This is a genomic window from Aquincola agrisoli (assembly GCF_036621135.1).
GTDB lineage: Bacteria > Pseudomonadota > Gammaproteobacteria > Burkholderiales > Burkholderiaceae_C > Aquincola > Aquincola agrisoli.
The window spans coordinates 1-109,533 of the sequence record NZ_JAZIBG010000020.1; the positions used below are offsets into that span (position 1 = coordinate 1).

The 109,533-nt window shown below is 70.9% G+C and carries 106 protein-coding genes and 2 tRNA genes (1 of these 108 only partly in view); 53 read left to right on the forward strand and 55 right to left on the reverse strand.

Features of this window, described 5'->3' with window-relative positions; genetic code table 11:
* Together V4F39_RS07880 and V4F39_RS07885 are read left to right on the forward strand one after the other, a co-directional pair.
* On the forward strand, window positions 1–97 hold a 97-nt coding region (locus tag V4F39_RS07880; protein WP_332289104.1), incomplete at its 5' end, for an NAD(P)(+) transhydrogenase (Re/Si-specific) subunit beta.
* Between the two features lie 27 nt (window positions 98–124).
* A complete protein-coding gene (locus V4F39_RS07885) occupies window positions 125–592 on the forward strand; it encodes a CBS domain-containing protein (protein ID WP_332288769.1) in 468 nt (155 codons plus the stop codon).
* Window positions 593–634: 42 nt separating this feature from the next.
* Here V4F39_RS07885 and yjjJ read toward each other — a convergent pair whose 3' ends face one another.
* The 7 genes from yjjJ to bfr form a co-directional block, all read right to left on the reverse strand.
* Window positions 635–2,026: a type II toxin-antitoxin system HipA family toxin YjjJ gene (gene yjjJ / locus V4F39_RS07890; RefSeq protein ID WP_332288770.1), complete on the reverse strand. Its 1,392-nt coding sequence runs from the start codon at window positions 2,024–2,026 to the stop codon at window positions 635–637.
* Complete coding sequence (locus V4F39_RS07895) at window positions 2,023–3,468, reverse strand: amidase (RefSeq protein WP_332288771.1); 1,446 nt, start codon at window positions 3,466–3,468, stop codon at window positions 2,023–2,025. The genes yjjJ and V4F39_RS07895 overlap by 4 nt, the downstream gene beginning before the upstream one ends.
* Window positions 3,465–4,274 (reverse strand): NAD(+) diphosphatase, encoded by an 810-nt coding sequence (gene nudC / locus V4F39_RS07900; protein ID WP_332288772.1) that lies wholly within the window; start codon window positions 4,272–4,274, stop codon window positions 3,465–3,467. Before nudC ends, V4F39_RS07895 begins: the two co-directional genes overlap by 4 nt.
* A 76-nt stretch (window positions 4,275–4,350) precedes the next feature.
* The gene (locus V4F39_RS07905; protein WP_332288773.1) at window positions 4,351–4,782 is read right to left on the reverse strand and encodes an META domain-containing protein; all 432 of its coding nucleotides are present in this window, start codon (window positions 4,780–4,782) and stop codon (window positions 4,351–4,353) included.
* Between the two features lie 86 nt (window positions 4,783–4,868).
* Complete coding sequence (locus tag V4F39_RS07910; RefSeq protein ID WP_332288774.1) at window positions 4,869–5,813, reverse strand: GAF domain-containing protein; 945 nt, start codon at window positions 5,811–5,813, stop codon at window positions 4,869–4,871.
* 77 nt (window positions 5,814–5,890) lie between these two features.
* Complete coding sequence (locus tag V4F39_RS07915; protein WP_332289106.1) at window positions 5,891–8,143, reverse strand: ATP-dependent DNA helicase; 2,253 nt, start codon at window positions 8,141–8,143, stop codon at window positions 5,891–5,893.
* Between the two features lie 49 nt (window positions 8,144–8,192).
* Entirely contained in the window at window positions 8,193–8,660 is a 468-nt protein-coding gene (gene bfr / locus V4F39_RS07920) for a bacterioferritin (protein WP_332288775.1), read from the reverse strand.
* 146 nt (window positions 8,661–8,806) lie between these two features.
* Here bfr and V4F39_RS07925 point away from each other — a divergent pair, with 146 nt between their 5' ends.
* A complete protein-coding gene (locus V4F39_RS07925) occupies window positions 8,807–9,040 on the forward strand; it encodes a hypothetical protein (RefSeq protein WP_332288776.1) in 234 nt (77 codons plus the stop codon).
* Between the two features lie 681 nt (window positions 9,041–9,721).
* Here the strand turns inward: V4F39_RS07925 and V4F39_RS07930 are convergent.
* Window positions 9,722–10,864: a helix-turn-helix transcriptional regulator gene (locus V4F39_RS07930; RefSeq protein WP_332288777.1), complete on the reverse strand. Its 1,143-nt coding sequence runs from the start codon at window positions 10,862–10,864 to the stop codon at window positions 9,722–9,724.
* Between the two features lie 89 nt (window positions 10,865–10,953).
* Here V4F39_RS07930 and V4F39_RS07935 point away from each other — a divergent pair, with 89 nt between their 5' ends.
* From V4F39_RS07935 to V4F39_RS07950, 4 genes are all read left to right on the forward strand, one after another.
* Window positions 10,954–11,445, forward strand: a complete 492-nt coding sequence (locus tag V4F39_RS07935) for a hypothetical protein (protein WP_332288778.1) — start codon at window positions 10,954–10,956, stop codon at window positions 11,443–11,445.
* A 190-nt stretch (window positions 11,446–11,635) separates the two neighbouring features.
* Window positions 11,636–12,421 carry a hypothetical protein gene (locus tag V4F39_RS07940; RefSeq protein ID WP_332288779.1) on the forward strand — a complete coding sequence of 262 codons (786 nt, stop codon included), beginning with the start codon at window positions 11,636–11,638 and terminating at the stop codon, window positions 12,419–12,421.
* Window positions 12,422–12,467: 46 nt separating this feature from the next.
* The gene (locus V4F39_RS07945; protein ID WP_332288780.1) at window positions 12,468–13,280 is read left to right on the forward strand and encodes a hypothetical protein; all 813 of its coding nucleotides are present in this window, start codon (window positions 12,468–12,470) and stop codon (window positions 13,278–13,280) included.
* A gap of 206 nt (window positions 13,281–13,486) precedes the next feature.
* Window positions 13,487–13,630, forward strand: coding sequence for a hypothetical protein (locus tag V4F39_RS07950; protein ID WP_332288781.1), 144 nt, complete (start codon window positions 13,487–13,489; stop codon window positions 13,628–13,630).
* A 51-nt stretch (window positions 13,631–13,681) separates the two neighbouring features.
* On the opposite strand, the gene V4F39_RS07955 is transcribed toward V4F39_RS07950, so the two are convergent.
* Both V4F39_RS07955 and V4F39_RS07960 read right to left on the reverse strand, forming a co-directional pair.
* A tRNA-Ser gene (locus tag V4F39_RS07955) sits at window positions 13,682–13,771 on the reverse strand.
* Window positions 13,772–13,956: 185 nt separating this feature from the next.
* Window positions 13,957–14,778 carry a symmetrical bis(5'-nucleosyl)-tetraphosphatase gene (locus V4F39_RS07960; RefSeq protein WP_332288782.1) on the reverse strand — a complete coding sequence of 274 codons (822 nt, stop codon included), beginning with the start codon at window positions 14,776–14,778 and terminating at the stop codon, window positions 13,957–13,959.
* 72 nt (window positions 14,779–14,850) lie between these two features.
* Here V4F39_RS07960 and V4F39_RS07965 point away from each other — a divergent pair, with 72 nt between their 5' ends.
* The 5 genes from V4F39_RS07965 to V4F39_RS07985 all read left to right on the forward strand — a co-directional run bounded on the left by V4F39_RS07965 (window position 14,851) and on the right by V4F39_RS07985 (window position 20,960).
* Entirely contained in the window at window positions 14,851–16,158 is a 1,308-nt protein-coding gene (locus V4F39_RS07965) for a hemolysin family protein (protein ID WP_332288783.1), read from the forward strand.
* The gene (locus V4F39_RS07970) at window positions 16,155–16,901 is read left to right on the forward strand and encodes a SapC family protein (protein ID WP_332288784.1); all 747 of its coding nucleotides are present in this window, start codon (window positions 16,155–16,157) and stop codon (window positions 16,899–16,901) included. Before V4F39_RS07965 ends, V4F39_RS07970 begins: the two co-directional genes overlap by 4 nt.
* A gap of 128 nt (window positions 16,902–17,029) precedes the next feature.
* The gene (locus V4F39_RS07975; protein ID WP_332288785.1) at window positions 17,030–18,463 is read left to right on the forward strand and encodes a lyase family protein; all 1,434 of its coding nucleotides are present in this window, start codon (window positions 17,030–17,032) and stop codon (window positions 18,461–18,463) included.
* Window positions 18,460–19,683, forward strand: a complete 1,224-nt coding sequence (pcaCD, locus tag V4F39_RS07980; protein ID WP_332288786.1) for a bifunctional 4-carboxymuconolactone decarboxylase/3-oxoadipate enol-lactonase PcaCD — start codon at window positions 18,460–18,462, stop codon at window positions 19,681–19,683. Before V4F39_RS07975 ends, pcaCD begins: the two co-directional genes overlap by 4 nt.
* Window positions 19,680–20,960 carry a M16 family metallopeptidase gene (locus V4F39_RS07985; protein WP_332288787.1) on the forward strand — a complete coding sequence of 427 codons (1,281 nt, stop codon included), beginning with the start codon at window positions 19,680–19,682 and terminating at the stop codon, window positions 20,958–20,960. Before pcaCD ends, V4F39_RS07985 begins: the two co-directional genes overlap by 4 nt.
* Window positions 20,961–20,967: 7 nt before the next feature.
* Here the strand turns inward: V4F39_RS07985 and V4F39_RS07990 are convergent, their stop codons facing one another.
* Window positions 20,968–22,779 (reverse strand): tannase/feruloyl esterase family alpha/beta hydrolase, encoded by a 1,812-nt coding sequence (locus V4F39_RS07990; RefSeq protein ID WP_332288788.1) that lies wholly within the window; start codon window positions 22,777–22,779, stop codon window positions 20,968–20,970.
* A 188-nt stretch (window positions 22,780–22,967) separates the two neighbouring features.
* On the reverse strand, window positions 22,968–23,732 hold the full coding sequence (locus V4F39_RS07995; protein ID WP_332288789.1) for an IclR family transcriptional regulator: 765 nt from the start codon (window positions 23,730–23,732) through the stop codon (window positions 22,968–22,970).
* Window positions 23,733–23,837: 105 nt separating this feature from the next.
* Between V4F39_RS07995 and V4F39_RS08000 the strand changes: the two genes are divergently transcribed.
* The 16 genes from V4F39_RS08000 to V4F39_RS08075 all read left to right on the forward strand — a co-directional run bounded on the left by V4F39_RS08000 (window position 23,838) and on the right by V4F39_RS08075 (window position 41,641).
* The gene (locus tag V4F39_RS08000; protein ID WP_332288790.1) at window positions 23,838–24,800 is read left to right on the forward strand and encodes an MBL fold metallo-hydrolase; all 963 of its coding nucleotides are present in this window, start codon (window positions 23,838–23,840) and stop codon (window positions 24,798–24,800) included.
* A gap of 25 nt (window positions 24,801–24,825) precedes the next feature.
* Window positions 24,826–26,478, forward strand: a complete 1,653-nt coding sequence (locus V4F39_RS08005) for an FAD-dependent oxidoreductase (protein WP_332288791.1) — start codon at window positions 24,826–24,828, stop codon at window positions 26,476–26,478.
* Window positions 26,479–26,480: 2 nt separating this feature from the next.
* Window positions 26,481–26,699: a DUF2783 domain-containing protein gene (locus V4F39_RS08010; protein WP_332288792.1), complete on the forward strand. Its 219-nt coding sequence runs from the start codon at window positions 26,481–26,483 to the stop codon at window positions 26,697–26,699.
* A gap of 35 nt (window positions 26,700–26,734) precedes the next feature.
* Window positions 26,735–27,715, forward strand: a complete 981-nt coding sequence (locus V4F39_RS08015; RefSeq protein WP_332288793.1) for a Bug family tripartite tricarboxylate transporter substrate binding protein — start codon at window positions 26,735–26,737, stop codon at window positions 27,713–27,715.
* Between the two features lie 5 nt (window positions 27,716–27,720).
* Window positions 27,721–29,046 carry a homogentisate 1,2-dioxygenase gene (gene hmgA / locus V4F39_RS08020; protein WP_332288795.1) on the forward strand — a complete coding sequence of 442 codons (1,326 nt, stop codon included), beginning with the start codon at window positions 27,721–27,723 and terminating at the stop codon, window positions 29,044–29,046.
* Window positions 29,047–29,068: 22 nt separating this feature from the next.
* Window positions 29,069–30,385 carry a fumarylacetoacetase gene (fahA, locus tag V4F39_RS08025; RefSeq protein ID WP_332288796.1) on the forward strand — a complete coding sequence of 439 codons (1,317 nt, stop codon included), beginning with the start codon at window positions 29,069–29,071 and terminating at the stop codon, window positions 30,383–30,385.
* A 261-nt stretch (window positions 30,386–30,646) separates the two neighbouring features.
* Window positions 30,647–32,167, forward strand: coding sequence for a 3-hydroxyacyl-CoA dehydrogenase (locus tag V4F39_RS08030; RefSeq protein ID WP_332288797.1), 1,521 nt, complete (start codon window positions 30,647–30,649; stop codon window positions 32,165–32,167).
* A 118-nt stretch (window positions 32,168–32,285) separates the two neighbouring features.
* Window positions 32,286–32,726: a hydroxyphenylacetyl-CoA thioesterase PaaI gene (paaI, locus tag V4F39_RS08035; protein WP_332288798.1), complete on the forward strand. Its 441-nt coding sequence runs from the start codon at window positions 32,286–32,288 to the stop codon at window positions 32,724–32,726.
* A gap of 70 nt (window positions 32,727–32,796) precedes the next feature.
* Window positions 32,797–34,110 (forward strand): phenylacetate--CoA ligase PaaK, encoded by a 1,314-nt coding sequence (paaK, locus tag V4F39_RS08040; RefSeq protein ID WP_332288799.1) that lies wholly within the window; start codon window positions 32,797–32,799, stop codon window positions 34,108–34,110.
* A 25-nt stretch (window positions 34,111–34,135) separates the two neighbouring features.
* Window positions 34,136–34,792, forward strand: coding sequence for a TetR/AcrR family transcriptional regulator (locus tag V4F39_RS08045; protein ID WP_332288800.1), 657 nt, complete (start codon window positions 34,136–34,138; stop codon window positions 34,790–34,792).
* The gene (locus tag V4F39_RS08050; protein ID WP_332288801.1) at window positions 34,789–35,943 is read left to right on the forward strand and encodes an ABC transporter substrate-binding protein; all 1,155 of its coding nucleotides are present in this window, start codon (window positions 34,789–34,791) and stop codon (window positions 35,941–35,943) included. The genes V4F39_RS08045 and V4F39_RS08050 overlap by 4 nt, the downstream gene beginning before the upstream one ends.
* Window positions 35,944–36,078: 135 nt before the next feature.
* The gene (locus tag V4F39_RS08055) at window positions 36,079–37,107 is read left to right on the forward strand and encodes a branched-chain amino acid ABC transporter permease (RefSeq protein WP_332288802.1); all 1,029 of its coding nucleotides are present in this window, start codon (window positions 36,079–36,081) and stop codon (window positions 37,105–37,107) included.
* Window positions 37,104–38,963, forward strand: a complete 1,860-nt coding sequence (locus tag V4F39_RS08060; RefSeq protein WP_332288803.1) for a branched-chain amino acid ABC transporter ATP-binding protein/permease — start codon at window positions 37,104–37,106, stop codon at window positions 38,961–38,963. The genes V4F39_RS08055 and V4F39_RS08060 overlap by 4 nt, the downstream gene beginning before the upstream one ends.
* Complete coding sequence (locus V4F39_RS08065) at window positions 38,960–39,700, forward strand: ABC transporter ATP-binding protein (protein ID WP_332288805.1); 741 nt, start codon at window positions 38,960–38,962, stop codon at window positions 39,698–39,700. Before V4F39_RS08060 ends, V4F39_RS08065 begins: the two co-directional genes overlap by 4 nt.
* 33 nt (window positions 39,701–39,733) lie before the next feature.
* Window positions 39,734–40,855 carry an NAD(P)/FAD-dependent oxidoreductase gene (locus V4F39_RS08070; RefSeq protein WP_332288806.1) on the forward strand — a complete coding sequence of 374 codons (1,122 nt, stop codon included), beginning with the start codon at window positions 39,734–39,736 and terminating at the stop codon, window positions 40,853–40,855.
* Between the two features lie 96 nt (window positions 40,856–40,951).
* Window positions 40,952–41,641 (forward strand): DUF6781 family protein, encoded by a 690-nt coding sequence (locus V4F39_RS08075; RefSeq protein ID WP_332288807.1) that lies wholly within the window; start codon window positions 40,952–40,954, stop codon window positions 41,639–41,641.
* A 113-nt stretch (window positions 41,642–41,754) separates the two neighbouring features.
* Here V4F39_RS08075 and V4F39_RS08080 read toward each other — a convergent pair whose 3' ends face one another.
* Complete coding sequence (locus V4F39_RS08080; RefSeq protein WP_332288808.1) at window positions 41,755–42,051, reverse strand: hypothetical protein; 297 nt, start codon at window positions 42,049–42,051, stop codon at window positions 41,755–41,757.
* Between the two features lie 239 nt (window positions 42,052–42,290).
* On the opposite strand from V4F39_RS08080, the gene V4F39_RS08085 reads away from it, so the two are divergent.
* Window positions 42,291–42,497: a dodecin gene (locus tag V4F39_RS08085; RefSeq protein WP_332288809.1), complete on the forward strand. Its 207-nt coding sequence runs from the start codon at window positions 42,291–42,293 to the stop codon at window positions 42,495–42,497.
* A gap of 18 nt (window positions 42,498–42,515) precedes the next feature.
* On the opposite strand, the gene V4F39_RS08090 is transcribed toward V4F39_RS08085, so the two are convergent.
* Together V4F39_RS08090 and hemN are read right to left on the reverse strand one after the other, a co-directional pair.
* The gene (locus V4F39_RS08090) at window positions 42,516–43,193 is read right to left on the reverse strand and encodes a sulfite exporter TauE/SafE family protein (protein ID WP_332288810.1); all 678 of its coding nucleotides are present in this window, start codon (window positions 43,191–43,193) and stop codon (window positions 42,516–42,518) included.
* Between the two features lies 1 nt (window position 43,194).
* Window positions 43,195–44,610 carry an oxygen-independent coproporphyrinogen III oxidase gene (gene hemN / locus V4F39_RS08095; RefSeq protein WP_378235042.1) on the reverse strand — a complete coding sequence of 472 codons (1,416 nt, stop codon included), beginning with the start codon at window positions 44,608–44,610 and terminating at the stop codon, window positions 43,195–43,197.
* A 109-nt stretch (window positions 44,611–44,719) separates the two neighbouring features.
* On the opposite strand from hemN, the gene fnr reads away from it, so the two are divergent.
* A complete protein-coding gene (fnr, locus tag V4F39_RS08100) occupies window positions 44,720–45,457 on the forward strand; it encodes a fumarate/nitrate reduction transcriptional regulator Fnr (RefSeq protein WP_332289108.1) in 738 nt (245 codons plus the stop codon).
* On the opposite strand, the gene V4F39_RS08105 is transcribed toward fnr, so the two are convergent.
* The 10 genes from V4F39_RS08105 to argG all read right to left on the reverse strand — a co-directional run bounded on the left by V4F39_RS08105 (window position 45,438) and on the right by argG (window position 54,531).
* The gene (locus V4F39_RS08105; protein ID WP_332288811.1) at window positions 45,438–45,680 is read right to left on the reverse strand and encodes a hypothetical protein; all 243 of its coding nucleotides are present in this window, start codon (window positions 45,678–45,680) and stop codon (window positions 45,438–45,440) included. The genes fnr and V4F39_RS08105 overlap by 20 nt on opposite strands.
* Window positions 45,677–45,910, reverse strand: a complete 234-nt coding sequence (locus V4F39_RS08110; protein ID WP_332288812.1) for a hypothetical protein — start codon at window positions 45,908–45,910, stop codon at window positions 45,677–45,679. Before V4F39_RS08110 ends, V4F39_RS08105 begins: the two co-directional genes overlap by 4 nt.
* Before the next feature lie 8 nt (window positions 45,911–45,918).
* Window positions 45,919–47,364, reverse strand: a complete 1,446-nt coding sequence (gene ccoG / locus V4F39_RS08115) for a cytochrome c oxidase accessory protein CcoG (protein ID WP_332288813.1) — start codon at window positions 47,362–47,364, stop codon at window positions 45,919–45,921.
* A gap of 13 nt (window positions 47,365–47,377) precedes the next feature.
* Window positions 47,378–48,295: a cytochrome-c oxidase, cbb3-type subunit III gene (gene ccoP, locus V4F39_RS08120; RefSeq protein ID WP_332288814.1), complete on the reverse strand. Its 918-nt coding sequence runs from the start codon at window positions 48,293–48,295 to the stop codon at window positions 47,378–47,380.
* Window positions 48,292–48,450: a cbb3-type cytochrome oxidase subunit 3 gene (locus V4F39_RS08125; protein ID WP_332288815.1), complete on the reverse strand. Its 159-nt coding sequence runs from the start codon at window positions 48,448–48,450 to the stop codon at window positions 48,292–48,294. Before V4F39_RS08125 ends, ccoP begins: the two co-directional genes overlap by 4 nt.
* A gap of 17 nt (window positions 48,451–48,467) precedes the next feature.
* Window positions 48,468–49,088 (reverse strand): cytochrome-c oxidase, cbb3-type subunit II, encoded by a 621-nt coding sequence (gene ccoO / locus V4F39_RS08130; protein WP_332288816.1) that lies wholly within the window; start codon window positions 49,086–49,088, stop codon window positions 48,468–48,470.
* 14 nt (window positions 49,089–49,102) lie between these two features.
* Window positions 49,103–50,542 (reverse strand): cytochrome-c oxidase, cbb3-type subunit I, encoded by a 1,440-nt coding sequence (gene ccoN / locus V4F39_RS08135; protein WP_332288817.1) that lies wholly within the window; start codon window positions 50,540–50,542, stop codon window positions 49,103–49,105.
* Between the two features lie 58 nt (window positions 50,543–50,600).
* Window positions 50,601–50,795, reverse strand: a complete 195-nt coding sequence (gene ccoS, locus V4F39_RS08140) for a cbb3-type cytochrome oxidase assembly protein CcoS (RefSeq protein WP_378235044.1) — start codon at window positions 50,793–50,795, stop codon at window positions 50,601–50,603.
* Window positions 50,796–50,800: 5 nt separating this feature from the next.
* A complete protein-coding gene (locus V4F39_RS08145) occupies window positions 50,801–53,065 on the reverse strand; it encodes a heavy metal translocating P-type ATPase (protein WP_332288818.1) in 2,265 nt (754 codons plus the stop codon).
* A 125-nt stretch (window positions 53,066–53,190) separates the two neighbouring features.
* Entirely contained in the window at window positions 53,191–54,531 is a 1,341-nt protein-coding gene (argG, locus tag V4F39_RS08150; RefSeq protein ID WP_332288819.1) for an argininosuccinate synthase, read from the reverse strand.
* 153 nt (window positions 54,532–54,684) lie between these two features.
* On the opposite strand from argG, the gene V4F39_RS08155 reads away from it, so the two are divergent.
* Window positions 54,685–54,769 (forward strand) — tRNA-Leu (locus V4F39_RS08155).
* 77 nt (window positions 54,770–54,846) lie between these two features.
* Here V4F39_RS08155 and V4F39_RS08160 read toward each other — a convergent pair.
* Window positions 54,847–55,269: a VOC family protein gene (locus V4F39_RS08160; protein ID WP_332288820.1), complete on the reverse strand. Its 423-nt coding sequence runs from the start codon at window positions 55,267–55,269 to the stop codon at window positions 54,847–54,849.
* A gap of 117 nt (window positions 55,270–55,386) precedes the next feature.
* Here V4F39_RS08160 and V4F39_RS08165 point away from each other — a divergent pair, with 117 nt between their 5' ends.
* Window positions 55,387–56,769: a tetratricopeptide repeat protein gene (locus V4F39_RS08165; RefSeq protein WP_332288821.1), complete on the forward strand. Its 1,383-nt coding sequence runs from the start codon at window positions 55,387–55,389 to the stop codon at window positions 56,767–56,769.
* On the opposite strand, the gene V4F39_RS08170 is transcribed toward V4F39_RS08165, so the two are convergent.
* The 14 genes from V4F39_RS08170 to V4F39_RS08235 all read right to left on the reverse strand — a co-directional run bounded on the left by V4F39_RS08170 (window position 56,742) and on the right by V4F39_RS08235 (window position 69,008).
* Window positions 56,742–58,418: a bifunctional AfsR/SARP family transcriptional regulator/alpha/beta hydrolase gene (locus V4F39_RS08170; protein WP_332288822.1), complete on the reverse strand. Its 1,677-nt coding sequence runs from the start codon at window positions 58,416–58,418 to the stop codon at window positions 56,742–56,744. The genes V4F39_RS08165 and V4F39_RS08170 overlap by 28 nt on opposite strands.
* A gap of 153 nt (window positions 58,419–58,571) precedes the next feature.
* Window positions 58,572–58,922: a DUF2200 domain-containing protein gene (locus V4F39_RS08175; protein ID WP_332288823.1), complete on the reverse strand. Its 351-nt coding sequence runs from the start codon at window positions 58,920–58,922 to the stop codon at window positions 58,572–58,574.
* 145 nt (window positions 58,923–59,067) lie between these two features.
* Entirely contained in the window at window positions 59,068–60,057 is a 990-nt protein-coding gene (locus V4F39_RS08180) for a lysylphosphatidylglycerol synthase domain-containing protein (protein WP_332288824.1), read from the reverse strand.
* Window positions 60,058–60,065: 8 nt separating this feature from the next.
* Entirely contained in the window at window positions 60,066–61,253 is a 1,188-nt protein-coding gene (gene clsB / locus V4F39_RS08185; RefSeq protein WP_332288825.1) for a cardiolipin synthase ClsB, read from the reverse strand.
* The gene (locus V4F39_RS08190; protein WP_332288826.1) at window positions 61,250–62,059 is read right to left on the reverse strand and encodes an endonuclease/exonuclease/phosphatase family protein; all 810 of its coding nucleotides are present in this window, start codon (window positions 62,057–62,059) and stop codon (window positions 61,250–61,252) included. Before V4F39_RS08190 ends, clsB begins: the two co-directional genes overlap by 4 nt.
* 101 nt (window positions 62,060–62,160) lie before the next feature.
* Window positions 62,161–62,829: a L,D-transpeptidase gene (locus V4F39_RS08195; RefSeq protein ID WP_332288827.1), complete on the reverse strand. Its 669-nt coding sequence runs from the start codon at window positions 62,827–62,829 to the stop codon at window positions 62,161–62,163.
* Window positions 62,830–62,988: 159 nt separating this feature from the next.
* The gene (locus V4F39_RS08200; protein ID WP_332288828.1) at window positions 62,989–63,804 is read right to left on the reverse strand and encodes a hypothetical protein; all 816 of its coding nucleotides are present in this window, start codon (window positions 63,802–63,804) and stop codon (window positions 62,989–62,991) included.
* 66 nt (window positions 63,805–63,870) lie between these two features.
* A complete protein-coding gene (locus V4F39_RS08205) occupies window positions 63,871–64,176 on the reverse strand; it encodes a hypothetical protein (protein WP_332288829.1) in 306 nt (101 codons plus the stop codon).
* Window positions 64,177–64,346: 170 nt separating this feature from the next.
* Window positions 64,347–64,712, reverse strand: coding sequence for a hypothetical protein (locus tag V4F39_RS08210; RefSeq protein ID WP_332288830.1), 366 nt, complete (start codon window positions 64,710–64,712; stop codon window positions 64,347–64,349).
* A gap of 68 nt (window positions 64,713–64,780) precedes the next feature.
* Window positions 64,781–65,434 (reverse strand): DsbA family oxidoreductase, encoded by a 654-nt coding sequence (locus tag V4F39_RS08215; protein ID WP_332288831.1) that lies wholly within the window; start codon window positions 65,432–65,434, stop codon window positions 64,781–64,783.
* An 87-nt stretch (window positions 65,435–65,521) separates the two neighbouring features.
* The gene (locus V4F39_RS08220) at window positions 65,522–66,253 is read right to left on the reverse strand and encodes an alpha/beta fold hydrolase (protein WP_332289110.1); all 732 of its coding nucleotides are present in this window, start codon (window positions 66,251–66,253) and stop codon (window positions 65,522–65,524) included.
* A complete protein-coding gene (locus V4F39_RS08225) occupies window positions 66,141–67,688 on the reverse strand; it encodes an MFS transporter (RefSeq protein ID WP_332288832.1) in 1,548 nt (515 codons plus the stop codon). The genes V4F39_RS08220 and V4F39_RS08225 overlap by 113 nt, the downstream gene beginning before the upstream one ends.
* A gap of 542 nt (window positions 67,689–68,230) precedes the next feature.
* Complete coding sequence (locus V4F39_RS08230) at window positions 68,231–68,857, reverse strand: ArgP/LysG family DNA-binding transcriptional regulator (RefSeq protein ID WP_332288833.1); 627 nt, start codon at window positions 68,855–68,857, stop codon at window positions 68,231–68,233.
* The gene (locus V4F39_RS08235; protein WP_332288834.1) at window positions 68,826–69,008 is read right to left on the reverse strand and encodes a LysR family transcriptional regulator; all 183 of its coding nucleotides are present in this window, start codon (window positions 69,006–69,008) and stop codon (window positions 68,826–68,828) included. The genes V4F39_RS08230 and V4F39_RS08235 overlap by 32 nt, the downstream gene beginning before the upstream one ends.
* Before the next feature lie 135 nt (window positions 69,009–69,143).
* Between V4F39_RS08235 and V4F39_RS08240 the strand changes: the two genes are divergently transcribed.
* The 3 genes from V4F39_RS08240 to V4F39_RS08250 are packed head-to-tail and all read left to right on the forward strand — an operon-like array spanning window position 69,144 to window position 72,535.
* Window positions 69,144–69,854, forward strand: coding sequence for a response regulator (locus tag V4F39_RS08240; protein ID WP_332288835.1), 711 nt, complete (start codon window positions 69,144–69,146; stop codon window positions 69,852–69,854).
* Window positions 69,854–71,179, forward strand: a complete 1,326-nt coding sequence (locus V4F39_RS08245; RefSeq protein WP_332288836.1) for a sensor histidine kinase — start codon at window positions 69,854–69,856, stop codon at window positions 71,177–71,179. Before V4F39_RS08240 ends, V4F39_RS08245 begins: the two co-directional genes overlap by 1 nt.
* Before the next feature lie 15 nt (window positions 71,180–71,194).
* Window positions 71,195–72,535, forward strand: a complete 1,341-nt coding sequence (locus V4F39_RS08250) for an MgtC/SapB family protein (protein ID WP_332288837.1) — start codon at window positions 71,195–71,197, stop codon at window positions 72,533–72,535.
* On the opposite strand, the gene V4F39_RS08255 is transcribed toward V4F39_RS08250, so the two are convergent.
* A complete protein-coding gene (locus V4F39_RS08255; RefSeq protein WP_332289111.1) occupies window positions 72,516–78,566 on the reverse strand; it encodes a response regulator in 6,051 nt (2,016 codons plus the stop codon). The two genes, V4F39_RS08250 and V4F39_RS08255, sit on opposite strands and share 20 nt — an antisense overlap.
* A gap of 24 nt (window positions 78,567–78,590) precedes the next feature.
* On the reverse strand, window positions 78,591–80,180 hold the full coding sequence (locus V4F39_RS08260) for an ABC transporter substrate-binding protein (RefSeq protein ID WP_332288838.1): 1,590 nt from the start codon (window positions 80,178–80,180) through the stop codon (window positions 78,591–78,593).
* Window positions 80,181–80,371: 191 nt separating this feature from the next.
* Here V4F39_RS08260 and V4F39_RS08265 point away from each other — a divergent pair, with 191 nt between their 5' ends.
* Window positions 80,372–81,853 carry a Do family serine endopeptidase gene (locus V4F39_RS08265; protein ID WP_332288839.1) on the forward strand — a complete coding sequence of 494 codons (1,482 nt, stop codon included), beginning with the start codon at window positions 80,372–80,374 and terminating at the stop codon, window positions 81,851–81,853.
* Between the two features lie 18 nt (window positions 81,854–81,871).
* Here V4F39_RS08265 and V4F39_RS08270 read toward each other — a convergent pair whose 3' ends face one another.
* From V4F39_RS08270 to V4F39_RS08295, 6 genes are read right to left on the reverse strand one after another with little or no spacing between them, the layout of a single operon-like run.
* Entirely contained in the window at window positions 81,872–83,218 is a 1,347-nt protein-coding gene (locus V4F39_RS08270; RefSeq protein WP_332288841.1) for a class-II fumarase/aspartase family protein, read from the reverse strand.
* A gap of 28 nt (window positions 83,219–83,246) precedes the next feature.
* On the reverse strand, window positions 83,247–84,062 hold the full coding sequence (locus V4F39_RS08275; protein ID WP_332288842.1) for an HpcH/HpaI aldolase/citrate lyase family protein: 816 nt from the start codon (window positions 84,060–84,062) through the stop codon (window positions 83,247–83,249).
* The gene (locus tag V4F39_RS08280; protein ID WP_332288843.1) at window positions 84,062–85,243 is read right to left on the reverse strand and encodes a CaiB/BaiF CoA transferase family protein; all 1,182 of its coding nucleotides are present in this window, start codon (window positions 85,241–85,243) and stop codon (window positions 84,062–84,064) included. The genes V4F39_RS08275 and V4F39_RS08280 overlap by 1 nt, the downstream gene beginning before the upstream one ends.
* Before the next feature lie 14 nt (window positions 85,244–85,257).
* Window positions 85,258–86,133 carry an HTD2 family dehydratase gene (locus V4F39_RS08285; RefSeq protein WP_332288844.1) on the reverse strand — a complete coding sequence of 292 codons (876 nt, stop codon included), beginning with the start codon at window positions 86,131–86,133 and terminating at the stop codon, window positions 85,258–85,260.
* A gap of 16 nt (window positions 86,134–86,149) precedes the next feature.
* A complete protein-coding gene (locus V4F39_RS08290; RefSeq protein ID WP_332288845.1) occupies window positions 86,150–86,305 on the reverse strand; it encodes a hypothetical protein in 156 nt (51 codons plus the stop codon).
* Between the two features lie 16 nt (window positions 86,306–86,321).
* Complete coding sequence (locus V4F39_RS08295; protein ID WP_332288846.1) at window positions 86,322–88,406, reverse strand: 4-oxalomesaconate tautomerase; 2,085 nt, start codon at window positions 88,404–88,406, stop codon at window positions 86,322–86,324.
* Window positions 88,407–88,506: 100 nt separating this feature from the next.
* Here V4F39_RS08295 and V4F39_RS08300 point away from each other — a divergent pair, with 100 nt between their 5' ends.
* Complete coding sequence (locus V4F39_RS08300) at window positions 88,507–89,469, forward strand: LysR family transcriptional regulator (RefSeq protein WP_332288847.1); 963 nt, start codon at window positions 88,507–88,509, stop codon at window positions 89,467–89,469.
* Between the two features lie 32 nt (window positions 89,470–89,501).
* Entirely contained in the window at window positions 89,502–89,879 is a 378-nt protein-coding gene (locus tag V4F39_RS08305; protein WP_332288848.1) for a PaaI family thioesterase, read from the forward strand.
* A 9-nt stretch (window positions 89,880–89,888) separates the two neighbouring features.
* Here V4F39_RS08305 and V4F39_RS08310 read toward each other — a convergent pair whose 3' ends face one another.
* From V4F39_RS08310 to V4F39_RS08320, 3 genes are all read right to left on the reverse strand, one after another.
* Window positions 89,889–91,313 (reverse strand): MATE family efflux transporter, encoded by a 1,425-nt coding sequence (locus tag V4F39_RS08310; RefSeq protein WP_332288849.1) that lies wholly within the window; start codon window positions 91,311–91,313, stop codon window positions 89,889–89,891.
* A gap of 171 nt (window positions 91,314–91,484) precedes the next feature.
* The gene (locus V4F39_RS08315) at window positions 91,485–92,993 is read right to left on the reverse strand and encodes a tripartite tricarboxylate transporter permease (RefSeq protein WP_332288850.1); all 1,509 of its coding nucleotides are present in this window, start codon (window positions 92,991–92,993) and stop codon (window positions 91,485–91,487) included.
* Window positions 92,994–93,003: 10 nt separating this feature from the next.
* Window positions 93,004–93,468 carry a tripartite tricarboxylate transporter TctB family protein gene (locus V4F39_RS08320; protein ID WP_332288851.1) on the reverse strand — a complete coding sequence of 155 codons (465 nt, stop codon included), beginning with the start codon at window positions 93,466–93,468 and terminating at the stop codon, window positions 93,004–93,006.
* A gap of 101 nt (window positions 93,469–93,569) precedes the next feature.
* On the opposite strand from V4F39_RS08320, the gene V4F39_RS08325 reads away from it, so the two are divergent.
* The 4 genes from V4F39_RS08325 to V4F39_RS08340 all read left to right on the forward strand — a co-directional run bounded on the left by V4F39_RS08325 (window position 93,570) and on the right by V4F39_RS08340 (window position 96,956).
* Window positions 93,570–94,235, forward strand: a complete 666-nt coding sequence (locus V4F39_RS08325; protein ID WP_332288852.1) for a response regulator transcription factor — start codon at window positions 93,570–93,572, stop codon at window positions 94,233–94,235.
* Window positions 94,232–95,707: a sensor histidine kinase gene (locus tag V4F39_RS08330; protein WP_332288853.1), complete on the forward strand. Its 1,476-nt coding sequence runs from the start codon at window positions 94,232–94,234 to the stop codon at window positions 95,705–95,707. Before V4F39_RS08325 ends, V4F39_RS08330 begins: the two co-directional genes overlap by 4 nt.
* Entirely contained in the window at window positions 95,704–96,369 is a 666-nt protein-coding gene (locus V4F39_RS08335) for an alpha/beta hydrolase (RefSeq protein ID WP_332288854.1), read from the forward strand. Before V4F39_RS08330 ends, V4F39_RS08335 begins: the two co-directional genes overlap by 4 nt.
* An 80-nt stretch (window positions 96,370–96,449) precedes the next feature.
* Window positions 96,450–96,956, forward strand: a complete 507-nt coding sequence (locus tag V4F39_RS08340) for an OmpA family protein (protein ID WP_332288855.1) — start codon at window positions 96,450–96,452, stop codon at window positions 96,954–96,956.
* A 138-nt stretch (window positions 96,957–97,094) separates the two neighbouring features.
* Here V4F39_RS08340 and argF read toward each other — a convergent pair whose 3' ends face one another.
* Window positions 97,095–98,027 (reverse strand): ornithine carbamoyltransferase, encoded by a 933-nt coding sequence (gene argF / locus V4F39_RS08345; protein WP_332288856.1) that lies wholly within the window; start codon window positions 98,025–98,027, stop codon window positions 97,095–97,097.
* Window positions 98,024–99,238, reverse strand: coding sequence for an aspartate aminotransferase family protein (locus V4F39_RS08350; RefSeq protein ID WP_332288857.1), 1,215 nt, complete (start codon window positions 99,236–99,238; stop codon window positions 98,024–98,026). Before V4F39_RS08350 ends, argF begins: the two co-directional genes overlap by 4 nt.
* Before the next feature lie 226 nt (window positions 99,239–99,464).
* Between V4F39_RS08350 and V4F39_RS08355 the strand changes: the two genes are divergently transcribed.
* A complete protein-coding gene (locus tag V4F39_RS08355; RefSeq protein ID WP_332288858.1) occupies window positions 99,465–99,809 on the forward strand; it encodes a DUF3579 domain-containing protein in 345 nt (114 codons plus the stop codon).
* Between the two features lie 105 nt (window positions 99,810–99,914).
* On the opposite strand, the gene rpsT is transcribed toward V4F39_RS08355, so the two are convergent.
* Window positions 99,915–100,226: a 30S ribosomal protein S20 gene (gene rpsT / locus V4F39_RS08360; RefSeq protein WP_332288859.1), complete on the reverse strand. Its 312-nt coding sequence runs from the start codon at window positions 100,224–100,226 to the stop codon at window positions 99,915–99,917.
* A gap of 127 nt (window positions 100,227–100,353) precedes the next feature.
* On the opposite strand from rpsT, the gene murJ reads away from it, so the two are divergent.
* From murJ to V4F39_RS08410, 10 genes are all read left to right on the forward strand, one after another.
* Window positions 100,354–101,910: a murein biosynthesis integral membrane protein MurJ gene (gene murJ / locus V4F39_RS08365; protein ID WP_332288860.1), complete on the forward strand. Its 1,557-nt coding sequence runs from the start codon at window positions 100,354–100,356 to the stop codon at window positions 101,908–101,910.
* Between the two features lie 28 nt (window positions 101,911–101,938).
* Window positions 101,939–102,808 carry a SirB1 family protein gene (locus tag V4F39_RS08370; protein ID WP_332288861.1) on the forward strand — a complete coding sequence of 290 codons (870 nt, stop codon included), beginning with the start codon at window positions 101,939–101,941 and terminating at the stop codon, window positions 102,806–102,808.
* Window positions 102,809–102,887: 79 nt separating this feature from the next.
* Window positions 102,888–103,583, forward strand: coding sequence for a DnaA regulatory inactivator Hda (gene hda, locus V4F39_RS08375; protein WP_332288862.1), 696 nt, complete (start codon window positions 102,888–102,890; stop codon window positions 103,581–103,583).
* Window positions 103,580–104,248 carry an HAD family hydrolase gene (locus V4F39_RS08380; protein WP_332288863.1) on the forward strand — a complete coding sequence of 223 codons (669 nt, stop codon included), beginning with the start codon at window positions 103,580–103,582 and terminating at the stop codon, window positions 104,246–104,248. Before hda ends, V4F39_RS08380 begins: the two co-directional genes overlap by 4 nt.
* Window positions 104,245–105,930, forward strand: a complete 1,686-nt coding sequence (gene pcnB / locus V4F39_RS08385; RefSeq protein WP_332288864.1) for a polynucleotide adenylyltransferase PcnB — start codon at window positions 104,245–104,247, stop codon at window positions 105,928–105,930. Before V4F39_RS08380 ends, pcnB begins: the two co-directional genes overlap by 4 nt.
* Before the next feature lie 19 nt (window positions 105,931–105,949).
* Window positions 105,950–106,429, forward strand: a complete 480-nt coding sequence (folK, locus tag V4F39_RS08390; protein ID WP_332288866.1) for a 2-amino-4-hydroxy-6-hydroxymethyldihydropteridine diphosphokinase — start codon at window positions 105,950–105,952, stop codon at window positions 106,427–106,429.
* A 55-nt stretch (window positions 106,430–106,484) separates the two neighbouring features.
* Window positions 106,485–106,850: a DMT family protein gene (locus tag V4F39_RS08395; RefSeq protein ID WP_332288867.1), complete on the forward strand. Its 366-nt coding sequence runs from the start codon at window positions 106,485–106,487 to the stop codon at window positions 106,848–106,850.
* 1 nt (window position 106,851) lies between these two features.
* Window positions 106,852–107,490 (forward strand): deoxynucleoside kinase, encoded by a 639-nt coding sequence (locus V4F39_RS08400; protein ID WP_332288868.1) that lies wholly within the window; start codon window positions 106,852–106,854, stop codon window positions 107,488–107,490.
* A 117-nt stretch (window positions 107,491–107,607) separates the two neighbouring features.
* Window positions 107,608–108,255, forward strand: a complete 648-nt coding sequence (locus V4F39_RS08405) for a DUF47 domain-containing protein (protein ID WP_332288869.1) — start codon at window positions 107,608–107,610, stop codon at window positions 108,253–108,255.
* A gap of 13 nt (window positions 108,256–108,268) precedes the next feature.
* Complete coding sequence (locus V4F39_RS08410) at window positions 108,269–109,279, forward strand: inorganic phosphate transporter (protein ID WP_332288870.1); 1,011 nt, start codon at window positions 108,269–108,271, stop codon at window positions 109,277–109,279.
* Between the two features lie 19 nt (window positions 109,280–109,298).
* Here V4F39_RS08410 and V4F39_RS08415 read toward each other — a convergent pair whose 3' ends face one another.
* A protein-coding gene (locus tag V4F39_RS08415) for an NINE protein (RefSeq protein WP_332288871.1) crosses the window boundary here: on the reverse strand, window positions 109,299–109,533 show its 3' portion. It continues 215 nt past the right edge of the window; the window shows 235 of its 450 coding nt (coding positions 216–450); the start codon falls outside the window, past its right edge — the gene reads right to left on this strand; it ends in the stop codon at window positions 109,299–109,301.

Here is a 109,533-nt window from a genome sequence, read left to right on the forward strand (position 1 = left end):
GGGCCTGGACAACGAGCTCTTCTACATGGACAAGACCATGATGGTCTTCGGCGATGCGAAGAAGGTCGTCGAGGAGATGGTGAAGGCCGTGGAGTAGCGGCGCATTGCAAAGGAGACAGACATCATGCAGGTGACGGACATCCTCTCGTCCAAGCAGGGCGCGCTGCGCACGGTCCACCCGGAGACGCCGCTGTCGGCGTGCGTGATCCAGATGGCGGACGAGGACCTCGGCTCGCTGCTGGTGGTCGACGACCATGCGCGGCTGGTGGGGCTGCTGACCTTCCGCGAGGTCATCCGCACGCTGGCGCAGCGCCAGAAGGAGCTGCGCCGCGGCCCGACGCCGCCGGTGGCCGAGCTGCGGGTGAGCGAGGTGATGGAGCGCGCGCCCATCTCGGCCACGCCCGACATGGAACTGCAGCCGCTGCGCGCGATGATGATCCGCCACCACCAGCGCTACCTGCCGGTGCTCGATGGCGGGCGGCTGGTGGGCGTGGTGTCGTTCCACGACATCGCCAAGTCGGTGTACGAGGAGCAGCAGTTCGAGAACCGCATGCTCAAGGCCTACATCCAGGACTGGCCGGCGGAAACCTAGCACGCCAGGCCGTGCGCCTGCGCCGCGGCGCAGGCCGCCGCCTCATGCGGCGAGCCGCGCGATCCGGTCGCCGGCCTGCGCGATGCGCGTGGCCAGGGCTGCCACGCAGGGCTGGAACCCTTCGCTCAGGTCGCTGCATCGCTGCAGGCGGGCCAGGAAGTCGCGCGCCATGGCCAGGGCTCGATGCCAGGCCGGCGCAGGCACGTCGCTCGAGACGGCGAGGGGCCACTCGCGAAGGGGGAGGTCCCCCCCCGCCGTCGGCGCGAAGGCCATGCAGGTCATGTCGTACGCGGGTGCGAGCTGGTAGGGCCGCCCGTGCTCCGACATGAACGAGAGGTTGCCGCCGTGCATGTCGGTGTTGGCGATGAGCACACCGAAGGCCCACAACACGTCGGTGCCGGCCACGGCATCGTGCGTGACGACGCCCGCGCTGGCCAGCGCCCGCACCACCTGCGGCCAGTGGTTTGCGCTGCCGACGAACTCGGCGTCCAGGGCGGCGATCGAGAACAGCGCGCGGCGGCCCGACGGGCCCTCCCTGTCGAACCGGCGCACTTCCAGGAAGCGTTGGCTTCCATGGATGTACACGGTGGACCGGGCCGCAGCGACACCCTGGCCGTGCAGCACCTCGAGAGCCAGGTGCTCGGCCTGGAGCAGGTCACGCCAGCGCTCGCTGACCGGTGTGTCGGTCAGCGCCGTGAACTTCACGATGACGTGGGCCGGCCCGTCCCCCCCCTCGGCGAATGCCGTGAACTTGGGCTGCTCGCCGCCGGCGGAGGATCCGTGGTGCTCGCCCCGCGCCGCCGCTGCCGCGAGTCCGGCGTACACCCGGGCCCTGCCCTCCAGGGGCACCGGCTGCGGCGGGGCCGTGTTCACGAACAGGTCGCGTGCAGCCTGCCCGATGAGCAGGTTCCCCGGCAGGTCGCTGCCCTGCAGCAGCAGGGCCTGCAGCACATGGCTGTCGTTCCAGTCCTCCAGGCGGGCCGGCAGGCCGAGCTGCCGTCCGTGCTGCTGGTTGTAGGCGCGGCCGAGGTAGCCCTGCGGCCGCATGTCGTACAGCCACCAGGGCAGGCCATCGGTGTGGACGCAGGCGCCGTCGCACTGCGCCATGACGAAGCCCCCCGGGCATACCGGGATGAGCGTGCCGAGTTCGCTCAGCCGGCCGTCTGCCGAGACACGGTAGACCGGTGCCTGGAGGGAGATCCGGGAGGCGTCGCGAAGCGCATATTGAATGGATCGGGCGGCGCCAAAAGGCACCAGCTCGTCACCGAGCGTTTTTAATGCGCGCGAGAGCGTGGGCTGGCTGACACCCAGCGAGGCCATCAAGGCGCGCGGGGGGGCGGGCTGCGCCTCGGCATCGCACGCGCGTGCTCCCCCAGTTGGCCTGCAGCCGAGTTCGCGACAATGGATGGTTTTCTGAATAGATACTTGAATCATACGGACGCGTCGAGCAGCGGGCTGCGCACCGCGGTGCAGCCGCTCGCCTGCTCGTAGGCGTGGCCGAGTTGCAGCACGGCCAGGTCTGCCCGGGGGCGGCCCATCAGCTGCAGGCCGATCGGCAGCCCCGTGGGGCCGAAACCCGCCGGCACGGCCAGCACCGGCAGGCCGGCCATCGTGCCGCCGATCACCACCTCCATCCAGCGGTGGTAGGTGTCCATCGCGCGGCCGGCGATGGCCTGGGGCCAGTCGAGCGCGGCGTCGAACGGGAAGAGCTGCGCCGAAGGCAGCACGAGGTGGTCGTACCGCGCGAAGAGCCGGTTCAGCGCCTGGTACCACGCGCTGCGCACGACCGAGGCCGCATGCACGTCGGCCGCGGTGTAGCGCAGGCCCTGCTCGACCTCCCACACCGCCTCGGGCTTGAGCTGTTCGCGCAGCTTCGGGTCGGCGTGCACCGCGCCCAGCCTGCCGGCCACCGACAGCCCGCGCATCACGAGCCAGGCGTGCCACAGCCGCTCCATCGCGAAGGGCGGGTCCACCGGCTCTACCGCGCAGCCGAGGGCCTCGAAGTGCTTCAGCGCCCGGGTGCAGGTGTCGAGCAGGCCGGGCTCGGTGGGCAGGTGGCCGCCGAAGTCGCCCAGCCAGCCGATGCGCGTGCCGCGCAGGTCGCGGTCCAGCGGCTGCGTGAACTGGGCCGGGTCGCCGTCGAGCGACAGCGGCGCCCGCGCGTCGAAGCCGGCCTGCACCGACAGCAGCAGCGCCACGTCGGCCACGCTGCGGCCCATCGGCCCCTCGGTCGAGAACTGCTGGAAGAACACATCGGCGGCCGGCCCCTGCGGCACGCGGCCGAAGGAGGGGCGGAAGCCGAACACGTTGTTCCAGCCGGCCGGGTTGCGCAGCGAGCCCATCATGTCGCTGCCATCGGCCACCGGCAGCAGGTGCAGCGCCAGCGCGACCGCCGCGCCGCCGCTGCTGCCGCCGGCGCTCTTCGATGGATCGAACGCGTTGCGGGTGGTGCCGAACACGGCGTTGTAGGTGTGCGAGCCCAGGCCGAACTGCGGCGTGTTGGTCTTGCCGACGAAGAGGGCGCCCGCGCGGCGCATGCGCTCGACGACGATGGCATCGCTGCGCGGCACGTGCCGCGCCAGGGTCGGCGAGCCTTGCGTGGTCGTGATGCCGGCGGTGTCGGCCAGGTCCTTGGGGGCCTGGGGGAAGCCGTGCAGCGGGCCCATCGATTCGCCGCGCCGCAGCTGCGCGTCGCGCTCGTCGGCCTGCTGCAGCAGGCGCTCGGGATCCTGCAGCGAGACGATGGCGTTGGCCGCCGGATTGAGGCGGGCGATCTGCGCAAGGCAGGCGTCCATCACCTCGCGGCACGAGACCTCGCGCGCGTGCAGGGCCCGCGACAGCCGCGTCGCCGGCCAGCCGGTGAAGGCGTCGCTCACCGCCGCTCCTGCATGGAGGCGACCTGGTCGCGGATCAGGTGCCCCGCGATGCTGAAGCGCGGCGGGATGCCGGGCAGCTCGCCGATGCGGTACCACGCGGCGTGCTCGATCTCGTCGGCCTGGGGCACGATCTCGCCGCCCGCCCATTCGGCGGTGAACGCGACCATCAGGCTGTGCGGGAACGGCCAGCTCTGGCTGCCGAAGTAGCGCAGGTTCTTCACCTGCACGCCGACCTCCTCCTCGACCTCGCGCGCGACGCAGTCCTCCAGCGATTCGCCTGGCTCGACGAAGCCAGCCAGCGCGCTGTACATGCCGGGCGCGAAGTGCGGGGCGCGGGCCAGCAGCAGCTCGCCCTCGCGCCACACCAGGGCCATCATCGCCGGGCTGATGCGCGGGTACGCGGTGTGGCCGCAGGCCGGGCACACGCGGGAACGCTCCCGCTCGTGCGCTTGGGTGGGGGTGCCGCACACGCCGCAGAAGCGGTGGGCGCGGTCCCACTCCAGGACCTGGGCCGCGCGCCCGGCCAGCGCCATCAGCGGCGCCGGAAACTGCATCATCGCCGCACGCAGGGGCACGCGCCGCCAGCCGGGCGGGGCCTCCGCGAGCGCAAGCGTCCAGCAGTCGTGGCCGTCGAGCCGGCCGAGGTAGTGGCGGGGTGCGTCGATCGCGCCGAACAGCGTGGGCGCCTGCGGCGCGAGCGTGTCGGTGTCGGCCTCGGGCAGCAGCAGCTGGTGGTCGACGAACACGAAGTGCCAGCCGAGCGCGGTGGTCTGCGTCGGCGGCTGGTGGGCGGGGATGAAGGGCATGGTGCGTGGCGTAGGGCAGGCGACGCAGCGTAGCGCAGGCGCGCCAGCCGTGCTGGCCGCCCCCCGCCGGGCGGGTTCAGGGGCGACGTGCCGTCAGGCCCTGGTGGCCGTCGCCGCGCAGCACCAGCGCGCCGTCGGGGGTGCGCTCGATGCGCAGCGGCGTGTCGAGCAGGTCGAGGAAGCGGCGCTCCTGCGCCATCAGCGCCGGCGGGCAGGCCCGCAGGGTCGCCACGACGTGCGAGACCACCAGCCGGCCCTGCTCGACACGGTAGCTGCCCCCGTACTGGTTGCAGGAGGCCAGCCCCGCGACCCGCCCGTCAATGCCGAAGTGCAGCGTGATGCGCGAGCGGTCGACGATGCCGGCCTTGTCCAGGTCCTCGACCACCCATTCCGGACCGAGGAGCGCGGCGCCGGGCGGCGCGGCCGGCGGCGTGGCGCAGCCGGTGCCGAAGACGGCGCCGCCGGCGGCCAGCGCCAGCGTGGCCAGCATGCGGGAAAGCGGTGACATCGACATCTGCGGCCTCGCCGGGCTCCGTGGAAAGCCCCGAGTCTGCCCTGCGGACGGCGTCCCCCGTGTGTCAGACCGTTGCGCGCTCAGAGGTACAGCGCCACCACTTCGGACACCTCGTCCTCCCACTGCACCGGCACCACGATCAGCGCGGTGGCGCCGATGCCGGCCGCCGCGGCCGCCGGCGCGCCGGGCTCGCTGCGCGGGTGGGCGTTGATGGCGGGCATGCCGCTGGCGAAGGCCTGCGCGATCGAGCCCGCGCCGTCCAGCGGCAGGCTGGCGTCGGCCTGCGAGCGGCCGCCGTGCAGCTCGCTGAACGCCTCGACGCGGTGCAGCCGCGCACGGTTCTCGCCCGGTGCCCAGCGCTCGACCCGCTGCGCGAGCGGCAGCGAGGCGCCGGCCAGGAAGGTCAGCACGTGGCTCTCCGCGCTGCGGGCGCCCGCCGGCAGGGCCAAGCCGCGCTGCAGGCCCGCGGACGACGCGTATGCCGCGCGCAGGAAGCGGCCCGTGCCGTCGGTGATGTCCTCCATGAACACGCCCTCGCCGCGCTGCCACGCAAGGCCCGGCAGGCCCACGCCGCGCGGCAGCGTGGTGTCGTGCGAAATCGATTCGAAGGTCTGCGCACCGGGCCCGTAGGCGCCGTCGACCAGCGTCATGTCGGTGGTGACGCGCGGGTCCTGGTGCCAGAGCTCCAGCGCGCTCGCCGCCCCGGCGCCGTGGGCGCAGTAGACGACCAGCACCGCCTTCAGCACATCGCCGGTGAAGAACGGCAGCGCGGCCGCGCAGGTGAAGCCGGCCGCCTGCGCGGCGGCTGCGCGGCGGAAGTGGGCCGCATCGAACTGCCTGAGCAGCTGTGGCCGGCCTTCGTCCCACGCGCGGCCGGGCAGGCCTTCGCCGCGGCCGAAGCACATCGACTGGCTGATTGCCTCGAAGCGGCGCGCGGTGCCGAAGGCGCCGGCGCGGTATTCGAGGAGCTGGCCGTCGTCGCTGGGGGCCCAGACTTCGGCGGCCCGGATGAAGGTGGTGGTCATGGGGCGCTCTCGCGAAGGTGGGGGGGTCGCCCCGGGGCAGCAAGTTGCGCGCCCGCTTGCGCCGGGCCACGGCGCCCTCAGCCGGCCCACCACCTCGGCAGCAGGCGCTGCACCGCGGGCCGGCCGAAGCGGTCGTCGATCAGGTGGATCACGCCCTCGTCGCTGGTCGTGCGGATCACGCGGCCCGCGGCCTGCACCACTTTCTGCAGGCCGGGGTAGAGGTAGGTGTAGTCGTGGCCCTGCGCAGGGCCGAAGCGGGCGGCCATGCGCTCGCGCATGCGCTCGTTCACCTCGTTGAGCGGCGGCAGCCCGAGCGTCGCGATGAAGGCGCCGATCAGCCGCCGTCCCGGCAGGTCGATGCCCTCGCCGAACTGCCCGCCGAGCACGGCGAAGCCGACGCCCCGGCCGTCCGCCGCGAAGCGGGCGAGGAAGGCCTCGCGCTCGGCGGTGTCCATGCCGCGCGCCTGCTGCCACTGCGGCACCTGCGGATGGCGCTCGGCCAGCAGCGCGGCGGCCTTGTGCAGGTAGTCGAAGCTGCTGAAGAACGCGAGGTAGTTGCCGGGCCGCTCGGCGTACTGCCGCGCGATCAGGTCGGCGATCGGGGCGAGCGAGGCCTCGCGGTGCTGCCAGCGGGTGGAGATGCCGCGGGCCACGTGCACCGCGAGCTGCCGCGCCTCGAAGGGCGACTCGACGTCGACGGCCACGGCGTCCTCCGGCAGGCCCAGCAGGTCCCGATAGAAGGCCGTGGGTGCCAGCGTCGCGGAGAAGAGCGTGGCCGTGTGCGCGGCGCCCCAGCGCGGTGCCAGGAAGGGCGCGGGCAGCAGGTTGCGCACGCACAGCACGCTGGTGTCCTGGGTCCGCGGGCCCCCGCCGCGGCGGGTGAGGTCGAACAATGAGTGCTCGCCGAAGCTCTCCAGCAGCCGGGCGAAATGGTTGGCATCGAAGAAGAAGCGCAGCAGTTCGCTGTCGACGCCGGCCGGTTGCTCCGCCAGGTGGTCGGCGATCGTCGCGATCGCCTGCTGCAGCGTGGCGGCGACGTTGTCGGGCGTCTCCGCGAGCGCCTGGTAGTCGGCAGGGTGCGCCTCGTTGACCGCGGCCCAGGCCTTGTGCAGGCGGTTGAGCGCGCGCTTGACGGGGGCCGGCGCCTGCCGCCGCACCGCCTGCAGCGCAGCCTGGTCGAGCTCGGCCGTGTACATCGCACGGGCACGCTCCACCAGGTTGTGCGCCTCGTCCACCAGCACCGCCACGCGCCAGTTCTCGGCCCGCGTGAGCCCGTGCAGCAGTGCGCTGGTGTCGAAGAAGTGGTTGTAGTCGCCGACCACCACGTCGGCCCAGCGCACGAGCTCCTGAGCGAGGTAATAGGGGCAGACGGCGTGCCGGCGCGCCACCTCGCGCAGCGCCTCGCGCGGCAGCGGGCCGGCCTGCACCGCCTCGGCGCGCGCGGCGGGCAGACGGTCGTAGAAGCCCTTCGCCAGCGGGCAGCTCTCGCCGTGGCAGGCCTTGTCGGGGTGCTCGCAGGCCTTGTCGCGCGCGGTGAGCTCCAGCACGCGCAGCGGCACGGCCTGCGGCGCCGGGCCGGCGATCAGCGCCAGCGCGTCCAGCGCCAGCTGGCGCCCCGAGCCCTTGGCCGTGAGGAAGAAGACCTTGTCGAGCCGCTCGCCCGGCGCGGCCTTCAGCAGCGGGAACAGCGTGCCGACCGTCTTGCCGATGCCGGTGGGCGCCTCGGCCAGCAGGCAGCGCCCGCGCACCGCGGCGCGGTAGACGTTCTCGGCCAGCATGCGCTGGCCGCGCCGAAACTCGCCGTGCGGAAAGCGCAGCGCCTGCCAGGCGGCGTCGCGCGCGGCCCGGTGGGCCATCTCCTGCGCCGCCCAGCCGGCGAAGCGGCCGGCCTGCAGCGCAAGGAACGCTTCCAGCGCCTCGGCTTGGTGCGTCTCGACGAGCGGCGTCTCCTGCAGCGTGTCGACGTGGAAGTACACCAGCGCGAGCTCGATCTGCGTGAGGCCGCGCGCGCGGCACAGCAGCGCGCCGTAGACCTTCAGCTGGGCCCAGTGCAGCGCACGGTGGTTGGCGGGGATCGCGTCGAACTCGCCGCGGTAGGTCTTGACCTCCTCCAGCCGCCGCCGGACGGGGTCGTAGCCGTCGGCACGGCCGCGCAGACGCAGCTGCCCGTGCTCGCCCGACAAGGCCAGCTCGGCCTCGTAGCCGGCGCCGCGCCGTGCGGCCACCGTGGCATGGCCCTCGATGCCCTCCTGCGCGGAGGGCGACGGCGTGAAGCGCAGGTCCAGGTCGCCCTGCTTGGCGGTGAACTCGCACAGCGCGCGCACCGCCACCGCATAGCCGGGCGCCGCTGCGGGCGCGGGCTCGCCTGCGGCCGCGCCGTCAGCCGACCTGGCTCTGGAGGTAGTTGTGTTCACCCAGCGCCTGCAGCAGCCTGAGTTGCTGTTCGAGCCAATGCGCGTGGTCTTCCTCCGTGTCCTTGAGCATCGGCAGCAGGACGTCGCGGGTGACGAAATCGGACTCGTGTTCGGTCAGCGCGATCACCTCGCGCAGGTGCGTGACCACCGACAGTTCCACCGCCAGGTCGTTGGCGAAGACGCTGCGCACGTCGGTGCCGACGTTCAGCGCGGCCGGCGTCATCCGCGGCGTGCCGTCGAGCATCAGGATGCGATGGATCAGCGCCGACGCGTGGGCCGTCTCGTCCTCCATCTCGTGGGCGATGCGCGCGGCGGTCTTCGTGAAGCCCCAGTGCTCCAGCATGCGGGAGTGGATGAAGTACTGGTCGCGTGCGGAGAGTTCATTGGCGAGCAGCGCGTTGAGCGCGTCGATGACGGCGGGGTGGCCTTGCATGGGCGGTCCTGGGAGGTTGGAAATGGGGTTCGCCATCATGGCTTGCCCGGTGGTGTCGGGTGGGGCAGGCCGGCAAGCTCTGCGATGCAGTCCGGGCGGGCATCCCATTTGCCCTTATGCATTCCCCTGATTTTCAAGGAGCCACCATGGAAAAGAGGATTCATCTGCTCGAGACGCAGCGCATGTCGGGCGACGACGGCAAGTCTTACGTGATCCACGGCTACGAGCACCTGGCGCGCCTGGACGGCACGCCGGACTTCGAGGACCGCTGGGAACCGACGGGCCAGGTGGAGTACCGGCTCGACTCGGGCGAACGGATCGAGGTCGACCGCTCGGGTGCCATGCGCGTCGCCAACACGGGCGTCAAGCTGAGCAGCTGACGGCCCGCCCCAGCATCAATGACTTGGGGTCATTTCTCTTCCGCGTGGCAGTGCGAAACGGCGCAGCCAACCTGTTGACTTTGGTGCGTCGACGGTCAGTCACGCGAAAGCGATTCTAGGGTCTTGCAATGGAGGCCCGCAGCAACATAAGGGCTCGGCCGCGCTATACAGGTGTGGGGGTACTCTTCATTGGTCCTCTCTCTTGACCAGCGTCGCGTCCGGGCTCTTTTGAGTCGCCTCGATGTCGCCACAGCGATGCGGCCTCCGAACTGCCAGGGTCGCCGGCGGCAACGGGCGGTAACGGGCGCGCGCAGCAGTCCGGTACGGACTGCGGGGAGCCGTCCTGGTGGGCCGTAACTGCGAGCCCGGGGCGCCGGCGGAATGGCCGTTGCGAAACCGGCGGGGGGCCAAGCCGCGCCTCCCGAACCCGAGAGGGGGCGGGTTGCACGCCCGCGCAGCGGTCCTCGAAGAGGAGGCTGGGGGCTGCGGGAGGCGCCCCGAGGGCTGGACACGAAGTGCCTCTGCCCGCTGGAGCAATTGCCGCTGCGCAGCAGCAATTTCGCGAAGGCAGGCACGCAAGGAGCGCGGCGACCCCCGCGCGCAGGCCGACGCCCTCGGGGGAGGGGGCCGTAGCCTTGCTGATAGGTGCGGGCACCGGTAAGCACCCGAGTGAGCAAGCGGTTAGCTAGCCATCGTCGTCATGCTTCGGGTCAGCAGTGCGACCAATTGCGCCTGCCGATGCGTGCCCGTTTTGGCCAGGATGCGCTTGAGGTGAGTACGCGCTGTTCCGATGCCGATGCCCATATCCGTTGCGATATTCTCTGGTGACTGTCCCCGCCCCAGGGCGACCGCGACGGCGGCTTCCGTGCGTGTCAACCCGAACAAGTCGCGCAGCCGCGCCACATCAAGTGGCGCTTCAGGATCACGGAGGAAGACCAACACGGCGGGCCTCTCTTCGCCGAAGGCGCCCGAGGCCGGCCGCAGGGGGGCGACCTCCAACACCAACGGCATCCGCCGAGACCTGGGGACCAAGAGTGCCGAGCCAGGTTTGCCCACTCGGCCGTGTGCGGTCTCCCATGCAGCATGTACCAAGGTGGACAGCTTGTCTGTCAGCATGGGGTGATGAAGTGAAAGGTGCCCACGGACAACGACCAATTCCGGGCACGCACGCATCAGCGTCTCAGCCATTGCGCTTACATGGAGGATGCGACAAGCGCCATCCAAGATCAGGGCGCCCGTATCGAACCTGTCCAGCGCCTGCATGGCTACCGAATGCTGTTGAGCGAGGGTGGCACAGTGTTGCCCGAGCCGAAGCGCACGTTGCAGGTGCGGCAAGACCACCGCCGCCTGCCGGCGCTCCTGGTCGGTATAGGCCCCGGCGTCACGCGGGCGGTGGATTCCCAACACCCCCACTGCGCCCTGTGCGGTGAGGAATACCGCACCAACCAGATGGTGGATGCCCAGATACGGCAGCCACTCCCGGTAGAAGCCGCTGCGCACTTGCTCCTCCGGCGTCACCAGGTCCTCGTCCGTAATGATGCGCGACATGCCATAGGCCAGCGACCGCTCCACCCACAGGTCACGGCGGTGCCATTCGTCGGCCCAGGCCTGGTCGCGCTCGGGCACCACCAAATTGCTGGTGCATTCCAGCAAGCTCACTTGGCCGCTGTCCCCGTGCAGCTTGACCACGGTGCTGGTTGAACCCAGAGCTTGCGCAATCCGCGAGGCGGTGCCAGGCCACAAGGCAGCGTCCAGCGCCGCGTCGTAGAGATGCGAGATGAGGGCCGACAGGCCGGCTGCTTCTTGGGCGGGCAAGGACTGCATGACCGATTTCTACCCTATTTGGGAGACGATTTCCGATTGGTAGTGTGATAGCTTAATTAGCCAAGGTCTTTCCGATTGAGCATGCAACGATGAGAGTCTCTCATTCAGACCAAATTACTTCCATCTGGCTCATGCGCCTCGCAGCGGCGATATTCGGAGGTGTGATTTTCTCGGTCGCGTTTGCGGCCGACTTGGAACTTCCGCCTGACGTATACGGCAACTATTCGCCTGGCGGCGACTGCGCGAAGCAGCCGCGCATCATCGTGAACAAGGCCGGAGTTCATCTTGACACGGCGGTGGGCAAGCGCGGCCCGCTGCCGGTCATGGTCAGCTACACCTTCGTGGGTGGTGCACGCTACAGCGGCATCCAGATTTGGGCGTTGGTCAAGCATGGCGGCAGGAACCGATGGGGCGACGACAACACCCCTGTCATTCTGACGTTCAACGCGGACGAAAAGCGCGGCGCGTTGACGGCTGAACTGGAGAACCCGGGGAAAGAGCGTCCGGTAACGCTCGACGGTCCCCTCGCGAGCGTCGCTCAGGCAGGCCGCTTCCGTCTATGCAGTACGCAGGCCAAGTAACGAACGATGTCAGTGGACGACTTGGCCATGGCGCTCTCCTGCACAGCGGCGAGTCCATGCACTGATCTCCGGCTTGCGTTCCCGTCAAGTACGGGCGGCGCTCGCTGCGGCGGAATCGGTCTTTCGCCGCGGTAGGCGCAAGGCGCCTCGCTGCCCCCTCTCATCGTTAGATTGAATCTGGAGTGAGAAGATGAAAAATGCCGTTCGCACATCGACCCTACGCGCTTGCACCTGTCGCAACTGGTTTTTGACAGCTATCGCCGTGGCTGGTGCCAGTATTTTTCCAGCCACGGCCCAAGCGTTCGATGTCGTTGGCGTGCGCCCTGGCATGACAGAAGCTGAGGCGATGTCGGCACTCACCGCACACCGGCTCGGCATGCGAGTGCAAAAGCGCAGCATGAACTACAACTTCAGAGACGGCGTACAACAACTTAACACGGAGTCATTTCTACACGAGGTTTTGGTTACCTATGACGACGCACAGGGCCGCGAGGATTTCAGGTTGTATTTCTCTCCCCTGCCAAGCGCGTCGCGAATAGTGAGTGTTTCTAGAAACGTGAGCTTGAAAGCGCCGCCAACTCAGGCTCAACTTGGTGCGCAATTGATCCAAAAGTACGGTGCGCCCACAGTGACCGGAAAGAGTTACGCTGACCTCAATTTGACCTGGGGAGAATCAGGCAAACCCATGTGCTGGCGCTCAAATCCCAAAGCGACGGTCATTGGCGACGGTCAAGGAGATATTACGGACTACTTGAGAAAAGAGCAGGCCAAAGGGAAGGTGCCGAATGACTTTTCGCAATGTGGACTGGCCGTGGCCGCAAATCTGGTCGGGGAGCCTGTTCGACAGCTCGTCGTGCGCATCACCGACTACGGTGCATGGGCGACAAGCCAGCAAAAAGCAAAGGAATGGGTGGAGCAGCAGCGACAAGAAGCCGTCAAGGCTCGCCTTTCCAAGGGTGACGGGCCAAAGTTGTAAGAACGGCGCCGGTGCACATGCCCGCCTTTGTCGCGATGGAGAGACCATGAAAGCACTCGGAGTATTGGTGTTCACCGCACTGATGGGAAGCGTAGCTGCCGCAAGCGCACAGACGATTTCAGCTGAAAAGTGGGACATTGTGGGCGTCAAAATCGGCATGACCGAAGCCGAAGTGGCCGCTGCCGTCAAGGCGTTCGATGCGAGTGCCAAGCAGGTGAGCAGGCGCATGGCGCACTTTCCGTACTCCGATGGCGTGAACGGTTTTCAAACGCCCGCGTTTCTCGACGAAGTGGAGTATCGCGCCGGCGATTCCAGGCTCCGGGTGTGGTTTGCGGCACCGCCAGCGGAGCCTCGGTCCTACGCCGTTCATCGCTACTCGACGGGCAACAAGACGCCGCCAACGCGCGAACAGTTTTCGGCGGCACTCACCTCCAAATACGGGCCTGGCCAAAGTCACTATCTGGCGAATACAGGCAGCAACGTCATGCAGTGGAGTGAACAAGGCAAGCCCGAGTGCGCGGTCAGCACCAATGCACGGGTTGTCGTGGATAGCAGCCCTGATACCTTGTTGCCACCGAGAGCGGTAGAGGTACTCGAGGGCCTGGGTCGCGCCCAGCATCCGAACCTCCGCAAAACGATGGGGGCCTCTGTCGATGTGGCTCGCTGCGGGGTTGTGCTGCGCTATGTGTGGGGCGGCCCGGCAAACGACCCGACGTTCCCAATTCCGGAGTTCTACGTTTGGTTGGTCGACCAGGGGGGCATGGTGGTGAAGAACCGCCAGTCCATGCAGTGGGTCAAGCAGCTTGAAGCTGACGTTGCTCGCAAGCGGCAAGGGCAAGGTGCCACGCCTAAGTTGTGAGCGAGTCGACAGGCAGGTAGCAACGCGGCTTCGAACCCTCCATCAGTTCGCCTGGCTGCGAGCGTTCGAACTTGGCAAGCTGATGGGGGCGGGCATGGCGTCCCGGCGCCAGTGGCCGACCGGTGATCGCGCGCGACCCGCCCGGCGGCGCCGCACGCGCTGGTCCTGGCGACCCTTGGGTGCGAGTGCTGACAGAGCAAGGCGTCATGGCCGCCAGCGAACGGGACATCGGCAAGCTGAACGAGGGCGGATGGATGCCTCCCCTGACCTGGCGACATCACCTGCTGGCCGCAGGCGCCTTGTGCGAGTTGCCCCGGCCCGTGGGCGAGGTCGTGGAGCCGACCAAGTAGGCCACATGGCACTCGACGAAACGGCCCCACGCGCGGGGCCGTTTCTTCGTTTGGCGGAAACGGTGAGATTCGAACTCACGGAGGGGATCAACCCTCGGTGCTTTTCAAGAGCACTGCCTTAAACCGCTCGGCCACGTTTCCCTCTTCGGGACGGAATTTTATGGGTTGCAGGACTGATTCCCGCAACTTACGGAAGCGGCTGAAAAAACTCCTTGTAAATCAACGCGCTTTGGAGTGGTGCAACGGCTTTCAAGACCGGTGCAATCGACCACTCTGCCAAGCTTCCGGGGATCGCAGCCCCGGATTCTCGCTCAGCTGGCGCGGCTTCAGCCGGGCACGGCCGCCTGCGTGCAGGCCACGCGGTGCAGCTCGCGGCGCCCGCCGTCCACGCGCATCGCGGTCAGCGTGCCGCCCCACACGCAGCCGGTGTCCAGGCAGAGCAGGTCGGCGCGTTCCACGAAGCCCAGCGTCGACCAGTGGCCGAACGCGATGGGCACGCCGGCGGTCGCCCGGCCGGGCACGTCGAACCACGGCACATGGCCGGGCGGCGCGGCGTCCGCGCCGTCCTTCGTCTTCAGGTCGAGCGCGCCGTCTGCGGTGCAGAAGCGCACCCGGGTCAGCACGTTGACGATGAAGCGCAGCCGGTCGGCGCCCGCGAGGTCGTCGTGCCAGCGGCGCGGCTCGTTGCCGTACATCGTCCGCAGGAAGCCCGCCGGGTCGCTGCCCTGCAGCATCTGCTCGACCTCGCCGGCCAGCGCCAGGGCCTGGGCCGCGTCCCAGGTGGGGGCGACGCCGGCATGCACGCACAGCCAGCCGGCCTGCATCAGCGCGAGCGGCCGCTGGCGCATCCAGTCGATCCACCGGTCGCGCTGCGGGTCGTCGAGGATGTCGCCCAGCGTGTCGCCTGCATGCTGCGGCCGGATGCCGTAGGCCACGGCGAGCAGGTGCAGGTCGTGGTTGCCCAGCAGGGCTTCGGCCGAGCTGCCGAGCGCCTGCAACCGCTTCACCGTGGCCAGCGACGACGGGCCACGGTTGACGATGTCACCCAGTACCGTGAGGTGGTCGCGGGAAGGGGAGAACGCGATCTCGGCGAGCAGCCGCTCGAGCGCATCGCAGCAGCCTTGCAGGTCGCCGATGAGGTAGTGCATGGACCGGATTCTGCTACGCTGGCCGACCCTCACCACCGACGTGCCGCTGCTGCATGGCAACGCACGCCCTGAATGGACACAGCGTTACTCGTCTTCCTGATCCTGTTGAACGGCCTCTTCGCCATGTCGGAGATGGCCCTTGCATCGAGCCGCAAGGCGCGCCTGCAGGTGATGGTGGAAGGCGGTGAACCCGGTGCGCAGGTCGCGATGGACCTGCACGACAACCCGACGCGGTTCCTCTCGACGGTGCAGATCGGCATCACGTCGATCGGCGTGCTCAACGGCATCGTCGGCGAGGCGGCCTTCGCCGGGCCGCTGTCCGAGTGGATGCTCTCGCACTTCGACATGCCCGAGCGCGTCGCTTCGATCACCAGCACCGGCCTGGTGGTGGTGGTGATCACCTTCAGCACCATCATCTTCGGCGAACTGGTGCCCAAGCGCCTGGGCCAGATGTTCCCCGAGATGATCGCGCGGCTGGTGGCGCGGCCGATGCTGTGGCTGTCGATCGCGACCCGGCCTTTCGTTGCGCTGCTGTCGATCTGCACCGAAGGCATGCTGCGCCTGCTGGGCATCAAGGCCGGGCCCAGCCGCAGCGTGACCGAGGAGGAGATCGCCGCCAGCCTCGAGGAGGGCCTGGACGCCGGCATCATCGAGCACCAGGAGCACCAGATGGTGCGCAACGTGTTCCGCCTCGACGACCGCGAGGTGGGCTCGATGATGATCCCGCGCAACGAGATCGCCTGGCTCGACGTGTCTGCCCCGCTGGCCGATACGCTCGCGCTGATGGCCGAGCACGGCCACACCCGCTACCCGGTGTGCCGCGGCGGCATGCAGGACGTGATCGGCGTGGTGTCCGCGCAGAGCCTGCTGCCCGCGCTGGCGCGCGGCGAGGCGCCGTCGCTCACCGAGCACCTGAGCCCGCCGGTCTTCGTGCCCGAGACGCTGTCGGGCATGGAGCTGCTGGAGCACTTCCGCGCGTCCAGCGCGGAGCTGGTCTTCGTGGTCGACGAATACGGCGAGGTGCAGGGCGTGATCACCGTGCGCGACGTGCTGGAGGCGATCACCGGCGAGTTCGGCATGCCCACCGACGACGACGCCTGGGCCGTGCCGCGCGAGGACGGCAGCTGGCTGTTCGACGGGCTGATCCCGATGCCCGAGCTGAAGGACCGCCTGCACCTGAAGGAACTGCCCGAGGAAGACCGCGGGCGCTACAACACCCTGGCCGGCATGATCATGCTGCTGCTGGGCCGGCTGCCGCGCACCTCCGACAAGGTGGAGTGGGGCGGCTGGCAGTTCGAGGTGGTCGACCTCGACGGCAAGCGCGTGGACAAGGTGCTGGTCAGCCGCCTGGCCTCTCCCATCGAAGTGAGCGAAGAATGATCAACCCCGCCCTGCACAAGAACCCCGTCCCGCTCGACCGGGACCAGCACCGCCAGCTGCGCGTGCGCCAGGACCACACCGACATGTCGCACACCGCGGGGCTGAACTCGATGTTCATCACCGCGGTGGAGTTCGCCGACGCCTGCAAGGAGTACCCCGTCGTGTTCGTGCGCGCCGGCACCGATCCGCAGACCGGCCGTGCCGACATCGCGCCGGTGGCGGTGTTCGGGCTCACGCAGTCGGAGAACCTGTTCCTCGACGGCGGCCGCTGGCGCGCCGACTACGTGCCGGCGGTGCTGCGCGCCTACCCGTTCGCGATGGCGCAGGTCGGCGAGCAGAACTACGCGGTGTGCATCGATCCGGACTGGGCCGGGTTCTCGCAGGCCGAGGGCATCGCGCTGTTCGACGAGGCCGGCTCGCCGTCGAGCTACCTGAAGGAGATGCAGCAGTTCCTTGAGAAGCTGGAGCTGGAGGTGCAGCGCACCCGGCTCGTGGGCCAGAAGCTGGTCGAGCTGGAGCTGCTGCGCGACATGCGCTTCGACGCCACGCTGCCCGACGGCAACAAGCTGACGGTCGACGGTTTCCTGGCGGTCGACGAGCAGAAGTTCGCCGCGCTGCCCGACGACAAGGTGCTCGAGCTGCACCGCAGCGGGGTGCTCGGCCTGGTCAACGCCCACCAGGTGTCGCTCGGCAACATGGCCCGCCTGCTGCAGCGGCGCAGCCAGCGCGTCGCCGCCGCCTGACGGCGCCCGCCGCCGCCGCAGCGGGCGCGGCCCGCGCCGGCCGGTGCGTGCGCAACTCGCACAACCCCGGCCCGCCGGCGGCTAGCATCGTCGACCGGGCCCGCAGGGGTGGGCCGCAGGAGCCATGCATGTCGGCCTCGGCCTTCGAAGGATTTTTGTCCACGCCGCAGATGCTCGCCGTGTTCGGCGAGGAGGCCATCGTCCAGGGGATGATGGATTTCGAGGCGGCGCTCGCGCGCGCCGAGGCGGCCGTCGGCCTGATCACGCCGCAGGCGGCCACGGCCATCGCCGGCGTCTGCCGCGCCGAGCTGTACGACGTGCCGGCGCTGGTGGCGGCCAGCGGCCGCGCCGGCAGCCTGGCCATCCCGCTCGTCAAGCGCCTGACCGAGACGGTGGCGCTGTTCGATGCGCAGGCGTCGCAGGTCGTGCACTGGGGCGGCACCAGCCAGGACGTGATCGACACCGGCATGGTGCTGGCCACCCGGCGCGCGCTGGCGCTGATCGACGACGACCTCTCGGCACTGATCGCGGCGCTGCTGTCGCTGGCGGCGCAGCACGCGGCCACGCCGGTGCTGGGCCGCACGCTGATGCAGCCGGCGTCGGTGGTGAGCTTCGGATTCAAGGCCGCCTGCTGGGCCGCGCCGCTGGTGCGCAGCCAGCAGCGCCTGCATGCCGCGGCGCAGCGGGCGCTGCAGCTGCAGTTCGGCGGCGCGGTGGGCACGCTGGCCACGCTGGGCGAGCACGGCCCCGCGGTGGCGCAGCACATGGCGCAGCAGCTGCGGCTGCCGCCCTGGCAGGGCGTGTGGCACACGCAGCGCGACGACTGGGTGGCCCTGGGCTGCGAGGTCGGCGTGCTGGTGGGGGCGCTGGCCAAGTTCGCGCGCGACCTGTCGCTGATGAGCCAGGGCGAGATCGGCGAGCTGGCCGAGCCCAGCGGCGCCGGCCGCGGCGGCTCGACGGCGCTGCCGCACAAGCGCAACCCGGTCTCCAGCATGGTGGCGCTGGCCGCCGCGCAGCGCGTGCCGCACCGCGTCGCGGCGCTGCTGGGCGCGATGGCGCAGGAACACGAGCGCGGGCTGGGCAACTGGCAGGCGGAGCTGGCGGAGTGGGCGGGCCTCTTCATCAGCGCGCACGGCGCCGTGCACGCGCTGGCCGAGGCGGCCGCGGGCCTGCAGGTCCATCCGCAGCGCATGCGCGCCCACATCGAGGCGCTGCAGGGCCTGGTGACGGCTGAGGCGTGCAGCACGCGGCTGGCCGCCGTCATCGGCAAGCCGGAGGCGCAGCGTTTGCTGGAGGGCTTGTCGCGCCGGGTGATGGACGAGGGCCGCCACCTGCGCGAGCTGGTGCTCGAGGCCGTCGCCGCCGATCCGCGCCTGGAGGCCGGCATCGAGGCCGGCGAGATCGAGCGCCTCTTCGACCCCGACCACGCCACCGGCGCCGCCGCGGCACGCACGCGCGAGCAGCTCGCGCGGCTGCAGCCGCTGGCCGCGGCGCTGGCGGCGGCCAGGCCGTTCGCGGAACCGGCCTCCACGATCGACGATGTACAGGAGATGTCTGCATGAGCAGCCGAAACGATGACTTCGACCGCGGCCTGAAGAACCGCCGCGCCGTGCTGGGCGACGCGTGGGTGGACAAGTCCACCGCCGGCGCCACGGCCTTCAACGCCGAGTTCCAGGAACTGATCACCCGCTACGCCTGGCACGACATCTGGGGCCGCCCGGGCCTCGACCACACCACGCGCCGCCTGCTCGTGCTGGGCATGACGATGGGCCTGGCGCGCTGGGAGGAGTTCGAGCTGCACTGCGGCGCCGCGATCCGCGGCGGCGTGCCGCTGGAGGCGATCAAGGAAACGCTGATGCAGGGCGCCATCTACTGCGGCGTGCCGGCGGCCAACACCGCCTTCAAGCTGACGATGGACATCCTGCGCAAGGAGGGCCTGCTGCCCGGCCCGGCGCCGCTGACCGACGGCCCGCGCGTGCAGGTGCACCACACCTTCAGCCAGCCGCAGCTCAAGGTGGCGGTGCAGGGCACCGAGAGCGGCCTGCCCATCGTGCTCAGCCATGCCCTGGGGCTCGACCTGTCGATGTGGGACGGCCTGGCCGCCGAACTGGGCAAGTCGCACCCCGTGCTGCGCTACGACCACCGCGGCCACGGCGGCTCGGCGGTGCCCGAGGGCACCTACACGCTCGACCAGATGGTCGACGATGCCGCGCGCCTGATCCGCGAATGGGGCCGCGGGCCGGTGCTGTTCGTCGGCCTGTCGATGGGCGGCATGGTGGGGCAGGGGCTGGCCATCAGGCACCCCGAACTGGTCAAGGGCCTGGTGGTGGCCAACAGCACCGCGCAGTACCCCGACGCCGCCAAGACCGCCTGGATGCAGCGCATCGAGGCCGTCAACCAGGGCGGCATGGGCGCGGTGGCCGACATGGTGGTGCTGCGCTACCTGCACGACGACCACCGCGCCGCGCACCCGGCCGAGGCCGCGGCGCTGCGCGCGAAGCTGATGCGCTGCTCGCCGCAGGGCTACGCCGCCGCCTGCCACGCGGTGATGGCGGTGGACTGGCTCGGGCAGCTCGACCGCATCGCCGCGCCGGCGCTGGTGATCGCCGGCGCGCGTGATGCCGGCGCCACGCCCGCGATGTCGCAGGCCATCGCCGAGCGCATCCCCGGCGCGGTGCTCGAGGTGATCGCCGACGCCAGCCACCTGAGCGTGGCCGAGGCGCCCGCCGAGTTCAACCGGCTTCTGCAGGCCTTCATCGGCCGGCTGCGGCAGGCGGCGTGACGGACGCGGCCACCTCGATCCACACGCTCGCCAACGGCGTGCGCGTGGTGGCGCTGCGGCTGCCGCACCTGGCGAGCGCCAGCGTCAGCGTGTTCGTGCGCACCGGCAGCCTGCACGAGACGCGGCGCAACAACGGCATCAGCCACGTCGTCGAGCACATGGCGTTCAAGGGCACGCACGGCCGCGACTGCCAGCAGATCAACCTCGATGCCGAGCGCCTGGGCGCCGAGGTCAACGCGCACACCGACAAGGACCACACCGCGTACCACATGCGCGGCCTGGCGAAGGACGCGGGCCGCTTCGTGCACATGCTGGCCGATATCGTGCGCAACGGCACCTACCCGGACGCCGAGCTGGAGCGCGAGCGCCAGGTCATCCTGCAGGAACTGGCCGAGGACGAGGACGACCCCGTCTCCACCGCCTACAAGCTGTTCGACCACCACTGCTTCGGCAGCCACGCGATGGCGCTGCCCGTCATCGGCGCGCGGCGTGTGATCGAGACGCTGAAGCGCGACGAACTGCTGGCCTACGTGGGGCGGCAGTACACCGGCGCCAACGTCGTCGTGGGCGCTGCGGGCAGCATGGACGTGGACGAACTCGTGGCCACGGCCGAACAGGCCTTCGGCAGCATGCCGGCCGGCCACCCGAACGCGGTGCCGCCCGCGCCGCACATCGGCGGCGCTTCAGCGCGCCGGCAGACGGGCGCCAGCCAGACGCACGTGGTGCTGGGCTTCCCCATCCCCGCGCTGGCCGAGCCGCACCATGCGAGCCTGATGGCCGCCGCGGTGTTCGGCGAGGGCATGAGCTCGCCGCTGATGGACGAGATCCGCGAGCGGCGCGGGCTGGCGTACTACGCCTCGTGCTCGGCCGACGTGTACGAGCCCTGCGGCCAGTTCATCGTCGAGGCCTCGATGGCGCCGGAGCACGTCGACGAGTTCTTCGGCGCGGTGTCGCAGCTGCTGGCCGCGCAGGCCGAACGCATCGACCCGGTGGCGCTGCAGCGTGCGCGCAGCCAGCTCATCGTGCGCGAGGTGCTCGACCAGGAGCGCCCGCAGCGCCAGCTCGAACGCGCCGTGCTCGACCTGATGGCGCTGGGCCGCGTGCGCACGCCGGCCGAGCGCGCGGCGGCGCTCGATGCCGTCGGCGCCGACGAGGTGCGCCAGGCCTTCGCGCAGCTGCTCGCGCGGCCCCCCGCGCTGGCGCTCGCCGGCCGCGTGCGCCCCGGCGCGCTGGACCGCGCGCGCGAGGCGCTGGCGGCGCAGCGCATCGGCGGCTGAGCCGGGCTCAGCGGCAGGCGTAGCTCGCCGCGGCGTTGACGTCGCCGCCGAGGTAGGCCGCCTGCTTCGGGTACATGCACAGCGGGCGGCTGCGTGCCGGCGTGACGTTCGCCGCCGTCGTCGCGGGCACGGCTTCGGCCGGCGCGGTGCCTTTCTCCACCCAGTCGACCATCATCGAGAAGAACTCCATCTGCGGGCTGGCGACGTTGCCGTTCGGCGCGCGCGGCGTGGCGCCCGGCGTGCCGGCGCCGCTGCAGTGGCCCAGGCCCGGCATCATGTAGAGCCGCGCGAAGGCCTGGGCGCCGGCATAGCCGCCCTGTTCGCCCGCCAGCCGCTCGTAGTAGTTGAGCGTGCCCTGCGGGAAGATCAGCGGATCCGACAGGCCGTGGAACATCACCAGCTTGCCGCCGCGCGCCTTGAAGGCGGAGAGGTCCGGGCTGTCGGTGCCCAGCACCTCGTGCGTCAGGGCGACCGACTTGCTGTACATCGCGTAGAAGGAGTTCACCCCGCCGTAGGTCACGTTGCGCACGCGGTTCTGGCCGTTGCCGGTGGCATTGGTGAACGAGGTGCTGCCGTAGCTCGGGTCCTGCATCACGATGGCGATGTGGTCGGCGCCGGTGCCGAACGGGTTCGTGCCTGCCAGCGACGCCAGGTTGGTGCCGCGGGTCAGCCCGTACCAGAGCTGGTTGGGCTGCAGCACGAGGTTGAAGCCGTTGTCGCGTGCCGGTGCCGGCACCTCGCCGCTCTGTGTCGGGCCGTGCCAGATCTTGTTGAGGGCGCTGGCCTCGGCGAGCGTGAGGCACGAGGCGGTGTTGTTGCTGCCGCCGGCGCTGGTGCACAGCAGCGCCGCGTCCTGCGCGGGGTCGTAGGTGCACTGCCCGGGCTGCTCGATGAAGCCGTCGGCCTGGCCGGTGAGCGTGCTGCCGCAGGCGGCCACCGCGGCGGCCGTGGCCGCGGTGAGCTTGGCGCCGGCGATGGGGCCGCCGAGGTCCTGCTGCATCACGATCTGCGGCCACATCTGGGCGGGGTGGAAGCGGTCCCAGTTGAAGGCCGGCGCGCCCGCGACGATGCCGTCGAACACCTCCGGATGGCGCTGCGCCATCATCATCCCCTGCCGCCCGCCGGTGGAGCAGCCCAGCCAGTAGTTGCGCGTGGGGCCGCTGCCGAAGTAGGCCGCGGCCATCGCCTTCGACTTGGCGGCCATCTCGACGAGCGAGCGCTCGGCGTTGTCCTTCAGCAGCACGTGGTTGATGCTGCCGTCGGGCAGCATGCCGAACGAGCCGCTGCTTCCGCCCTTGTCGTGCCCGGTGTCGGTGAACGAGCTGACGTAGCCCTGGCCGGCCATCTGGGCCGCGAGTGCGCTGGCGAGCGCGGCGGGATCCTTGGTCGCGGTGCCGCCCTGCCAGCCGCCGCCGCCGACCGCGACGTACTTCTGGTTCCAGGCTGCCTTCGCGGGCAGCCACAGCTCGACGCCGATGCCGCTCGACGTGGAGGGCGCGTCGGCCGGTCCGGGATTGCCCGGGCCCACGACGAGCTTCACGCGGCACAGGTCCGCGGCGGCGGTGGGCGCATTGGCGGCGCCGGTCAGCGGGGCGTCCTTGGCGAAGGCCTTCACGTCGAGGATGGTGGTGTCGCTGGCGAGGGCATGGCTTTTCAGCGTGTCGTCGCAGTTCAGCGCCACGGGCGGCGCGGGCGTGTCGTCGTCGTCATCGCCGCCGTTGCCGCCGCAGGCGGCGAGCAGCGTGGCCGCGACGGCCATCGAGACGGCATGCAGGGGCAGGCGGGGCCGGCAGTGCCGGGGCGGAAGGGCGTGGCTCATGCGGTGGTCTCCTGTGCTGTGGCCCCGGGCGCAGGCGCTGCATCGGCGCCCGCATTCCCGGAGGCTGGCGCATCGTCCGGGCCAGGCCGCGGGCCGGGCGTCGGGGATATCCCTGCGCTCTTACGCTATGCGCACAGTCGTCGTCCGGGCGGGCCGCTGATCCGCTGCCGCGGGCAGGTGCGAACCGATCACTGCGGGCGCGCCGGCTGCCATCCCAGCCGGCGCGACAACTGGTCCGCCGTGCGCTGCAGCGCCTGCGCGAGCGGGCCGTCCCAGCTCGCATCGAAGGTGGCGCTGGGCCCGATCGCGGTGATGCTGAGCACCATCGCCCCCGTGCCGTCGAACACCGGCGCGGCCAGTGCGCTGATGCCCGGCAGCGTCAGCTCGATCGCCCGGGCCATCCGGTGGCGCCGCACTTCGCCGAGCTGGGCCTCGAAGGCCGCGTCGCGCTCACCGTCCATCAGCGGCATCACGGCACCGGCATCGTGGTACGCCGCGAACAGCCAGCCCGAGGCGGTGCCGCGCACGCTCATCACCGTGCCGTGCCGCATCGTCACGTGCACCGGGATCGGCGCCTCGGCCACGCGCACGATCGTCGGGCCGCGGTTGCCCCACACGGCGATCGAGACCGTGTGCCCCGTCTGCAGCGCCAGCTCTTCGATCAGCGGCGTCGCCAGGCGCACCGGGTCGTACTGCTGCAGGCTGATGAGGCCGAGCTGCAGCGCCAGCGGCCCGAGGCCGTAGCGGCCGCTGCCGGGCTCCTGCTCGATCAGCCCCAGCTTGCCGAAGCTGACCAGGTACGGGTGCGCCTTGGCCGGCGGCATGCCGGCCTCGCGTGCCAGGTCCTTCAGCGCCATCGGCCGGCCGTGGTGCGCCAGCGCGCGCAGCAACTGGCCGCCCACCTCGATGCTCTGGATGCCGCGCGGGCCGCGGATTTCGTCGCCCTCTTCCATGGCTGGGGTTTCTACTTAGATTAATGAGTTAGACATTAACGAACTCGTTGACTAAGATCAAGTTCGTTAGACATAGACGAATCCGTTAACCGAAAGCGAATGTCCATGAGCAAAGCCTTTGCCTCCCACGCCGACATGCAGGACAAGCAGGTCAGCTTCACCAAGCTTTCCGACAACGCCTATGCGTACACGGCCGAGGGCGACCCGAACACGGGCGTGATCATCGGCGACGACGCGGTGATGGTGATCGACACGCAGGCCACGCCGGTGATGGCGCAGGACGTGATCCGCCGCATCCGCGAGGTGACGGACAAGCCGATCAAGTACGTGGTGCTGAGCCACTACCACGCGGTGCGCGTGCTGGGCGCTTCCGCCTACTTCGCCGAGGGCTGCCAGCAGATCATCGCCAGCCGCGACACCTACGACCTGATCGTCGAGCGCGGCGAGCAGGACAAGGCCAGCGAGATCGGCCGCTTCCCGCGCCTGTTCCGCAACGTCGAGTCGGTGCCCGCGGGCCTGACTTGGCCGACCATGACCTTCGAGGGCGAGATGAGCATCTGGCTCGGCAAGCTCGAGGTGAAGCTCAAGCAGATCGGCCGCGGACACACCAAGGGCGACACCATCGCCTACCTCGAGGATCAAAAGATCTGCTTCGCCGGCGACCTGGTGGAGTACCAGAGCACCGCCTACGCGGGCGACTGCTACTTCCGCGACTGGCCGACCACGCTGGACCGCCTCGACGGCTTCGGCTTCGAGAAGCTGGTGCCGGGCCGCGGCGCCGCGCTGGAAACCGCGGCGCAGACGCGCAAGGCCATCGCCTCGACCCGCGGCTTCATCAGCGACGTGTATTCGCTGGTGCTGGCCGGCGTGGCCGAAGGCAAGACGCTGAACGCGATCTACAAGGACGCCATGGCCGCGCTGCGCCCGAAGTACGGCCACTGGGTCATCTTCGACCACTGCATGCCCTTCGACGTGACCCGCGCCTACGACGAGGCCACCGGCCACGTGCACCCGCGCATCTGGACGGCCGAGCGCGACATCGAGATGTGGAAGGCCCTGGAAGGCTGATCGGCAACGCGGAGGAGACATCGCGATGAAGACCAGCGAACTGGCCCGCCCGAAGAGCGAGCCGATCGACTACCAGGCGCTGCGCTTCGACTACGAGCGCAGCCCCGACCAGGACGCACCGGCGCCGGTGCGCCGGCCGGTGGTGGTGGTGGGCGCAGGCCCGGTGGGGCTGAGCCTGGCGATCGACCTGGCGCAGCAGGGCGTGCCGGTGGTGCTGCTGGACGACAGCAACGCGCTGTCCACCGGCTCGCGCGCCATCTGCTTCGCCAAGCGCACGCTGGAGATCTTCGACCGCCTGGGTTGCGGGCGGCGCATGCTCGACAAGGGCGTGTCGTGGAAGGTGGGCCGCGTCTTCCTGAAGGACGAACCGGTCTACGCGTTCGACCTCCTGCCCGAAGGCGGCCAGCAATACCCGGCGTTCATCAACCTGCAGCAGTACTACGTCGAGGGCTACCTCGTCGAGCGCGTGGCCGAGCTGCCGCTGATCGACCTGCGCTGGAAGCACAAGCTCGTCGGCATCGAACAGCACGCCGGCCACGCCACGCTGACGATCGAGACGCCCGAGGGCTACTACACGCTGGAAGCCGGCTACGTGGCCGCGTGCGACGGCTCGCGCTCCGCGGTGCGCCGGCTCATCGGGCAGGAGAGCAAGGGGCGCGTGTTCCGCGACCGATTCCTGATCGCCGACGTGCGCATGAAGCACGACGCTCCCGCCGAACGGTGGTTCTGGTTCGACCCGCCGTTCCACCCCGGCCAGAGCGTGCTGCTGCACATGCAACCCGATGGCGTGTGGCGCATCGACTTCCAGCTCGGCTGGGAGGCCGACCCCGAGGAAGAAAAGAAGCCCGAGAACATCCTCCCCCGCGTGAGGGCGCTGCTGGCGCATTCGTCGGTGAAGGATGCCGAGTTCACGCTCGAATGGGCCAGCGTCTACACCTTCGCCTGCCTGCGGATGGAGCGCTTCCGCCATGGGCGCGTGATCTTCGCGGGCGACGCGGCCCACGGCGTGTCGCCCTTCGGCGCGCGGGGCGCCAACTCCGGCGTGCAGGACGCCGAGAACCTGGCTTGGAAGCTGGCAGCGGTGCTCCAGGGCCGCGTCCAAGGCGCGGCGGCCGAGGCGCTGCTCGACAGCTATGCCGTCGAGCGCGAGTACGCGGCCGACGAGAACCTGCTGAATTCCACCCGCGCCACCGACTTCATCACGCCCAAGAGCGAGGTGAGCCGCCTGTTCCGCGATGCCGTGCTGGAGCTGGCCAAGACCCAGCCCTTCGCGCGCCGCATGGTCAACAGCGGGCGGCTCTCGGTGCCCGCCACGCTCTCCACCTCGCCGCTGAACACCGCGGATGCCGACGGCTTCGCCGGCGCGATGGTGCCCGGCGCCGTGGCAGCCGATGCACCGCTGGGCGCCACGCCGGACGACGGCTGGCTGCTGCCTCGGCTGGGCGGCGACTTCGCGCTGCTGGTGTTCGGCGATGCACCCGCGTGGGCCGCCGACATCGCTCGGGGGCTGCGGGTGGTGGCCGTGCCCGAGGCCGCCGCCTGCGCCTGGCAGCGCTACGACGCGCAGCCCGGCACCGCGTACCTGATCCGGCCCGACCAGCACGTGGCCGCCCGCTGGCGCCGCCCGGCCGCCGACGCCGTGCGCGCCGCGCTCTCGCATGCCTGCGCCGAGGCCTGACCATGACCGCCACCCACACGACCCTGATCACCGAACCGCACCTCGAGGCGCCCGACGACTTCTACGAAGCCTTGATCGACGCGCACCGCGATCTGCCCGCGGCCGAAAGCCATGCGCTGAACGCGCGGCTGGTGCTGCTGCTGGCCAACCACATCGGCACGCTGGGCGTGCTGCGGCAGGCGCTGGACGCGGCCCGCGCCGGCGTGCGCACGGGCGCCTGACGCGACGCGGCCTGAACGACAACGACGGAGACGCCATGCATTTCTTTTCTTCCCTGCGCCGCAGCCTGCGCGCGGCGGCCCTGCCCCTGATCGCGGCGCTGCCGCTCGCCGCTTCGGCGCAGGACGGCAAGCCGATCGAATGGGTGCTGGGCTACGCCGCCGGCGGCGGCAGCGACGTGGTGGCGCGCACGCTGGCCGAGGCCATGGGCAAGTCGCTCGGCCGCACCATCATCGTCAACAACAAGCCGGGCGCGGCCACCAACATCGCGGCCGACTACGTGGCCAAGTCGAAGGACGTCGGCAACGTGATGCTCACCGCCGACTTCGCCACGCTGGCGGCCAACCCGGCGCTGTTCGCGAGGCTGCCCTACGACGCGGAGAGGGACTTCGCGCCCGTCGGCCTGCTGGTGCGCTTCCCGATGCTGCTGGTGGTGTCGCCGCAGGTGCCGGCGCGGAACTACAAGGAGTTCGTCGCCTGGGCGCAGGCCAACGCCGGCGGCACCAACTACGCCTCGGCCGGCATCGGCAGCCCGCACCACCTGGCCGCCGAGCTGCTGCGCGAGCGCAGCGGCCTGAAGCTCATCCACACGCCGTACCGCGGCGCCGGCCCGGCCGTGCAGGACCTGATGGGCGGCCAGGTGCCGTTCATGATCGTCGACAGCGCCAGCATCATCAGCTACCTGAACGCCGGCAAGCTGCGCGCGCTGGCGGTGGCGAGCCCCGCGCGGCTGAAGACACTGCCTGACGTGCCCACGTTCGACGAGCAGGGCGTCAAGGGCTTCGAGGCCTATGCCTGGCAGGGGCTGGCGGTGCCGGCGGCCACGCCGCGCGACACGGTCGACCGCTTCAACCGCGCGCTGGTCTCGGCACTCGATTCGACACAGGTCAAGGCCCGGCTCTTTGCGCTGGCGCTGGAGCCCACGCCCGGCACGCCGGCGCAGATGGCCTCCTACGCCAAGGCCGAGCGCGAGCGTTGGGGCCGGCTGATCAAGGACAACGGCATCAAACTGGATTGAACACGATGGACATGCTTCGGTACCTGCAGGGCTTCGGCAACCAGTTCACCACCGAGGCCGTGCCCGGCGCGCTGCCCCAGGGCCGCAACAGCCCGCAGCAGGTGGCGCACGGGCTGTATGCCGAACTGATCTCCGGCAGCGCGTTCACGGCACCGCGGGCAGAGAACCGCCGCACCTGGGTTTACCGCCGGCAGCCGTCGGTGGTGACGGGCGGCTACGAAGCGCTGCCCCATGCCTTCTGGAAGACCGGCGCGAAGGACGGCGTGAGTGCGCCCCCGAACCCGATGCGCTGGCACCCCACGCCCGTGCCTTCGGCCGAGGCCACGCCGCTGGACTTCATCGACGGCCTGCGCACCGTGGCGCTCAACGGCGATGCCGATGCGCAGACCGGCATGGCCGCGCACCTGGTGCTGGCCAACCGCTCGATGGCGCGGCGCGCGCTGGTCAACGCCGACGGCGAGATGCTGCTGGTGCCGCAGCAGGGCGCCATCCGCGTGACGACCGAGCTGGGCGTGCTCGACGCCAGGCCCGGCGAGGTGGTGCTGCTGCCGCGCGGCGTCGCCTTCAAGGTGGCGGTGGACGGGCCTTCGCGCCTGTACGTCTGCGAGAACTACGGCGCCCCGTTCCGCCTGCCCGAGCTGGGCCCGATCGGCAGCAACGGCCTGGCCAACCCGCGCGACTTCAAGGCGCCCGTGGCGGCCTTCGAGGCCGCCACTCCCGGGTCCTCTGCTGTCGAAGACAGCACGGGCCCCTACGAGATCGTGCGCAAGTACGGCGGCCAGCTCTGGCGCACCCGCCAGCCGGGCACGCCGTTCAACGTGGTCGCCTGGCACGGCAACCTGGCGCCGCTGAAGTACGACACAGCCGACTTCATGGTCATCGGCTCCATCAGCTTCGACCACCCGGACCCGTCGATCTTCACGGTGCTGACCAGCCCGAGCGACACGCCCGGGACCGCGAACTGCGACTTCGTGATCTTCCCGCCGCGCTGGATGGTGGCCGAGGACACCTTCCGCCCGCCCTGGTACCACCGCAACCTGATGAGCGAGTTCATGGGCCTGGTGTATGGCCAGTACGACGCCAAGCCCGAAGGCTTCAAGCCCGGCGGCATGAGCCTGCACAACTGCATGGTGCCGCACGGCCCCGATGCCGAGGCCTTCGACAAGGCCAGCCACGCGCCGCTGCAGCCTCACAAGCTCGACCACACGCTGGCCTTCATGTTCGAGAGCCGCTGGCGCTTCGTGCCCACCGAGTTCGCGATGACCGGCGGCGCGCTCGATGCCGCGTATCCCCAATGCTGGTCGGCCCTCGACGACCGTTTCAAGGCCTGACCTCTTCTTTGCAGGACGACGCATGACCAAGACCCTGGACGCCACCCACGACGCCGCGCTGCAGAGCTGGGTGGCCTCGGCCAACCGCGCCGACGCCGACTTCCCGATCCAGAACCTGCCCTACGGCCGCTTCCGCCGTGCGGGCAGCCAGGAGCCCTGGCGCATCGGCGTTGCCATCGGCGACCAGATCCTCGACCTGAAGGCCGCGGCCGGGCAGGGCACGTGGCCGGCCGACGTGGCCGCGCTGCTGGCGCCGCTGGCCGAGGGCGACCTGAACGCGCTGATGGCGCAGGGCAGTGCGGCCCGGCGCACGCTGCGCGCGGCGCTGTCGCAGGCGCTGCGTGAAGGCAGCCCGCAGCAGTCGGCGCTGGCGGGCGCGCTGGTGCCGCAGGCCGCGGCCGAGATGGCGGTGCCGTGCCGCATCGGCGACTACACCGACTTCTACACCGGCATCCACCACGCGACGACGGTCGGCAAGCTCTTCCGCCCCGACAACCCGCTGCTGCCCAACTACAAGTGGGTGCCCATCGGCTACCACGGCCGGGTGTCGTCGATCGGCGTCAGCGGCCAGCGCTTCAAGCGGCCCCTGGGGCAGACCGCGGGCAGCCCGGAGACGCAGGGCGTGCCGAAGTTCGGCCCCTGCGCGCGGCTCGACTACGAGCTGGAGATGGGCGTGTTCGTCGGCACCGGCAACGCGCAGGGTGAGCCGATGACGATGGCGCAGGCCGACGACGACTGGTTCGGCATGGTGTTGCTGAACGACTGGTCGGCGCGCGACGTGCAGGCGTGGGAGTACCAGCCGCTGGGCCCGTTCCTGTCGAAGAGCTTCGCCAGCACCCTCTCGCCGTGGGTCGTCACGCAGGAGGCGCTGGCGCCGTTCCGCCAGCCGTTCACCCGGCCCGAGGGCGATCCGCAGCCGCTGCCGCACCTGGACTCGGCGGCCAACCGCGAGCGCGGCGCGCTGGGCATCACGATCGAGGTGTGGCTGCAGACGCCTTCGATGGCGGCGCCCGAGCGGCTGTCGAGCGGCAATACCAGCGACGCCTACTGGACCGTGGCGCAGATGCTGGCCCACCACAGCAGCAACGGCTGCAACCTGCAGCCGGGCGACCTGCTGGGCACCGGCACGCTGTCGGGCCCGACGCCGGCGCAGGCCGGTTCGCTGCTGGAACTGACGATGGGCGGCAAGCAGCCGATCACGCTGGCCAACGGGGAGACCCGCACCTTCCTGCAGGACGGCGACACGGTGATCCTGCGGGCCTTTGCCGAGGCGCCCGGCGCACGCCGCGTCGGCTTCGGCGATTGCGCGGGCACGGTGCTGGGCCAGTCCGCGGGTTGAGCGCGGCGGCACTCGCGGCCGGCCAGTGAAAAGGGGCCTTGGCGATCGCCAAGGCCCCTTCCCGTTATTGCAGTGCTGCTGCCTGTGGGTGGCACAGGGCGCCTGCCTTTCCTCCCGGTGATCCGGCCTGCCGGGCTGGGGGGTGCCGCGGACAGGACGCCGGATGGTGCGTTGCAACACCTCTTCTGTCGCCCCCGTGAGCGCGGGATGGCCTACAACCCCCTACCATGCGCGCCGGCACATCGCTCAACAGGAGACACCATGTCCGACGCTGCCTCGCTGGGGCCGCACACCGCCGTCGCCGTCGTCGGCACCGGCAGCATGGGTGCCGGCATCGCGCAGGTGGCGGCGCTGGCAGGCCATGCGGTGCGGCTGTTCGATGCCCATCCCGGCGCCGCCGACGCGGCCCTGCAGCGCATCGGCAATGACCTGAGCCATGCCGTGCAGCGCGGGCGCCTGCAGCCGGCCGACCGCGCCGCGGTGCTGGAGCGGCTGTCGGTCGCATCGTCGATCGCCGGGCTCGACGGCTGCGGCCTCGTCGTCGAGGCGGTGGCGGAGAAGCTCGACACCAAGCAGGCCCTGTTCCGCCAGTTGGAACAGCTGCTGCCGGCCGACGTGGTGCTGGCGACCAACACGTCGTCGATCTCGATCACCGCAGTCGCGCAGGGGATGGTGCACCCGGGCCGCGTGGTCGGCTGGCACTTCTTCAATCCCGCGACCCGCATGCGGCTGGTGGAGGTGGTGCGCGGATTGGAAACCGACCACGCGGTCGCCGACGCGCTGCATGCACTGAGCCGCGCCTGGGGCAAGACGCCGGTGGACGCGCCCAACACGCCGGGCTTCATCGTCAACCGCATCTCGCGCCCGCTGTACGGCGAGAGCCTGCGTCTGCTGGCCGAGGGCCTGGCCCCGGCGCCGGTGATCGACCGGCTGCTGCGCGAGGCGGGCGGTTTCCCGATGGGGCCGTTTGAGCTGATCGACCTGATCGGCGTCGACGTGAACCTCGCGGTGACCGAATCGGTGTTCGCCGCGACCCACGCCGACGCCCGCTACGCGCCCCATCTGATCCAGCAGGAGCTCGTGCGCGCGGGCCGGCTCGGCCGCAAGAGCGGCCGCGGCTTCTACGACTACCAGCTCGACGCCGCGATGCCCACCGCCGCCGCCGTGGAGCCGGCGCCGCTGTTGCCGGCGATGCGGGTCTCGCCGCAGCCGGGCCTGCTCGGTCCGCTGATCGAGCGCCTGCGGGCCGGCGGCCTGGTGGTGGTGGCCGACGGTTCGTTGCCGACCGAGAGCTTCGCCATCGACGAGGTGGCGGTCGCGCTATCCGACGGGCGCACCGCCACCGAGCGCGGCGCCGGCGGGCCGCTGTTGCTGCTCGACCTGGCGCGCGATTTCGCCACCACCCGCGTGCTGGGCGCGACGGCCAGCGTGGGCCACCACGAGCGGCTGCCCACGCTGGCGGCGGCGCTGCAGCCGGCCGGCGTCCAGCTGCTGGCGCTCGACGACGTGGCGGGCCTGGGCGTGCTGCGCGTGGCGTGCTGCTTCGTCAACGAGGCGGCCGACCTCTGCCTCTGGACCGGGACGCTGGCGGCCGACATCGACATCGCCGTGGTGCTGGGCGCAGGCCATCCGCAAGGGCCGCTCGCCTGGGGCGACACGCTCGGCGTCGACCGGGTGGTCGAGGTGCTGCGGCACCTGCAGGCGCACTACGGCGACACCCGCTACCGCTGCTCCCCGCGGCTGCTGCGCGCCCATCACGCGGGCCTGCCCCTGCACGGCTGAAGCGTGCCGGAGGCCACGGCACCTCCGGGTTTGTCCGCAGGCTTTTGCACTTCCCGCGGGCAAGAGGTCTCCCTAAAATTCACCGACCGGTCGGTATATCAATTTTCTCAGAGCCTCCATGTCCCTCCAACGCAGCCCCCAGGAACTCGCCGAGCACGTGCGCGAAGGCATGCTCGCCAACGATCGTGCGACCCGCGCGCTGGGTATGGAGGTCACGCAGGTCGGCCCCGGCACGGCCACCGTCACGATGACGGTGCGCGACGACATGCTCAACGGCCACGACACCTGCCACGGCGGCCTCATCGCCACGCTGGCCGACTCGTCGTTCGCGTTTGCCTGCAACTCATACAACGAGCTGACCGTGGCCTCCGGCTTCTCGGTCGACATCGTGGCCCCCGGGCGGCTGGGCGACGTGCTCACCGCCCGCTGCACCGAGCAGTCCAAGGCCGGCCGCACCGGCGTCTACGACGTCGAGGTGCGCAACCAGCGCGGCGAACGCATCGCGATGTTCCGCGGTCGCTCCTACACCGTCCGCAACAAGCCGGCCGTTGCGGGCTGAACTCCCCCCTGAACCCCACCTCCGGAACCACCGGCCGCGCCGCCCCTGCCGCGGAACGAGGAGACCTGCCATGCCCGTGAAGACCCCCGCCCCCGGCGACCTGGAGCCGATCGAGACCGCCAGCCGCGACGAACTGCAGGCGCTGCAACTGCAGCGCCTGAAGGCCACGCTGCAGCACGCCTACGACAACGTGCCGCACTACCGCCAGGCCTTCGACGCCAAGGGCGTGCACCCGTCGGACTGCCAGTCGCTTGCCGACCTGGCCAAGTTCCCATTCACCACCAAGGCCGACCTGCGCGACAACTACCCGTTCGGCCTGTTCGCGGTGCCGCGCTCTGAGGTGGTGCGCGTGCACGCCTCGTCGGGCACCACCGGCAAGCCGACGGTGGTGGGCTACACGAAGAAGGACATCGACACCTGGGCCGACCTGGTGGCGCGCTCCATCCGCGCGGCCGGCGGCCGCAAGGGCGACATGGTCCACATCGCCTACGGCTATGGCCTCTTCACCGGCGGCCTGGGCGCGCACTACGGCGCCGAGCGCCTGGGCTGCACCGTGGTGCCGATGAGCGGCGGCCAGACCGAGAAGCAGGTCCAGCTGATCAACGACTTCAAGCCCGACATCATCATGGTGACGCCGAGCTACATGCAGGTGATCGTCGAGGAGATGAAGCGCCAGGGCCTCGATCCCGCGGCCAGCTCGCTGAAGGTCGGCATCTTCGGCGCCGAGCCGTGGACGGAAGCCATGCGCAAGGAGATCGAGGCCAGCGCCGGCATCTCGGCGGTCGACATCTACGGCCTGTCCGAGGTGATGGGCCCGGGGGTGGCCAGCGAGTGCATCGAGACGCAGGACGGCCCGGTGATCTGGGAAGACCACTTCTACCCGGAGATCATCGATCCGCAGACCGGCGAAGTGCTGCCCGACGGCAGCGAGGGCGAGCTGGTCTTCACCACGCTGAGCAAGGAGGCGCTGCCCGTCATCCGCTACCGCACGCGCGACCTGACGCGCCTCTTGCCGCCCACCGCGCGCAGCATGCGCCGCATGGGCAAGATCGTCGGCCGCAGCGACGACATGCTGATCATCCGCGGCGTCAACCTCTTCCCCACGCAGGTGGAGGAGGTGGTGCTGGCGCACGGGCAGCTCGGCGGGCAGTACCAGCTCATCGTCACCCGCGAGGGCACGCTCGACGCGGTGGAGGTGCGGTGCGAACTGCTGCCGGAGGCGGACGCCTCGGAAGCCAACATCGCGGCGGTGTCGCGCCACGTGCAGCAGCGCATCAAGACGCTGATCGGCGTCAGCACCCGTGTGGTGGTCGGCCTGCCCGGCTCGATCGAGCGCACGCTCGTCGGCAAGGCGCGCCGCGTCGTCGACCGCCGCACGCGTTGAAGCCGCACGGCAGGCAGTACCCCCGATGGCCCGCACCCGTGCCGCTACCTACGACGACCAGCGCGAGCACATCCTCGCGCAGGCGGCCGCGCTGTTCGCGCACCAGGGCTACCCTGGCACCAGCATGAACCAGGTCGCGGCGGCCTGCGGGGTGTCGAAGGCGACGCTCTACCACTACATGCGCGACAAGGCCGAGCTGCTGGCGCAGATCGCACAGAGCCACGTCGGCCGCCTGGAGGCGCTGGTCGCCGAGGTCGCGGCCCAGCCGCTGCCCGCGGAGGAGCGCCTGCGCATGCTGATCACCCGCTTCGTGCGCGAGTACGCCGATGCGCAGCACCACCACCGCGTGCTCACCGAGGACGTCAAGTTCCTCGAGCCCGCCGCGCAGCGGCAGGTGCTGGACGGCCAGCGCCGCGTCGTCACCGCGTTCGCGCGCACGCTGGCCGAGGTGCGGCCCGCGCTGGCCGAGCAGCAGCTCGCCAAGCCGCTGACGATGCTGCTGTTCGGCATGATCAATTGGATGTTCACCTGGCTGAAGCCCGGCGGCGCGTTGAACCACGACATGATGGCGCCGCTGGTGAGCGACCTGTTCCTGGGGGGCCTGCATGCCGTGCAGGCCCCCGCGGCGGCGACCGCCGCCCCGTTTTCCCCACCCATCCATCCCACGGAGACAGCACGATGAAGTTTCTCAAGCACACGCTGATCGCCTGCGCGCTGGGCGCCGCCGGCCTGGCCGCGCACGCCGACATCACTGTCGGCGTGACCGTCTCGGCCACCGGCCCGGCGGCCTCTCTCGGCATCCCCGAGAAGAACACCATCGACCTGATGCCCAAGCAGATCGGCAACCAGAAGGTCAACTACATCGTGCTCGACGACGCGTCGGACACCACCACCGCCGTCACCAACACGCGCAAGCTCATCACCGAGCACAAGGTCGACGTGGTGCTGGGCTCCACCGTCACGCCCAACTCGCTGGCGATGATCGACGTGGTGGCCGAGAGCAACACGCCGATGATCTCGATGGCCGCCTCGTCGCGCATCGTCGAGCCGCTGCCGGACGCCAAGCGCAAGTGGGTCTTCAAGACGCCGCAGAACGACATCATGATGGCCGTGGCCATCGCGCAGCACATGGCCGCCAACGGCGTGAAAACGGTGGGCTTCATCGGCTTCGCCGATGCCTACGGCGAAGGCTGGCTGCAGGAGTTCCAGAAGGCGGTCGGCATCAAGCAGCTGAAGATCGTCGCGACCGAGCGCTACAACCGCACCGATACCTCGGTCACCGGCCAGGTGCTGAAGCTGGTCTCGGCACGCCCCGACGCGGTGCTGATCGCCGGCTCCGGCACGCCGGCCGCGCTGCCGCAGAAGGCGCTGAAGGAGCGCGGCTTCACCGGCAAGATCTACCAGACCCACGGGGTGGCCAACAACGACTTCCTGCGCGTCGGCGGCAAGGACGTCGAAGGCACGCTGCTGCCCTCGGGCCCGATGCTCGTGGCGGCGCAGCTGCCCGCCAACCACCCGACGAAGAAGAGCGCGACCGATTACGTCACCAAGTACGAGGCGGCGTTCGGCAAGGGCTCGGTGTCCACGTTCGGCGGCCACGCCTGGGACGCGGGCCTGCTGATGCAGGCGGCGGCCACGGAGGCGCTGAAGAAGGCGCAGCCGGGCACGCCGGCCTTCCGCGCCGCCCTGCGCGATGCGCTCGAGCAGGTGAAGGACCTGCCCGGTGCGCACGGCGTGTTCAACATGTCGCCGACCGACCACGCGGGCCTCGACCAGCGCGGCCGCGTGATGGTGACCATCAGCAACGGCGCCTGGAAGTACATCGGCGAATAACGGCCCACTGCCGGAGCGCCTTCGGCGACCCCCACGAGGGGGCACCACCAGCGGACCGGCGAAGCCGGATCCGCGGTGGTCGCCGGGTCAATGGCCTGATGTGCCGGTTGCCGCGTTCGCGGCGGAGCGAATGAGATGGAACTGCAAATCGCCCTGATGCTGGGCCAGGACGGCATCGTCAACGGCGCGGTCTACGCGCTGCTGGCGCTGACGCTGGTGCTGGTGTTCTCGGTCACGCGAGTGATCTTCATCCCGCAGGGCGAACTCGTCGCCTTTGGCGCGCTGTCGATGGCGGCGCTGCAACTCGGCAACACGCCGCCGACGCTGTGGCTCGGGCTCGGGCTCGGCGCGCTGGTGCTGGCCATCGAGGCCACGCGCGCCGCGCGCGGCAGGCCGGTCGAGTGGGGCAGCACGCTGCTGTGGGCGGTGGTGCTGCCGCTGGCGGCCGCGGCCTGGGCGCTGCTGGCACGGCCGCAAGGCCTGGCCGCACAGACGGCGCTCACGCTGCTGATCGTCACCCCGCTCGGTCCGCTGCTGTACCGCGTGGCCTACCGGCCGCTGGCCAACGCGACGGTGCTGATGCTGCTGATCGTCTCGGTGGCGCTGCACGGCGTGATGGTCGGCCTGGGCCTGCTGTTCTTCGGCGCCGAGGGCTCGCGCACGCCGGCGTTCTCCGACCTGCGGCTGGACTTGAGCGGCATTCCCGTGACCGGCCAGTCGATCGTCGTGGTCGGCGTGGCGGCGCTGCTGATGCTGGCGATGTACCTGTTCTTCGAGCGCAGCATCGTCGGCAAGGCGCTGCGCGCCACGGCCATCAACCGCACGGGCGCCCGGCTGATGGGCATCCCGACCGAGCTGGCCGGCGACCTGAGCTTCGCGCTGGCCGCGCTGATCGGTGCCATCTCCGGCCTGCTGATCGCGCCGCTCACCACCGTCTACTACGACACCGGCTTCCTGATCGGCCTGAAGGGTTTCGTCGCCGCCATCATCGGCGCGCTGGCCAGCTACCCGCTGGCGGTGGCCGGCGCGCTGGTGGTCGGCCTCCTGGAGGCGTTCTCGTCATTCTGGGCGAGCGCGTTTAAGGAAGTCATTGTCTTCACCATGATCATCCCGGTGCTGTGGTGGCGCTCGCTGCACACCCGCCATGTCGAGGAGGACGAATGATGCGCCGCGTCCTGCCCCTGGTTTTTGTCGCCCTGCTGGCGCTGGGCTTCGTGCTGCTGCCGGAGTTCCAGATCACGCTGGTCAACAACATCGGCCTGTACGCGCTGGTCGCCATCGGGCTGGTGATGCTCACCGGCGTCGCCGGCATGACCTCGTTCGGCCAGGCGGCCTTCGTCGGCCTGGCCGCCTACGCCACCGGCTGGCTCGGCACCGCGGGCGCGCAGCTGCTGGGCCTGGCCGGCTCGCCGCTGCTGCCGTGGCTGGGGCTGGCGCTCGGCCTGCTGGTCGCGGGCACCGTGGCCTGGCTGCTGGGCACCGTCACGCTGCGGCTGTCGGGCCACTACCTGCCGCTGGGCACCATCGCCTGGGGGCTGAGCCTGTACTTCCTCTTCGGCAACCTCGACTTCCTGGGCGGCCACACCGGCCTGGGCGGCATCCCGCCGATCGAGCTGGGCAGCCTGTCGCTGGTGTCGCCGCGGGCGCTGGGCGTGCTGATCTGGGCGGTGGTGCTGGGCGCCATGTGGGCGCTGGCGAACCTGCTCGATTCGCGCGAGGGCCGCGCGATCCGCGCGCTGAAGAGCGGCCGCGTGATGGCTGAATCGATGGGCGTCGACACCGGCCGCTACCGCCTGCGCGTGTTCGTGCTGGCAGCGCTGCTGGCGGCGCTGTCGGGCTGGCTGTATGCGCACCAGCAGCGCTTCGTGAACCCCACGCCGTTCAACCTGCATATCGGCATCGAGTACCTCTTCATGGCCGTGGTCGGCGGCGCCGGCCACCTCTGGGGCGCCGTGCTGGGTGCGGCGCTGATCACCATGATGAAGGAGCAGCTGCAGGACTGGCTGCCGCGCCTGCTGGGGGCGAGCGGGCAGTTCGAGGTCATCGTCTTCGGTCTGCTGATGCTGCTGGTGCTGCAGCGCTACGCCGACGGCCTGTGGCCCACGCTCTCGGCGCTGGCCCGGCGCGTGCTGCCCGGCCTGGCGCCGCGCCCCGCCGCGTCCGGCGCAGGCCTGCCAGCGCAGGCGCTGCCGCAGGCCGCGCTGCCGCCCAAGGGCAGCACGCTGCTGGACGCGCGCGAGGTGACCAAGCGCTTCGGCGGCCTCGTCGCCAACCGCAAGGTCGCGCTCGACGTGAAGGCCGGCGAGGTGCATGCGCTGATCGGACCCAACGGCGCCGGCAAGAGCACGTTCTTCAACATGATCTCCGGCGTGGACGATCCCACCGAGGGAGAGGTGCGCCTGCTCGACGCGCCGATGGTGGGGCAGCCCTCCCGTGCCTTCGCCGCGCGCGGCATGGGCCGCACCTTCCAGCACGTGCGGCTGCTGAAGGAGCGCAGCGTGCTCGACAACGTGGCGCTCGGCGCGCACCGGCGCGGCCACCGCGGCTGGTTCGCGGCGATGCTGCGCCTGGACCGCGCGGAGGAAGCCGCGCTGCTGGCTGAAGCCCGACGCCAGATCGAGCGCTGCGGCCTCGGCGCCTACGTGAACGACGCCGCCGGCTCACTGCCGCTGGGCGCGCAGCGCATCGTCGAGATCGCCCGTGCGCTGGCCGGCGCGCCCTGCGTGCTGCTGCTCGACGAGCCGGCCGCCGGCCTGCGCCACAAGGAGAAGCAGCAGCTCGCCGAGCTGCTGGCGCAGCTGCGTGAGGAAGGGCTGGGCATCCTGATCGTCGAACATGACATGGAGTTCGTGATGAACCTGGCCGACCGCATCACCGTGCTCGATTTCGGGCAGGTGATCTCGCACGGCACGCCCGCCGAAGTGCAGCGCGACCCGAAGGTGCTGGAGGCCTACCTCGGCGGTGCCGACGACCTGGCCGGCGCCGCGCTGGCGCTGAAGACCGAGGAGGCCGCGGCATGAGTGCGCCCCTGCTCGAACTGCGCGATTTCTGCGTCTCCTACGGGCCGGTCGAGGCGCTGCACAAGGTGAACCTCACCGTGCGCGAAGGCGAGATCGTCACCGTCATCGGCCCGAACGGCGCCGGCAAGACCACGCTGCTGAGCGCGGCGATGGGCCTGCTGCCGTCCACCGGCGCGCTGAGCCTGGCCGGCGAGGCCATCCCGCGGCCCACGGTCGAGGCGATGGTGGCGCGCGGCATCGGGCTGGTGCCCGAGAAGCGCGAGCTGTTCGGCGAGATGAGCGTGGAGGACAACCTGCTGCTCGGCGGCTTCGCGCAGTGGCGCCGCGGCAGGCGCGACCAGGCCGCGCGCATGGAAGAGGTGTTCGCCATCTTCCCGCGGCTGAAGGAGCGGCGCGCGCAGCTGGCGGCCACGCTGTCGGGCGGCGAGCGGCAGATGCTGGCCATCGGCCGCGCACTGATGGCACGGCCCCGGCTGCTGATGCTGGACGAGCCGTCGCTCGGCCTCGCGCCGCTGATCGTGCGCGAGGTGCTGCTGGTCGTCGCGCGGCTGCGCGGGCTGGGCGTGTCGGTGCTGCTCGTCGAGCAGAACGCGCGTGCCGCGCTGCAGGTGGCCGACCGGGCCTACGTGCTGGAGATGGGTGCCGTCGCGATCGAGGGCGAGGCCCGTGCGCTGGCCAGCGACCCGCGGATCGTCGAGGCCTACCTGGGCCTGGGCGGCGCTGCCCGCGCGGCCTGACCGCGCGCTGCCGCGATCGCCGATGATCGCCCGATGGATGTGATCGAACGTGTAGACGCCGTCGTCATCGGGGCCGGCGTGGTTGGCCTGGCCACCGCGCGGGCGCTGGCCCGTGCGGGCAGGGAAGTGGTGGTGCTGGAGGCGCTCGACGCGATCGGCACCGTCACCAGCGCCCGCAACAGCGAGGTCATCCACGCCGGCCTCTACTACCCGCCGGGCTCGCTGAAGGCGCGGCTGTGCGTCGAAGGGCGCGACCGGCTCTACGCGTACTGCGCCGAGCGCGGCATCGCGCACCGGCGCTGCGGCAAGCTGGTGGTGGCCACGCAGCCCGGCCAGCAGGCCTACCTGGAGAAGCTGCTCGTGCAGGCCCGGGCCAACGGCGTCGACGACGCGGTGCTGCTCGGCGGGGAAGCGGCCCGTGCGATGGAGCCGGCACTGCAGGCGGTGGCGGCGCTGCACTCGCCGTCCACCGGCATCGTCGACAGCCACGGCTTCATGCTCGCGCTGCAGGGCGAGAGCGAGGACCACGGTGCGATGCTGGCCTTCCAAAGCCCCGTGCTGGCCGGCGCCATGGTGCCCGGCGGCATCGAGCTGCAGGTGGGCGGTGCGCAGCCGATGCGCCTGCGTGCCGGTTCGGTCGTCAACAGCGCGGGCCTGGGAGCGCCGGGCGTGGCGGCGCGCATCGAGGGGCTGGCGGCAAGCCACGTGCCGCCCGCGCACGGCTGCAAGGGCAGCTACTTCTCGCTGGCGGGCCGTGCGCCGTTCACGCGGCTGATCTACCCGGTGCCCGAGGCCGCCGGCCTCGGCGTGCACCTCACGCTCGACCTCGGCGGCCAGGCGCGCTTCGGCCCCGATACCGAATGGCTGCCCGACGATGCGCCGATCGACTACCGGGTCGATCCGCGCCGTGCCGACGGCTTCTACGCCGAGATCCGCCGCTACTGGCCGGCGCTGCCCGACGGCGCGCTGCAGCCGGCCTACAGCGGCGTGCGGCCCAAGATCCAGGCCGAGGGCGAGCCGCCCCGCGACTTCGTGCTGCAGGGACCGGCCGACCACGGCGTGCCGGGCCTGGTGAACCTGTTCGGCATCGAGTCGCCGGGGCTCACCGCGGCGCTGGCGATCGGCGACGCCGTCGAGCGGATGCTGCGCGGCTGAGCGGCGCCGCCGCATGCGCCAGGGTTTCCGATGAGTGGCGCCGTGCCGGGCGCAGCTAAGGTGCGGGCGGTTGCAACGACACGAGGAGACCGCTCCATGGCCACCAAGCTGCCCATCGATCACGAGGCCCTGATCCAAACCTTTGCCGAGGCCGGCGCCAAGCAGGGCGAGCAGGCGCGCAAGGCCGTCTTCGATGCGACGCTCAAGGCCTTGCAGGGCCGCGAGCTGACGCTGCAGAACATCCGCAGCAGCCTGAAGGGCATCGCACAGGCGGTCAGCACCGGGGCGGCGAAGAACGCGGTGCCCGACGTCGATGTCGAGAGCCTGCTCAACGATGCGGTGCACGGCATGGACGATGCGCTGCTGAAGGCGGTAGAGGCCAACCGCGTCGCGCTGCAGCAGTTCGTCGACCAGGGCGTGAGCCTGCAGGACGCCAACATGAAGAAGGCGGTCGACACGCTGGAGAAGATGGAAGACACGCTGTTCAAGGTCGTGAGCCAGTCGGTCGGCGGCGCAGGCGAGCAACTGGCCGCGCCGTGGGCGCAGGTGCTGGGCAAGCTGCAGGCGGGCGGCACGAACACCGGTTCGCAGGCGGCACAGACGGTCGAGCAACTGGCAGCGCAGATGCAGAGCGCACTGCGCGACAGCCGCGCGGCCGGCGTCAAGGCGGCCCAGGCCTTCGCGCAGAGCTACGCGGCGCTGGCCAGCGGCGTGCTGATCGGCATGTCCGATGCGTTGAAGCAGGGCGCGGCATCGGCGCCGGCGAAGAAGGCGCGGCCACGCTGAAGGCCGGGTGGGCGCCGTGCCTGCGCGCCTGCCCGCCCCGGAAACGACAACGCCGCCTGGGACGGCAGGCGGCGTTGGTGTCGGGCCGGACGAGGCCGGCCCCAAAAGGGCCGTCAGCCTTCGTTGTTGCCGTTTGTTTCCGGCGTGGCAGCGGCGGCGGGTGCCGCGGCGGTTGCATTCGGTGCCACGCCCGCTTCCGCTTCCTTGCAGGAAGGTGCGCAGACGAACTGCGTCTTGCCGAGGAAGCGACGCGACTTCAGCGACGAACGCGTGCGGTGCTTGCCGCACAGGAAGCAGGACATCGTGGCGGCGCTGAACACGCCGGTGGAGGCGAAGGGCGAACCCGATGCCTTGCTGCGGTAACGCAGTCCGTTGGCGTCGATGGTGGTCTTAACTGCGTCTTTGGCCATGTGCTTGAAAGGGGCGATAGGAACGAGGGGACCGGATCAGAGCCAGATGGAGCCGAAGCGGGCGAATTCCAGGGCGAGGCGGTAGGCAACGCGTAGCAACTTGTGAGGTTGCTCGTGGAATGCCGGGCAGTCCTGTGGGGGTTGCAATTATGCCACGCTCTACTCGGGCTTGTCTCGGCCCCCGGGCGGCCCCCGGGGCGCTACGCTGGGGCTTCCTACAACCCCTTGCGGAGACTGTCATGAGCGAACACGTTTACAAGCTGATCGAGCTCACGGGCTCGTCGACCGTCGGCATCGAAGACGCCTGCCAGAAGGCGATCGCGAAGGCCGCCGACTCCGTGCGCAACATCCGCTGGTTCCAGGTCACCGACACGCGCGGGCACGTGGAGGACGGCCGCATCGCGCACTGGCAGGTCACGATGAAGGTGGGCTTCACCCTCGATTGACGGCGGCCGGGGCGGGCCTCAAGCCAGGCACCAGGCCACGGCCTGGGTGATCAGCCCGCCGGCCAGCACCCACGCCGAGCTGGCCGCCACCGCCAGCCCGGCCGCGCGGACCGGCCAGTGCGGCGTGCCGGCGGCACCCGCCGCGCCGCCCTGGCCGGCCAGCCTCATCCACAAGGCCGGCGCGAGCCACAGCACCGGCCCCGCGCCCAGCCAGAACGCAGCCATCACCGACGCCCCCGCGGCCGGCCCGTTGCCCAGTGCCGCGAGCAGCAACGCCGACTGCAGCATGCCGCAGGGCAGGGCCACCCATGCCAGGCCGATGCCAGCCGAGCGCACGGGGCCGCTCATGCGCTGCCAGCCCCCTGGCGTTCTGCCCGACAGGCGCGCCCAGAACGCCGGCAGCCGGCCGGTGAAAAGCAGCCACAAGCCCCACACCAGCAGCGCCGCATGCAGCGCGGACCACAGCGGCCGCAGCATCGGCGCGGCCTGCGCCCAGTGGCCGAGCGCGCTCATGCTGGCGGCCGCCACCGCGCCTGCGGCGGCGTAGCCGGCGAGCCGGCCGGCGTGCAGCGCGACGGCGTTGTGCCGGCCGCCGCGCCCGATGGCCGCGCAGGCGCCGCCGCACATCAGCCCGCAGTGCGGCGAACTGGCGAACCCGAGCGCGAGCGCGCCCGCGACCAGCGCGGCATCGGCCATGTCAGATCACGCGGGAGAAGCGCTCGCGCAGCCGGTCCGACTGCAGGTGCCGGTCGAAGACCATCGCGATCGCGCGCACCACGTACCAGCCCGCGGGCGTGACCTGGATCGCGTCGCCCCCCAGGTCCACCAGGCCGGCTTCTGCCAGGGGCACGAGCCGGTCGAGTTCCTCGGCGAAGTACCGCCGCATGTCGACCAGGTGCGCCAGCTCGACCGATTCGAACTCGACGCGGCCCTGGCACATCAGGGCCATGATGACCGCGCGTCGCAGCAGGTCGTCGCGCGTGAGTGCGAGCCCGCGCTCGACCGGGAACTGGCCCTGCGTCACCGCGTCGTGCCAGCCTTGCAGGTCCTTCGCGTTCTGGCTGTAGGTGGCGCCGATGCGGCTGATCGCCGAGGGCCCGAGGCCGATGAGGTCGCAGTCGGGCTGGGTGCTGTAGCCCTGGAAGTTGCGGTGCAGCCGGCCCTGGCGCTTGGCGATGGCCAGCGCGTCGCCGGGGCGGGCGAAGTGGTCCATGCCGATGTAGACGTAGCCGGCGTCGAGGAACTGCGCCACCGAGCCCTCGAGCATCGCCACGCGGTCGGCCGGCGGGGGCAGGTCGGCGGCATGGATGCGGCGCTGCGGCTTGAAGCGCTGCGGCAGGTGCGCGTAGGCATAGAGCGCGATCCGGTCGGGCTGCAGCTCGATGACCTGCGCGATCGTCGTCGCGACGCTGAGCTGCGTCTGGCGGGGCAGGCCGTAGATCAGGTCGACGTTGATCGAATCGAACTCCAGCGCACGGGCGCTGCGCATCAGCGCCGCGACCGATTCGAGCGGCTGCACGCGGTGCACCGCCTGCTGCACGCGGGCGTCGAAGTCCTGCACCCCGAAGCTCAGCCGGTTGAAGCCCAGCTGCCGCAGGGCCTGCAGCCGCTGCGCATCGACCGTGCGGGGATCGACCTCGATCGACAGCTCGGCGCCCGGCACGATGCGGAAATGCTTGTGCACCGCCTGCATCAGGCGCTGCAGTTCTCCGTCGTCCAGGAACGTGGGCGAGCCGCCGCCCAGGTGCACCTGCGACACCGGCTGCGGGCTGCCCAGCAGCGACGCGTTGAGCGCCATCTCGGCCTCCAGGGTCTGGAGGAACGGCGCGGCGCGCTCGTGGCGGCGCGTGATGACCTTGTTGCAGGCGCAGTAGTAGCAGACCGATTCGCAGAACGGCACGTGCACGTACAGCGAGAACGGCCCCCCGCCGGCGACCTTGGCGCCTGCACGCAGCTGCAGCGCCGACGCATGTTCGGCGGCTCCGAAGGCCTCCACGAAGCGATCGGCCGTAGGATAGGAGGTGTAACGTGGTCCGGGCACATCAAAACGGCGCAGCAACGCCGTGTCCATGGCCTTGGGCGCCGCGCGGAGGGTCGTACTGGACGCATTCATCGTGCCCACTGTGCCGGAGGTCCGGCCCGCGGGACTTGATGTGGCGCAAGGCCCGTCGCGCGCGGGGAGTCAACAATCCTTGATCGAACGCAAACAGGACGGCGAAGCAGTGACCAGCCCCACCACCTCCATCCGCATCGAGCCGCTCAAGGTGGCTTGCTCCAGCTGCAACCTGCGCGAGTTGTGCCTGCCGCTGGGGCTGTCGCAACCCGATCTGGAGCGGCTGGACAGGCTGGTCGACGCGCGGCGCCACGTGGCGCGGGGCGCGGCGCTGTTCCGCGCGGGCGACGGCTTTCACTCGCTCTATGCGGTGCGCACGGGCTTCTTCAAGACCTGCGTGTCCGCCGAGGACGGCCGGGACCAGGTCACCGGCTTCCAGATGGCCGGCGAGCTGCTCGGCATGGACGGCATCAGCACCGACCGCCACAGCTGCGACGCCGTCGCCCTGGAGGATTCCCAGGTCTGCGTGATCCCCTTCGCCGAACTTGAGGACCTCTCGCGCGAGTTCACCGACCTGCAACGGCAGTTCCACAAGATCATGAGCCGCGAGATCGTGCGCGACCACGGCGTGATGCTGCTGCTGGGCAGCATGCGCGCCGAGGAGCGGCTCGCCGCCTTCCTGCTCAACCTCACGCAGCGCCTGCAGTCGCGGGGCTTCTCCCCGTCGGCGCTGGTGCTGCGCATGACGCGCGAGGAGATCGGCAGCTACCTCGGCCTCAAGCTCGAGACCGTGAGCCGCACCTTCTCCAAGTTCCAGGACGACGGCCTGCTCGAAGTGAAGCAGCGGCATATCCGCATCACCGACCAGGACGGCCTGCGCAGGCTGGTCAACGGCCCGAACTGCTGACCGGCGCGGCCAGCAGCTGGGTGACCGCGCCCGAGGTGGCGATCACCGCCCAGAAGATCAGGAAGGTCACCGTGTAGACCGCGTTGTTCGGCCAGCCGATCGGCTCCTGGCCGAACCAGCTCAGCGTGGCCGGGTCGACCACCGCGAACACCAGCATCTCCAGCACGCCCGCCATCACGAAGGCGGGCCATGCGATCAGCAGGGCACGCAGCGTGAAGCTCACGGCCTGGCTCCCGCCTCGGCCGGCGCCTCGGCCGCCGTGCCGGGCACCTCGACCTTCCACTGCGTGACCGCCCGCGGCACCGATGGCGCGATCACGACGTCGGCGCCGCGCAGGGCGATCACGGCCGTCGCGATGCCGGCGACGACGACGACGGCGGGGCCGCCGATTACCAGCCACACCATCGGTACGCGCCACCAGGGCAGGACGGGTCGGACATCGGGCTTGTTCATGGCGGTCCTCAGCGGGGGACGATGAAAGTGGACTTCTCGGTCACGTCGGCCGGGCGGTCGCCGGACTCGGCCACCACGCGGAACTGGATGGGATGGGCGCCGCTGCCCAGGGTTTGCGCCGCCTCGGGTGGCAGCTGCACCTGCAGCACGAACCAGTGCGCTTCGGCGGGCTGCAGCGCCAGCGGGGCGTGCTCGCCGAGCTGCAGGCCGGGCAGGCCGCCGACCTCCACGCGGTAGCGCTGCGGCTCGCCGCTGGCGTTCATCAGCTGCAGCCGGTAGACGTTCTCGATGCGGCCGTCGTCGACGATGCGCGCGAGCGAGGCGCGGTCGCGCACCACGTCGACCTTGAGCGGCGAGCGGACCATCAGGCTCGCGACGAAGGCGGCGGAGATGGCCACCAGCACGGCGCCGTAGACCAGCACCCGCGGGCGCAGCAGCCGCTTGAAGAGCCGGCCCGGCGCCTCGCCCAGGGCCAGCGCGTTCTGCGTCGCGTAGCGGATGAGCCCGCGCGGGTACTGCATCTTGTCCATCACGCCGTTGCAGGCGTCGATGCAGGCCGTGCAGGCGATGCACTCGTACTGCAGGCCGTCGCGGATGTCGATCCCGGTGGGGCAGACCTGCACGCACAGCCCGCAGTCGATGCAGTCGCCCTTGCCGGCCTTGTCGTCCTTGCGGCCGCGCTTGCCGCGGGGCTCGCCGCGCTGCTCGTCGTAGCTGACGATCAGCGTGTCGTGGTCGAACATCGCGCTCTGGAAGCGGGCGTACGGGCACATGTACTTGCAGACCTGCTCGCGCATGAAGCCGGCGTTGCCGTAGGTCGCGAAGCCGTAGAACAGCACCCAGAACCACTCCCACGGGCCGAACGACAGCGTGAAGGCCTCGGCCCAAAGCGTGCGGATCGGCGTGAAATAGCCGACGAAGGTGAAGCCCGTCCACAGCGCGATGGCGAGCCAGGCCGCATGCTTGCCGCCCTTGCGCCAGAGCTTCTCGACGGTCCAGGGGCCGGCGTCGAGCTTCATGCGGACGCCGCGCTCGCCCTCGAACTTGTGCTCCACCCACAGGAAGATCTCGGTGTACACCGTCTGCGGGCAGGCGTAGCCGCACCACAGGCGCCCGCCCACGGCGGTGAAGAAGAACAGGCCGTAGGCGCTGAGGATCAGGAGCCCGGTGAGGTAGATGAAGTCCTGCGGATACAGGATCAGCTCGAAGATGTAGAAGCGGCGCGCCCCCAGGTCGAACAGCACCGCCGGCCGCCCGTCCCACTGCAGCCACGGCAGCCCGTAGTAGAGGATCTGCGTGGCCCACACCAGCACCCACCGCCAGCTGGCGAACCAGCCCTTGACGGAACGGGGGTAGACCTTCTTGTGGCTCTCGTAGAGCCACACCACCTTGGCGGCCTTTGCGCCGGCGGTGTCGGAGGCGGGCCGTACGGCTGACGAGGGGACGGGGGACATGCGGCGTGGGCGTCTACGGCGCCTTGGCGATGTTCGACGGCTGCGAGAGGTTCCAGACGTAGGCGGCGAGCACGTTGACCTGCTCGGGGCTCAGGCGCTGGCCGTGGGCCGGCATCACGTTGGTCTTGCCGTTGTTCACCATGGCGGTGATCGCCGCCTCGCCCCAGCCATGCAGCCAGACCTTGTCGGTCAGGTTGGGCGCGCCGAGGGCGGTGTTGCCCTGGCCGCGCGGGCCGTGGCAGGCGGCGCAGGCGCTGAACTTCTCCTTGCCGGCGTGCGCGGCGATCGCGTCGTGCGGCGCGTTCGACAGGCTCAGCACGTAGTGCGCGACGTTGCGCACGTCCTGCGAGCTGCCCACCGCCGCCGCCATCGGCGGCATCACGCCCTGCCGGCCCAGCGTGATCGTCTCGGCGATGCGCTCGGGCGTGCCGCCCCAGAGCCAGTCGCGGTCGGTCAGGTTCGGGAAGCCCTTGCTGCCGCGCGCATCGGCACCGTGGCAGGTGGCGCAGTTGTTGGCGAAGAGCCGTTCGCCGATGCCCATGGCCTGCGGGTCCTTGGCCAGTTCCTCGGCCGGCTTGCCGGCGAAGGCCGCGTAGACCGGTGCCGCGGCCGCGTGGGCCCGGGCCTTCTCGGCTGCCAGCTGGCCCGTGCTCGTCCAGCCCAGCGTGCCGGGGTGGCTGCCCAGGCCGGGGTAGGTGGTGAGGTAGATGGCCGAGAACACCACGGTGATCACGAACAGCCACATCCACCAGCGCGGCAGCGGGTTGTTCAGCTCGACGAGGTCCTCGTCCCACACGTGGCCCGTGGTGTTGTCGTCCGACATCACCTTGCGGCGCGCGGCGACCAGCAGCAGAAAGAGGCAGAACAGCAGGCTCACCACGGTGAGCACCGCGATGAAGACCGACCAGCCGCTGTTGATGAAGTCGCTCATGAGCTCCTTCCTTCCTTGTGTTCTTCGTTGAACGGCAGTTGCGCGGCTTCGTCCAGCGCGGTGCGGCGGCTGGGCAGCCACACCCACACGGCGAGCGCCACGAACAGCACCAGGCCGCACAGCGTCACGGCGCTGCGGAGATCGTTGATGTCCACGATGGCTTCCTTCCGCCTTACTTCACGTGGGTGCCGAGCACCTGCAGGTAGGCGACCAGCGCTTCCAGCTCGGTCCGGCCCTTGACGGCGTCCGATGCACCGGCGATGTCCTCGTCGGTGTACGGCACGCCCAGCGTGCGCAGCGCCTTCAGGTGCGAGGGCATCGCGGCCGCGTCGACCTGCGTGCGGTCCAGCCACGGGTAGGCCGGCATGTTGGACTCGGGCACCAGGTCGCGCGGGTTGATCAGGTGCACGCGGTGCCATTCGTCGCTGTACTTGGCGCCCACGCGGTGCAGGTCGGGGCCGGTGCGCTTGCTGCCCCACTGGAAGGGGCGGTCGTACACGAACTCGCCCGCCTGCGAGGGCTGGCCGTAGCGCAGCGTCTCGGCCAGCAGCGGGCGGATCATCTGCGAGTGGCAGTTGTAGCAACCCTCGCGGGTGTACACGTCGCGGCCCGCGAGCTGCAAGGCGGTGTAGGGCTGCAGCCCCTCGACCGGCTGCGTGGTCGAGCGCTGGAAGAAGAGGGGCACGATCTCCACCAGCCCCCCGACCGCGACCGTGATCAGGATGAGCACGATCATCAGGAAGTTGCTGGTCTCGATGCGTTGGTGGCCCTTGGCCGGAGCGTCTTGGCTCATGTTCCTATTCCTCCTCAGGCGCGGACGAGCTGCGGCACGTAGGCCACGCTGCGGCTCTGGCCGCGCACCGTCATCACCACGTTCCAGGCCATCACGCCCATGCCGGCGAGGTACAGCAGGCCGCCGGCGAGGCGGATCACGTAGAACGGGAAGGTCGCCTTCACGCTCTCGACGAAGGTGTAGACCAGCGTGCCGTCGGGGTTGACCGCGCGCCACATCAGGCCCTGCATCACGCCGGCGATCCACATCGCCGCGATGTAGAGCACGATGCCCAGCGTCGCGATCCAGAAGTGCACCTCGATCGCCTTGGTGCTGTACATCGACGTGCGGCCGTACATGCGCGGGATCAGGTGATAGAGCGAGCCCATGGAAATCAGGCCCACCCACCCGAGCGCGCCGGAGTGCACGTGGCCGACGGTCCAGTCGGTGTAGTGGCTGAGGGCGTTGACGGTCTTGATCGACATCATCGGGCCCTCGAACGTGCTCATGCCGTAGAACGACAGGGCGACGATCAGGAACTTGAGGATGGGGTCGTCGCGCAGCTTGTGCCAGGCGCCGCTGAGCGTCATCACGCCGTTGATCATGCCGCCCCAGCTCGGCGCCAGCAGCACCAGCGAGAACAGCATGCCCACGCTCTGCGCCCAGTCGGGCAGGGCGGTGTAGTGCAGGTGGTGCGGGCCCGCCCACATGTACGTGAAGATCAGCGCCCAGAAGTGGACGATCGACAGCCGGTAGCTGTAGACCGGGCGCTCGGCCTGCTTGGGGATGTAGTAGTACATCATCCCGAGGAAGCCGGCGGTCAGGAAGAAGCCGACCGCGTTATGGCCGTACCACCACTGGACCATCGCATCCTGCACGCCCGCGTAGGCCGAGTAGCTCTTCATCGCACCCGCGGGCAGCGCCGCGCTGTTGACGATGTGCAGCAGCGCCACGGCGATGATGAACGCCCCGAAGAACCAGTTCGCCACATAGATGTGGCGCACCTTGCGGATGCCGATGGTGCCGAAGAACACGATGGCGTAGGAGACCCACACCACTGCGATCAGGATGTCGATCGGCCATTCGAGCTCGGCGTATTCCTTGCCCTGGGTGTAGCCCATCGGCAGCGAGATGGCCGCGGCCACGATCACCAGCTGCCAGCCCCAGAACGTGAACTTTGCCAGCCAGGGCAGGAACAGCGGCGTCTGGCAGGTGCGCTGCACCACGTGGTAGCTGGTCGCGAACAGTGCGCAGCCGCCGAACGCGAAGATCACCGCGTTGGTGTGCAGCGGACGCAGCCGCCCGTAGCTGAGCCACGAGATGCCGAAGTTGAGCTCCGGCCAGGTAAGCTGCGCGGCGATGACGACGCCGACGAGCATGCCCACCACGCCCCACAGGACCGCGGCGAGCGCAAAGCCCCGTACCGCGTCGTCGGTGTAGGCCACCGGGCTTGAAGACACTGGATTGGCAGCCATCGGCCGCCTCCTTTCCGAGCTTGAATGAGGACAGCCCGGATTGTTTCGAGAACGTTGCTCAGGGGGTTTGACGCGGATCAAGCGCAGCCGCGGCCGGCGGAACTGGCGTGGTTTCCCGGTCTTCTCCGAGGATGGCCTCGCCCTCCTGCTGCAGGTCGTCGAACTGCCCGCCGTACAGCGCCCACGCAAACGCGGCCATGATCGCCAGCACCAGCAGGGCCGATATCGGGATGAGCAGGTAGAGGATGTCCATCGTGCCTAGCGGGCCAGCCGCAGCGAGTTGCCGATGACGAGCAGCGAGCTCAGTGCCATGCCCAGGCCGGAGGCCCAGGGCGGCAGCCAGCCTGCCAGCGCCAGCGGCACGCACGCGGCGTTGTAGCAGGCGGACCAGACCATGTTCTGCCGCACCGTCGTCATCGTGCGGCGCGCCAGGCGGCGTGCGTCGGCCACATCGGCCAGGCGGTTGGACACCACCACCGCATCGGCATGCGAGCGGGTCACCAGCGCGCCTTCGCCCATCGCGAAGGAGACGTCGGCCTGCGCCATCACCGGGGCGTCGTTGATGCCGTCGCCCAGCATCGCCACGCATTCGCCCCGGGCCTGCGCGCGGCGCAGCAGCAGCAGCTTCTCCTCGGGCGCCAGGCCGCCTTCGGCGGCGTCGAGCCCGAGCGATGCGGCCAGGGCGCGCGCGCGCTCGGGGGTGTCGCCGGACAGCAGCGTGAGCCGCACGCCGTCGGCATGGAGCTGCGTCACCGCACGGCCGACGTCCGGGCGCATGCGTTCGGCAAAGGTGAAGCGCGCGAGCGGCGTCCCGGCGCAGGCCAGCCACACCTGCGGCCCTGCGTCGGCCTGCGGCGCGCCGCAGGCCTGCACGCCGGCAAAGGCGGCGGAGCCCAGCCGCCAACGGCGGCCCGCCTCGTCCAGTGCTTCCAGACCCTGGCCCGCATGCTCGGCCACGTCGCGCCATTCGAAGCGGGGCGCGCAGGCCCCGGTGCCTTGCGCCAGCGCCGCCGACAGCGGGTGGCTCGACCAGCCCGCGAGCGATGCGGCGCGCGCCTGCAGCGCCTCGGGCGTGCCGAAGGCCGCGGCGCCGGCCGCCCACTGCACGCCGTCGCAGCGCAGGCCGCCTTCGGTGAGCGTGCCGGTCTTGTCGACGAACAGGTGGTGTACCTGCGACAACGGTTCGAGCGCATCGAGCCGGCGCACCAGCACGCCGCGGCGCGCCAGCGCGCCGGCCGCGGCCAGCAGGGCGGAGGGGGCTGCCAGCGACAGCGCACAGGGGCAGGTGACGATCAGCACCGACACCGCCACCCACACCGCGCGGGAGGGGTCGATGAACCACCACGCCGCCGCGCCGCCCGCCGCCAGCAGCAGCACGGCCGCGAGGAACGGCGCGGCCCAGCGGTCGGCCGCGCGTGCCAGCGCAGGCCGCTGCGAGAGCGCTTGCCGCATCAGGCCGACGATGGCCTCGTGCCGCGTGTCGGCGCCCACGCGCTCCACGCGCATCTCGACCGGCGACTGCAGGTTCAGGCTGCCGGCCACGACGCCGTCGCCTGGCTGCTTGGGCACGGGGCGCGATTCGCCGCTCAGCAGGGCCTCGTCGGCCTGCGTGCGGCCGCGGGTGACGATGCCGTCGGCGGCGAAGCATTCGCCCACCGGTACCCGCAGCACGTCGCCCGGCTCGGCGCGCTGCGCGCTGATGTGCTCGGTGCTGCCGTCGGCGCGCACGCGCAGCACGGTGGCGGGCAACTGGCCGAGGGAGGCCTCCAGCGATGCCGCCGCGCGGTGCCGCGCCGCCATCTCCAGCCACCGGCCGGCGAGCAGGAAGCTGATGAACATCGCGATCGAATCGAAGTACACCTCGTGTCCGAACAGGCCGCCCGGCTGGAAGGCCGCGCCGCTGCTCGCGACGAAGGCCACCGCGATGCCCAGCGCCACCGGCGCGTCCATGCCGATGGTGCCGCGCCGCAGCGCACGCCAGGCGCCGCTGAAGAACGGCATGGCCGAGAACCACAGCACCGGCAGCGTCAGCAGCCAGCTGCCCCAGTCGAGCAGCTGCTTCAGGTCGGGGGCCAGTTCGCCCTCCGCGGCCACGTAGGCGGGCGTGGCCATCATCATGATCTGCATGCCGCAGAAGGCCGCCACGAAGAGGCGCCAGGTGGCGCTGCGGCGCTCGGCCAGGCGTTGCGCCCGGGCGGCGGCCGCCGTGTCGGGGGCGGCGTCGTAGCCAGCGCGGCGCACCGCGGCCACCAGCGCCGACGCCGAGGTGGCCGTGGCGTCCCAGCGCACCGTCGCACGCTGCGCGCTGCCGCTGACCGAGACGCCGATGACGCCCGGCACCTCCCGCAGCGCCTGCTCGATGAGGCCGGCGCAGCTGCCGCAGTGCAGCCCCGACAGGCACAGCGACGACTCGGCCACGCGCCGGCCCTGCGCGTCGGCAGAGAAGGAGGTGAAGGCCCGCAGTTCCAGCGGGTCGTCGAGGGCGGCGAGGGCGGGCGCCGCTGCCGCAGCGGCGGAGGTCATGGCCGCGAATCTAGACGGTCGCGGGCCGGCGCGGCATGACCTGGATCAAACCGCGCGCAGGCGGCGCAAAGCAAAAGGCCACCGGCGGGTGCTGCGCCCCGCCGGTGGCCTGCCGTGGCCGCGCCTTACTGCGCGTCGGGCGCCGTCAGCAGCGGAATGCTGCCTTCCGAATCGGCGCCGAGCAGGCCGGTCTGGGTGTAGATGCCCAGCTTGTGGCGCGTGTCCTGGATGTCGAGGTTGCGCATCGTCAGCTGGCCGATGCGGTCGGCCGGCGTGAATGCGCCTTCCACCTTCTCCATGCTGAGGCGCTCGGGCTGGTAGGTGAGGTTGGGGCTCTCGGTGTTCATGATCGAGTAGTCGTTGCCGCGGCGCAGCTCCAGCGTGACTTCGCCGGTGACGGCGCGTGCCACCCAGCGCTGGGCCGATTCGCGCAGCATCAGGCATTGCGGGTCGAACCAGCGGCCCTGGTAGAGCAGGCGGCCGAGCTTGCGGCCGTTCAGGCGGTACTGCTCGATCGTGTCCTCGTTGTGGATGCCGGTGACGAGCCGCTCGTAGGCGATGTGCAGCAGCGCCATGCCCGGGGCCTCGTAGATGCCGCGGCTCTTGGCCTCGATAATGCGGTTCTCGATCTGGTCGCACATGCCCAGGCCGTGGCGGCCGCCGATGCGGTTGGCCTCCTCGAACAGCGCCACCGCGTTCGGGAAGGTCATGCCGTTCAGCGCCACGGGCACGCCTTCCTCGAAGCGCACCGACACGGTCTCGGCCTTCACCGCCACGTCGTCGCGCCAGAAGGCCACGCCCATGATCGGCTTGACGATGTGCATGCCGGCGTTCAGGAACTCCAGGTCCTTCGCCTCGTGCGTGGCGCCCAGCATGTTGCTGTCGGTGGAGTAGGCCTTCTCGACGCTCATCTTGTAGTCGAAGCCGTTGGCGATGAGGTACTCGCTCATCTCCTTGCGGCCGCCGAGCTCGTCGATGAAGGTCTGGTCGAGCCAGGGCTTGTAGATGCGCAGCGCCGGGTTGGCCAGCAGGCCGTAGCGGTAGAAGCGCTCGATGTCGTTGCCCTTGTAGGTGCTGCCGTCGCCCCAGATGTTGACGCCGTCTTCCTTCATCGCCACCACCAGCGCGGTGCCGGTCACGGCACGGCCCAGCGGCGTGGTGTTGAAGTACGTGGCGCCGCCGGTCGAGATGTGGAAGGCGCCGCACTGGATGGCGGCGATGCCTTCGGCCACGAGCTGCGGCCGGCAGTCGATCAGACGGGCGATGTCGGCGCCGTAGGCCTTGGCCTTGCGCGGGATCTCCTCGTAGTCGCTCTCGTCGGGCTGGCCGAGGTTGGCGGTGTAGGCGCAGGGAACGGCGCCCTTGGCGCGCATCCAGTGCACGGCGGCGCTGGTGTCCAGGCCACCGGAGAAGGCGATGCCGACGCGCTCGCCGGCGGGAAGGTTTTGCAGGATGGTCGCGGCCACGGTGGTGCTTTCAGGTGGGCGGGTTTGGCGGAACCCGTAAGTCTAGGCGGGAAGCGCGGCCGGACCGCTCCGCCGCAGGCCTGCAGTGCATGCGCCACCTGAAAGTTCGCCGGCCTTGGAAGATGACGCTATACTCGCAGGCTTTCCTGAAGCGCCCAGGTGGCGGAATTGGTAGACGCACTAGTTTCAGGTACTAGCGGGTAACTCCGTGGAGGTTCGAGTCCTCTCCTGGGCACCAGAGTTCGCAGCAACTCACTTCGGAAACGACCGGCACACGGCCTGCGCAAGCAGGCCGTTTTGCTTTAGGGCGCCGGCTCAGGGCACCTGCGGGGCGGTGAAGCCGCGGCACACGGCGGCGAGCTTGTTGCCGTCGGGGTCGCGCACGTAGGCGGCGTAGAAGTCGGGGTTGTACTGCAGGCGCAGGCCCGGTGCGCCCTCCGACGTGCCCCCATGGGCCAGCGCCTGCGCGTGGAAGGCGTCCACCTGCTGCCACGAGGTGGCGCGCAGGGCCACCATCGTGCCGTTGCCCGGCGTGGCAGGCCGGCCGTCGAACGGCGTGCACACCCACAGCGCGACCTGCACGGCACCGCGCTCGGCGTAGGTGCCCCAGCCGATCCAGCCGTCGTCGCCTTCTTCCGAGGTGTCGCAGCGCTGCAGGCCGAGCGCGCCGAGAGCCGCGTCGTAGAAGGCGGTGGCCCGGTCGATGTCGCGGGTGCCGAGGCAGACGTAGGTGAACATGGCAGCAGGCCTCCGGGGTCGCGGATGCGCGGACTGTAGGCCGCACCGGGCTGCAAGGGACGCAGAAGGGACGCCCGCTTCCTAAGCTGGTCTCGCATCTTCCAAAGGAGACCCCCGATGCACACCGACACCCTGACCCTGGACGCCGGCCATGTGGGCGCTGCACGGCAGCAGCCGCGGCGCACCGCCCGCTTCGATGCGCGCGGCTGCCCCGTCTCGGCGCGCTCGCAGGCCGCGATCGACCATGCCGAGCAGGCGCAATGGCACATGCTCTCGTACTGCGGCGACGCGCTGCAGCCGCTCGACGCGGCCATCGAGGCGGATCCGCTCTGGGCCCTGCCGCACGTGATGAAGGCCAACCTGATGGCCTGCTCGTCCGAGTACGGCCTGGGCCAGCTCGGCCTGGCCAGCCTGGCCGCCGCCGAAGCGCTGGCCGGCGGCGCCAACGAGCGCGAGCGCGCCCACATCGCGGCGACCCGGCTGTGCCTGCAGGGCCACTGGGCACAGGCCTGCGAGGCCTGGGAGCGCATCCTGCTCCAGCATCCGCAGGACATCGCCGCGCTCTCCGCCGCCCACATCTTCGACTTCTGCCGCGGCGACGCGCGCAACCTGCAGCGGCGCGTGACGCGGGTGCTGCCGCAGTGGTCGCACGACATGCCGCTGTACGGCTTCGTGCTGGGCCTGCACGCCTTCGGCCTCGAGGAGAACAACCACCATGCGCAGGCGCAGGAGGCCGCGCTGGCCGCACTGGCGATCGAGCGACGCGACTGCTGGGCGGTGCATGCCATCGCGCATGTGCACGAGATGCGCGGCGAATATGCCCAGGGCGCCGCGTTCCTGCGCGCACGCACGCCGGACTGGGCGCCCGACAACGGCTTCGCCTTCCACAACTGGTGGCACCTCGCGCTGTTCCACCTCGAGCAGATGGACACCGCCGCGGTGCTTGAGCTGTTCGACCGCCACATCGGGCCCGGCACGCAGCAGGACCTGCAGCGCATCGATGCCACCGCCATGCTGTGGCGGCTGAAGCTGCTCGGCGTCGACGTCGGCCGGCGCTTCGAGGCCGCCGCGCAGGCCTGGCCGCAGCAGCCGCCGGCGATCGGGCACTACGCCTTCACCGACATGCACGTGCTGCTGGCGCTGCTCGGCGCCGGCCGCATCGACGAGGCCGGGCAGGTGCTGGAGGCGGTGCGGCGCAAGGCCGGCGAGCGCAGCACCATGGGCACGATGGCCGCCGAGGTGGGCGTGCCGCTGCTGCAGGCGCTGATGGACCACGGCCGCGGGCGCCACGCCCAGGCGGCGCAGGCGCTGTGGGCGCTGCGCGATGGCCTGCACCGCTTCGGCGGCAGCCATGCGCAGCGCGACCTCCTCGACCTGACGCTGATGGACGCCGCGCTGCGCGGCGGGGAGCGCCGGCTGGCGCGCCACCTGATGAACGAGCGGCTGCCGGCCAAGGCGCAGTCACCGCTGACTCAGCACTGGGCGGGCCGCATCGGCTGATCACCATCGGCCGCGGCGGCGGCGGCAGGCGTGCGCTGCCGGTCGATGAAGGCCTCGATCGCCGCCATCACCGCATCGCTGTTGCTGCCGTGCCAGAACAGGTGGTCGGCGCCGTCGAGCATCACGAGCTCGGCACCGGGCAGCTGCTCGGCCAGGTAGCGGCCGGCGCCGGCGCGCACGATGCTGTCGTGCTCGCGCTGCACCACCAGCGCGGGCACGCGCAGCGCCGGCAGCCGGTGGCGCACGTCGACCGCATGCACCGTGCGCAGCAGGCCGGGCAGGCCGTTCGGCGAGGTCGAGTGCTGCAGCGTGCGGGTCCACCAGGCACGCACGACCGGATCACCGGCCACGCTGGGCGCGAACAGCTCCAGGCTGGTCGGGCCGCCCCAGCCGGCCTGCAGCTGCCGGATCCAGGTCTCCATCGCGGCCTCGTCGACGGCCCAGGGGTAGTCGGGCGCCCAGGCGCCGCGCACGTTGACGCCGCACAGGATCAATCCCAGCACCCGCTCGGGGTGCCGCGCGGCGATCTCGATGCCTGCCGAGCCGCAGGTCGACGAGCACAGCAGCCACGCGCGCTGCAGCCCGGCGGCCTGCATCACGGCCAGCACATCCTCAACCGCGGCTTCGGGCGTATGGGGTACGCCGACACGCTCCGACAGCCCGGTGCCGCGCCGGTCCAGCAGCACCAGGCGGCACCGGCGCGCCAGGCGGTCGATGGTGGCGCGCATGCGTGGCTCCTCCAGCGCCGTCTCGATGTGCGACCAGGCCTCGGGCACCCAGACCATCGCCTCGGGCCCGCTGCCCAGCGTGGCGTAGGCGATGGCGGCGCCGCCCACCTGGGCGTACCGCACCGCGGGCGCCGCCGGCGCGGCCGGCGGGGGCGGGGTGCCCTGCAGCGCCTTGACGGCGAGGGCATAGGCGGCCTCGACGGCGGCGGAAGGCCGCATCCCGAACTCCTCGCGCATCAGGCTGGCGCACTGTGCATAGGCCGCCTCGAGCGAAGCCCCCTGGCCGAGCCGGCCCAGCGATTCGAGCAGCAGGGCGTGGCCGGTGTCCGCGAAGCCGTCGATCTCCAGCAGGCGGCGCGACGCGGCCAGCGCGGTGTCGGCGTCGCCGAGCGCGAGCTGGCGCTGCGCGAGCCGCTGCAGCGCCCGCAGCATCAGCTGCCCATGCTCCTGGCGGCGGGCCGCCAGCCATGCCTCGAAGGTGTCGGCCTCGAGCTGGAAGCCGGCCAGCAGCGTGTGGGTCGACGGCCCCAGCAGGGGCGTGCCGTCGACCCGTGCACCGTCGTCGGGAGCGAGCACGCCGAACGCGATGCGACGGGTCTGCGCCAGGTCGACCACCGGCGGCGCCGGCTCGGTGGCCAGGCCGAGGGTGTCGGCATCGCCCGAGACCAGCTCCAGCCCGGCGATGCCGTTGACCTGGTGCACCAGCCGGCGCAGCCGCGTTCGGCCGACGCCGCCCTCCGCTTCGGGCCACAGCAGGTGGGCGGCGTGGGTGCGCGACACCCTGCGGCCGGCATCCCCCAGGCACGCCAGCAGCGCCCACGCGCGCTTCAACTGCAGCGGGACCGGTCGGCCGTCGACCAGCAACTGCGGATAGGCGTGGAGCCGGAGTTGGATGGCCGGCGGGCGGGGCATCGGGGGCATGGTGTGGCGGGTCGGGCGGATGCCTGTTGCGCTGGGGGATCCGGGCGCCGTGGGTCCGAGGCCAAACAACAATAGTGCACCGGCGGCCGCAGGCCCAATGAAGCCGCGCAGGTCTCGGTGGCGCAGCGCGGCGCGGCAAGCGGGCGCCGGATTTCAGCGCCGAAGGATTTTGTCCATCGCCTTGCCCTTCGCCAGTTCGTCGATGAGTTTGTCGAGCTGGCGAATCCGCTGCATCAGCGGATCTTGCACGTCCTCCACGCGAACACCGCAGACGACCCCTTTGATCATCGCGCTGTGGGGGTGGATGGCCGGGGCTTGGGCGAAGAAGGTTGCGAAATCGGTCTGGCGTTCGAGCTGCAGGGCCAGGCCGGCGGGGTCGTAGCCGGTCAGCCAGCGGATGATCTCGTCGACCTCTTCGCGGGTGCGGCCCTTGCGTTCGGCCTTCTGGACGTACAGCGGATAGACCGCGGCGAAGGGGGTCGTGAAGATGCGGTGGGGCGGCATGGGGCACCTCGTTCCAGGGCGCGGCCAGTGTCACCAACTCCGCCCTCGTTGTCGCCCGCCCGGTGGTGTCCAGCCGGTGGAAGACCGATTCGGCCTTCGTCGTTGGCAGCGGGAAGCGTGGAGGGCGGTGGGGATCGCCGTGCTGTCAGCCCGCGGCCGCCTCGGCAGCCTGCTTCGGCAACCGCGCCTCCATCACCAGGTGCATCACGATCGCCAGCGCCAGCGGCGCGAGGTAGTACATCGCCCGGTAGGTCAGCAGCGCGCCCAGCAGCTCGCCCTGCGGCACGCGGCCCGCGAGCAGGGCGGCGAACACCGCCTCCAGCACGCCCAGCCCCGCCGGCACGTGGGTGATGACGCCGGCGATGGCGGCCACCAGCAGCACGCCCAGCACGGTGGGGTAGTCGACGCGCTGCTGCAGCAGCACGAAGACCATGCCGCCCATCAGCATCCAGTTGGTGCACGACATCGCCACCTGCAGCAGGGCCATGCGCCCGCCCGGCAGCGGCAGCTCGTGGCCGCGCAGCGACAGCGTGCGCCGCTTCGAGGTGAAGCACATCGCCAGGTACGCCAGCGCCGCGAGGATGAGCACCCCGCCCAGCACCTGCAGCGAATGGCCGGCCAGCCGCCAGTCGTCGGGCAGGTCGAGCGGGCGCAGCAGGAAGATGCCGCCGGCCAGCAGCAGGTAGCCGAGCCAGTTGGTCAGCATGCTGATGCCCACGATCTGGGCGATGCAGGGGGCGTCCAGCCCCAGCCGCGAATAGAGCCGGAAGCGGAACGCCAGCCCGCCGACGAGCGAGCCGAAGTTCAAGTTGAACACGTAGCTCACGAAGGTGGTCGCCATCACGCGGGGCGCGCCGAGCGTGTGGCCGGTGTAGCGCCGCCCGAGCAGGTCGAAGGTGGCGTACAGCAGGTGGCTGAGCGCGCCCAGCAGCCCTGCGATGGCCAGCGTGTGCGCCGGCTGGTTGCGGGCTGCTTCCCAGACCTCGCCCCACTCGACCGTGCGCGCCTGCTTGACGATCAGCCAGGCGACGAGCAGGAAGAAGGTGGTGGTCGCGAGGCGCTTGGCCCAGGGCCACCAGGGGCGTGTCGTGATGCCCTTGCGCGGGGCCTGCGCGGAAGCGAGGGTGCTGGCCACGGCCGCCCTTACAGCCGCTGCGCGGCCACGGCCGGGCGGGTGAGCTGCGGCAGCATCGGCGCCCACCGCGGAAAGTGCCGCAGGAAGTGGAAGACGAAGTAGCTGCGCGCCATCGACCACAGGCCGGGCGGGTCGATCTGCGTCGCGTCGATCTCCTTGCAGGCGTTGTCCATCAGGTACTGCAGCCGCTCGCGCAGCACGGCGTTGAAGCTGCCGTCGCGGATGACGACGTTGGCCTCCAGGTTCAGCGACAGGCTCAGCGGATCGAGGTTGCTCGACCCGACGGTGGACCATTCGTCGTCCACCAGCGCCACCTTGCCGTGCAGCGGCCGTTCGCAGTACTCGAAGATGCGCACGCCCGCCTTCAGCAGGTGGGCGTAGAGCGTGGAGGCCGCCGCCTTCGCGATCGGCATATCGGGCTCGCCCTGCAGGATCAGCACCACCTCCACGCCGCGGCGCGCCGCACGCCGCAGTTCGCGGATGAAGCGGTAGCCGGGGAAGAAATAGGCGTTGGCGATCACCACGCGTTCGCGTGCCGAGCGGATCGCCGCCCGGTAGTGGCGCTCGATGTCGGTGCGGTGGTCGCGGTTGTCGCGGGTGATGAAGATGGCCTGGGCATCACCGGCGGCGGGCAGGTCCTTGGCGGCGGCGGGCAGCCGGCGCCGCAGCCAGCGTCGGCTGGGCTGCACCACGCGCGCGGCGGCCTTGGTGAAGGCATGGATGTGGCCGACGATCGGGCCCTCGATCTCCACCGCGTAGTCCTGCTTGGCCTCGGGGCCGAAGTCCTTCAGGTGGTCGGCCGAGTAGTTGATGCCGCCGACGAATGCGAGCGTGCCGTCGATCACCACGATCTTGCGGTGCATGCGGCGCAGCATGTTGGGCCGCCAGCCGAGGATCGACGGCGCCGGGTCGAACACCTGCAGGCGCACGCCGGCATCGGCGAGCGGCTGGGTGAACGAAGGGGGCAGGTCCGGCGAGCCGAAGCCGTCGACCAGCAGGTTGACCGTCGCGCCGCGCCGGGCCGCCGCCAGCATCGCCGCATGCAGCTGCTGGCCGACCTTGTCGTCGAACAGGATGAAGGTCTCGATGTAGACCTCCTCGCGCGCCGCGGCGATGGCTTCGAACACCCGCGGGTAGTAGGCCTCGCCGTTCTCCAGCAGCGAGAAGCGGTTGCCGCCGACCCAGCGCCCGCTCACAGCGAGATCTCCGCGGCGAGGGGGGCGTGGTCCGACAGGTGCGCCCACGGCTTGCGCGGCAGCGCGATCGGCGCATGCACCGTCGCATTGCGCACGTAGATGCGGTCGAGCTGCAGCAGCGGGAACGGAGCCGGGAAGCTCCGGGCCGAGCTGCCGTGGGCGTGCTGGAACACCTCGCGCAGGCCCTCCCGCGCCAGGATGGTGTGGGCGCGCACGCGCCAGTCGTTGAAGTCGCCGGCCACCACCACCGGCGCGTCGGCCGGGATCTCGCGCTGCATCAGCTGGCACAGCAGCTGCAACTGCTTGCGCCGGTGCCGCTCCTGCAGGCCCAGGTGCACGCAGATGGCATGCAGCTTGCCGTTGCCGTTGGGCAGGCGCAGCACGCAGTGCAGCAGGCCGCGCTTCTCGGGGCCGGCGATCGACACGTCCAGGTTCTCGTAATGCTCGATCGGGTACTTGGAGAGCACCGCATTGCCATGGTGGCCGTGCGGATAGACCGCGTTGCGGCCGTAGGCGAACTCGGGCCAGATCTCGTCGGCCAGGAACTCGTAGTGCGGCGCCTCGGGCCAGCCGGGCCAGCGCGCCGAATGGTGCGCGTGCGTGCCCAGCACCTCCTGCAGGAAGACCACGTCCGCGCCCACCGAGCGCACCGCCTCCCGCAGCTCGTGCAGGATGAAGCGGCGGTTGAAGAACGTGAAACCCTTGTGTGTGTTGACCGTCAGCACACGCACCTTGGGCGTGGCAGCGGGTTCAGCGGGCGCCGCGGGGGCGGAGGCGGGGCGCGTCGGTGCTTCGGCGATGACCATGCCGCCGATTTGATCCAAGCACGCCGCCCGGCGCTGTAGGAAAGCGCCCCGCCCGGTCGTGGCGAAGCGCCGATGTCGCCTCGGGGCCGGAGGCCCGCCGCTTATTCCGCCGTGGCCGCGGCCGCGGCCACGAGCGGCGCGGGCGGCAGCACCGTGTCCAGCGGCCGGCTCTCCGGCAGCACGTACACCACGCTGCGGCTGCGGCCGAGGTGCGGGGCGATCACGGCTTCGTAGAAGGGCTCGGGCACGACCACGCAGCCCAGCGAGATGCGGCGGTCCTTCAGCCGGGGCGAGGCCAGGCGCTGGGCGCGGCGCTCCCGCGAGGGGCCGGGGCGCAGCCGGTGGATCGCCAGCGCCGCGCCGTAGTCGAGCCAGACGATGGGCTCGCCGCTGAGGTTGCGGCCGGGCTCGGCCTCGAAGCGGCCGGCCGGGGTGGTGCGTTCGGCGGGCTGCACGGCGCCGATTTGGGCCCGCCGGCCGACGCCGGGCGTGCTGTCGTCGCCGGGCGCGAGGCCGAGCAGCACCGGCGTGCGGCCCACTTCGTGGCCCTGGGCGTCGAAGACGGTGATGACGGCCTCGCGCTTGTCGACGATCGCGAAAGGCAGGCCGCGGTGGTCGGCCGTCGCGACGATCTGGCGCCAGGCCTGGTCGATGTCCGCCGACGCGCGGGCCGCCGGGGGCGCCAGGGCTGCGGCGGCGAGGAGGCCGGCCAGCAGCAGACGGAAGGGGAGAAGGAGTTTGCGGAGGGAGGGGCGACGGAGCACGGACATCGGGCCTTCCAGGCGGGGTACTGCGAACGGCAGTGCGCGAGGACAGGCTGCCGGTGCAGATGGTAGCCAGCGAAAGGGCCGAAATTGCGGCAAAAAGGGGCTGAGACGCCGTCCTGTTGGTAACAGTGACGGGCGGGGCGCGGGTGGAGGGCGGCTCTGTTACCGGTGCGGTGCTGCGTCGGCGCCGGACGCGCCGAGATCGGCCAGGCGGGTGGCCGCCAGGGCGGCGTGGCGTTCGGCCACGTCGTAGGAAGGGAAGACCGCCTGCGCGGGCCGCGTTTCCGGCAGCACGTAGACGATGCCGCGTGTGCGCTGGAAGATGGGGGCGATCGTCGACTCGAAGAACGCCACGGGCACGTTGATGCAACCGTAGGAGATGCGGTTGTCGTCGGCGGTCGGGGTGGCCAGGCGTTCGAGGCGGCGCTCCGCGGGGTTGGTCGCCCGCACGCGGTGCATGGAGACGGCGGCCTCGTAGTCGACCCAGACCACGTCTTCGCCCAGCGTGTTGCGACCCCGCTCGCCGACGAACCGGCCCGCGGGGGTGGTGCGCTCTTCCGGCCGCACCTGCTCGATCGGGCGGCTGCCGATGCCGGCGACGGAATCGTCGCCCGCCGCGTAGCCGAGCAGCACGGGGGTGGCGCCGTCGAGCTGGCCATCGGGGCGGAAGACGTAGACCCGCGCATCGCGCTTGTCGACGATGAGGAAGGGCTGGCCCCGGTGGTCGTCGGCGTCGACGACCCAATCCGCCACATGCCGGGCGTCCGGGGACGGCAGGTGCTCGCCGAAGTCGGCGAAGCGCGGGCCGCGCAGCGGCTCGGCCGCCGGTACGGCGACCACCGCAGCCCCGCCCGAATCGTGCGGCGCCGGCGCGCGTGTCGCCTGGCCCATCGGGGGCAGCACGAGGGTGCAGACCGCCAGCGCGCCGAGCAGGCCGCGCTTCAAGCCGTCGGCGATGTCGTCTGAAGGGTGGCTCATCGCGATGCCCTGCAGGAAGCGGGAGACGCCGGCACCGGCCGGCGTGTCCTCGTCACGGTGCCTGGATCAGTTGCGGTCGGCCTGCGCCGGACGCTCCGTCATCGGGGCGTTGTCGGCCGGCATCGCGGGCGACGTGGGCGTGCCCGGCGACATCGTCGAATTCGGCGTCGTCGTGGTGCCCGGCGTCGTGGTGGTCGAGCCCGGGGTCATGGTGCTGTTGTCCATCTGCGTACCGGGCGCCTGCTGCTGCTGTTGCTGCTGCGAGGGCGTGGTCGTCGACGGCTGCGTCGTGGTCTGGGCGTAGGCGATGCCGATGGCGCCGGCGAAGGCGGCTGCAGCGACGGCGGCGGTAAGCGACTTGGTGGCGTTCATTGCATGTGCTCCTAGAGGTGGGTGGTCGGGCCGATGTCTCGTTCGGCCTGGATTCACTCTAGGGGGCACGCCGCGGGAGCGGCGTCGGCGTGGGGCGGCGCTGCATGTAGGACACGAGCCCCGATGCGGCGCCCCGAAGCGGAAGCATCGTTACCGTTCGCTACGCGGTGTCACGCGCCGGGGGTCTGGCGGCGGGTGAAGCGGGCCAGCTCACGCACCGCGAGCGTCTCCGCGGCCACCGCGGCATCCAGCGGCGAGCGGCAGAGCCCGGAGTGCTCGTAGTGGAGGTTCTCGTACAGCTCGGCGCTTGCGGGGTGGGCGCTGAGCACGGCGTCGAGCGCATCCGAAGGCAGGTCGCTGTCCGACAGCAGGGCCGTGAGCCGCGACACCAGTTGCTGGTACTGAGAGGGCGACGCGGCGCCGGGGCTGCGCTCGACATGTTCCAGCAGGCGGGCCAGCGCGATGATGGTTTCGAGCCGGGCGCGCAGGGTGGCGGCGCTGAGGGGCTGGGCGGAGGGCGTGGAGTGGGCGGCCATGGCGGTTCCTTGAAGGGTGCGGCGCGTGATGCCGCCATGGCATGCAACTGCGGGCGGCCCCGCGGACTTCAAGTCGCGTCGTGTTCGGCCGCGATCTGCCGCAGCGCGCGCAGGTACACCTCGGGCGGCTGGCCGCCCTGCAGCAGGTGCCGCTGGTTGACGATCACCGACGGCACCGCGCGGATGCCCTGCGACTGGTAGAACTGTTCGGCCTCGCGCACTTCCTGCGCATAGGCGTTCGAGGCCAGCACCTCGCGCGCGCCCTCGGGGTCGAGCCCGGCCTCGGACGCCGCATGCACCAGCACCTCGGGATCGCTCGGGTCCAGCCCGTCGGTGAAGTAGGCGGTGAACAGCGCGCGCTTCAGTTCGTGCTGCAGCGCGGCGTCGGGCTGCAGGCCGGCCCAGTGCAGCAGGCGGTGCGCGTCGAAGGTGTTGTAGATGCGGCTGCGCTTGTCCATGCGGAACTCGAAGCCCAGCGCCTCGCCGCGGGCGCGGATGGCCTCGCGGTTCTGCGCGTTCTGCTCGGCCGTGGTGCCGTACTTGGCGCTCAGGTGCTCGTCGATGGATTCGCCCTCGGGGACCATCTCAGGATTCAGCTCGAAGGGCTGGAAGTGCAGCTCGACGCCGATCTCGCCGTCGAGCTCTGCCAGCGCGGTCTGCAGCGATTGCAGCCCGATCGCGCACCAGGGGCAGGAAACGTCGGAGACGAAGTCGATCTTCATGGAGAGGGCCAGCGTGTGGGGGTATCGGGGAGCCGTTTGTAGCACCGCGGCGGCGTCCCTGCACGGCGGGTGGCCTCCCTGGCGGCTTCAGGACAAGGAGAACCCGTCCGGCAACATCATGCTGGCGACTGCTTTGCAGAACTGCTCGGGCGCCTCCAGCATCATCATGTGCCCCACGCCGGGCAGCACCACCGTGCTCGCGGCGGCGGTCCGCACCCAGGGCGGCAGGTCCCAACCCGTGCAGGAGCGTTCTCCCGCCAGCAGATGAAGCTGCGTGCCGTGATGGATCACATCCCGGACTGCGGCCAGGTAGCCGGGCACGGCGGTTTCGCGCACTACGGCCTTCGCCATGGCGTGCACGGTCGCTGCGGCTTGGTTGTGAAGAATCGTCTGCGCCCACTCGAGCCGCCGTGCCGTCGGCTCGATGCCGCTCTTGGCCAGCCAGGCCTGCTGCTCCGACTGCATGCGTGCATGTTCCGCCGCCCACTCGTCCTCGCGCATCGGCGCGATCCGTTGGCACCAGAACGCGTCGCCGAGCGTGAAGTTGCCTTCGACGCTGATGATCGCCGTCACCAGGTCCGGCGCCATGCGCGCTGCCAGCATGGCCACCGCGCCTCCCACGCTGTGGCCGAGCAGCCATGCCGGCCTGCCGATGTGCGAGCGCAGATAGGCCACGATCCAGGCGGCTTGCTGCTCCAGGGTGAGTTCAACGCCGCCGGGCGGTAGCGGCTGCGAGCCATAGCCGGGGAGGTTGGGTGTGTGGACCTCGATGCCCTTCATCAGCGCCTGCGGCCCGAAGAAGTCGATGGGGCCGAGCAGGCCATGGATCATCACCAAAGGGGGCGGGGGCGCTTTCACATCGTTCACCTTGCAGGGGGGCGTTGTGCTGTGCGCGGGAGGCTGTTCGGGCCCCCATCGCAATCCAGGCCATGGCCAGCGCGTATAACAGCGCGAACACGACGGCCGTTGTCGTCAGGCCGGCGACTTCGGCGATGAAGCTGCCGGCGAAACCGGTCACCAGCATGCCGGCATAGACGCTAGCGAACTGGAACGTGGCAACGAGCGGCATATGCTCCTGCGGCGTGACGGTGACCAGGTCGGCCTGGTACTTGAAGAAGAGGATTTCCCACAGGAACATGTAGAGCGCGAAAAGCGAGAAGCTGACCGGCATCTTCGCGGCGACCGTGCAACCCACCATCGCGAGCAGGCAGATGGTCGTCAGTGCCAGCGTCCCGATGAAACCGATGCCTGCGCGCAATCTGCCGAGCAGCGCGAACGCTAGCGCCGCCGCCAGCGCTGCTGTGGCGCCGATGATCTGCAGGTAGCCCACGTGGCTTTGCGGCAGTTGCAGGACATGCAGCGGCAGCGTCACGCGCGACACGTTGAAGAAGCCCTGGAGGACGCTCACTACGATCACGAACGCTAGGAAATGACTGCGCAGTGCGTCGTCTGCGCGCAGCAGGTTTTGAAGCGTCGCCAGTGCGCCTGCAGCCTGCAGGGCCGGCGTGGACGCGGCGGACACCGGCTTCAACCTGGGAAGCAGGGCCGCTGCACAGGCCGCGATGGCAAAGCCGCCGGCCGTGATCACGCCGGCAACTTGCGGCGTGATGTCGCCTTTGTAGAACGACAGGACCATGCCCGCTATTGCGCCCGCGATGAACTGCGCCGTCAGCGTGATTGGCATCGCGTATCGGATGTCGGCGGCGCTGAAATAGCGCTTCACTGCCACGGTACGGGCGACACGCTGGATCGCGTCCACGAGGCCGATCGCCAGCGTGCCGGCCAGTGCGATGCCGACGTGCTGATCGACGCTCAGGAAGGTGCCCAATGCCAGCGCCAGCCCTGCTGCATTGGCTGCCATCAGCGCGCCGCGCGGGGTGCTGGCGTTGGCCACGCGGTTGATCACCAGGCACATCAGCACGGGCATGACCATCGGCGCGATGAGCACCGCCTCCGACAGCAGCAGCGACCCGGTCAAGGTGTACGTGTAGTACGACAGGTAGACATAGCTGAACACGCTGGCGGCGATCGACGTCAGGTTCACCGTCCAGAGGATCACGCTTGCGCGTGCAGGGGTGGGTTGCATCCGAATCACCCCGGCGGCGGCAACTGTCGCTCCAGCCCGTCGAGCAGCCGGTACGCAGCGGACTTCAGCGCACGAGGCTTGGCCTTCTTGCGCGGCGCGCATCAACTCAGCACAGCCGCTCGGCAACGTCTGCGGGAGTTCCGCGTAGCTTTCGGCAATGAACGACATCGCCCACTGCTTTGCGATGCCGGAATCCTGTGTCAGCAAAGCGCTGCAGAGCGCTTTAGCGCTGACCGTGGCAACGGTGGGTGGGGCGGCAGAGCAACCCGGTCGGGTCGAAGTCGTTGTCATACCTTCTGGTCAGAACGGGGATGTTGTCGTAGTGCCTCGTTAATGAAGAAAAATAATACAGACTGCATGTCAAATATGCAATTTAAAGCATCTTGCGCGCAGTGAAATATTCTAAATAGCGGGTGCGGTGCGGGAGCGATCGATGTGGCCGCTCGGCGGCACGCCGGCCTGGGGCCTCATGCCGGCGTTAGGACGGTGCTCGCCGGCGGGCGCCAGGAGCCGGGCCGTGCGTCAACCTCGGTGGCAGGCCTGCCGGGGAGGGGCGGCATCGTCGGCCTGGATGGCCGACGGGAAGGGTTCGAGGCTGCGCGCGGCCTGCCGGCACAGATGGTCAGTGAGCCACTGAACGAGTGCAGAGCCAATTCGGCCGGTGTGCCAGTAGAGAGGTACGGCGATGGAGTGGCCCGGCGCGAGGTCTACTAGCGTGAGGTGGCCAGGTGCCGCATCGCGGTTCGCCACGCGACCTGCAGGCAGGGTAGCACGCTGTAGCCTGCGCTGTGCTGGACGGCGGCGAACACGGCCTTTGTATCCGGCAGATAGTGGCACGGATACCGTGGCATGCGCACGCCGACGCATTGCTCCATGAACTTGCTGTGCAGCGTGTCCTTGCGATCGAACAGCACCGCGGGGGCCTTGCGTGCTGCGTGGGCAGGCAGGCCGTCTGGAAACCATCGCCGCGCGAAACCTGGCGCGGCATAGCACCGGTAGACCATGACACCCAGCGGGTGGCTGTTAAAGCCCCGGAGGCTCGTGCGCTGGCTCGATACGCAGCCCATCACGTCGCCTTGCAGAAGCCGCTCCAGCGTGTGCTCCTGATCGTCGCGCACCACTTCGAGCGTGATGTCCCTGGTGTTGATCAGATGCCAGAACACGTCGGGCAACCAGGTGGCCAAGGAGTCCGCGTTGACCGCGATGGCCAGGGGCACAGGCTCGTCAGCATCCACCTGCGGCCGGATCTCGCGCAGCGCCTCGTCTTCCAGCAGATTCAGCGTGTTGACGTGGCGCAGCAGCACTTCACCGGCTGCTGTCGCGCGCACCGGCTTCACGCACCAGCAGCACGGCCGAGGCGGCCTCCTCGAGCGCCTTGATGCGCTGCGATACCGCGCCCCTGCTGATGTGCAGGCGCTGCGCCGCGCGCTCGAAGCTGCCTTCTTGCACGATCGTGGCCAAGGTCTTCAATTGTTGTCGGTCGAACATGGAGCGATCAGGTCGGAGCGATCGATTCTCGGCCTGATTGCCGACACGCCCGCCCGCCGTCCCATCAGGTACGGCCGAGCGACATGCCTTGGCGGCAGCCGACACCACGCGTGGCGGGTGGCCTATCCTCGGCGGATGCGAATCCTGTTGGTGGAAGACGACCGCATGATCGGCAGCACGCTGCGCCAGGCGTTGCGGCTCGAAGGCAATGCGGTCGATTGGGTGTACGACGCCAAGGCCGCGCTCGGCACGCTGGCCAGCGAGCGCTTCGCGCTGGTGCTGCTCGACCTGGGGCTGCCCGAGCCCGAGCGGCTGGGCAGCGGCCTCGACGTGCTGCGCCAGCTGCGCGCCCGTGCCGACGCCACGCCGGTGATCGTGCTGACCGCGCGCGACGCGCTGGAAGACCGCGTCGCCGGCCTCGACGCCGGCGCCGACGACTACCTCGTCAAGCCCTTCGAGCTGGACGAACTGGCCGCGCGCATGCGCGCCGTGCTGCGCCGCCATGCCGGCCGCGCGGCCCCGCTGCTGGCGCACGAGGGCATCACGCTCGACCCCGCCACGCGCCAGGTGCAGCGCGACGGCCAGCCGGTGCTGCTGTCGGCGCGCGAGTTCGCGCTGCTGGAGGCGCTGATGGCCCGGCCCGGCGCGATCCTGTCGCGCGCGCAGCTGGAGGACAAGCTCTACGGCTGGGGCGAGGAGGTGGAGAGCAACACCGTCTCGGTCTACATCCACCAGCTGCGCCGCAAGCTCGGCGCCGACGTGATCCGCACGATGCGCGGGCTCGGCTACTACCTCGGCAAGCGGGGCGAAGCGGCCGATGCCGCGGCGGAGGACGCGGGCACCTGATGACCTCCATACGACTGAAGCTGATCGCCTCGCTGCTGGCGGTGCTGCTGCTCGCGGCGCTGGCGCTGGGTGGCGCCACCTACCGCAACGCGCTGCTGGAGACGCAGGCGCTCTTCGACTACCAGCTCAAGCAGATGGCCCTGTCGCTGCGCGACCAGGGCGAGATCCCGCCGGGCAGCGCCAATGCCGAGCACGACTTCGTCGTGCAGATCTGGTCCGCCGACGGCCGGGCCCTCTACGCCTCGCGTGCCCATGCGGCGGTGCCCACGCGTGCCGTGCTCGGCTTCGCCGACGTCGAGGCGGGCGGGCAGACCTGGCGCACCTACAGCGTGGCCACCTTCGGCCGCGTGATCCAGGTGGCGCAGCCGCGGCAGATCCGCGAGCGCCTGGCGGCCGACGCGGCCTGGCGCGCGGTGCTGCCGCTGCTGCTGCTGGCGCCGCTGCTGGGCCTGGCGGTCTGGTGGCTGGTGGCGCATGCGCTGGCGCCGCTGGCCCGCGTGTCGCGCGAGGTGCGCTCGCGCGATGCCGAATCGCTCGCGCCGCTGTCGGCCGAGGGCCTGCCGGAGGAGGTGGCGCCGCTGGTCGGTTCGCTCAATGCGTTGCTGCAGCGGCTGGGCGCGGCCTTCGACACGCAGCGCGCCTTCGTCGCCGATGCGGCGCACGAGCTGCGCTCGCCGCTCACCGCGCTGAAGCTGCAGGTGCAGATGCTGCGCCGCGCGCCCGACGAGGCCGCGCGGGCCGAAGCGGTGGCCGCGCTGGCCGCGGGCGTCGACCGCGCGACGCGGCTCGTCGAGCAGCTGCTCACCCTGGCCCGCAACGAGCCCGGCAGCCGCGAGCCCGCGCGCCAGCCGCTGGACCTGGGCGCGCTGGTCCGCCAGGCGCTGGCCGACAGCGGCACGCTGGCCGTGGCGCGCGGCAGCACGCTGGAGCTCGATGCGCAGCCGGGCGTGCGGGTGCGCGGCGACAGCGCCGGGCTCGCCGCGCTGGCGCGCAACCTGGCCGACAACGCCTTGCGCCACGGCCCGCCGGGTACGGTGGTCAAGGTGATCGTCGCGCGTGAGGGCGACGAGGCGGTGCTGAGCGTGGACGACGACGGCCCCGGCATCCCCGAGGCCGAGCGCGCCCAGGCCTTCGACCGCTTCTGGCGCCGCGAGGCCGCGCACGGCGGCAGCGAGGCCGCGGGCGGCAGCGGCCTGGGCCTGGCCATCGTGCGCGGCGTGGTGCAGCGCCACGGCGGCACGGTGCAGCTCGCGACCTCGCCGCTCGGCGGCCTGCGGGTGGTGTGCCGCCTGCCGGCCCTGCCGCCTTCCATCGACGAACCCTGAAAGCCCGTCCACCCGATGCTGAACGACCTGCCCGCCCTGCCCGAAGCCCAGTGGCCCTATGCCGACATCCTCGTGCGCCTGGCCCTCAGCCTCTCGCTCGGCCTGCTGATGGGGCTGGAGCGCGAGCGCCGCGGCAAGGAGGCGGGGCTGCGCACCTTCGGCTTCATCGCCCTCCTGGGCGGCCTGGGCGGCGCGCTGGGCCATGCCTTCGCGCTGCTGATCCTGCTGCTGGTGGGGGTGCTGGCCGTCGTGCTCAACCTGCAGACGCTGCGCGCCAACGAGGGCGCCGAGCTCACCACCTCGGCGGCGATGCTCGTCACCTGCGTGGCGGGGGTGCTGTGCGGGCAGGGCCACACCATCACGCCGGCCGCGGTGATGGTGATCGCCACCGCGCTGCTGACGTGGAAGGAGCGGCTGTCGGGCTTCTCGATGGGCCTGACGGAAGGCGAGGTGCGCTCGGCGCTGCTGCTGGCCATCCTCGCGATCGTGATCTACCCGGCCCTGCCGCACGGCGCGATCGGCCCCTGGGGGCTCGTCGAGCCGCGCGCGGCCTGGGTCACGGTGATCCTGATCGCCGGCATCGGCTTCGTGAACTACATCCTCTGGAAGCTCTACGGCGACCGCGGCACCGAGATCTCCGGCTTCCTCGGCGGGCTGGTCAACAGCAACTTCACGGTGATCGAGCTGTCGTCGCGCGTGCGCGCTGGCGTGGCCAACCTGGGCACCGCGTACCGCGGCATCCTGTTGGCCACCACCGCGATGCTGGTGCGCAACGCCGGGCTGCTGCTGATCCTCGCGCCGGCGGCGCTGCTGGGCTCGCTGGCGGCCTTTGCGTTGATGCTGGCCGTCAGCGCGGCGATGGTGCTGCTGAGCTACGGCCGGCGCCAGGGCCTCGGCGCGCAGGCGGAGAAGCCGGCCGACATCGCGCTGGAGCTGCCGTTCTCGCTCAGCGTCGCGCTGAAGTACGGGCTGCTCTTCCTGCTGCTGCACGTGCTGGGCAGCGTGATGCAGCGTGAGTTCGGCGATGCCGGCTTCTACGTCGTCACCGTCATCGGCGGGCTGCTGTCGAGCGCCAGCGCGGTGGCGGCCGCCGCCACGCTGGCCTCGCAGGGTGCCTTGCCGGGCAGCGTGGCGGGCACCGGTGCGGTGATCGCGTCGCTGACCAGCCTGGCCTTCAGCCTGTCGTTCGTGCTGCGCACGCGGCACCGCGGGCTGATCGGGCTGCTGGCGGCTTCGATGGCCGCGGTCGCGGTGGCCGGCCTCGTCGGCGTGTTCACCTGGCGCTGGGTGGAGCCGTGGATCACGCCGTGGCTGCCGACGCTGCTGGTCGCGCCGCCTACGCCGGCCCTTCGCTAGCACCCGCGGCCGGCCGCACCCACCGCGCGACGGTGTCGAACATCGCACCGATGTCGATCGGCTTGGCGATGTGGTCGTTCATGCCGGCCGCCAGGGCCAGCTCGCGGTCGCCCGCCATCGCGTTGGCCGTCATCGCGATGATGGGCACGTCGCGCCAGCGCGGCTGGCTGCGCAGGTAGCGCGTGGTCTCGTAGCCGTCCATCACGGGCATCTGGCAGTCCATCAGCACGCCGTCGAACTCGTGCTGCTCCAGCAGCGCGATGGCCTGCCGGCCGTCGGCCGCCACCGTGGCCTGCACGCCCACCCGGCCCAGCAGGTCGAGGGCCAGCTCCTGGTTGATCGCGTTGTCCTCCACCAGCAGGATGCGCGCGCCGCGCAGCCGCGTCTGGTGGCCGGCCAGCGATTCCTCCCGCAGCGCCTGGCGGCTTTCGGTGTGCACCGCGTGGCCCAGCGCCTGCATGCAGGCCTCGAACAGCGTCGACGGCGTGGCCGGCTTGACGAGCACGCCCGCGGCCTCCACGCCCTGCGCCTGCAGCTGGCGCAGCAGCGCCTCGCGCCCGAAGGCCGTGGTCATCACGACGGCGGCCGGCGTGGCGCCGGGCAGCGCGGCCAGCTTGGCGGCGCACTCGACGCCGTCCATGCCGGGCATGTGCCAGTCGACCAGCACCAGCGGGTAGGGCCGGCCGGCCTGGGCCGCCAGCGTCATCTCGCGCAATGCGTCCCACCCGTCGGCCGCGGTGCCGGCCTCCAAGCCCAGCGCGCCGGCCATCTCCGCCAGCACCTCCCGGGCGCGGGCGTTGTCGTCGACGACGAGCAGCCGCGTGCCCTGCGGCTGCGGCACCTCGGGCGCCGGGGCGCTGGCCGCCGGCGGCTGCAGGCCGAACTGCGCGCTGAAGCGGAAGGTGCTGCCCCGGCCCGGGACGCTGTCGACCGCGATGGCCCCGCCCATCATCTCGACCAGCCGGCGGCTGATGGCCAGGCCCAGGCCCGTGCCGCCGTAGCGGCGGGAGGTGGAGCTGTCGGCCTGCTCGAAGGCCTGGAAGACACGCTGCTGCTGCTGCGCATCCATGCCCACGCCGCTGTCCTGCACGCTGAAGCCGAGCGTCACCTGCGCCTCCTCGCGCGCCACTTCCTCGATGCGGACGACGACCTCGCCGTGCTCGGTGAACTTCACCGCGTTGTTGCCCAGGTTGAGCAGCACCTGCCCGAGGCGCAGCGGATCGCCCACCAGCGCCTTGGGCAGGCCGGGCGGCATCGTGAACAGCAGCTCCAGGCCTTTTTCCTCCGCCTGCAGGCCGACGAGGTTGGCCAGCCCGTCCATCACGTCGCCGAGGTGGAAGGGCACCTGCTCCATGTCGAGCTTGCCGGCCTCGATCTTCGAGAAGTCGAGGATGTCGTTGATGATGCCCAGCAGCGATTGCGCCGAGCGCTCGACCTTCAGCACGTAGTTGTGCTGCTGCGGGTTGAGGCCGGCCTGCAGCGCCAGCCGCGACATGCCGAGGATGGCGTTCATCGGCGTGCGCACCTCGTGGCTCATGTTGGCCACGAAGGCGCTCTTGGCCCGGTTGGCGGCCTCGGCCGTCTGCTCGGCGCGCCGGCGCTCCTCGACTTCCGCGCGCAGCTCCCGCGTGCGTGCCGCTACCTGCCGCTCCAGGTCGCGGTTCATCTGCGCGTTCTGGTAGGCCACCGCGAACTGCAGGCCCAGCAGGCGCAGCGTCTCGACCTGGGCGGGCTCGAGCCGCGTGGGGGCCTGGCGGTTCTCCAGGTAGAGCAGGCCGACGGTGTCGCCGCGGTGTTGGATCGGCAGCCCGAAGATCGAGCGGATGCCGTGGCGCTGGACCAGCGTGTCGCGGCCGAAGCGGATGTGGCGGTCGACGTGGGGCAGCAGCAGAGGCTCCAGGCTGTGCACCAGGAAGTGGAAGACCGATTCGGGCACCTCGCGTGCGGCGGCGGTGGCGCCGCCGCCGGCCTCGGTCTCGATCCAGTGCGTGGTGCCTTCGAAGCCCGCGCATGCCGGCCACTGTTCGCCCTCGCGCCAGAAGAGCACGCCGCGCTCGGCGGCGGCGTACTGGCGCAGCTGGTCGAACAGCACGCGCAGCAGGGAATCCGGCTCCCGCTCCTGCGCCAGCAGGTTGCTCACCTGCACGACGCTGGCGAGGTCGAGCTCGGCGCGCCCGGTGGCGGCGAGCGCGAGCGTTCCGGCCGGCCCCTCCTGTGCCCGGCCGCGTGCAAAGTGCGGATGCCGCTGCCGCAGGTGGGCGGCCTTGCCGCGGGCGCCCCAGTCCTCGTAGGCCTGCAGCGCGGCGGCGCGGTAGGCATCGGCGCCGCGCTGCAGGCCCTGCTCGGCGCAGAAGTCGCCGGCCAGTTCGCAGGCGAAGGCGTGGTGCAGCACATGGCCGTGGCGCAGCGCGGTGTCGATGGCCGCCTCGAACCGTGTCGCGGCGGTGCCGGTGTCTCCCTCGGCCCAGGCCTGCAATGCCTTGACGGCCTGGTCCATGTGCAGGAAGTTCTCCGGCACGTCGGCGCCGCGCCCTTCGATCCACGCCGCGAGGGGTGCCAGTTCGGCGCGCAGGGCCGGGCGTTCGGCGGGCGCCGCGCCGCGCAGCGCCTGGGCCAGCGCCATCGCGTAGGCCCAGCGCAGCAGCGCATCGGCGTAGAGGCTGGTCACGCCTTCGCGCAGCGGATAGCCGCGGCATTCGTCGAGTGCGCGGCCCCAGTCGCCGAACAGGGCCGCGCACAGGCAGCGGTAGGCGAGGAAGATGGCCTGCGCCAGCGTGTCGGTGGGCGGCTGCACGCCATGGTCGCCGTCGAAATCGTCGGTGGCGAGGCTGCCGACGGCGTGGGTCTCGCCGCGCAGGCAGCGCACCACCTGGCGCATCGCCAGCGGCACCCCGATCGTCATGCGGCTCTGCGTGCGGCGGCACACCTCCAGCCCCTGGTCGACCTCGACCGCCATCTGGTCGAGGTGGCGCACGGTGTCGAGCATGGGCGGCAGGCTCGCGCCGAAGGTGCCGCCGGCGGCCACGAGGTCGCCGATCGCCACCGCCTGCTCGTACGCGAAGCGGGCGCGGTCCAGCGTGCGCTCGAGCGGCTCCATCCACACGCTGCTGATCAGCGCGATGCGGTAGCTCAGGCGCTGGCGCGTCTCGGGCGTCGACATGCGCCCGGCCAGGCGCTGCGCGCTGCGGGTGATGGCGCGCAGCGCCTCGTAGTCGTCGCCGCGCGCGATGAAGGGGTTGATGGCGTCCACCATCAGGATGGGCAGTGCCGGGAAGGCGCCGAACTCGCAGCCGATGCGCATCGACCGCAGCACGCTCCACTCGCGCGCAGCCGGCGTGGCGTAGAGCTTGGGCGGGAACGCGTTCAGCAGCAGCGCGGCGGCCACCATCTGCGCATGCGAGGCCGGCGCCAGGCGGTCGAAGAACGGCTCGCCTTCGCGGGCGAGCAGCGCGGCGATCCAGGCGCGCTCCTCGTCGGCGGCCTCCTGCCAGCGGTCGGCCGGCGGGTGCTCGATGCCGAGCGCGCGCGCGCCTGCCAGCGCCAGCGCAACGGCCCGCGTGTACTCGCAGCGCACGGTCAGTGCGCGCACCTGCCGCCACATGGCCGTGCCGACCGGCAGCGGCGCCTCGGCGGCGTGCGGCATCATCGCCTCGAAGACCTGGTCCGCCTCCCGCTGGCGGCCCTGGCTCAGCAGCGCGGTGTGCTGCAGCACCTGCCGCGCAAGCCGGTCGCTCCCCGGCCGCGAGGCCTGCGGGTCGAGCGCCTCGCAGGCCCCGAGGAAGCGCAGCGCGTCTTCCGTCGCGCCGCCCCCCAGCGCGTCGCGGGCCGCATCCAGCAGGACGGCGCCGGCCTCCTCGCGCTCGGCCGGCGTGTCGAGCGTCGCCAGGGCCTCGGCGAGGTGGCTGGCCACGAGGTAGCGGCTGGCTTCCCGCGCGCGCAGCACGCGGGCGATGCGGCCGTGCCAGCTGGCGCGGCCGCGGTCGTCGAGCAGGGCATGCGCGGCTTCGCGCATGCGGTCGTGCGCGAAGCGCCAGTGGCGTGCGGTCTCGGCGTCGCGCCGCACGAGCAGCCGGCGCTGGCTCAGCGGCAGCAGCCGGTGGTCGACTTCCTCGGCCGGCTCGCCGAGCACGGCGGCCAGCAGCTCGACATCCACCTCGTGGCCGAGGCAGGCGCACACGCCGGCCAGCTGGCGCAGGTCGGCCGGCAGGCGCTGCAGGCCCTCGAGCAGGCCGGCCAGCATGTCGGCCGAGCCGGGCAGCGCCTGCACCGCGGCGTCGTCCCACTGCCAGAGGCCGCGCACCCGGCGCAGGTGGCCGGCGGCGTGCAGCTGGCGCACGTACTCGAGCACGAAGAACGGGTTGCCGCCGGTCTTGTCGGCCAGCACGCGGGCCGGCGCCGCCACCTCCTCGGGCGCGGCGTCGAGCATGTCGGCCACCAGCGCCTGCACGGTGGGCGGCGGCAGGCCGCGCATGTCGATGTCGATCACCTCGGTGCCGACGGCGCGGATGCGCGCCAGCGCCGCCGCGAGCGGATGGGCGTCGTCGACCTCGTCCTTGCGGTAGGCGCAGACCAGCAGCAGCCCGCCCCAGCTCTCGTCGGTGGCCAGCCGCTCGATCAGCTCCAGCGAGCTGCCGTCGACCCACTGCAGGTCGTCGAGGAAGAGCACGGCGCGGGTGCCGCGCGCGCGCAGCACCTGCAGCACGCAGGCGACGCAGTGCTTCATGCGCTGCAGCACGTTGGCGTCGGGGGCGGGCGAGCCCGCACCGGCCGCCGCGCCGGCCTCGCCGAGCAGCGCGCCGAAGGCCGGGGCGACGCGCACCAGGAAGGCGGTGTTGTCGCCCAGCACCGCCTGCAGCTGCGCACGCATCTCGGCCAGGCGTTCGGGCGGCTCGGACAGGTCGTAGGCGGCCAGCTCCGACAGCGCCTGGCCGAGGCCGCTGAATGGTGCGGCGCTCTGGTACGGGTCGTACTTGCCGGTCGCGAGGCGGCCCTGGCGCGCGGTGCCGGCCGGGAACGCCGCGCGCACCAGCGCCGACTTGCCGGCCCCCGCACGGCCGCGGATGGTCACGATGCGGCGCCGGTGGTCGGTGGCGTGGATGGCTTCGTGCAGGCGATCGGCGTCGCGCTCGCGGCCGAACAGCCGCGACGGCTGGGCCGGCACGATGCGCCGGTCGGCCTGGCCGATCGCCAGGCCCTCGTCCCTCGCTGCAGCGGGGTCGCGCAGGCGCGCGAGCACCTGCGCGAGGTCCTGGTGCAGGCCGTGGGCGGACTGGTAGCGCTGCGCCGGGTTCTTGGCCAGCAGCTTCATCACGATGCGGTCGAGCGCCGGCGGCACCTGCGGGTTGAGCGTGGCCATCGCCGCGGGGGCCTGGGTCATCAGCGCATGCAGCCGCTGCAGCGGGGAGTCGCCGCTGGTGGCGGCCTGGCCGGTCAGCAGCCAGTACAGCAGCGACCCGAGCGCATGCAGGTCCACGCGGTGGTCGATCGAGCCGCTCATGCGGCCGGTCTGTTCCGGGGCGCAGAAGAGCAAGGAGCGGCCGGCGCGGGCGAGGGCCTGGGGCACCGGCTCGGACCGGTGCTGCACCAGCGCGCCGCCGAAGCCGGCCAGCCCGACGCGGCCGTAGGCGGGCTCGGCGTAGACGCAGTCCGGGCCGACGGCGCCATGGACCACGCCGGCCGCGTGCATGCCATCGAAGAGGACGGCCAGGCCGATGCCGATCTCGACGCAGGCGGCCACCTCGTGCTGCAGCCGCGGCTGCAGCGCGGCGAGCGGCTGGCCGGGGGGTATCGACTGGACGAGCACGCCGGCGCGGCTGTCCAGGCTCAGCACCCGGGGGATGCCGGGCAGGCCTGCCAGGTGGCCGAGCGCTTCCGCCTCGGCGCACAACCGTGCGAGCGCCGCCTCGCCGCGGGCCTCGCTGCGCAGGGCGTCGACGGGGCGGCCGTCCTCGCCCGTCCAGCGTCCCTCGCAGTGCAGCAGCCCGTCGTCGGGCTCGGCGCGGCGGTGCTCGGTCCAGCGTGGCGGCGGCATGGCGTCCAAGGCGGTGTCCGGCCGTCAGTCGATGCGGATCCAGTCCGCCCGCAGCAGGTTGTTGGGGGTGACGACCGCCTGCACCCTGGCCCGTGTCGCCCAGGTGAGCATCGGCCGGAACAGCGGCAGCAGGTGGTGCTGTGCGGCCATGCGGCGCTGCGCGTCGCGGATCATGCCGGCGCGGGCCGCGGGATCGGCTTCGCTGCCCGCGTCGTCGATGAGCCGGTCGAGCTCGGCGTCGGTGAAGCGGCCGAAGTTCAGGCTGCCCTTCTTCCTGGCCGGATCCTGGCTGTGCATCGAGAGGTCCATCAGCACCTGTGCGTCGGCGATGCTGCCGCCCACCCCCACATAGAAGAAGCTGGTGTCGTTCGAGAACACCTTCGGGAAGTAGATCGACTTGGGCCGCGCGTCCACCGTCAGCCGCACGCCGATGCGCGCGAACGGGCCGACCAGCGCGGTGCAGACGGCGTGGCCCAGCACGTAGCGGTCGGTCGGGCAGTCGAGCGTGAGGTCGAAGCCCTCGGGGTAGCCCGCCTGCGCCAGCAGCGCCTTGGCGCGGTCGGGGTCGGGTTTCAGCGGCGCCTCCAGCTCGGGCGCGAGGCAGGCGCTTTTCAGGATCGCCATGCAACGGGTGGGCTCGGCCCGGCCATGCAGGATGGTGCGGACGAGCAGGGCGGGGTCGAGCGCCAGCGCCAGCGCCTCGCGCACGCGCACGTCCTTCAGCGGGTTGCGGTCCTTCACGCTGCCGTAGAGCAGCTGGTCGCGCGAGAGGTCCATGCCCAGGTACATCACCCGCGTCTCGGTCGCCTCGAAGAGCCTCAGCCCCGGCTCGCGCTTGAGCCGCGGCACGTCCTGCGGCGACACGTCCTGCACCAGGTCGACATCGCCGGCGAGCAGGGCCGCCATGCGGGTGGCATCGTTGGCGATGGGCACCAGCTCGATGCGCTCCACGTTGCCCTGCCGCGGTGCCCAGTGCGCGGCGTGGCGGGCCAGCACGGTGCGCACGCCGGGCTGCCGCGACACCAGCCTGTAGCGGCCGGTGCCCATGGCTTCGCGCGAGCTGGCCGCCTCATCCTTGGCCTTGAAGTCCGGCACGCGGGTGCTCTGGTGGGCCTCGGCCCAGCGGCGGCTCATCACCAGCACGACGGCCAGGTGGTCGAGCAGCAGCGGGTTGACCTCGCGCTGCCGCAGCTCGATGGTGTGCGCGTCGATGCGCACCGGCTCGCCCAGCGGCTGCGCGTAGATCGCGAACTGGGAGGTGGGCTGCTGCGCGCGCAGGATGGAGAACACCACGTCGTCGGCATCCATCGGCGTGCCGTCGTGGAAGCGCACGTCGCGGCGCAGCTCGAAGCGCCAGCGCCGGGGCTCGATCCGCTCCCACCGCGTGGCCAGCGCCGGCACGATGCGCTGCATCTGGTCGCGTTCGACCAGCGCGTCGTGCACCAGCAGGTTCACGTTGATCGAGACGCCCTCGATGAAGGCGTGGGGGTCCATGCTCTCGGCGTCGCCACGCACGGCCCAGCGCAGCGTCTGCGCGTGCGCGCCGGCGGCCGCTGCGAGCAGCAGGGCGCAGGCGATCCAGGGTCGGGCCAGGGCGATCGCGGCGTTGGTCATGGTTCCTCCTGCGCAGATGCCATCCGGAGATGCCGAATGTGGTGCAACTGGAGTCTAGGTGATAGTGCATCGAAATGTATCGATACCAGAGCGGCCGGTTTAACCTTCGCTTCATCTTCGGCTAATGCCGGCCTCATCCGGCCTTCCCATGATCTGGGCCAAGCGGAATGAACCGCCATGGAGAAAAAGCAATGACCCGGATCAAACCCCTCATCGGTGCCCTCGTGACCGCCGGCGTGCTGGCTGGCGGGAGTGCGGCGGCCTTCGGCTTCAAGCTGCCCTGGTCGAAGGACGAGGCGCAGCCCGCGGCGGTGACGGCGCAGGCCGCCGCCGTCACGCAGGCGGCCGTCGTGCCGGCGGCGCCGGTCGCGCCCACGGCGGCGCCGAACTTCCGCGCCATCGTCCAGCAGGGCGGGCCGGCGGTGGTGGGCGTCACGGTCGAGGGCACGCGGCAGGCGAGCGTGCAGGAAGACCCGATGGCGCAGTTCTTCCGCGGTTTCCCCGGCTTCGGCCAGCGCGGCTTGCCGCGCGGCGGCGGCGAGGTGCCGTTCCGCGGCCAGGGCTCGGGCTTCATCGTCAGCAGCGACGGCCTGATCCTCACCAACGCCCACGTGGTCGACGGTGCGAAGGAAGTGACCGTCAAGCTGCAGGACCGCCGCGAGTTCCGCGCCAAGGTGCTGGGCAGCGACAAGGCAACCGACGTGGCCGTGCTGCGCGTGGAGGCGAAGAACCTGCCGGTGGTGCGCCTGGGCGACCCGAAGCAGCTGCAGGTCGGCGACCCGGTGCTGGCCATCGGCTCGCCCTACGGCTTCGAGCAGACGGCCACGCAGGGCATCGTCAGCGCCAAGGGCCGCTCGCTGCCCGGCGACGCCTACGTGCCCTTCATCCAGACCGACGCGGCGGTGAACCCGGGCAACTCGGGCGGCCCGCTGTTCGACGGCAGTGGCAGCGTGGTCGGCATCAACGCGCAGATCTATTCGCAGACCGGCGGCTACCAGGGCCTGGCGTTCGCCATCCCGATCGACCTGGCGCTGAAGGTGAAGGACCAGATCGTCGCGACCGGCAGCGCACAGCATGCGCGCCTGGGCGTGGTGGTGCAGGACCTCTCGGCGCCGCTCGCCGAATCGTTCGGCCTGCCGCGCCCCGACGGTGCGCTGGTGGCGCAGGTGGCGCCCAACAGCCCCGCGGCCGCGGCCGGGCTGAAGGCGGGCGACGTGATCACGCAGGTCAACGGCGAGGCGATCGAACGTTCGGGCGGGCTGTCGAGCCGCATCGGCCTGTCCTCGCCCGGCGACAAGGTCAAGCTGCAGGTGTGGCGCGACAAGAGTGCGCGTGAGATGGAGGTCAAGCTCGCGCGCGCCGACGACGGCGAGCAGCAGGCCGCCAACGCCAGCGGCGGGGTGGAGCCCGGCAAGCTGGGCCTGGCCCTGCGCCCGCTGAGCCCGCAGGAGCGTTCACAGGCCGGCGTGCAGGAAGGCCTGGTGGTCGAGCAGGCCGCCGGCCCGGCAGCCCGTGCCGGCGTGTCCCGCGGCGACGTGCTGCTGGCCGTCAACGGCCAGCCGGTTCAGTCGGTCGAGCAGGTGCAGGGCGTGCTCAAGGGCAAGCCGAAGAGCGTCGCGCTGCTGATCGAGCGCAACGGCGAGCGCATCTTCGTGCCGGTGCGGCTGGGTTGACCGGCCGGGCTGGGCGCCTCAGCGAAGCGTGGCCAGGACCCGGTCGACCATGACCCCGGACTGGCCCAGGTAGTTGGCCGGGTCGCACAGCGCGGCCAGCGCGGCGCGGTCGAGGTGGCGGTTGATCTCCGGGTGCTCGGCCAGCAGGTCGAGCAGCGGCCGCTGCTGCTTCACCGCATCGCGGCAGATGTCGTAGACCAGGTCGTGCGCGTACTCGCGGCCGATGTAGGGCCCCAGGCCCATCATCACGGCCTCGCTCATCACCAGGCCGTGGGTCATGTCGATGTTCTTGCGCATCTGCACGGCGTCCACTTCCAGCCCCTCGAGCACGAAGCGCGACTGCTTCAGCGCCCCCGCCATCAGGCAGAAGGCCTCGGGCAGCACGATCCATTCGATCTCCCACGGGCCGGTCGACCGCTCGTGGTCGGCCACCATCGCATCCATCAGCGCCGCGGCATGCTGGCGCACCACCGAGATCGCGGCGTGGATGTAGCAGCTGCTGATCGGGTTGCGCTTCTGCGGCATCGTGCTGCTGGAGCCGCGGCCGTGGGCGTAGGGCTCGTACACCTCGCCCACCTCGGTCTGCATCATCAGCTTGACGTCCATGCTCAGCTTGCCGAGCGTGCCGCCCACCAGCCCCAGGAACGCGCCCACCTCGGCGATGTTGTCGCGGATGGTGTGCCACGCGATCACCGGCTGCGCCAGGCCCAGCTCGGCGCACAGGCCGGCCTGCGTTTCCATCGCGCCGGTCTGCAGCGAGGCCAGCGTGCCGGCGGCCCCGGCGAACTCGCCCACCAGCACCCGCGACTTCAGCTGGTCGAGCCGCTCGCGGTGGCGTTCGATGGCCGAGAGCAGCCCGGCCATCTTGTAGCCGAAGGTCACCGGAATGGCCTGCTGCAGGTTGCTGCGGCCGATCATCGGCGTGTCGCGGTGCTGCTTGGCAAGCTTGGCCATCGCCGCCGAGATGGCGGCCAGTTCGTCGTCGACGATCGCGAGGCCCTCGCGGATCTGCAGCACCGTGGCGGTGTCGGTGATGTCCTGCGTGGTGGCGCCCCAGTGGCAGTACTCGCCGAGCTTGTCGCGGCACAGCGCGTTGAGCTGCGACACCACGCCGAGGATCGGGTAGCCGATGCGCTCGGTCTGCTGGCGCAGCTTGGCCATGTCGATCTGATCGAGCCGGCAGTGGCTGACGATCTCGTCGGCCGCCTCCTGGGGGATCAGGCCGAGGCGGCCCTGCACGACGGCGAGCGCGCGTTCGATGTCGAGGTACTTCTGCGTGCGGTTCTCGTCCGACCACACCCGGCGCATCGCGTCGGAAGAGAAGATGCCCTGGAAGATGGCGGAATCGATGATGGTGGATGGCATGGCGTGTCTCCGTGGGAAGGCGATGAAGTCAGGCACCTGCGCGTTGCAGCGTGCGGCGGGCCTGGAGGACGACGGGCTGGTCGACCATCTGGCCGTCGAGTTGCGCCGCGCCCGGCGAGGCCGCCTCGGCGGCCATCACGCGCCGGGCCCAGGCGAGTTGCTCCGGCGAAGGGGCCAGCGCGGCGTGAAGGGGTGCGATCTGGCGCGGATGGATGCACAGCTTGGCGCCGAATCCCCGGCAGCGCGCCCAGGCGAGGTCTTGCAGCAGGCGCGGCTCGTCGTCGAGTTGCGGCGTGACGCCCGCCACCGGCGCCGCCAGGCCGGCCACGCGCGAGGCCAGGGCCAGCACGCCGGCCGCATGCGCCAGGCCGTCGGGGCCTTCGGCGAGGTCCAGGCCGAGGTCCAGCGCGAAGTCGAGCGTGCCGAACGCCAGGCGGATGACGCCGTCGGCACCGGCGACGTCGGCGGCCTGCGCGACGCCGCGTGCGGTTTCGACGAGCGCGAGCACCTGCGCCTGCGGCAGCTCGGCGCGAACCCGGCGCACGTGCGCGGCGGCTTCGGCCTTCGGCAGCATGACCTGCGCGATGCGGGCGTCGCGCAGCAGCCGGAGGTCTTCCGCGATCTCGCTCGACAGCACGTCGTTGATGCGCACCGCGACCCGGGCGCGGTCTGCCTCGTGAGCCGCTTCGCACCAGCGCGCGATCGCATCGCGCGCCTCGCGCTTCGATGCCGGCGCGACGGCATCCTCCAGGTCGAGGACCACGGCGTCCGCGCCGCTGGCGAGGGCCTTGGCGAAGCGCTCGGGGCGGTTGCCGGGCACGAACAGGTAGGTGCGCGGATCCATCAGATCGCTACCGCGGCGCGCAGCGCCGCCACGGTCTCGGGATCGACACCCAGCTCACGCAGGATGGCGTCGGTGTGCTCGCCCAGCGCAGGCACCGGGTCCATGCGGGGGCCCTCCTGCCACGAGCCGGGCGGCAGCATCGCGGGCAACGGGCCGGCCGGCGAGCCGATCTCGCGCCAACGCTGCCGCGCCTTCAGCTGGGGGTGCTCCCACACGTCCTGCATCGTGTTGACGCGGGCGTTGGCGATCTGCGCCGCTTCCAGCCGTTCGACGACCTGCGGCGCCGTCAGCGGCGCGAACGCCTGCACGATGATCTCGCGCAGCGCGGCACGGCTGGCGACACGCCGGGCGTTCCCCGCGAAGCGCTCGTCTCGCGCCAGCGCGGGCTGCAGCAGCACCTTGTCGCAGAAGCTGACCCATTCGCGTTCGTTCTGCAGGCCGAGCATCACGCTGCCGTCGTCCGCGCCGGTCGGGAAGGGGCCGTAGGGGTAGATGGTCGCGTGTGCCGCACCGGTGCGCGGCGGCGGCGGCGCGCCGTCGAACGCGTAGTACAGCGGGTAGCTCGTCCACTCGGACAGCGCTTCCAGCATCGAGATGTCGATGTGCTGCCCCCGGCCGGTCTGCGCCCGCTGCAGCAGCGCGGCGAGGATGTTGGTGTAGGCGTACATGCCCGCCGCGATGTCGGCGATCGACGGGCCTGCCTTGCAGGGCTCCTCGGCCGTGCCGGTGACCGAGACGAAGCCCGCTTCGCTCTGGATGAGCAGGTCGTAGGCCTTCTTGTCGCGGTACGGGCCGTCGGCGCCGTAGCCCGAGATGTCGCAGACGATGATCGACGGCTTCCGGGCGGCCAGCGCCTCGTAGCCGAGGCCCAGGCGCGCGGCGGCCCCGGGCGCCAGGTTCTGGACCACCACGTCGGCCTTCTCCAGCACGAGGCGCTCGAGCACCTGCGCCGCCTGGGGGTGCTTGACGTCGAGCGTGAGGCTTTCCTTGGAACGGTTGGTCCAGACGAAGTGCGAGGCGAGGCCGCGCACGCGTGTGTCGTAGTTGCGGGCGAAGTCGCCCACGCCGGGGCGTTCGATCTTGATGACACGCGCGCCCAGGTCGGCGAGCTGCCGGGTGCAGAACGGCGCCGCGATGGCGTGTTCGAGGGTGACGACCGTGAGGCCTTTGAGCGGTTGCATGCGGCAGGCTTTCTTCAGCGGAGCAGCGCGGTGGCGTCCATCGTCAGCCAGCCTTCGTGGTCGCTGGCCCAGAGGTGCACGCTGCGGCCGTCGGCCGACGGCGTGCCCTGCACGCGGAACGGGTGCAGGTCGAAGGTGGGCCGAACGGCCTTGAACGTGAACGCGGCCACCTCCGCGCCGGGCCGTTCGCGGCGCAGCAGGTCGAGCAGCAGCGTCGCGATCAGCGGGCCGTGCACGATGAGGCCCGGGTAGCCCTCGACCTGCGTGACGTAGCGGCGGTCGTAGTGGATCCGGTGGCCGTTGAAGGTGAGCGCCGAGTAGCGGAAGAGCAGCACGTCGTCCGGCACGATCTCGCGGCGCCACACCGCAGCGCCGGGCGCGGCCTGCGGCGGCGGCGGCACGTCGCCGGGCTGCTGCGCGTCGCGGTAGACGATGTCGTGAAACTCGACCAGCGCCGGCTCGGCTGCGCCCTCCACGCGCAGCTCGTGGCGCACCTTTACGAAGACGAGCCGTCCGGTCCGGCCCTCCTTCAGGCGCACGTCGTCGATGGTGGACGTGCGCGCCACGCGGTCGCCCACCCGCAGCGGCGAGCGGAACTCGAACTGGCTGCCGGCCCACATGCGGCGCGGCAGCGGCACCGGCGGCAGGAAGCCGCCGCGCTTGGCGTGGCCGTCGGCGCCGATCTCCGACTGGCGGTGCAGCGGCAGGAAGTAGAGCCAGTGCCAGAGCGGCGGCAGCGGCATGCCGGGTTCGACCGGCTGGGCGGGGTGGTCGAGCGTGGCGTTGAGCGCCGCCACCGGCGTGGCGCCGATGAGGTCGTGCACGGTCTCGCTGCGGCCGATCCAGGCGGCGAGGTCGATCGTCTCGGAAGGGGTGGAGAGGCGGGTCATGGGTGGCTTCCGGAGTTCAGAAGTTGTGGCGCACGCCGGCTTCCGCCGCGGTGGACGAGGCCCCGCCCCGCAGGCCGGCCGGGCCGCCGGGGATCACGCTCGACTGGGCCGAGGCCGGCAGCAGCACGGCCGCACCGAGCAGGCCGAGGGCGAGGGACGGGATGGTTTTCATCTTGCCGGCTCCCTGCTCAGTCGGCCGTCAGGCGGGCCTCGGTCACCACGCGCTTCCACTTGACCAGCTCCGACTTCACGAGATCGCCCAATTCGGCCGGCGTGCTGGTCTGCACGTCGGCGCCGTGGTCCTCGATGCGCTTGGCGGTCTCCTTGTCGGCCAGCACTTCGTTGACGGCCTTGTTCAGCTTCTCGATCACGGCCTTGGGCGTCTTGGCCGGCGCGAACAGCGCGTACCACTGCGTGACGTCGACGCCATCGACGCCGGCCTCCTTCAGCGTGGGCACGTCGGGCATGCTGGGCACCCGGCTCGGGCCGGCCACGGCCAGCGCGCGCAGCTTGCCGTTCTTCACATGGGTGGAGGCCGTGTACAGGCTGGGGAACATGAAGTCGGTCTGGCCGGCGATGGTGTCGTTCACCGCCGGTGCCGACCCCTTGTACGGCACGCCCAGCATCACGACCTTGGCGTTGAGCTTGAACAGCTCGGCCGCGAAATGCGGCGCAGTGCCGTTGCCGGCCGAGGCGTAGCTGTACTTGTCCGGCTTGGCCTTGAGCTGGGCCACGAGGTCGCGCACGTCCTTGACCGGCACGCTGGTGTTGGCCACCATCAGGGTCGGCGAGTAGGCCACCAGTCCGATGGGTTCGAAGTCCTTCACCGGGTCGTAGCGCAGCTTCTGCAGCGCCGGGTTCATGCTGTGCGTGGCGATGTAGCCGAGCATCAGCGTGTGGCCGTCGGGCGCGGCGCGGGCCACGAACTCGCTGGCGATCGAGCCGTTGGCGCCCGCCCGGTTGTCGATGATGATCGTCTGGCCCAGCATCGGCCCGAGCTTCTGCGCGATGGTGCGGGCCATCGCGTCGTTGGCGCCGCCCGCCGCGGTGGGCACGACGATGGTGATCGTCTTGGTCGGATAGGGGGGTGCCGCTGCGGCTTGCGCCAGGGCGACGGCAGGGGCGGCAGCGGCCAGGGTGGCGGCCACGAGGGGGGCGATCAACTTCTTCACGGGTTTGTCTCCGTCCAGGGGTTTAGAGAACACGTAGTCGGGGATGTGGATCTCCCCTTCGAAAATCTTTCGCGCGGTGCGCACCAGGGCGGCGCGCCGGATGCGGGCGTCGTCGCCTTCGCCGTCGATCTCGACCGCGACGTCGATGCGCCCCTGCGGGTGCAGCACCAGCACGTTGCGGGCGCCGCTGGCGATGCGCGCGGCGCTGGCCACCGTGCCCGGCAGCGAGAACGCGGCGGCGACGCCGATCGCGCCGGTGACGGCGTGCGAGGCATGGCAGCGTTTGGGGGTGAAGTAGCGCGAGGTGATGCTGTCGGCGTCGTCGCCGGCGCTGACGATCACCGGCTTGGGGATCACGCTGTCGCGCACGTCGCCCAGGCCCATCAGTTCACCGGCCTGGCGGCGCAGCGCCTCGATCCGGTCGAGCAGCGCGCCGTCGGCATCGAGCTGCGCCGGGGATTCGCGGCCGCTCACGCCCAGGCTCGCGGCGTGCACGACCATCAGCGGCATGGCCGCGTCGATGCAGGTGACGGGCGTCCCTTCGATCACGTCGATGCGCCGGCCGGTGGGAAACACCGAGCCGGTGACGGCGCCCCAGGCGTCGAGGAAGTCGAGCTGGATCGGCGCCGCCGTGCCGGCCACGCCGTCGATGCGGGTCTGCCCTTCGTAGGCGACGCGGCGGCCGGGCGTCTGCACCGTCACGTCGATGCGCGAGCGGGTGTTGACGTTGAACACGCGCACGGTGGTGGTGCCGTCGGCGGCGGGCACCAGGCCCTGCTCGATGGCGAAGGGCGCAACGCCCGAGAGCATGTTCCCGCAGTTGGGCCGCATGTCGACCGACTGCTGGCCGACGCCGACCTGCGCGAAGAGGTAGTCCACGTCGCAATCGGGCTGGCTGGAGCGAGAAACGATGGCCACCTTGCTGGTGAGCGTGCTGCCGCCACCCACGCCGTCCACCTGCAGCAGGTCGGAGGCGCCGATCGCGCCGATCAGCGCCTGGTCGCGGGCCAGGTCGTCGGCGGGCAGCCATTCGCGCAGGAAGAACGGGCCCCGCGAGGTGCCGGCGCGCATCAGGACGCAAGGGAGGGTGAGCTGTGCCATGGGGTGAATCATGGACGCGAGATAGATGCATGTGAATTGCAGAGTTGGTATCGATTGATCCACACTGTCGATCAATGGAACTCCCCTGCCGAGCGACGCCATGGCCATCAACTTCGACCTGAACGACCTGCTGGCCTTCCGCGCGGTGGCCGAGCTGGGCAACTTCCGCCGTGCGGCCGAGGCGGTGCACATCTCGCAGCCGGCGTTCAGCCGCCGCATCGAGAAGCTGGAGGAGGCGCTGGGCGTGCGCCTGCTCGAACGCACCACGCGCCGCGTGAGCCTGACGGCCGTGGGCCGCGACTTCGCGCGCAAGGTGCAGCAGCTGCTCGACGACCTGGACGGCACGCTGCTGGGCATCCGCGGCGTGGCCGCCACGCGCATGGGCGAGGTGACGATCGCCTGCGTGCCGTCGACCGTCTACTACTACCTGTCGCAGGTGATCCGCCGCTACCGCGAGACCTACCCGAAGATCCGCGTGAAGGTGATGGACGCCAGTGCCAACGACGTGCTGGGCGCGGTCTCGCGCAGCGAGGCGGACTTCGGGCTCAACTTCATCGGCGGGCAGGAGCCCGACATCGAGTTCACGACGCTGCTGGAGGAGCGCTTCGTCGCCGCCTGCCGGCGCGACCATCCGCTGGCGCGCAAGCGCCGGGTGACCTGGCAGGAGCTGGCCGCGCACGACTACATCGGCATCAGCCAGTCGTCGGGCAACCGGCTGCTGATCGACCAGGCGCTGGCCGGCGTGGCTGGGCGTCCGCAGAGCCTGTACGAGGCGCAGCACGTCACGACGCTGCTGGGGCTGGTGGAGGCGGGGCTGGGGGTGTCGGTGGTGCCGTCGCTGGCGATGCCGGGCAAGGACCATCCGCTGCTGGTGAGCGTGCCGCTCGAGGAGCCGGTGGTCACGCGGCGCGTGGGTCTGATCCGCCGGCGGGGCCGGCCGCTCTCGCCCGCGGCGCAGCAGCTGTTCGACTTCTTCGCGGAGCTGGAATCGGCGCAGGCCTCGGCGAAGACGTCGGCGAAGGCGCTGCGGCGCGGGCCTGCGCGGGCGGCCGGTGTGCGGTAGCGTCGGCACCCGACGCCACCGCGGAGCCTCGCATGGACATCGCCAACGCCTTCCTCGAACACCTCGGCACCCGGCTCGTGGCCTGGGAAACCGGGTTCTGCCGCCTCGAGCTCGACATCGAGCCGCGGCACCTGAACCGCCAGTCGAGCCTGCAGGGCGGCGTGACCGCCACGCTGCTCGACGCGGCCTGCGGCTACGCCGGCCTGATCACCGATGCCGACGGCCAGCCGGTGAACGCGTTGACGCTGATGCTCAGCATCAGCTACCACGCCAGGGCGCAGGAAGGCCTGCTGATCGCCGAAGGACGGGTGACCGGCGGTGGCCGGCGCATCTACTTCGCGAGCGCCGAGCTGCGCACCGCGGACGGCCGGCTCGTGGCCACCGCGCAGGGTACGTTCAAGCGCTCGTAGCGGCGGCCGTCATGCGCCGGGCGCGATGCGCTGCATCAGCCGCGCCGGCGTGCAGGGCCAGCCGACCCGGCCGAACCAGGCGCCCCCCGCGATGGTGAGGGCGTTGACGAGGCCGTACACCACCAGGGCCGCACCCTGGGCCGCGAACACGGCCGCGAGCCCCCAGCCCTGGTGCAGCGCCAGCAGCCCGCCGAGGCCGGCCACGGCCAGGCGGGCGATGTTGCCCGCCACCGGCCAACCCAGGCGGCCCGCGCCCTGCGACGCGAAATAAAGCACCAGCCCCAGGCCGAAGAAGCCGTACAGCGGACCCACGGTGCGCAGGTAGGCGGCGCCGGCCTCCAGCATCGCGGGGTCGGTGCCGAAGAGGCCGAGCCAGGCGTGCGGCCACAGTGCCGCGGCGAGGCCGATGGTCTCGGTGATGGCCACCGCCAGGCCCGCGCCGATCCACGTCGCGCGCAGCGCGCGCTCGCGCTGACCTGCGCCGATGCAGGTGCCGACCATCGCCACCAGCGGCGCCCCGAAGCCGAAGACGAGCGGGACGAGCAGGTATTCGAGCCGCGCGCCGGTGCCGTAGCCGGCGATGGCCGCCGGGCCGAAGCGGCCCACCAGCGCGGTGGCGATGCCGATGGCGATGTTGGTGGCGGCCGCGGACACGGCCGCGGCCAGCCCCACGCCTAGGATCGCGCGGAACAGCGGCCAGCGCAGCGGCACGCCGCGCCAGGACGGGCGCAGCAGGCTGCGCGACGAGGCCAGGTAGCCCAGCAGCACCAGCGAGCCGACGGCGTAGTACAGCAGCAGCGCCACCGCGCCGCCCGCGATGCCCATCGCCGGCAGCGGACCCCAGCCGAAGATGAGCGCCGGCGACAGCGGCACCAGCAGCAGCGCGCCGATGCAGATCACCGCGGCCTGCACCGCCATGTTGCCGGTGCCGCGGATCACCGCGGCCAGCGCGTTGAAGAGCCAGATCAGCACGGCCCCCGCGAACACCCAGTTGGAATAGACCATGGCCGCTTCGAGCGCGGCGCCGCTGGCGCCCATCTGCGCATACAGCGCCCGCCCGCCGAACAGCACCGCCAGCATGAACACGATGCCGAAGCCGATCGCGATCAGCGCGGCATGCAGCACCAGGGCATTGGCGTCGTCGCGGCGGCGTGCGCCCAATGCGCGGGCGATGGCCGAGGCGATGCCACCCCCCATCGCGCCGGCCGACATCATCTGCATCAGCATCACGACGGGAAAGACGACCGACACGCCGGCGAGGGCGTCGGTGCCGAGTTGGCCGATGAAGTAGGTCTCGACCAGGCCGACGCCGGCCTGCGCGAACATCACCAGCACGTTGGGCGCGCCCAGGCGCAGCAGCGTGGGCGCGATCGGCCCTTCGAGCAGCCGGCGCGTGCGGGGATCGAGGTCGGCACGCGTGGCGGGCGGGGTCATCGGTCGGGCTCCTGAAATATGACGGCCGTCATTTCCGACAGGCTACCACCTTCTACCCAGGCTTGCAGTGCTGGGGGGCGCCAGCGGCGCCCCGGCGAAAAAAAGCCCCGGGGCGGTCGGGCCGCGCCGGGGCGAAGGGTGACGCCCGGGGAGGGCGTCGGGGAGGATCGGTCAGTCTTCCTGGAAGGCCTCTTCGCGCTTCTTCTTGATCGAGGGCAGCATCACGATGACGATCAGCAGCGCCGCGGCGAGCAGCAGGCCGGCCGAGAGCGGACGGGTCGCGAAGGTCGACCAGTCGCCGCGCGACAGCAGCAGCGCGCGCCGCAGGTTCTCTTCCATCATCGGCCCCAGGATGAAGCCCAGCAGCAGCGGCGCCGGCTCGCAGCCCAGCTTGTAGAAGATGTAGCCGACGACCGCGAAGCCCGCGCCCATGTACACGTTGAAGTTGTTGTTGTTCAGCGTGTAGAGGCCGATGCAGCAGAACACCATGATGGCCGGGAACAGGAAGCGGTAGGGCACCGTCAGCAGCTTGATCCAGATGCCGATCAGCGGCAGGTTCAGGATGATCAGCATCAGGTTGCCGACCCACATCGATGCGATCAGGCCCCAGAACAGCTCGGGGTTGCTCGACATCACCTGCGGGCCGGGCTGGATGCCCTTGATGGTCATCGCGCCCACCATCAGCGCCATCACCGCGTTGGGCGGGATGCCCAGCGTCAGCATCGGGATGAAGCTGGTCTGCGCGCCGGCGTTGTTGGCCGACTCGGGACCGGCCACGCCCTGGATCGCGCCCTTGCCGAAGGGCACGCTCGGCCTCTTGACGATCTTCTTCTCGAGCGTGTACGACGCGAACGACGACAGCAGCGCCCCGCCGCCGGGCAGCACGCCCAGGATGGAGCCGAGCGCCGTGCCGCGCAGCACGGAAGGCGCCGCGTCCTTGAAGTCCTGCCTGGTCGGCCAGAGGCCCTTCACGTCGCGGGTGAAGACCTCCCGCTTCTCGGCCGGCTGGCCGAGGTTGGCGATGATCTCGCCGAAGCCGAATACGCCCATCGCGATCGCGACGAAGTCGATGCCGTCGGTCAGCTCGGGGATGTCGAACGAGAAGCGGGGCGTGCCCGAGATCACGTCGGTGTTGATCTGCCCGAGCAGCAGGCCCAGGATGATCATCGAGATGGCCTTGACGAGCGAGCCCGAGGCCAGCACCACCGCGCCGATCAGGCCCAGCACCATCAGCGAGAAGTACTCCGCCGGGCCGAACTTGAAGGCCAGCTCCGTCAGCGGCGGCGCGAACGCCGCGATGACGATGGTGCCCACGCAGCCGGCGAAGAACGAGCCCAGGCCGGCGGCGGCGAGCGCGGGGCCGGCACGCCCCTGGCGGGCCATCTGGTAGCCGTCGATCGCGGTGACGACCGAGCTGGACTCGCCCGGCACGTTGATCAGGATGGCGGTGGTGGAGCCGCCGTACTGCGCGCCGTAGTAGATGCCGGCCAGCATGATGAGCGCCGGCGTTGCGTCGAGCGCGTACACCGACGGCAGCAGCATCGCGATGGTCGCCACCGGCCCCAGGCCGGGCAGCACGCCGATCAGCGTGCCGAGCAGCGCGCCGCCGAAGGCATAGAGCAGGTTCTGCATCGTGAAGGCGACGCTGAACCCCATGCCGAGGTTGTGGATCAGGTCCATGGTGCCTGCCTCACTGGCCGAGGAAGGTGGGCCAGATCGGGATGACCAGGTTCAAGCCCCAGTCGAACACGGCCCAGCTGCCGATGGTGAGGATGGCGGCGTCCGCGATCACCTCTTTCCAGTTGAACTCGTCGCCGGCGAACGAGGAGACGATCACCAGCAGCGGCAGCGCGATGGCCATGCCCAGCGTCGGCAGCGTGAAGCCGAAGATCAGCACCGCGCCGGTGACGGTCAGCAGCGGCCGCCAGGCGAAGGCGCCGATGGCGTTGTCGTCGCCGGTGTCGATCGCCAGCGCCTTCAGCACCTCGACCGCGCCGAGGACGGCCAGCAGCAGCCCGAGGCCGAACGGGAAGTAGCCCGGCCCGGGCCGGGCGGACGAGCCGAAGCTGTAGTTCGTGGCGCCCCACGCGAAGGCGATGCCCACGACGAGGAACATCAGCCCTGCCCAGAAGTCCTTGTGGTTCTTGATACTCAACATCCAGTCTCCTTCGGTCGCATCCGATCCAATGCATTGATGACGGCCGCGTTTATCCTCCCAGGCACCTGACCGCCGCCTGACCAAGCGAGTAAGTACAAGTGCGTATCCTGTTGGCCGAAGACGATGCCGTGCTCTGCGGCGTGATCTGCAAAAGCCTCGAAGCCGCCGGCCATCGCGTCGATGCCGTGGGCTCGCTGGCGCACACGCGGCTGCTGTGGCGAGAGCAGCCCTTCGATGCGGTGCTGCTCGACATCAACCTCGGCGACGGCAGCGGCATCACCGCGCTGCGCGAGGCGCGCGGCCGCGGCGACAACACGCCGGTGCTGGTGCTGACCGCCCGCAACCGTACCGAGGAGCGCATCGCCGGCCTCGATGCCGGCGCGGACGACTACCTCGGCAAGCCCTTCGAGCTGGCCGAGGTGGAGGCGCGGCTGCGTGCGCTGGTGCGCCGCGCCAGCGGCACCGGCGACCGCGTGCAGTTGGGCACGCTGATGCTCGACCGGCAGGCGCGCCGCTTCCAGCTTGGCGCCGAGCCGCTGGAGATGCCCGCGCGCGAGTTCGAGGTGCTGTGGGAGCTGATGACGCCGCCGGGCCGCGTGGTGGCCAAGCGCGCGCTGTCGGAGAAGCTGTCGGCGCTCGACGAGGCGCTGGGCGACAACGCGCTGGAGGTCTTCATCTCGCGCCTGCGCAAGCGGCTCGCCGGCAGCGGGGCGGCCATCCGCACGATGCGCGGCCTGGGCTACGTGCTCGAGCCCGAGGCGTGATCCGGCGGCGTGCCTTGCGGCCGGTCCGGGCGGTGCTCGGCGGCCTGCCCAGCCTCGACGGCCGGCTGGCGCGCCGCGTGCTGGTGCCGTTGGCGATCGTGTGGCTCGCCGGCAGCGTGGCGGCAGCCGCGGTGGGCTCGTACTTCGCCGCCGCCGTCTTCGACCGCGCGCTGATGGACGACGCGCTCGGGCTGGCCGCCAGCGTGACCCAGGAACATGACGGCAGCCTGCGTGTCGACCTCACGGTGGACGAGCTGCGCGCGGTGCTGTTCGACCAGTCGGAGTCGGTGTTCTTCGCGGTGCGGCGGATGGACGGCAGCCTGGTGGCCGGCGATGCGCGGCTGCAGGTGGAGCGCCACCAGCCCGGGCAGCCGTACGAGTTCGCCGACCTGTCGCTCGACGACGAGGATCTTCGTGCGGTGGCGCTGGTGCGCCACTCGCCGCAGCCCTTCACGCTGGTGCTGGCGCAGACCACCCGCTACCGCGGCGCACTGCTGCGCCGCATGCTGCTGTATTCCACCGCGCCGCAGGTGCTGCTGCTGATCGCGCTGGGCGTGTGGCTGCGGCGGGCGATCCAGGTCGACGTGCAGCCCATCGCCGCGCTGCAGTCCGAGCTGAACCGCCGCGACGCGGCCGATCTGCGGCCGCTGCACGTGCCTGCGAGCACGCACGACGTCGACCGCCTCGTGCATTCCGTCGACGCGTTGATGCAGCGCCTGAGCGCGGCGCTGCGCAGCCAGCGCGAGTTCTCCGGCAACGTGGCGCACGAGCTGCGCACGCCGCTGGCCGGCATCCGTGCGCTGGCCGAGTACGGCCTGGCGAGCAGCGATCCCGCACGCTGGCGCGAGCAGCTGCAGGGCATCGCGCAGAGCGAGGCGCGCGCCAGCCGGCTGGTCGACCAGTTGCTGGCGATCGCGCTGGCCGACGAGTCGCCGGGCGCGATCGTGCTGCAGCCGGTGGCGCTCGACGAGGTGGTGCGGCGGGTGCTGGTGGCGGCCATGCCGCGGGCCGACGCGGCCGGCGTCGACCTCGGCGCGCAGGGCGTGGACGACACGGTGCGCGTGCAGGGCGATGCGGCGCTGCTGGAAGGCGCCCTGCAGAACCTGCTGGACAACGCGCTGCGCTACGGCCGGCCCGCCGACGGCAGCGTGCCGCAGGTGACGGTGGCGCTGCACGACGACGCCGGCCGCGTGCTGCTGTCGGTGGTGGACAACGGGCCCGGCATGGCGGCGGCGGACCCGGCGAGGCTGCTCGCGCGCTGGCAGCAGGGCGGTGCGGGCCGGCGGCTGGGCGAGGGCGCCGGCCTGGGCCTGGCGATCGTTTCGCGCTACGCGCAGCTGTTGGGCGCGGCCCTGTCGGTCGGGCCGGGTCCGCAAGGGCAGGGCACCTGCGTGCAGCTGGCTTTCGCGGCCGACGCCTCGCCTGCGCATACGATCGCCGTTTCTCCGATCGACGACCCCTCCACACCATGAGCCAGCTCGACACCATCGAACACCAGACCGGCGACGACCCCGGTACCACCTTGATCGTGCTGCACGGCCTGGGCGCCGACGGCAACGACTTCGTGCCCTTCGTGCGCGAGCTGGACCTGCGTGCCCTGGGCGCGGTGCGCTTCGTGTTCCCGAATGCGCCGACGATGCCGGTGACGATCAACGGCGGCTACGTGATGCGCGCCTGGTACGACATCCTCGGGGCCGATCTCGCGCGCCGCGAGGACGAGGCGGGCCTGCGGGCATCGCAGCAGCAGGTCGCTGCGCTGATCGACAGCGAGCGCGAGCGGGGCGTGCCGGCGAACCGCATCGTGCTGTCGGGCTTCTCGCAAGGCTGCGCGATGTCGCTGATGACCGGGCTGCGCTATCCGGAGCGGTTGGGCGGCATCGCCGGCCTGTCGGGCTACCTGCCGCTGGCGGACCGGCTCGAGGCCGAGCGCCACGACGCGAACCGGCTCGTGCCGATCTTCCAGGCCCATGGCAGCAGCGACGGCGTGATCCCCATCAGTCGTGCGCTGGCGACGCGCGACGCGCTGAAGGTCCAGGGCTACGACGTCGAATGGCACGAGTACCCGATGCAGCACTCGGTGTGCGCGCAGGAGGTGGCCGACCTGAACGCCTGGCTGCTGCGCGTGCTCGGCTGACCGGGGGGCGCTGGGCGGGTGCCCCGGCTGGCTAGAATCGCGGGCTCTACCGAATTCGGCTGCAACGAGGGGCGCTCGACATGTACCAGGAAGACAAGGACGACACCACGCGCGTGGGTCTGTGGATCACCTTTGGCGTCGTCGCCCTCGTGATCATCAGCGTGATCAGCGCGATGGTGGTGCGCCAGCTGCGCGGCACGGCTGCCGCGTCGCCGGCCGCCGCGGTGGTGGTGGTCGAGGAGGTGGTGCTGATCGAGGGCCCGCTCGAAGGCGAACTGGTCGGCACGCTGTTCTTCGAGACCGCGCAGGCCGCGCTGCCCGCCGATGCCGCCGTCGAGCTGGGCAAGGTCGTGCAGGCCCTGGTGACGGTGCCTTCCCGCAGGGTGGTGCTCTCGGGCTTCCACGATGCCACCGGCGACGCCGGCCGTAACGCCGAACTGGCCAAGCAGCGTGCGCTTTCGGCCCGCGCCGCCCTGGCGGCCGCGGGCATCGACACCTCGCGCATCGCGCTGCGCAAACCCGAGGTCACCACCGGCACCGGCACCGAACAGGAAGCCCGCCGCGTGGAACTGCGCGTGATCGAGTGATCGCGGCAATCAGCGCATTCCAATAAAAAAGCCGGGCCCGAGAGCCCGGCTTTCTATTGGGCGCCATCTCCGGCTTCGCCGGTCCCCGCTGGTGTTGTCCCCTCGAGGGGGAGCGCCTAAGGCGCTATGGGGGTGGGCTCAACCAATCCGGCCGAGCAGCAGGTACTCCATCAACACCTTCTGCACGTGCATGCGGTTCTCCGCTTCGTCCCACACCACCGACTGCGGGCCGTCGATCACCTCGGCGGTGACCTCTTCGCCGCGGTGCGCGGGCAGGCAGTGCATGAAGAGCGCGTCGGGCTGGGCCGCGGCCATCATGTCGGCATCGACGCACCAGTCGGCGAAGGCCTTGCGGCGCGCCTCGTTTTCGGCCTCGTAGCCCATGCTGGTCCACACGTCGGTGGTGACGAGGTGCGCACCGCGGCAGGCTTCCTTCGGGTCGGCGAAGACTCGGTAGCAGCCCGCATCCTTCACGCCGGCCACGGCCGGGTCGACCTCGTAGCCGCCGGGCGTGCTCACGTGGACGGTGAAGCCGAGGATCTCGGCCGCCTGCAACCAGGTGTTGGCCATGTTGTTCCCGTCGCCCACCCACGCGACGACCTTGCCCTGGATCGAACCCCGGTGCTCGATGAAGGTGAAGATGTCGGCCAGGATCTGGCAGGGGTGGTACTCGTTGGTCAGCCCGTTGATCACTGGCACGCGCGAGTGCGCGGCGAAGCGCTCGATCTTCGTCTGCTCGAACGTGCGGATCATCACCAGGTCGACCATGCGGCTGATGACGCGTGCGCTGTCCTCGATGGGCTCGGCGCGGCCGAGCTGGCTGTCGCCGGTGGTGAGGTGCACCACCGAGCCGCCCATCTGGTACATGCCGGCCTCGAAGCTCACGCGGGTGCGCGTGCTGGCCTTCTCGAAGATCATCGCCAGCGTGCGGTCGGCGAGCGGCGTGTACTTCTCGTAGTTCTTGAAGCGCTTCTTGATCGTGGAGGCGCGGTCGAACAGGTAGGCGTATTCCTCGGCCCGGAGATCCTTGAACTGCAGGTAGTGCTTCATCAGGCTCATCCCGGGCTTCATGGCTTGGGCGTATCGGCGAGGAAGCGCTTGATCAGCGGGCACAGGATGGCAACGATCTGCGCGGCCTCCTCGGCGCTGAGGATCAGCGAGGGCACGAGGCGCACGACGCGGTCGGCCGTGACGCTGAGCAGCAGTCCGTTTTCACAGGCGATGCGCAGCAGGTCGCCGCAGGGGCGGTCGAGCTCGATGCCCAGCATCAGGCCCTGGCCGCGGATCTCGACGAAGCCTTCGACACCTTCCAGCTCGCGCTCCAGGCCGGCGCGCAGCAGGCCGCCCACGCGCGCGGCGTTTTCCAGGAGGTTTTCTTCCTCCATCAGGCGCAGCGTCTCGACGCCGGCGCGCATCGCCAGCGGGTTGCCGCCGAAGGTCGTGCCGTGGTTGCCGGGGCCGAACACATGGGCGGCCTTCGGGCCGCACACCACCGCGCCGACCGGCACGCCGGAGCCCAGGCCCTTGGCCAGCGGCATGACGTCGGGCTTGATGTCGGCCCACTGGTGCGCGAACCACTTGCCGGTGCGGCCGATGCCGCACTGCACCTCGTCGAGCATCAGCAGCCAGCCGCGTTCGTCGCACAGGCGGCGCAGCGACTTCAGGTAGTCGACACGTGCGGGGTTGATGCCGCCTTCGCCCTGGATGACCTCCAGGAACACGGCCACGACGTTGGGGCGCGTGCGCGCCACTTCCTCCACCGCCGCCAGGTCGTTCAGCGGCACCCGGATGAAGCCCTCCACGAGCGGCCCGAAGCCGGCCTGCACCTTGGGGTTGCCGGTGGCCGACAGGGTAGCGATCGAGCGGCCGTGGAAGGCCTTCTCGTAGACGATGATCTCGGGCGTGTCGATGCCCTTGTCGTGGCCGTACTTGCGCGCGATCTTGATCGCTGCCTCGTTGGCTTCCAGGCCGGTCGAGCAGAAGAAGGCGTTGGTCAGGCCCGACAGCTCGGTGAGCTTGGCGGCGAGCTGCTCCTGCAGCGGCACGTGGTAGTAGTTGGACGAGTGGATCAGCTTGGCGATCTGGTCCTGCAGCGCGGGCACGAGCTTGGGATGCGCGTGGCCGAGCGTGTTGACGGCGATGCCGCCCAGGCCGTCGAGGTACTTGCGGCCCTGCGTGTCCCACACCCAGCAGCCTCGGCCGTGCGACAGCGCGATCGGCAGGCGGCCGTAGGTGTTCATCACGTGCGGCTCGGTCGGCAGGGCGTTGTCGGTGGCGGTCATCGCAGGCTCCAGCGGTGGGGAATGCTCAATCTAGAGGGAACGCTCGCCGCCGAAGGCCCTGGAGGCGCGCTCGGCGAGCAAGAGGGGCCGGATTCTAAGGGTCGCCCGCGGCTGCGGCGGACGGGGCGGCTGGCCCCGGCTCCCTTGCTGCGCCGCAGCAGCCTCAAGGCACAATAGCGGCCGCCGCGAGCCCGTGCCCGCGCGTCCCGCTGCCTCCCATCCGTGCATGAACCCATCCCAACCCCCATCGAAGCCGCGCGAATTTGTCGTTCAGGGCCTGACCAAGGAGGGGCGTACCTTCCGCCCCAGTGATTGGGCCGAGCGTTTGGCGGGCGCGATGTCGTGTTTCCGGCCGGGGGGAAACGTCGGCGGGCCTGGGGCACGGATCGGGTATTCGCCCTATTGCGTTCCGACGTCGGTCGGCAACGTGAAGGCGGTGCTGGTCAGCGAGGCGCTGAAGGAGCTCGAGCCGATGGCCTGGGACTTCGTGATGAACTTCGCCCGCGACAACGACCTGCAGGTGGCCGAGGTGTGCGTGCTGCCCGACGTGCCGGGCGGGGCGCCGCGGTAGGCGGCTGCGTCGCGGGGCGGTGGCGCGCTGCACGACGGCGGCGCCCCATGCAAAAAGGGCCTGCAGTGCAGGCCCTTTTTGGTCAAACCACCCGGTTGCCGGCTATCAGGCCGCAGCGGCCGGAGCCGAAAGCGCCTTGACCTTCGCCGACAGGCGGCTCTTGTGGCGGGCGGCCTTGTTCTTGTGGAACATGCCCTTGTCCGCCACCGAGTCGATGACGCTCTGGGCGAGCTGGAAGAGTTCGGTGGCCTTGGCCTTGTCGCCAGCAACAACGGCCTTCTGGACGTTCTTGATGACGGTGCGGAACTTGGAGCGCAGCGCGGTGTTCGCGGCGTTCAGCTTCACGTCCTGGCGCGCGCGCTTGCGGCCGGAGGCGAGGCGGACGGTCTTCTTCTTGGCTTTGGAAGAGGTTGCCATGGTATTTTGGGTTGCCCGGGTGGTGCAAAGACGACGAGTATAGCACGCTGTGACAGGGCGGCATAATCGCCCGCCAGCCGGCCCGGCCCGGCCCGCGCGGCGTCTCCTCGAATCAACAGCCTCCTACGTGAACCTTTTCAAGGCCGCCTCGACCGTTTCCCTGCTCACGCTCGCCTCCCGGGTCACCGGGCTGGTGCGCGACCAGTTGATGGCCGGCGCGTTCGGCGCAAGTGCCTGGACCGACGCCTTCAACGTCGCCTTCCGCATTCCGAACCTGCTGCGCCGGCTGTTCGCGGAAGGGGCGTTCTCCCAGGCGTTCGTGCCGATCCTGGCGGCCACGCGCGAGCGGGAGGGCGACGAAGCCACCCACCGCCTGATCGACGCGGTGGCGACGATGCTTTTCTGGGTGCTCGTGGCCACCGTCGTCGTGGGCATCGCCGCGGCGCCGTGGCTGGTCTGGGCCATCGGCTCCGGGTTGGAACGCTTCGACGGCGCCGTCAGCCTGACGCGATGGATGTTCCCGTACATCGGCTTCATGTCGCTCGTCGCGCTGGCAGGCGGCATCCTCAACACGTGGCGCCGCTTCACCGTGCCCGCGCTGACGCCGGTGCTGCTGAACCTGGCGTGGATCGTCGCGGCGGTGTGGCTGGCGCCCCTGTTCCAGCAATGGGGCATCGAGCCGATCTACGCGATCGCCGCCGGGGTGATGGTCGGCGGCGTGTTGCAGCTGGCCGTGCAGGCCCCGGCGCTGTCGCGCATCGGCGCGCTGCCGCGCATCGGGCTGCTGCCGGGGAAGGTGAAGGCGGCCTGGCGGCACCCGGGCGTCAGCCGCGTGCTGAAGCAGATGGCGCCCGCGCTGGTGGGCGTGTCGGTGGCGCAGCTCTCGCTGCTGATCAACACGCAGATCGCCTCGCGCGTCGGCGTGGGCGCGGTGTCGTGGCTGTTTTATGCCGACCGGCTGATGGAGTTTCCGACGGGCCTGCTCGGCGTGGCGCTGGGCGTGGTGCTGCTGCCGCAGTTGTCGGCGGCACAGGCGAGGGGCGACACCCAAGGCTACTCGGGCCTGCTCGACTGGGGGCTGCGGCTGGTGCTGCTCTTCGCGCTGCCGTGTGCGGTGGCGCTGCTCGTGTTCCCGCAGGCGTTGGTGGCCGTGCTATTCCACTATGGGCAGTTCGGCGCCCGTGATGTGGAACAGACGGTCGGCGCGCTGATGGGCTACGGCGTCGGGTTGATGGGGCTGGTGGCCGTCAAGGTGCTGGCGCCGGGCTTCTACGCCCGCCAGGACATCCGCACGCCGGTGCGGATCGCCATCGTCGTGCTGGTGGCCACGCAGTTGATGAACCTGGCCTTCGTGCCCTGGTTCGGCCACGCCGGGCTGGCGCTGTCGATCGGGCTGGGCGCGTTGGTGAACGCGGGCTGGCTGTTCTTCGGCCTGCGCAAGCTCGGCGTGTACGTCCCCCGTGCGGGCTGGGGGCTTTTCATGTTGCGGGTGTTCGCGGCCGCCGCGGCCCTGGGGGGCGTGCTCGCGCTCGCGGCCCTGCGCATCGACTGGATCGGCCTGCAGCAGCAGCCCGGCCTGCGCGCAGCGTGGATGGCTGGCGTGCTGTGCGGCGCGGCGGCGCTGTACTTCGCGGTGCTCGGGCTGCTGGGCCTGCGGCCGCGCCATCTCGCACGGCAGCGCTAGCGGCGGGGCCTTCGCCTACACTGGTCCCATGACCGGTCCGCTGCGTTTCGAGACCCCGTCACCGCTGTCGTACTTTGCGGCGCTGGTGGCGGAGGACGAGAGCCTTTCCCTGCTGGAGGCCGCCGTGTCGATCGCGCAGGACGAGTACCCCACGCTCGACGCCCAGGCCGTGCTGGCCGAGGTCGATGCGCTCGCCTGGCAGCTCAAGCGCCGCATTCCGGCCGACGCCGCCACGCTGCAGAAGCTGCGGTTGCTGAACCGCTATTTCTTCCAGGAGCTCGGTTTCGGCGGCAACGTCAACGACTACTACGATCCCGCCAACAGCTACCTGCACAAGGTGCTGGAAACGCGCCGGGGCATCCCGATCACGCTGGCGCTGCTCTATATAGAGATCGCGACGCAGATCGGGTTGACGGCACGGGGCGTGTCCTTTCCCGGCCACTTCCTCGTCAAGCTGCGGCTGTCGCAGGGCGAGGTGGTGATCGATCCGTTCAACGGGCAGTCGCTGTCGCGCGAGGACCTCGACGAGCGGCTGGTGCCGTACCGCCGCCAGCAGGGCCTGGAGGGGGACTTCGAGGTGCCGCTCGGGCTGTTCCTGCAGTCCTCGCCCGCGCGCGATGTGCTGGCGCGCATGCTGGGCAACCTGAAGGAGATCCACCGCAGTGCCAACGACTGGCCGCGCCTGATGGCCGTGCTCGACCGGTTGGTCATCCTGTTGCCGCAGGCCTGGGACCAGCGGCGCGACCGCGCGCTGTGCCTCGAGGAATTGGGGCGTCCGGCGGAAGCCGCCGAGGACCTGGCGATGTACCTGAAGCACAGTGCGCAGGCGGAGGACGCGCCCGCGCTGCGCCGTCGGCTGGCCCAGTTGCGCAGTGCGGGGCGGCCGCCCCTGCACTGACGCCGCCGCGGGCGGCCTCCGGCTTCCTACTTACAATCCGCGGTTTCGCGCGCGGTGCCGCGTCGGCGATCCCCACGAGATGAGACAGTTGCCGCTGGCCTTCGGGCCGCGCCCTCCGCAAACCTTCGACAGTTACCTGGCTCGCGCCAACGCGCCGGCCGTGGCGCATCTGCAGGCGCTTTCGCTGCCGGCCGCGCCGGTGTACCTGTGGGGGCCGGCGGGCAGCGGCAAGACGCACCTCTTGCATGCGCTGATCCTGGCTGCGCAGGAGCGCGGCGAGCGGGCCGGCTGGTTTTCGGCGCAGGCGCCGCTGCCGTTCGAATTCGACGACACTTGGTCGCTGATCGTCATCGACGATGCCGATGCGCTCGACGCGCCGCGGCAGCACGGGGCTTTCACGCTGTTCGTCGAGGCGATGACGCACGGCGTCCAGCTGGTGGCCGCCGGCCGCATGCCGCCGGTGGACCTGCCCGTGCGTGACGACCTGCGCACGCGCCTGGGCTGGGGCCATGTGTTCGCGCTGCAGCCGCTGGGCGAGTCCGAGGCCCGGGCCGTGCTGCGCCGCGAGGCCGACCGCCGCGGCATTTTTCTATCGGATGAGGTGATGGACTACGTGCTGAGCCGTTTCTCGCGCGACCTGAAGAACCTGATGGGCCTGCTGGACCGGCTGGACGACTTTGCGCTGGCCGAGCAGCGGGCCGTCACGGTGCCGCTGCTGAAGCTGATGCTGGCGCACGAGCGCCCCCTCGCGGCCGCGGAGGGCGGGCAGGCATGAACCTGACCTTGTTCGACCTGGACGGCACCCTGCTGCCGATCGATTCCGACCATGCCTTCGGCGACTTCATGGTGCGCATCGGCTGGGCCGACGGCGACGCCTTCCGGCGCACCAACGACCGCTTCTTCGCCGACTACCAGGCCGGCCGGCTCGACCTCGCGGCCTACATCCGCTTCGCCACCGGCCCGTGGCGCGACCTGCCGGCTGCCGACATGGCCGCCGGGCGCGAGCGCTTCATGAACGAGGCCATCCACCCGGTGCTGCACGAGGTCGCCCGCCTGCTGGTGCAGGGCCACCAGCAGGCGGGCGACCTCGTCGCGATCGTCACCGCGACCAATGAGTTCATCACCCGGCCGATCGCTGACGCCTTCGGCGTGCCGGAACTGCTGGCCGTGGAACTGGAGCGCGACGCGAACGGCCGCGCCACCGGCGCGATCCGCGGCATCCCGTCCTACCGCGAGGGCAAGGTGCCCCGCGTCGAGGCCTGGCTGGCCAAGCAGGGCCGGGCGCGCGCCGATTTCAGCCGCGTCACGGTGTACAGCGACTCCACCAACGACCTGCCGCTGCTCGAATGGGCCACCCACGCCGTGGCCACCAACCCGAGCGCCGAGCTCGAAGCCGTCGCGCGGGAGCGCGCCTGGCCCATCCTGAGACTCTTCGAATGATCAAGACCTTCATCGACCGGCTGCTGGGCAAGAAGGCGGGCGCCAAGTCCGCCAAGGGCAAGGTGCCGCTGGGCAAACGCGTGGACGTGCCCGCGAGCGAGCACCGCATCGACCCCGAACTGCTCGACGAGCGCGCCGTGCGGGTGGTGCGCACGCTCAAGGAGGCCGGCTTCGAGGCCTACATCGTGGGCGGCGCGGTGCGTGACCTGCTGGTCGGCCGGCGCCCCAAGGACTTCGACGTGGCGACCAACGCGACCCCGGAGGAGGTCAAAGGCCTGTTCCGTCGCGCGTTCATCATCGGCCGGCGCTTCCGCATCGTCCACGTGATCTTCGGCCGGGGCCGGGAGCACGAGGTGGTGGAGGTCTCGACCTTCCGCGCCTACCTGGACAACAGCGCGGCCGAGGCGGTGGGCGGCAACGAGAAGACATCGAAGGCCGAACTGGCCAACAAGAGCCACGCCGTCGACGCCAGCGGCCGCGTGCTGCGCGACAACGTCTGGGGCCCGCAGATCGAGGACGCCGCGCGCCGCGACTTCACCGTCAACGCGATGTACTACGACCCGACGACGCAGATCGTCGTGGACTACCACGGCGGGCTGAAGGACATCGAGCGCAAGGTGCTGCGCATGATCGGCGACCCCGTCACGCGCTACCGCGAGGATCCGGTGCGCATCGTGCGCGTGGTGCGCTTCGCGGCCAAGCTGGGTTTCGCCATCGAGGCCAAGACCCGCGCGCCCATCCCGGAGATGGCGGCGCTGCTGGACAACATCCCGGTCTCCCGCCTGTTCGACGAGACGATCAAGCTGCTGCAGACGGGCCACGCGGTGGCCAGCGTCGAGGAACTGCGCAAGCAGGGGCTGGCCAGCCGTTTCCCGATGCTCGACGTGCTGATCGGCCCCGGCGCCGACCGGCCCGAGCATGCGGCGCGCCGCAAGTTCGTCGAGCTGGCGCTGGCCGACACCGACCGCCGCGTCACCGAGGGACGGCCGGTGGCGCCGAGCTTCCTGCTCGCCTGCCTGCTGTGGCACGAGGTGCTTGCGGGGTGGCAGCGCGCCAAGGCGGCCGGCGAGGCGCCGTTCCCCGCGCTGATGGGGGCGGTCGATGCGGTGTTCGACGCGCGGGTCGGCGACATCTCCGGCCGCGGCAAGCTGGGCACCGACATGCGCGAGATCTGGGGCATGCAGCCCCGGTTCGAGCGCCGCACCGGCAGCGCCCCGCATGCGCTGGTCGAGCAGCCCCGCTTCCGCGCCGGCTACGACTTCCTGCGCCTGCGGGCCGATGCGGGCGAGGCGGACGGGACGCTGGCCGAGTGGTGGGAGGATTTTTCGCTGGGCTCGCCCGAGGAGCGCGAGGCGTTGCTCGCGGCCGCGCGCGAGGAGCAACACAAGGTGCGGCGCGTACCGGCCGGCGCGGCCAAGGCTGCGCCCGCCGAGGGCGGCGCACCGGCCAGGCGGCCGCGGACACGCAAGCCGGCGGCGGCAGATGCGGAGGCGGCCGAGGCGCTGGAGGCCGCCGGGCAGGGCGAGGGCCCTGCGGAGGCGGACGACGGGACCGAGCCGGCGGGCGAAGCCGCCGCACCCGCCCGCAAGCGTCGCCGCCGCCGGCGCAAGCCCGCGGGCGACGTGCCGGAGGGGTCCGGCGCGCCCGGGGAAGCCGGCGCGGCGCCGGACGCGGCGGGCTGACCCGGCCCGGCGGACGCTCATGTCCGAGCGCGTCTTCGTCGGCCTGGGGGCCAACCTGGGCGACGCACGCGGGGCCGTGCAAGCCGCGCTGCAGGCGCTGGCAGGGTGGCCCGGCGTGCGGGTCGCCGCGGCCTCCTCGCTCTACCGCAGCGCGCCGGTGGACGCCGGGGGGCCTGACTACATCAATGCCGCAGCCGAGCTGCAGACGTTGCTGGCGCCCGAAGCGCTGCTCGATGCGCTGCAGGCCATCGAGCATCGGCACGGCCGCGAGCGGCCCTACCGCCATGCGCCGCGCACGCTCGACCTCGACCTGCTGCTCTACGGTGATCGAGTGCTCGACACGCCCCGGTTGACGCTGCCGCACCCGCGGCTGCATGAGCGCGCCTTCGTGCTGCAGCCCCTGGCCGAGCTGGCGCCTGCGCTGGTGCTGCCGGGCCGGGGTCCGTTGGGGCCCTGGCTGCACGCCTGCGCCGGGCAGCAGATCGAACGCCTGACCTGAACCGGCCTGCGCGCCGTCCCCCTCCGCCACCGAACGCCGCCCTCCCGGCCCCAACATGCTCGACTCCCTTGCACGCCTGCCCCTGTCGGTCCAGACCTTCGGCCTGCTGACGCTGTCCAACATCTTCATGACGTACGCCTGGTACGGGCACCTGAAGAGCCTGGCCGACCGGCCCTGGTGGGTGGCGGCCCTGATCAGCTGGGGCATCGCGCTGTTCGAGTACCTGCTGCAGGTGCCGGCCAACCGCATCGGCTATGCGGGAGGCTTCTCGCTGGCCCAGCTGAAGATCGCGCAGGAGGTGATCACGCTGTCGGTGTTCATCCCGTTCGCGGTGTTCGCGATGGGCCAGCCGCTGAAGCTCGACTACCTGTGGGCGGGGCTCTGCCTGGTGGGGGCCGTGTACTTCATCTTCCGCAGCTGACATGCTCGACCACCTGCAGCACGTCGCCATCGAAGGCCCCATCGGCGCCGGAAAGAGCACGCTCGCCAGGCTGCTCGCCCAGCGCCTGCAGGCGCAGGTGCTGCTGGAGCGGCCGCACGACAACCCGTTCCTCGTGCGCTTCTATGCCGATCCGGCGCGCTATGCGATGCAGACGCAGCTCTTCTTCCTGTTCCAGCGCATCGAGCAGTACCGGGAGCTGGCGCAGCCGGGCATGTTCACGCCGCGCACCGTCAGCGACTTCATGTTCGCGAAGGATGCATTGTTCGCGCAGCTCACCCTGTCGGACGACGAGTTCCGCCTCTATGGCCAGATCCACCGCGAAATGGCCCCCAAGGCGCCCGCGCCGGATCTGGTGATCTGGCTGCAGGCCGGACCGCAGACCCTGCTCGGGCGCATCGCCCGGCGGGGCCTGGCGATGGAGCAGGGCATCGATGCCGCCTACCTGCAGCGGCTGTCCGAGGCCTATGGCGCATGGTTCGAGCGCGAGAGCAGCGTGCCGGTGCTGGCGGTGGACACGGAGCGCTTCAACCCGGTCGAGCGGCCGGGGGACGTGGATCTGCTGCTGCAGCGGCTCGCGGCGTTCAAGGGTCCGCGGGAGGTGTTCGATCTCGGCGCCTGAGGCTGGCCTGCCGGCGCCGCTGGCGCGGCCCGCTTACACTGCGCGCCCTATCGAATGTGACTGTTGCGTGACTGTCTGGTGACAGGCCCGGCACCATCCCTGCACGAGGAACCGACCATGCTGTTCGGCAAACTGCTGCCCCGAGAGGGCAATTTTTTCGAACTCTTCAATCAACACGGGGCGTACATCGCCGAAGGCGCGCGGGCGTTCACGCGGCTGATCGAGCACTACGCCGACCTCTCGCTGCGCGAGCAGTACGCGGAGGAGGTCAACAACGCCGAGCGCAATGCCGACCGCGTGACCGCGGAAGTCAACCGCCTGCTGCACAAGACCTTCATCACGCCGATCGACCGCGAGCAGATCCACGGCCTGATCAATGCGATGGACGACGTGCTGGACTTGCTCCAGGACGCCACCGAGACGATGCAGCTCTACGACGTGCGTGCGATGACCGAGGAGGTGCTGCGCTTGGGCGACCTGAGCGCCAAGTGCTGCGACCGCGTTGCCCATGTCGTGACGCTGCTGCCCAAGCTGTCGGACCACTCCGTCGTCGAGGCGGCGATCAAGACCTGCGAGGAGATCGACAAGCTGGAGTCCGACGCGGACCGCGTCATGCGCTCGGCGATGAGCAAGCTGTTCCGCGAGCAGCCGGACGTGCGCGAGCTGATCAAGCTGAAGGCGATCTACGAGATGCTCGAGTCGATCACCGACCGCTGCGAGGACGTGGCCAACCTCGTCGAGGGCATCGTCCTCGAAAACTCCTGAGGTTCGCGCTCCGATGGATGCAGTCCAGGTCAGCTTGTGGGTCGTCGTGATGCTCGTCGTTCTGGCGGTGCTGTTCGACTTCATGAACGGCTTCCACGACGCGGCGAACTCGATCGCCACGGTGGTGTCGACGGGGGTGCTCAAGCCCCAGCAGGCGGTGGTGTTCGCTGCGACGTTCAACGTGATCGCGATCTTCGTGTTCCACCTGAGCGTGGCCGCCACGGTGGGCAAGGGCATCGTGCAGCCCGGCATCGTGGACCACCACGTGGTGTTCGGCGCCCTGGTGGGCGCCATCGCCTGGAACGTGATCACCTGGTGGTACGGCATCCCCTCGAGCAGCTCGCATGCGCTGATCGGGGGCATCGTCGGCGCCGTCATCGCCAAGTCGGGTGCCAGCGCGCTGGTGGCGGGCGGCGTGCTGAAGACGGTGGCCTTCATCTTCGTCTCGCCGCTGCTCGGCTTCGTGCTCGGCTCGCTGCTGATGGTGGTGGTGGCGTGGGTCTGCCGGCGCTCGTCGCCGCTGCACGTGGACAACTGGTTCCGGCGCCTGCAACTGGTGTCGGCCGGCCTCTACAGCCTCGGCCATGGCGGCAACGACGCGCAGAAGACCATCGGCATCATCTGGATGCTGCTGATCGCCACCGGCTACGCCAGTGCCGCCGACGATCTGCCGCCCAGCTGGGTCATCTGGGTCTGCTACATCGCGATCGGCCTGGGCACGATGTTCGGCGGCTGGCGCATCGTCAAGACGATGGGGCAGAAGATCACCAAGCTCAAGCCGGTCGGCGGGTTCTGCGCGGAGACGGGCGGTGCGCTCACGCTGTTCTTGGCCACGGCGCTGGGCGTGCCGGTGTCGACCACGCACACCATCACCGGTGCCATCGTCGGCGTCGGCTCGGTGCGCCGGGCCTCTGCGGTGCGCTGGGGCGTGGCCGGCAACATCGTCTGGGCGTGGATCTTCACGATCCCCGCCTCGGCGTTCATCGCCGCGGTCTTCTACTGGATCGGCCTGCAGCTGATGTGAACCGGCGGCGACGTCGTCGTCACTGGCTGATCTTCTTGGCTTCCTCGACCTGGTACTCGAAGTAGCGCTGGCCGCTGAAGGCGATGGTCGCCATCAGCACGCCGGCGCCCACCAGCAGCGCAGCGATCACGCCCAGCACCGGCGCCCAGCGCGTGGGGTGCACCGGCTGGCCGGGGTTGTGGCGCGCGTCCCAGCGCTCGTCGGGCGTGAGGCCATAGAGGATGGCGGCCAGCATCGCCTGCGCGACCATCAGG

What these genes read in the sequence shown, in the direction of transcription:
- V4F39_RS07885 (WP_332288769.1), top strand. Translation starts at nt 125, where the DNA reads ATGCAGGTGACGGACATCCTCTCGTCCAAGCAGGGCGCGCTGCGCACG.
- yjjJ (WP_332288770.1), bottom strand. Translation starts at nt 2,026, where the DNA reads ATGATTCAAGTATCTATTCAGAAAACCATCCATTGTCGCGAACTCGGC.
- nudC (WP_332288772.1), bottom strand. Translation starts at nt 4,274, where the DNA reads ATGCCCTTCATCCCCGCCCACCAGCCGCCGACGCAGACCACCGCGCTC.
- V4F39_RS07905 (WP_332288773.1), bottom strand. Translation starts at nt 4,782, where the DNA reads ATGTCACCGCTTTCCCGCATGCTGGCCACGCTGGCGCTGGCCGCCGGC.
- V4F39_RS07910 (WP_332288774.1), bottom strand. Translation starts at nt 5,813, where the DNA reads ATGACCACCACCTTCATCCGGGCCGCCGAAGTCTGGGCCCCCAGCGAC.
- bfr (WP_332288775.1), bottom strand. Translation starts at nt 8,660, where the DNA reads ATGCAAGGCCACCCCGCCGTCATCGACGCGCTCAACGCGCTGCTCGCC.
- V4F39_RS07925 (WP_332288776.1), top strand. Translation starts at nt 8,807, where the DNA reads ATGGAAAAGAGGATTCATCTGCTCGAGACGCAGCGCATGTCGGGCGAC.
- V4F39_RS07930 (WP_332288777.1), bottom strand. Translation starts at nt 10,864, where the DNA reads ATGCAGTCCTTGCCCGCCCAAGAAGCAGCCGGCCTGTCGGCCCTCATC.
- V4F39_RS07935 (WP_332288778.1), top strand. Translation starts at nt 10,954, where the DNA reads ATGAGAGTCTCTCATTCAGACCAAATTACTTCCATCTGGCTCATGCGC.
- V4F39_RS07940 (WP_332288779.1), top strand. Translation starts at nt 11,636, where the DNA reads ATGAAAAATGCCGTTCGCACATCGACCCTACGCGCTTGCACCTGTCGC.
- V4F39_RS07945 (WP_332288780.1), top strand. Translation starts at nt 12,468, where the DNA reads ATGAAAGCACTCGGAGTATTGGTGTTCACCGCACTGATGGGAAGCGTA.
- V4F39_RS07950 (WP_332288781.1), top strand. Translation starts at nt 13,487, where the DNA reads ATGGCCGCCAGCGAACGGGACATCGGCAAGCTGAACGAGGGCGGATGG.
- V4F39_RS07960 (WP_332288782.1), bottom strand. Translation starts at nt 14,778, where the DNA reads ATGCACTACCTCATCGGCGACCTGCAAGGCTGCTGCGATGCGCTCGAG.
- V4F39_RS07965 (WP_332288783.1), top strand. Translation starts at nt 14,851, where the DNA reads ATGGACACAGCGTTACTCGTCTTCCTGATCCTGTTGAACGGCCTCTTC.
- V4F39_RS07970 (WP_332288784.1), top strand. Translation starts at nt 16,155, where the DNA reads ATGATCAACCCCGCCCTGCACAAGAACCCCGTCCCGCTCGACCGGGAC.
- V4F39_RS07975 (WP_332288785.1), top strand. Translation starts at nt 17,030, where the DNA reads ATGTCGGCCTCGGCCTTCGAAGGATTTTTGTCCACGCCGCAGATGCTC.
- pcaCD (WP_332288786.1), top strand. Translation starts at nt 18,460, where the DNA reads ATGAGCAGCCGAAACGATGACTTCGACCGCGGCCTGAAGAACCGCCGC.
- V4F39_RS07990 (WP_332288788.1), bottom strand. Translation starts at nt 22,779, where the DNA reads ATGAGCCACGCCCTTCCGCCCCGGCACTGCCGGCCCCGCCTGCCCCTG.
- V4F39_RS07995 (WP_332288789.1), bottom strand. Translation starts at nt 23,732, where the DNA reads ATGGAAGAGGGCGACGAAATCCGCGGCCCGCGCGGCATCCAGAGCATC.
- V4F39_RS08000 (WP_332288790.1), top strand. Translation starts at nt 23,838, where the DNA reads ATGAGCAAAGCCTTTGCCTCCCACGCCGACATGCAGGACAAGCAGGTC.
- V4F39_RS08005 (WP_332288791.1), top strand. Translation starts at nt 24,826, where the DNA reads ATGAAGACCAGCGAACTGGCCCGCCCGAAGAGCGAGCCGATCGACTAC.
- V4F39_RS08010 (WP_332288792.1), top strand. Translation starts at nt 26,481, where the DNA reads ATGACCGCCACCCACACGACCCTGATCACCGAACCGCACCTCGAGGCG.
- V4F39_RS08015 (WP_332288793.1), top strand. Translation starts at nt 26,735, where the DNA reads ATGCATTTCTTTTCTTCCCTGCGCCGCAGCCTGCGCGCGGCGGCCCTG.
- hmgA (WP_332288795.1), top strand. Translation starts at nt 27,721, where the DNA reads ATGGACATGCTTCGGTACCTGCAGGGCTTCGGCAACCAGTTCACCACC.
- fahA (WP_332288796.1), top strand. Translation starts at nt 29,069, where the DNA reads ATGACCAAGACCCTGGACGCCACCCACGACGCCGCGCTGCAGAGCTGG.
- V4F39_RS08030 (WP_332288797.1), top strand. Translation starts at nt 30,647, where the DNA reads ATGTCCGACGCTGCCTCGCTGGGGCCGCACACCGCCGTCGCCGTCGTC.
- paaI (WP_332288798.1), top strand. Translation starts at nt 32,286, where the DNA reads ATGTCCCTCCAACGCAGCCCCCAGGAACTCGCCGAGCACGTGCGCGAA.
- paaK (WP_332288799.1), top strand. Translation starts at nt 32,797, where the DNA reads ATGCCCGTGAAGACCCCCGCCCCCGGCGACCTGGAGCCGATCGAGACC.
- V4F39_RS08045 (WP_332288800.1), top strand. Translation starts at nt 34,136, where the DNA reads ATGGCCCGCACCCGTGCCGCTACCTACGACGACCAGCGCGAGCACATC.
- V4F39_RS08050 (WP_332288801.1), top strand. Translation starts at nt 34,789, where the DNA reads ATGAAGTTTCTCAAGCACACGCTGATCGCCTGCGCGCTGGGCGCCGCC.
- V4F39_RS08055 (WP_332288802.1), top strand. Translation starts at nt 36,079, where the DNA reads ATGGAACTGCAAATCGCCCTGATGCTGGGCCAGGACGGCATCGTCAAC.
- V4F39_RS08060 (WP_332288803.1), top strand. Translation starts at nt 37,104, where the DNA reads ATGATGCGCCGCGTCCTGCCCCTGGTTTTTGTCGCCCTGCTGGCGCTG.
- V4F39_RS08065 (WP_332288805.1), top strand. Translation starts at nt 38,960, where the DNA reads ATGAGTGCGCCCCTGCTCGAACTGCGCGATTTCTGCGTCTCCTACGGG.
- V4F39_RS08070 (WP_332288806.1), top strand. Translation starts at nt 39,734, where the DNA reads ATGGATGTGATCGAACGTGTAGACGCCGTCGTCATCGGGGCCGGCGTG.
- V4F39_RS08075 (WP_332288807.1), top strand. Translation starts at nt 40,952, where the DNA reads ATGGCCACCAAGCTGCCCATCGATCACGAGGCCCTGATCCAAACCTTT.
- V4F39_RS08080 (WP_332288808.1), bottom strand. Translation starts at nt 42,051, where the DNA reads ATGGCCAAAGACGCAGTTAAGACCACCATCGACGCCAACGGACTGCGT.
- V4F39_RS08085 (WP_332288809.1), top strand. Translation starts at nt 42,291, where the DNA reads ATGAGCGAACACGTTTACAAGCTGATCGAGCTCACGGGCTCGTCGACC.
- V4F39_RS08090 (WP_332288810.1), bottom strand. Translation starts at nt 43,193, where the DNA reads ATGGCCGATGCCGCGCTGGTCGCGGGCGCGCTCGCGCTCGGGTTCGCC.
- hemN (WP_378235042.1), bottom strand. Translation starts at nt 44,610, where the DNA reads ATGAATGCGTCCAGTACGACCCTCCGCGCGGCGCCCAAGGCCATGGAC.
- V4F39_RS08110 (WP_332288812.1), bottom strand. Translation starts at nt 45,910, where the DNA reads ATGAACAAGCCCGATGTCCGACCCGTCCTGCCCTGGTGGCGCGTACCG.
- ccoG (WP_332288813.1), bottom strand. Translation starts at nt 47,364, where the DNA reads ATGTCCCCCGTCCCCTCGTCAGCCGTACGGCCCGCCTCCGACACCGCC.
- ccoP (WP_332288814.1), bottom strand. Translation starts at nt 48,295, where the DNA reads ATGAGCGACTTCATCAACAGCGGCTGGTCGGTCTTCATCGCGGTGCTC.
- ccoO (WP_332288816.1), bottom strand. Translation starts at nt 49,088, where the DNA reads ATGAGCCAAGACGCTCCGGCCAAGGGCCACCAACGCATCGAGACCAGC.
- ccoN (WP_332288817.1), bottom strand. Translation starts at nt 50,542, where the DNA reads ATGGCTGCCAATCCAGTGTCTTCAAGCCCGGTGGCCTACACCGACGAC.
- ccoS (WP_378235044.1), bottom strand. Translation starts at nt 50,795, where the DNA reads ATGGACATCCTCTACCTGCTCATCCCGATATCGGCCCTGCTGGTGCTG.
- V4F39_RS08145 (WP_332288818.1), bottom strand. Translation starts at nt 53,065, where the DNA reads ATGACCTCCGCCGCTGCGGCAGCGGCGCCCGCCCTCGCCGCCCTCGAC.
- V4F39_RS08160 (WP_332288820.1), bottom strand. Translation starts at nt 55,269, where the DNA reads ATGTTCACCTACGTCTGCCTCGGCACCCGCGACATCGACCGGGCCACC.
- V4F39_RS08165 (WP_332288821.1), top strand. Translation starts at nt 55,387, where the DNA reads ATGCACACCGACACCCTGACCCTGGACGCCGGCCATGTGGGCGCTGCA.
- V4F39_RS08170 (WP_332288822.1), bottom strand. Translation starts at nt 58,418, where the DNA reads ATGCCCCCGATGCCCCGCCCGCCGGCCATCCAACTCCGGCTCCACGCC.
- V4F39_RS08175 (WP_332288823.1), bottom strand. Translation starts at nt 58,922, where the DNA reads ATGCCGCCCCACCGCATCTTCACGACCCCCTTCGCCGCGGTCTATCCG.
- V4F39_RS08190 (WP_332288826.1), bottom strand. Translation starts at nt 62,059, where the DNA reads ATGGTCATCGCCGAAGCACCGACGCGCCCCGCCTCCGCCCCCGCGGCG.
- V4F39_RS08195 (WP_332288827.1), bottom strand. Translation starts at nt 62,829, where the DNA reads ATGTCCGTGCTCCGTCGCCCCTCCCTCCGCAAACTCCTTCTCCCCTTC.
- V4F39_RS08200 (WP_332288828.1), bottom strand. Translation starts at nt 63,804, where the DNA reads ATGAGCCACCCTTCAGACGACATCGCCGACGGCTTGAAGCGCGGCCTG.
- V4F39_RS08205 (WP_332288829.1), bottom strand. Translation starts at nt 64,176, where the DNA reads ATGAACGCCACCAAGTCGCTTACCGCCGCCGTCGCTGCAGCCGCCTTC.
- V4F39_RS08210 (WP_332288830.1), bottom strand. Translation starts at nt 64,712, where the DNA reads ATGGCCGCCCACTCCACGCCCTCCGCCCAGCCCCTCAGCGCCGCCACC.
- V4F39_RS08215 (WP_332288831.1), bottom strand. Translation starts at nt 65,434, where the DNA reads ATGAAGATCGACTTCGTCTCCGACGTTTCCTGCCCCTGGTGCGCGATC.
- V4F39_RS08225 (WP_332288832.1), bottom strand. Translation starts at nt 67,688, where the DNA reads ATGTCGTTCATTGCCGAAAGCTACGCGGAACTCCCGCAGACGTTGCCG.
- V4F39_RS08235 (WP_332288834.1), bottom strand. Translation starts at nt 69,008, where the DNA reads ATGTTCGACCGACAACAATTGAAGACCTTGGCCACGATCGTGCAAGAA.
- V4F39_RS08240 (WP_332288835.1), top strand. Translation starts at nt 69,144, where the DNA reads ATGCGAATCCTGTTGGTGGAAGACGACCGCATGATCGGCAGCACGCTG.
- V4F39_RS08245 (WP_332288836.1), top strand. Translation starts at nt 69,854, where the DNA reads ATGACCTCCATACGACTGAAGCTGATCGCCTCGCTGCTGGCGGTGCTG.
- V4F39_RS08250 (WP_332288837.1), top strand. Translation starts at nt 71,195, where the DNA reads ATGCTGAACGACCTGCCCGCCCTGCCCGAAGCCCAGTGGCCCTATGCC.
- V4F39_RS08255 (WP_332289111.1), bottom strand. Translation starts at nt 78,566, where the DNA reads ATGCCGCCGCCACGCTGGACCGAGCACCGCCGCGCCGAGCCCGACGAC.
- V4F39_RS08260 (WP_332288838.1), bottom strand. Translation starts at nt 80,180, where the DNA reads ATGACCAACGCCGCGATCGCCCTGGCCCGACCCTGGATCGCCTGCGCC.
- V4F39_RS08265 (WP_332288839.1), top strand. Translation starts at nt 80,372, where the DNA reads ATGACCCGGATCAAACCCCTCATCGGTGCCCTCGTGACCGCCGGCGTG.
- V4F39_RS08270 (WP_332288841.1), bottom strand. Translation starts at nt 83,218, where the DNA reads ATGCCATCCACCATCATCGATTCCGCCATCTTCCAGGGCATCTTCTCT.
- V4F39_RS08275 (WP_332288842.1), bottom strand. Translation starts at nt 84,062, where the DNA reads ATGGATCCGCGCACCTACCTGTTCGTGCCCGGCAACCGCCCCGAGCGC.
- V4F39_RS08280 (WP_332288843.1), bottom strand. Translation starts at nt 85,243, where the DNA reads ATGCAACCGCTCAAAGGCCTCACGGTCGTCACCCTCGAACACGCCATC.
- V4F39_RS08285 (WP_332288844.1), bottom strand. Translation starts at nt 86,133, where the DNA reads ATGACCCGCCTCTCCACCCCTTCCGAGACGATCGACCTCGCCGCCTGG.
- V4F39_RS08290 (WP_332288845.1), bottom strand. Translation starts at nt 86,305, where the DNA reads ATGAAAACCATCCCGTCCCTCGCCCTCGGCCTGCTCGGTGCGGCCGTG.
- V4F39_RS08295 (WP_332288846.1), bottom strand. Translation starts at nt 88,406, where the DNA reads ATGGCACAGCTCACCCTCCCTTGCGTCCTGATGCGCGCCGGCACCTCG.
- V4F39_RS08300 (WP_332288847.1), top strand. Translation starts at nt 88,507, where the DNA reads ATGGCCATCAACTTCGACCTGAACGACCTGCTGGCCTTCCGCGCGGTG.
- V4F39_RS08305 (WP_332288848.1), top strand. Translation starts at nt 89,502, where the DNA reads ATGGACATCGCCAACGCCTTCCTCGAACACCTCGGCACCCGGCTCGTG.
- V4F39_RS08310 (WP_332288849.1), bottom strand. Translation starts at nt 91,313, where the DNA reads ATGACCCCGCCCGCCACGCGTGCCGACCTCGATCCCCGCACGCGCCGG.
- V4F39_RS08315 (WP_332288850.1), bottom strand. Translation starts at nt 92,993, where the DNA reads ATGGACCTGATCCACAACCTCGGCATGGGGTTCAGCGTCGCCTTCACG.
- V4F39_RS08335 (WP_332288854.1), top strand. Translation starts at nt 95,704, where the DNA reads ATGAGCCAGCTCGACACCATCGAACACCAGACCGGCGACGACCCCGGT.
- V4F39_RS08340 (WP_332288855.1), top strand. Translation starts at nt 96,450, where the DNA reads ATGTACCAGGAAGACAAGGACGACACCACGCGCGTGGGTCTGTGGATC.
- argF (WP_332288856.1), bottom strand. Translation starts at nt 98,027, where the DNA reads ATGAAGCCCGGGATGAGCCTGATGAAGCACTACCTGCAGTTCAAGGAT.
- V4F39_RS08350 (WP_332288857.1), bottom strand. Translation starts at nt 99,238, where the DNA reads ATGACCGCCACCGACAACGCCCTGCCGACCGAGCCGCACGTGATGAAC.
- V4F39_RS08355 (WP_332288858.1), top strand. Translation starts at nt 99,465, where the DNA reads ATGAACCCATCCCAACCCCCATCGAAGCCGCGCGAATTTGTCGTTCAG.
- rpsT (WP_332288859.1), bottom strand. Translation starts at nt 100,226, where the DNA reads ATGGCAACCTCTTCCAAAGCCAAGAAGAAGACCGTCCGCCTCGCCTCC.
- V4F39_RS08370 (WP_332288861.1), top strand. Translation starts at nt 101,939, where the DNA reads ATGACCGGTCCGCTGCGTTTCGAGACCCCGTCACCGCTGTCGTACTTT.
- hda (WP_332288862.1), top strand. Translation starts at nt 102,888, where the DNA reads ATGAGACAGTTGCCGCTGGCCTTCGGGCCGCGCCCTCCGCAAACCTTC.
- V4F39_RS08380 (WP_332288863.1), top strand. Translation starts at nt 103,580, where the DNA reads ATGAACCTGACCTTGTTCGACCTGGACGGCACCCTGCTGCCGATCGAT.
- pcnB (WP_332288864.1), top strand. Translation starts at nt 104,245, where the DNA reads ATGATCAAGACCTTCATCGACCGGCTGCTGGGCAAGAAGGCGGGCGCC.
- folK (WP_332288866.1), top strand. Translation starts at nt 105,950, where the DNA reads ATGTCCGAGCGCGTCTTCGTCGGCCTGGGGGCCAACCTGGGCGACGCA.
- V4F39_RS08395 (WP_332288867.1), top strand. Translation starts at nt 106,485, where the DNA reads ATGCTCGACTCCCTTGCACGCCTGCCCCTGTCGGTCCAGACCTTCGGC.
- V4F39_RS08400 (WP_332288868.1), top strand. Translation starts at nt 106,852, where the DNA reads ATGCTCGACCACCTGCAGCACGTCGCCATCGAAGGCCCCATCGGCGCC.
- V4F39_RS08405 (WP_332288869.1), top strand. Translation starts at nt 107,608, where the DNA reads ATGCTGTTCGGCAAACTGCTGCCCCGAGAGGGCAATTTTTTCGAACTC.
- V4F39_RS08410 (WP_332288870.1), top strand. Translation starts at nt 108,269, where the DNA reads ATGGATGCAGTCCAGGTCAGCTTGTGGGTCGTCGTGATGCTCGTCGTT.